The following is a 115,343-nucleotide window of genomic DNA, read 5'->3' as shown; positions in this document are numbered from 1 at the left end:
ATTCGGCGACGTCAGGTGGCGTAGAATTCGAGGCAGTAGGCATTATGGAAACGCGTAGCCGGGGTTTTTCGGATTGAAATCAGCGTCAGTCAATTTCAAATTGGCCTGCAACTGGCTGTAGAAGTATTCTTCGACCACCGGTGGCTCTTTGTCGTTCTTTCCCGGAAATCCCAGTTGTTGAACTCCAATGGCGATCCCTGTTTCGTCTGAGACAAACAGGCGGGTCGTGTGGAATTTGAATTCTTTGAATTGCTGCGTGTGAATGGCTTCGTAAACGGTACAGACTTCGCCGGAAGGCAGCTTGGACGTCGGGCGCAGTTGTGTTTTGATGCCACTGAACTTGCCTTCCGCCTCCCACTGCTTGATGACCGTGGCCAGCATGTTTTTCAGGCCAATCTGCGTGACGGGATATTTATTCTCGGCCATCGCATCCGGTCCCGTGGGGACAATCTTGAACGTTCCCAGGAACGATTTCACACCGGCTTCGTGAACGAGCATGTTGTTCTCGTTCTGGCCCTTGACGTAGATCACCTCGCGGCCAGCATTCAGATCGATGAATTTTAGGTAGACACTGAAGGGGTCTTCTCGGAACTTCAAATTCATCGACGTTTTGATCATCTTCCCGCGAACGACTTCACGTTTCGAGAAAACGCACTTGTAGTCTTTGACGTCGTCCAGGGCATTGCGCGACTTGTACGCTACTTCCAGAAGTTTATACAGCGGGTGCGTTTCGTCGATCGGGGGCTTTTCAGTCTCGTCCGATTTTGTCGCAGCGGTCGGAAGGACCTCTTCATCGGCAGCCCAGATTGGCAGGGCCGTCGCATTGAAAGCGACCGCCACAAACATCAGCAATTTTGTTCGGATGGAAATCGAATGCATGGGGTTACATTCCTGGACTTTTGGATCGAATCTTCGGATCGAATCGTTCTCGGACGACGATGCACCGCTTGCGCGATGAGAATGAACAGGCGGCCCGGCAGATTGACGTCGAGACATTATCCGATGATCGGAAATCGAGCAAACCCAATTCCGCACGGCAACAAAATCGGAGCTGTTTGTAACCCCCGTTCTCGTTCGAGCAGCGTGCCGCCCTCTTGATTTCATCGCGCCGGTCCAGGGGGGCACATGGTCGCTTGATCGCCGAAGGATGCCTTGTGTGTTTTCATTATAAACTGGGCGCCCCTTATTTCGTGTTTGGACGATGGGAATTCAACGCTATGACGCAAAGGCGCAAAGAGGAGGGGAGAACGACAAATAACTCCGTCCTTTGCGCCCTGGCGCCTTTGCGACTTGGCGTTCCCTTTTTCCTGATTCGTTGGCGGATGCCCTCGTTCCCAACCTGTGCGACCTCGGTTCGAGGCACACGCTGGCTTCTAAAGGACAACGAGAACCCGCGTTTGAAAACGAGGAGAGGCGGATGAGGGAAATCCGCTTGAGACAATCTCTGCTGCGACCATTCCCTCTACTGCGACCATTCCGTCGGTTGGCGGACCCAACGGTGGGTTTCGAGGTTTTTCCGGAGATCCGCCGACAACGGGCCGGCGTCACTCGCCGCCATGTTTGCCTCGACGTTTCGAATCGAGCGCATGCCCGGGATGACGGTTCCCACAATTGGTTCGGAGAGTGTGAATCGCAGCGCCATTTCGGCCATGGTCATTCCGGTAGGGATCAGCGGACGCAGCGCTTCGGCACGGTCGACGCTGGCATGCAGGTTCTCGGGAACGAAATAGCTGTTCCGCCAGTCGCCTTCGGCCCACGTTGAGGACTTCGTCAGTGTTCCTGTCAGGGTCCCTTCGTCAAACGGCACGCGTGCAATGACACCCACGTCGTATTTTTGACAGGCGGGAAACAGTTCGTCCTCTGGGTTCTGATCGAAGATGTTGTAGATGACCTGAACGCAGTCGATCAGCCCACTTTTAACCGCTTCCACACCATTCCAGGGTTCCCATCGATTTTGGCTAATTCCGATCGACGAGAAGAGGCCTTGTGACTTGAGGTCCGACATCGTGTGGTACCAGCGGTCGTCCTTAAGCCACGAGTCTTCCCACGTATGGAACTGCATCAGATCGAATGACGACAGGCCGGAATTTTTCAGGCTGTCGGTGACATATTGTTCGATGTGACCCGGAGGGAAGCAATCTTCGAGCGAAAACTCGCGTAGGCTGGGCCATTTGAAGTTTTTGGGAGGAATTTTGGTCGCAGTGAAGAGCTTGCGATCGGGAAAATCGCGAACAAGGTCACCCAGAATTCCCTCACTTTTTCCGGCGCCGTAACCCCATGCGGTATCGAAGAAGTTACAGCCGAGCGCCACCGAGCGCCGCAAAGCCCGATTGACTTCTTCGAGGTCAGAACCTGTCCATCCGGCCATCCCCCACATTCCATAGCCGACTTCGCTGACCATCCAGTTTGTTCGCCCTAATCGTCGATATTTCATGTTTGGACTTTTGCTCCTATTGGGTCACTTGCGTGGTACGAGCGGAACGGGTTGGGATGGAGTACGGGGCAGGACAAGGTGTCAATCATGCGCCTGGGGCGAGCAACACGGCCATTCACCTGCACGCAAGCGGGCGGACACCTTTGCATCGAAGTTGATAACTCGTGCCGCGTACGGTGTCCAGCACGCAGAATCGTGATCTTTTGATCGGCGGATTCCGATTCGTCAGGACGGTTGACTGTTCGAGTTAGTCCGCATTCGATTTGCGACCAGGCGACTTCGGATTCTGGCAATTCGTTTGCCGACACAGTTGCGGTGATCGTTTGCGGATGTTTCTACTGACCGGGTGTTTTCGAACGACGTTCGCTTCCCGAAGTGCCCTTGAACGGTTGTCAGAGGGGCTCTCATTCTGTCCAAGACTACAGACGAAGGATCCGTCATGCTCCGCCAGAATCGAACGAATCCGACGCGGCGGATTTGTGTGGTGCTGTTGTTATTCACGTGCACATTGCCGCTGACGTCTTGCCGGGACGCGATTCAAGGGCTGCAGAGCCCATCGAGTGGCTGGTCTGACGAGAGCGATGAGGGGCTTCCGCCGAGTGGCAAGAGGGTCATCGAACCAGGCTCACCCGAGGTCACGGGTTACGATGCGATTGTGGTGGGAAGCGGGATTTCGGGGCTTTGTACCGCCTTGGAGCTGGCCCGAAGTCACGTCCATGTCTGTCTGATCGAAATGTCGTCGGTCTATGGCGGCCATGCGGTCATGTCGCAAGGGGCGGTCAGCATCGTCGGGACTCCCGTACAGGCGGCCAAGGGGATTGTGGATTCTCCCGAACTTGCCTATCAGGATTTCGTTCGGTTTGGCGAGGACGCCGAGCCGGAATGGGTTAAGTATTACGTTGAGAATTCGCGAGCCGAGATCTTCGATTGGATCACGGATCTGGGAGTCCGATTCGACGAACTCAGTTCATCGCCGGGCAATTCGGTTGAGCGCGAGCATCAACCGTCCGGTCGCGGCCTGGGGCTGGTGACTCCGATCTACCGTGAATGCTTGGAACACCACAATCTCGTCTTTGTGTGGAACACCAAGGTCGAAAGCCTTGTCATTCGCGACAGCCGTGTCACGGGGGTCATGGGGCGGAATCTGAGGACAGGCCAAACACATCATTTCGCGGCGAAGCATATTGTGCTCGCCACCGGAGGTTTTCAGAGCAACTTGGAAATGGTTCGCGAATTCTGGCCAGCCGAGTTTCGTTTTCCCGATCGGATTCTCGTTGGTTCGGGACGCAATTCTGTGGGGCAGGGGCACCGTCTCGCGGAAACCGCAGGGGGCGAGCTTGTGAAGATGGACCACCAATGGAATTACTTCACCGGGATTCCTGATCCTCGCTATCCAGGCACCAATCGAGGTCTGAGCGCCGCGAATATGTTTGGAATGATCGTCAATTCGGAAGGGCAACAGTTTGCCAACCTCTGGGGGTGGGCGAAAGAGGTCATGCCCAAGTTGCTGGCGCAGAAACAGGCGACGTTGTGGTTCGTGTTTGACGAAGCCACGAAGCCAAAGTTCGTCGTGTCTGGCTCGGATTGGGTGGACTTCAAAAAGGTGGACGCACAGATACTACAGAACCCAGAGCTCGTGAAGTCGGCCGGGACGCTCGAGGAACTGGCGAAAAAAACGGGGTTGCCAAGCGAGAATCTCGTTGAAACGGTGCGTCGATACAACGAACTGGTCGACAAGGGGAATGACGACGATTTTCAGCGATTTGGTCCTGGGCGTCCTGCATACGCCAACAACGCGTCACCACGACTGTCGACGCCACCCTATTACGCGATGCAAGCGTTTCCTTTGACGCGAAAAAGCATGGGCGGCGTCGCCATCAATCTCGAGTGTCAGGTGCTGGATCACCGGCAACAGCCGATTCCTGGGCTTTATGCCGTCGGAGAACTGACGGGTCTGGGCGGCATCAATGGCAAGGCGGCACTTGAGGGCACGTTCCTGGGTCCTTGCATCGTCACCGGCCGGGTTGCCGCGCGTTCCATTCTCACCGACCTCAAACAGGCCTCAAACAGCTCATTTCATGACTCGGTCCGCTGCTCCAGTTGTCATGATCTGGCTGCCGATCTGGCCAAGTCGCGGCCCAGCTACTGGCACTTCGAACATGTGCATCGCATCGTGATTGAACGCAATACCGATTGCCGGCAGTGCCACGCAGAATTGACACCCTTCCGTAAGGAAGGGCATCGAATCAATCCGCAGGCCATCGCCAACTCGTGCGTCAACTGTCATGTCGCGCGCGAGTAACCGTTCTTGCTCCCAAGGCATTGGACAATCTTGTCTCTGCGGCGCCTGGTGCGTCAGGGCTTCAAATACGGGTCGGTTGGCAGGGGCTGGACGAGCACCGCGCTGGAAGCCCCGAGATTCGGCAATTCCCTTTGCTCGTGGCCCCGCGAAGGTCTAGATATGCCACTCGAAGGTCCAGATATGAGCGTGCGTTACTTTGATTTCGGTACAGCGGGCAGCGCAGAGACTCCTTTGAGTGCACCGTCGACGATCGTCTGGCCGAAGGTCTCGCCGTAGAAGCTGACACTCGTCTCATAGCCGCCGTGCCGATATTCGGGAGCGGAAAGAATGTATCCGTCCCATTCGTCCGCGATCCCACCGATGACCGGATAGGCGGCTCCGGTTTGCTGAGCCGCGCGCTGTTTGATCGTTCGTCCCAGTTCCGCCACCATCTCGCCCGGAACGCCAATCAACAGTAGATCGCCCAGACGCAGTGTCACGCTGGCCGTCTTGCGCGGATACATCTTGGGCAGCATTTCCTTCAGGAGTTCTTCGGTTAAGCCATATTCCTTACCACCTGTTTCCTTGAATCGAGGGTGCCAACTGTTGGGCGGCAGATCAAACTCTTCGCGATGAAACTCAAAGACGACCTCTCGCTGGGTTTCGACTTTCGAAAAGATTTGTCCTGCCACGACGCCGAGTTCCGTTCCATACCGGATCATCTTTTCCCAGCGACTTGTTCCGGAATCGGGGCGTGCGACGACAGACTGATCTCCCTCGGCCCCGTTGTAGTACATGACGGTCGTCGACGAACCGATTAACGATTCGAGAGTCGTTTGCAGTTGTCCGGGCCAGTCCCCCGAAAACTCCATTTGCTCGGAGCTTAGGAACGTCGGATGCGCTGTGAAGTTGACTAGAACCGCGAGCGATTTTCCGTCAAGGGCGTCGATTCGCGTCATCGTCAGATCTTCTTCCTTCAATCCATCCTGGTTGCGACGATTGCGGTTCCAGCCGGGAAGGGCCTGACTGGCGGTTCCGACTCGAACCGGGACAAGGTGTTCTCCCGACTTGCGGATCGCTTCGGCAAATTTCTCGATTAGAAATCGATGCACGGGTTGACTGTAGATTCCCACCTGTGGAATTTTGAACGTGTTGCCAGGGTGGAATGCATTGATCTCGACGCTCGTATGAGAATGGCTGGGCAGCAGAATCAGATTTCCCAATGTGAACTGCGGATCGTTTAACTCTTTGACGATTTCCCGCTTGAAGGTGGGCGGGAATCCCAGCATATCCGCAGTGACGACGACAAACTTTCGCGGCCCGTCGTCGAGCGTCAGGGCCTTGGCGAAGATCCGGTCATGAACTCCGGTCGCCGGTTTGTTCATTCGATCGCCATAACCGCCTAAGGGGGCGTTCAATGAAAGCGGCGGGGTAATGTCGACTCGGACGACACCCGCTCGAAGTTCGGCGGACTGAATCTCTCGTTGCACACAACAGGAAATCAGTAACGGCAGTACGACGCATGCGATTCTCATAGATCACTTTCGCCAGAGGGCCTCGATCCGATCGAACTTGTATTTCTCGTTATCCGTTGCCACCAACATCTTGTCCGCGCGGACGAAAGGCATCAATCAACATGGATGCCAAAACGAGCGGAAAATTCCTTTGCAGCGTTGCCGATACCACCGAATCATGTTGCGGAATCCCCCTGTTTTGGCGTTCATCCATCAGTTCTCGGGGTTGGAGAGTGACTCGTAGAGGAATGCGTCGATGCGATCTCAGGGGCTTCTACTTCGAGTTCCCCGCGTAATCGGTTCGGTTTTCGCAATGGAATTTGCGTGAACACTTGCAGTTCAACAATCCGGCTCAGGATATTACCGAACGAATGCGATGGGGGCCTCGTAGGACTCGCGTCGGAACGCGCAATCCGACACAATCCGTTCGCAAGAGGGAATTGCCACGAAATTTGGTGGCGCGTAAATCAGATTCAGGAGCTGTCGGGATGAGACTCAAAGGTAAGAATGCGTTGGTGACTGGGGCTTCACGCGGGATTGGACGCGGTTGCGCCCTGGAAATGGCACGCGCGGGTGCAAACGTGGCGATCAACTACTACTCACATCCGGATGAAGCAGAAGAGGTCGCGAAGGAAGTCCGGTCACTCGGCGGCAAGGCCATCATCCTGCAAGGTGACGTTTCGAATCGCGTTCGCGTCGAAGAGATGGTCGACGAAACCGTCAAGGCGTTCGGATCGATTGACCTGTTTGTTTCCAACGCCGTCTACAGCGATCGCCAACTGATGATCGAAGCCGATCTCGCTGGGTTCGAACGCACGATCAATGTTGGCATGTGGGGTGCGTTCTACGGACTGCGAGCCGCGGCCATCCAGATGGTCAAGCAGAAGAGCGGTGGCTCGATCGCCATTATCAGCTCGCCCCATGCGATTCTCGCGATTCCCAGTTCGATGGCCTACAACATGGCGAAGGCGGCAATCGATCACATGGCACGCACCGCCGCCATTGAATTGGCCGAACACAAGATTCGCGTGAATATCGTCCATCCCGGCTGGATCGATACGCCAGGCGAACGCAAGTTCTTCACTGAAGAGCAACTCGTCGAAGGCGCGAAGACGCTGCCTTGGAAGCGTTTGGGGCGTCCCGAAGAAATCGGCAAGGGTGTTGTTTACATGCTGAGCGACGATGCGGACTATATGACGGGAAGCACGCTGGCCATCGAAGGGGGCGTCGGCCTTCCTTGGTGGTCGAATCGTGACGAGGGGGCCATGTAGTTCGAAGCTGCCAGTGGGGCGAGTCTGGCCGGACTCGCCCCGACAGGTTCGGGCTGAGTCGGTTGGAGTCATGAAATCCTGACCTGTGCGTGATCCGGACTTCGCTTGAGCGAGACTGCGAAAGTTGTCTTGATCTCTCAAATGTGTCGATCGAACAAAGAATTTCGTCTATGCCCGCCAAATACGTCATCGGAATCGACTTGGGAACCACCAACAGCGCGTTGGCGTACGCACCCCTGGGTGTCGACAAGCCCGAGGTCCAACTGTTGCCCATTCCGCAACTGGTGGCACCTGGAATGGTGGAGAATCGCCAACTACTTCCTTCGTTCTTGTATCTGGCGAGCAAGCACGAAGGATCAACGGGGGCCTATGACATTCCCTGGGCGCAGGGACGGGATTTCGCCGTCGGTGAAATGGCGCTGCGTCAATCGGCCGAACTTCCTGATCGCACGGTGAGTGCCGCGAAATCCTGGCTATGCCATAGTCGTGTTGACCGGCATCAGGCGATCCTACCCTGGAACGCGGGCGACGACATTCCCAAGGTTTCGCCCGTAACAGCATCGCGGCGGTATCTCGAACATCTGATCGCCGCCTGGGAGACCGCTCATCCCGACGCCTTAATGGCCGATCAGCAGGTCATTCTGACGGTTCCCGCGTCGTTCGATGCGAGTGCCCGGGAATTGACCCGAGAAGCGGCATCCGCGGCGGGGCTACCCGATGCGATGATCCTTTTAGAAGAACCGCAATCTGCTGTTTACGCCTGGTTGACGACGATCGGGGAACGCTGGCGCAAAGTTTTAAAGGTCAACGACACACTGCTCGTGTGTGATGTTGGCGGTGGCACGACCGACCTGACCTTGGTGCGAGTGACTGAAGAAGAAGGCGAACTGACGCTGAAACGCGTTGCGGTGGGAAACCACCTGCTCGTCGGTGGCGACAACATGGACCTGGCACTGGCTCACCATGTCGCGGGATTGTTTGCCAAAAAGGGAGTCAACCTCGATCCGTGGCAATCAGTATCACTCTGGCACTCGTGCCGTCAGGCTAAAGAAGTGCTGCTCACCGCCGATGGGCCAAAGAAGCATCCAATCTCGGTTTTGGGTCGTGGTAGCAAACTGATTGGCGGGACAGTCACCGTCGACGTGGCAAAAGAAGTCACCCTGCAGTTACTGGCCGATGGCTTTTTTCCCGCCTGCAAAGTGGAAGACAAGCCCGCTCGCAATCGAGCGTCTGGATTCCAGGAAGTTGGTTTGCCTTACGAGGCCGATGCCGCAATCACCAAACATCTTGCCTCATTCTTGCAGAGCCACGGCAGCGATGAAGGGCCCGCTCGGCCGACGCATGTGCTGTTTAATGGTGGCGTGTTCAAAGCCGATCCGTTTCGAACCCGGCTGCTCGACGCGTTGAAATCCTGGTTCCCTGAACAGCCGCCTCAGATCCTGGAAGGTGTCCACGATCTCGACCATGCGGTTGCTCGTGGCGCGGCCTACTACGGCTGGGCCAAGGAAAAAGGCGGGGTACGGATCAGAGGTGGAACGGCGCGCAGTTACTACATTGGGATCGAAACCGCGGGGTTGGCAATTCCCGGTGCGCCACGGCCCCTGCGTGCCCTGTGCGTTGTCCCGTTTGGGATGGAAGAGGGTACGGAAGTCGAAGTTCCGTCCGACGCCATTGGATTGATCGTTGGACAACCCGCGCATTTCCGCTTCTTCAGTTCCGCCACACGAAAAGACGATTCCCCCGGTGTCCGATTGCAACGCTGGACGGACGATGAAATTGTGGAAACCGATTCACTTGAAGCAACGCTGGCCAAAGACGACGCCATCGATGATCACTACGTTCCGGTCCAGTTCCATACGCGGCTAACGGAACTGGGGGTCTTGGAACTGTGGTGCGTCAGCACACGTGGAAGCGGTCGTTGGAAACTGGAATTCAGTGTCCGCGAAGACGTCGAAGGTCAATGAGCCGAATTTCTCGATGTTTCCCATGAGGAGTTTCGGCCGGAACTTTGTACGTCTGGGCTGCACCGTGGCAAGAGTAAGTCGTCGTTTGCGGGCCAGAGGGGGGGCGCCCCATGTTTATCAGCCTAGGATTGCTTGGATGCGGATGCCTCAAGTGGCCTCTCACATTTTCCGCGATGAAAATGCGTTCGGTCCCAACCCTTGAACTGTTACCAAGGGTTATCACAAGCTAACGGGTGCGATGTTTTGGACGTGATCCCTGTTAAATTCTGCTGAGCCCCCATTCTGATTCGGGTGAGACGCACGACTATGCATCGATTCCTCGTCTGCTTCGTCTTGTCGACCGCAACCACATTCGCTTCCGATGTGTCCTGGCTTACGGATGTTCAACGTCCTCCTGCGACCCTGCCCGCACCTTTTCGAACGCTGAGTCCACTTCTTTCGGACGCGGATCTTCAAGCGGCCGATGCCTTGTCCCGTTGGAAGCGGCGCCGTGTTGAGTTGCTTCAAGCCTGGCATGATGTTCTCGGTCCCATGCCAAAACGGCCGAAATCGGTGGCCATCGAAACGTTGCGAACCGAGCAACTTCAGGGTTTGACGCGGAAGCTGATTCGGTATGAAAACGAGCCCGGTCTGTTCCTCGAAGCGTATCTCTTACAGCCGGTTCAAGGGGCATCACTGACTCGCCATGCGGGGCTTGTCGCGCTGCACGCCACGACCAATGACACGATCGAACCGATCGCCGGCGTTAAAGGCGATGATGCTGAACAACTGGGCCTGAAGCTCGCGCGGCAGGGGTTCGTGGTGGTCTGTCCACGGAACTTTCTCTGGCAGGACGCAACCAGCCTCAATGACGCCGTCGCCAAGTTCCGCGAGCGCTACCCAAGAACACTCGGCATGCACAAGATGCTCTACGATGCCCAGCGTGCGACCGACATTCTTGCCGCACTTCCAGACGTTGACCGGCAGCGCCTTGGGGCCGTTGGTCATTCACTTGGTGCGAAGGAAGTGTTGTACCTCACGGCGTTCGACGATCGCATTGCAGCAGCCGTTTCAAGCGAAGGGGGCATTGCATTCAATTCCACGAATTGGAATGCGCCATGGTATCTCGGCCCGGTCATCAATTCTGATGATTTTCCCCGCAACCATCAGGAGTTGCTGGCTCTGATCGCGCCCCGCCCATTTCTCGTTCTCGGTGGGGAATCCGGTCCTGGAGCCGCGGACGGGGATCGTTCTTGGCCGTATCTTGCCGCGGCTCAACCGATCTATGAACTCTATGGCCGCACGGTTCGGCTTGGTCTTCTCAATCACCGCGAAGGTCATGCGATCTCGCCGAAAAGCTTTGATCAGCTGGCAGAGTGGTTGAGAGTGTATTTGAATGTTCCGTCTCCATGATTCGACGGATCGGTCCAGAGAGAATCGTGGAATCGCATCAACTGACAAAGTCTGAAGTCATCCAACCAGGGGTGTGACACGATGTGGAACGCCGCTCAATACCTTAAGTATTCCGACGAACGATCGCGTCCATTCAACGATCTCTTGTCCCAAGTGCGAACCGAGGACGTTCTGCGGATCGCGGATCTTGGTTGTGGCGCCGGAAATCTGACACGGACATTGCTCGAGCGATGGCATGGCGCGCATGTCATCGGCGTGGATCGCTCGCACGAGATGCTGGCGCAAGCGGTTCCGCTTTCAATTTCGGAGCAACTGGAGTTTGAGCACGCCGATATCGCCGAGTGGTCCAGCAAGGCACCACTCGATCTCATTGTCAGCAATGCTGCGTTGCAGTGGCTCGATGATCATGCTGGCGTCTTGTCACATTGGGTACAAATGTTATGTCCGACGGGGACTCTGGCGGTCCAGATGCCCAACCGTTTTCGGGCGGTGAGTCAGGTAGCAATCGAAGAAACCGTCGCAGACCCGCGTTGGGCAACGTTGCTTGAGAGTGTGGGTTTACATCGGCAATCCGTCCAGCCGATGTTGTGGTACGTTCACCTGCTGCAAGATCTCGGGCTGACGGTCAACGCCTGGGAAACAACCTACTACCACATGCTCACCGGCGACAATCCAGTGCTCGAGTGGCTCAAAGGCACGGCGCTGCGTCCGCTGTTGGAGCGTCTTCACGACGAGGACAAAGTGGAATTCCTTGCTGCCGTCGGCGAACGGTTAAAAGAATCGTATCCGGCACGTGATGGTGTTACGGTGTTCCCCATGCCCCGGATGTTCTTTGTTGCGTCACGCTAAGGTTGTCGGTGTCGCATCGCCAGAGCGAAGATGCCGCTTGTGCATGTGAATTCTGATTATCGTTCGAAACCCGAAGGTTGGCTGCGAAGGTGATGGCACTGACGTTCTGTTCAGAGTTGTGCTCAGTTGACCAGGGCTGATTGACTCGCGCTCCCAAGTGCTCGACCTCGATTAATTGTGGCGTGGATTGAGTCAAACGCGCTCGTGCAGGTTGTTCCCTTGTGGCGAAAACACGGGCTTCGGATGGAGATGCCGATTCTGGTGCTTTGGCCCCGGCTTGTGAATCTGATGGGTTTCGCGTTAAATCGTTCCACGGGAATGTCTTTCTGATGGCCGTTGACTCGGCGGTATCAAGACGTTTTGTATTGCGGCGGTTGGCTCCCGATGGCGGCACAATGAGTGCGTCTGAGGCCGTGGCAAGCCAATTTGTTGGAATCGTTCCCCCCCTGAATTCGACAGTTCATTCAATCCGTGAAGAAGGATACTGGAAGCGATGGAGATTCGCCGAATCGACAAGCCATGGACGCAGATCGAAGCTGATTGGTTGATTGTTCCTGTCGTGGAATCTGCAGAATTGTCCGGTGCCTTGGCTCAACTCGACCAGGCGTTGGGGGGAATTGTCGCTCGACTCAAATCGTTGGGTGACTTGTCCGGCAAGCTGGCATCGACCTTGCCCCTGCGTGGCGTCACCGGCATCGGAGCCACTCGACTGCTGTTTGTCGGATTGGGGGTTGCCAACGATTTGACGCTGGCACGACTCGATAAAGCGTTGACGACGGCCAGTCGCGCGATTTCCGACAAGAAGGAAGTGCGAATTGCGTTCGCGATCCCTGGTGACGCCGTGGGCGCGATCTCGCCAGCAGAGATCGTTGCATCGGCGATCACGGCAAGTCTTGTCGGTTCGGTGGGACAAGATTTGTATCGGACCGAGAAAGGCCGGCACCCATTTGCGTCTGTTCAAATTGCGGCGTCTGGGAATTCCTCTGAAATTGACGCGGCGGTCGCTCGCGGTACGATTCTTGGCGAGGCGATCAATCTGACTCGCGATCTCGTCAATCGCCCGCCGCAAGAGATCACTCCGCTGGGTTTCGCCAAACGGGCGCAAGCCGTCGCGGTGGAGTTCGGGCTGAAAATCGAAGTCTTCGAAAAGCCACGACTCGAGCAGGAGCGGATGAATTCGATGCTGGCGGTCGCTCAGGGCAGTCCACAGCCGCCATGCATGGTTGTCGTTGAGCACAATGGTGGTGGACCGAATGCACCGAAGCTGGCTCTGGTCGGAAAAGGTGTCACTTTCGACAGTGGTGGGCTGTCTCTGAAACCGACGGACGGGATGCTCACGATGAAGTGCGACATGGCCGGGGCCGCGACGGTCCTGGGAGCCATGGCCGCGATTGCGCGGCTGAAATTGCCCGTCAATGTCGTCGGCTACATGGGCCTGGTTGAAAACATGATCGGCGGGGCGGCATTCAAGCTGGGCGACATCCTGACGGCACGAAACGGTGTGACGATCGAAGTCCTGAATACGGATGCGGAAGGACGACTGGTTCTTGCGGATGTCTTGAGCTACGCGGTCGATGCGGGAGTCGATCGAATCGTTGATCTGGCGACGTTGACCGGTGCTTGCGTGGTCGCGCTAGGCGAAGACGTGTCCGGTGCGTTCACCAACAACCAGAATTGGTGCGATGCGGTGTTGGCCGCAGCGAAGTCGACCGGCGAAGACGTCTGGCAGTTGCCGATGTGGGACTTGTATGAAGATCTGATCAAAGGCGACGTCGGCGATATCAAGAATACGGGCGGACGCTGGGGTGGCGCGATCACCGCGGCTCGATTCCTGCAACACTTTGTCGCGGATAAGCCTTGGGTTCATCTGGATATCGCGGGGCCCGCCTTCGCTTCGTCGAATAAACCTCATCGTGAAGCGGGGGGAACTGGTCACATGGTCAGGACTCTCGTCGAACTTGCTCGCCGACAAGGCAAATAGACAAGGGGAACAAAAGCGCCTGCCGTATCGAACTCGTTCGTTGCGGCGGTGTCCAGTCGGTGTTCCGATTCCTCACACTACACTTTTCATCACGTGCATCGAACATGATCCGAATCGTCGACTACGGTATGGGCAATCTCAGAAGTGTCCAGAAAGCATTCGAAAAACTAGGCGTCGCGGCCGAAATCGTGACCAAGCCCGAACAGATTGCGACTGCAAAAAAGCTGGTCCTACCCGGCGTGGGGGCTTTTCGAGATGCGATCCACGAATTGCAGCGGCTGGAACTGGTTGATCCGATTCGCGAATTCATTCAGCGCGATAAGCCGTTCCTTGGGATTTGCCTTGGCCTGCAAATGCTCTTCGATGTCAGCTTTGAAGACGGCGAATGGAAAGGGCTGGGTGTTCTGGAAGGTGACGTCGTTCGATTTCCGGCGATGGCAGATTTGAAGGTTCCGCACATGGGCTGGAACAGTTTGATGACGACCAAGCCATCGCCGCTTTTGCAAGGAATTCCGGCCGACGCGTCATTCTATTTTGTGCATAGCTATTACGTTCGGCCTCGCGATGAGAGCGTGATTGCCGCGCGAACCAACTATGGAATCGAGTTTACGTCGATGGTTGCACGGGGAAATCTGTTCGCCTCACAGTTTCATCCCGAAAAGAGTCAGAAAGTGGGACTGAAGTTGCTCGAGAATTTCTCGGCACGCTGATCCCGTCATCTCGTCGTTGCGAGTGAGGCGTCTTCGAGAGGCGCTCGGTCGCGAGGACTGCATTTGTTTTCGTACCGAAGGGCAGAAACTGCATGACGAACGGGCCGGTCTCGCGCAGCAAGATTTCGACATGGTGGATTTGCGGATTGTTGCTTTGTGCGAGCACGATCAACTACATGGATCGGCAAACGCTCGCGAATGTGTCGCAGCGAATCATTACCGAATTTGAACTGTCGAAGGAGCAATACGGGTACATCGAGACGGCATTCGGACTGGCGTTTGCCGCGGGGGCGTTGCTGTTCGGCGTAATTGCAGATAGGACGAATGTCCGTTGGCTCTATCCGATCGTGCTGCTTTTATGGTCGATGATGGGATTCCTGACGGGCTTCGTTGAAACGTACGCAGGGCTGCTGCTTTGTCGCTTGTTCCTGGGATTGTTTGAGGCGGGGCATTGGCCTTGTGCACTTAAGACGACTTATCGCCTGTTGCCACCGGAAAGCCGGGCACTGGGCAATAGTGTTTTGCAAAGCGGGACGGCGATCGGAGCGATTGTAACTCCCGTCATTATGCTGCGGATGCTGACGGACGCTCCTGGAAGCTGGCGGCCCGTCTTCCAAATCATTGCCGCCGTCGGGGCGATCTGGGCGGTGCTTTGGGTCGTTTCCACTCGATCTGAAGATCTTGCCCCGGTTCCGGCTGCCGGAGACGCATCGGGGACGGCGCCAGGGACAGGCGATACGTTTGTTTCTGCCGTTCTCAGCCGCAAGTTCCTGTTACTTGTTGTCATCGTCGTGGCGATCAATGCGTGCTGGCATCTGTTCCGGGTGTGGATGCCACAGTTCCTGATGCAGGGACGAAATTACACCGAGAAAGAAATGCTCGGTTTTATGTTTTGGTACAACACCTCTACCGATGTAGGATGTTTGTCGGCGGGCCTTTTGACGCGACGACTGCATCGCGGCGGGTTCAGTGTTCATTGGTCAAGGTGTGTCACCTTTGGAATCTGTGCGGTGCTGGTCGCACTAGGGGGACTGATCCCCTGGTTGCCCGCGGGGCCAGGGCTGACGACCGTCTTGCTTCTGGTTGCTGCGGGATCTTTGGGCTTGTTTCCTTGTTACTATTCCTTCAGCCAGGAACTTTCGACCCGTCATCAAGGTAAAGTATTGGGGTTGCTTGGAACGATTGCCTGGATCACATCGTCTCCACTTCATCCGCTATTCGGAAAATGGATCGATCAAACAAAGTCGTATGACATGGGGATGGCACTCACCTGCGGATTGCCTCTCTTTGCGTTTGTCGTCCTGGCGGGATTGTGGCCGGCCCACGACACAATGGAAGACGCCAGCCCTGTGAAGTCAAACGCCTGAAAGCGATCATTATGTCTCACGAAACTGTCGGTCGTCCGATGGAAATCTTGCTGGTCGAAGACAGCTTGATGTTCGCTCGGATCGCGATTGGGGCTTTAAATCAAGGCCGGATTCAACATCGATTGACCTGGTTGAGCGACGGAAACGAAGCGTGGCGATTCCTGCAGCGCGAGGACAAGTACGCGGCGGCCCCGCGCCCGGATTTGCTGTTGCTTGATCTGAAGCTCCCAGGCATGGATGGACGCGAATTACTCGCGAAGGTTCGCGCCGACGATCAGTTCAAGTCGCTTCCCGTCGTGGTCATGACGGGCGACGGCGAGATGGCTCAACTGGGCGGCTTGAAGGTCGATGCCTTCCTCACGAAGCCGCTGGATCTCGCGAAGTTCATCGAGATCGTTCAAAAGCTGTCACGCTTCTGGAAATCGGACATGGTATTGCCCGCTGCGATCGCCCCCCACGAAGAAGGTGCCGCACAGCAGCATCCTGAATTCCAAATGTGACGGAGTTCGTCGTTCGCTGGAATCCGTCAGGGTGTTCCGTGTCGACTTGGAGGCGTGGTGTTCGTGTTCAGTTCAACCAGGCGAAATGTTCTCAGGCCCGTGTAGACCGGTCCCCTGGTACCACTCTCGCTGGAATACAGCACGAAGTTTTTGACCGCAAAAGCGGGAAGCGAAAAATTCTCGTGCTGGCTGAGAAAGTTTCCTAGCAAGCCCGGTGTTCGCACACGATGACAGCGGGCGAGAGTGATATGAGGAGTATAGGGGCGCGTTTCAATCTGAAGTCCGGTACTGCTCAGGGCCGCCCCGATATGCTCATGCAGGCTTCGCAATCCCTCGGACGGATCGACTTCCGCAAAGAGGATGACGCCACCGTCTGAGGATTGAAAATGTCCGACGCCCGCAATCGACAGCGAGAATGGCGGTGATATGACCGTGCTGAGCGATTGTTCAATCGGTTCGGGATCAGCCAGTCCGATGAAATGCAATGTGAGATGCAGCTGATCTGGATTTGTGGGCCTGACGCCTTGAGAAACGGGCGGCTGAATTGCGTGCAATTTTGTCCTGACGTCATCCGGCAGGATCACTCCTACGAACAATTTGGTCATTGATGCTGCCATTCTGAAAATCACTCGCGTGTCATGTTTCAGTGGGGGGGGCGTATCGCGAGAATTCGCCGACGGCAGCAAATTCTCTGCGGTCCACCGCTTCGGCAGAAAGTCCCCAATCTGCTATAATCATGGTCGTGAATGGATCTTCGAACAATCGATTTGAACAGATTGCGCCGCCCAGGATGCCCGATTCCGTCTCGTTTACTGTGTCTCAAGATCTCGTTGGCAAAACGGTGCTCGCCGTATTGCGGCTCGCCATCCCAGGCGAGTCTTGGTCGAAACTCAGGCAGCGTCTGGAACGCGCCCAAGTGTCGGTGAATGGTGTGGCATGCCTGAGCGAAGCTCGACGCGTCGAAGCGGGTGATGTCATCGCGGCGCATGACCGGCGAGTTCAAACACCTCAGCCGAATGATGTTCAGATTCTGCTGATCGATCCTCACGTGGTTGTCGTCGAAAAGCCCTCGGGCATGATGACGCATCGCCGTCCTGAGGAACGGAACTGGCCCGCCGAAAAGAAAGCACTTCATCCATCGCTCGACGAAGCGGTCATGGAGCTGATCGTCCGTCGCTCGATGGGCGCCAACGGGAAAAAGAATCAGAGGATGCGACAGCCCGCGTTGCGTCTGGTCCACCGGCTTGATCGTGATACCAGCGGTCTGCTGGTGATGGCGCGATCGGCCGAAGCGGAAGAGAATTTGATCGGACAGTTCCGTCGACACACCGCACATCGTGTTTACTGGGCCATCGTGCATGGGCATCCCGTAGCCGAAACGATCAGTTCGAATCTGGTTCGCGATCGTGGCGATGGTCGGCGCGGGAGCGTCAATAATCCCAAGATGGGGCAGCGCGCGGTGACCCACGTACGGCCGCTCGAAGATCTTGGGAAGTACTCGCTGGTTGAGTGCCAGCTTGAAACGGGCCGTACAAATCAGATTCGCATCCACTTGTCCGAGCGGGGACATCTGGTGTGTGGTGATGTGAAGTACAGCCAGCCGTTCGCGGCGAAACAAGTCGATGACCGCAGTAAAGCTCCTCGCTTGGCGTTGCATGCGGCGGAGTTGGGGTTCGCACATCCCTTAACGGGTGAGGAACTCCGCTTTCGTATGCCGTTTCCTCATGATTTAAGTGCGTTCTATGAGAAGTTGCGTGCGAAGAGCCACTAGCGGCTTGCGGAGTTCACGCTGGATGACTTGCGGTTCGAATCACCCCTTGATTGCAATCACGAATTCTTGACTCGTTGATCGTTTTGTTTTCGCGGAAAGTTGCTGCATGACGGATCCTGCACTGCTCGAAATCACCGGTCTAAAGACCTATTTCCATTCGGACGGCGGCACGGTCAAAGCCGTGGATGACCTGACGATCAAGATTCGTGAGGGGGAGACACTGGGGTTGGTCGGTGAGTCGGGTTCGGGAAAATCCGTGACGTCGCTGACGATCATGCGGCTGCTGCCTGACATCGGTGCAAAGATTGAAGCGGGACGGATCGCATTTCTGGGGAAAGATCTGGTGCAACTTCCGCGTGCCGAGATGCGGCATATGCGCGGCAAAGATCTGAGCATGATCTTTCAGGAACCTGGGACGTCGTTGAATCCCGTCTATCGCGTCGGCGATCAAGTGGCGGAAGCGATGCGGCTGCACGAAAAAATCTCGCGGACCGAAGCGATGAATCGTGCTCAAAGACTTTTCGAAGAGGTTGGGATTCCCAGTCCGAAACAATCGCTACTCAAGTATCCGCATGAAATGTCGGGGGGCCAAAAGCAGCGTGTGATGATCGCGATGGCCTTGGCCTGCAATCCTAAACTGCTGATCGCCGATGAGCCGACCACGGCGCTCGACGTCACGATTCAGGCCCAGATTCTGGATCTGATTCGCAAGTTGCGTGACGAACGTGGGATGGCGATCTTGTTCATTACGCACGATTTGGGCGTGATCGCCGAGATCGCGGACGAAGTCGCGGTCATGTACCGAGGCAAGCTTGTCGAATACGACACTGCCAAGAACGTGTTCACGCGACCGCAGCACCCCTACACCAAAGGATTGCTGGCGTGTCGACCTCGTCTGGACACGACTCGACGCCGTCTTCCCACCGTTGCCGACTACATGGAGTCGACCAAAGATTCTGATGGCAATTTGATCATCACGGAAAAGGCGCTCAGCCCGGCACGCCTGGCCGAGATCGAAGGACGCGGTCGTGGCCGGTTACTGCATCCGCGTGCCGAGTCATCGACGGCAGCGACGGTCAGTCCCACTGCATCAAAGGAGTATGTCGCCGCAGGTCAGTCGCCCTTGCTGAGTGTCAGCCATTTGCGCGTGTACTACCCAATCAAGCAGGGTCTGCTGCGTCGTACGATTGGCTACAACAAGGCCGTCGATGACATCAGCTTTGATGTCTATAAAGGTCAAACGCTGGGGCTGGTTGGTGAGTCAGGTTGTGGGAAGACGACGACGGGGCGGGCGATTCTGCGTCTGTTGCCCATTACGAGCGGGACTGTGATGTTTGAGGGCATCAACTGGTCGAGTCTGCGTGGAGCTGAATTGCGACGTGAACGTCGCCGCATGCAGATTGTGTTTCAAGATCCCTACAGCTCACTGAATCCTCGCATGACGGTCGAGGCAATGCTGACGGAAGCGATGAGCGTTCATCGAATCGGCAAGCACAACCGGGATCGTCAAGATCGAGCGGCTCAATTGCTGGAAGAAGTTGGACTGCTGTCCGAACACCTGCATCGCTATCCTCACGAGTTTTCGGGTGGTCAGCGCCAACGGCTTTGTATCGCGCGTTCACTGGCCGTCGAGCCGGACTTCTTGATCTGCGACGAATCGGTTTCGGCTCTCGATGTGTCGGTTCAGGCACAAGTTCTGAATCTGTTGAAAGACCTGCAGGAACGGCGCGGGCTGACGTACGTCTTTATTAGTCACGACCTGAGTGTCGTCAAATTCATGTCGGACATGATGGCCGTCATGAACGCGGGGAAAATCGTCGAGTTCGGCCCGTCTGACGAAATCTATGCGAACCCGCAGAACGAATACACGCGTAAGCTCATTTCGGCCATCCCTCAGCCAACGATCGAAGCTCTCGAGCGTCGCGAGCGGGAACGGGCGCAGCGCGGGGCTTCAAAAGCGATAGCCCCGGCTCCGAAGTAACGATATGGAACGCAGTTCATCGCCTTCAGTGACCAGTTGATTTAACCGGCGCGATGATTCGCGACGCATGTTTCTGATTCACATGCAGCGAGTTTGTGGCGACGACCGCGTTGGCGGGAATCTCAAATGAGAGTGGTTCGCCTGTGTTGGGGTTTGGTTCGTAAAACGGCGCGCCCGTGCTGGCGACGGTCACGCGGATCCGATGGCCCTTGTTGAACACCTGACTGAGCCACCCAACATCAAAGCCGACGGTGGCGACTTCGCCCGGTTTGAAGAACACTTCCTTTTCGTACCCATCGCGATATCGGCCGCGTCGAACGTAGTCCATAATCAACATGGATCGCCCGTCGGGATAGACATCGCTGATTCGCACGATGAAATCGGTATCTTTCGCATCGGTCGAGACGAGCAGTTCGGCACGCACCTTTCCCGTCCATTCAACCGGTTCGGTTAGGACGTCGCTGGTGAATGTCCTTACGTCAGGTTGGTTTTCGAATTCCCGGGCATCTTTTGCTCCGGGGAATGCGATTGTCGGGATCGACGCCGGATGCCGCGGATCGGCCCGCCACGAAACGGTGGCATCATTCGATGTGGGAGCTGAGGTGCCGAGCGCGCCGCCCGCGAGCGGGAAATAACTCGTAGGGGTCGCGGCGACGGGCCAATCGGCGGCGATCCGCCATTCATTGCCCGGTGCATTCGATTCTCCTACGGCACCCATCACGTAATACCGGACTGTGGATTCGCTGGTGACGCCGTTATCGATTCCCTTGAGGTAGTGATCAAACCAGCGCAGCATGTGTTCGTCCATGGGAAACTTCGCATTCTCGGGAAACGTCATTTCGTTCGAGACGTTCAGCTCTTTCACGCGGCCGTGCAACCAGGGGCCAATCAGAAGCTGCTGGCTTCCGCGCGAGTGCACATCGCCGTGATGTTGCCGACCGACATAGCTGTCGATCGAGCCGACGCACATGAAGTCGAACCAGCTTCCGACGGTGAAGCAGGGGACATTCATCTTGCCGAAATGTCGCGTGCAGTCTTCGTCGGCCCAGTAGGCATCGTAGGCGGGATGCTGAAACCATTCGATCATCAATTGTTGGTTATGTTCCGGGACGCGAGCTGCCAGTGCGAGTGACTTGAACCGTTCGGGTCGTGATGTGCCGCCGATTCGGTAGCCCTCGTGGTAAAGGCTTAGTCCCGTATCGATCATGTATTGAGCAACCAGGTGCGGTGGGCGGGCTACCGCGAGAAAGTTTTGTGCAAACCCTGCCTGCGAACTGCCGAATGTTCCAACCTTGCCGGTGGACCAGGGACGTGTCCCAAGCCATTCCACCAGGTCATAGCCGTCCTGCCGTTCTCCCCAAGCAAGTGAACGGTATCCTCGCCAATCTCCCTCCGACTTTTGGGACCCTCGGAAATTAGCGAGGACCATCACGTATCCTCCCGCTTTCGCCAGCTTGGCGTATGACTGCTGTACGCTGGGGTGGTTGGCGTTGGCGTACCGTTGCTCAAGTAAAACCGGCCACGGACCCTTGCCTGGTGGCGTATAGATATAAGCTGACAGGCGGACCCCATCTCGCATGGGAATCATTTCGTGTGTTTCAGTGACTCCACCCAGGTCAATTGGATCGGCCGCTGCGACAGATCGTTCGAGTCCTGCGAATGAAAGAAGCACTACGAATACCGACCAACGAACAGCAGTCATATCAGCTCCACATCGAAGATTCTGGAATGCATCAAATAACGTCGCAGCGGACATGTGTAATTTTCTCGTTCACAGGCCACATTCCTGGTCAACGAAAAGCAAAATCGCCAGAGACGTTATCAAGCGGGCGATTCGATCAGCACGCCCAATCGTACCCGGCCATGGGCGAAATCGCACTCTTGCGGCGAACCACGAGTGAATCTCCTAGAACTGATGGCGAACGCGATGCACCGCAGCGAAAATCTTTCAGATTCGTGATGCCGTCGGTCGACTGGGCAACGCGAGAGAATCGACAGGTCCGACTTCTGTCTAAGCATTGAGGCGGAATTCAATCGGTGGCGGGATAGACATTCACGGGACTGCTGTCGGATAATGCGTCGTAAGACGTCTAATCACAACCGGAAGGAAACAAGGCGACAATGGTCGCCAGTTTTCCTTGCGACAAGATTGATCAGAAATTGGATAGTCGATTGCGTACTTCCGTGAATTCGTATGGCGTCGCGACTGCGGCCGTCGGCATCGCTACGTCTGCACGATGGCTGCTTGAGCCTGTGCTGAAAAGCGGCGCGCCTTTCTCTGCCGTATTGATCGCGGTGATGTTTGTGGCCTGGTACTGCGGCGCGCGCGCGGCAGTCCTGGCGACGGTGCTGGGATTTGTTGCGACGCTGTTCCTGTTCATCATGCCGCATACGTCCATTGCGAATGACCTCGTTCCTTCGCTGGGACGCTTTGCAATGTATTTCATTTTATGCTCGGCAGTGATTTATTTTTTTGAGATCATGCGGAACGCGCAGCGGCGGTCCCTTGCGAGTGAAAGTATCGCGCGGCAACAGGCCGAAACGCTGCGTACGACGTTCGCGAGCATTGGTGACGCGGTGATCACGACGGACGCTTCTGGAAAGATCGTGCTGTTCAATCCCGTTGCCGAGCGATTGACGGGATGGTGTTCCGAAGTTGCAACGGACGAAACACTGGAGTCCGTCTTTCGCGTTCTCAATGAAATCACTCGCCAGCCCCTTGAGAATCCTGTTGAGGTGGTGTTGCGCGAGGGCCGGACAGTCTCGCGCCGTGACCATCTCGTGCTCATTGCGGCTGATGCTGGCGAAAAGCCGATTGAGTTTTCGGCGGCCCCGATTCGAGGCAAAGACGGGGCGATTGTCGGAATCGCCATTGTCTTCCGCGATGTCCTGGAAATTCGCCAGGCGCTCGACGTTCGACTGCGGTTGGCGGCGATCGTCGAATCAACGGACGATGCAATTGTGAGCCTGGATCTGGAAGACAAGGTCGTCAGTTGGAATGAAGCTGCTGAGCGACTTTATGGATATCGAGCCGAGGAGATGCTTGGCAAACCGCTAACCAACATCGTTCCCGATGATTTGACGGATGAACTGATCGTCATTCAGCAAAAGTTGCGAGACGGAGATCGAGTGAACCTCTATGAAACGGCCCGACTCCGGAAAGATGGCACGCGAATTGACGTCTCCCTGACGATTTCTCCCCTTCGGACGGCCGACGGCCGAATCGTGGGGTGCTCAAAGATTGCCCGTGACATCAGTCAACGCAAACGCATGGAACAAACCAATCGCTTTCTGGCAGATTCCAGTGCCGCGCTTGCCGTGCTCGTCGACTATCAAAGTACGCTGCAAAAGATCGCTTCGCTGTCGGTGCCGTATTTCGCAGATTGGGCCACCGTAGATTTGATTGCCGCCGATGGAATGCTCAATCGAGTCGCGGTCGCGCATCGTGATCCATTGTTGATTCAAGAGGCGATTGAAATGAATCGTCGATTCCCTCCTGAACCCACATCGTCGCACGGCGTCTGGAACATCGTCAACAGCGCAAAAGGTGAACTCATCGCGGAAATCGACGATGCGTTGATTGCTTCGACGACCAATCGACCAGAGTTGCGCGACTACCTGACGCGACTCGGAATTCGCTCGTACATCGGCGTTCCGCTGAAAGTGCGCGACCGAATTCTGGGCGTGATCATGTTTTTCTGTGCGGAGTCGGGGCGGCGGTACGGCGAACACGATTTGTGGGTTGCGAATGAATTGGCTCAACGAGCGGCGATCGCCATTGAGAACGCGTCGCTCTATCAGAATCTCAAAGAAGCAGATCGTCGAAAGGACGAGTTCCTTGCGATCCTGGCCCATGAGCTCCGAAATCCGTTGGCGCCGATGAGGAACGCAATCCAAATTCTTCATCAGGGCGCGGACAAAGCGTCGGTTGTGCAGTACTCTCGCGACGTCATAGACCGCCAGATTCAGCAAATGACACGGCTTATTGATGACTTGCTCGATGTCAGCCGAATCAGCCGAAACAAACTCGAGCTTCGCAAGGAGGCGGTCACACTTCAAAACGTGATCGAGTGTGCAATCGAGGCGAGCCAACCTGTGATCACAGAATCGGGCCACAAGCTCGCGGTGTCGCTTCCCGACCAGCCGATTGGCTTGAATGGAGATCCGACTCGGTTGGCCCAGATTTTTTTGAACCTGCTGAACAACGCGGCGAAGTATACCGAGCGAGGCGGTCAGATCGAGCTGAGGGCAAGGGTGCACGGATCGCAAATCGTCGTCAATATCTCTGACAACGGCATCGGCATTCCGGCCGATAAAGTTCCGTCGCTGTTTCAGATGTTCGCCCAGGTGCAGGATTCGATCGCGCGTTCGCAAGGCGGACTAGGAATTGGCCTGTCGCTGGTGAAACGCCTGGTCGAAATGCATGGCGGAACGATCGAGGCATCCAGTGAGGGTGTTGGTCAGGGAAGTCGTTTTACTGTGCGATTGCCGATTGAGTCGGCTGGCGAAGGGGTTCTGGGCAACGTTCCACGCGCCCCCCAGAATTCGATGAACAGTCGGCTGCGGATTCTTGTCGTCGATGATAACTACGATGCGGCAATTACATTGACGATGTTGCTGAAATCGATGGGCAATGAAGTGCGGACCGCACATGATGGGGAAGCGGCCGTCCAAATGGCACAAGAGTTTCGGCCAGAAGTGGTCCTGCTCGACATCGGCCTGCCCAAGATGAATGGCTATGAGGTGGCCCGCGCCATTCGCGGCGAGGATTGGAGTGAGCACTCTGTCTTGATTGCCGTCACCGGTTGGGGGCAGGAAGATGATAAGTCTCGCGCGGCTGCCGCTGGCTTCGACCGTCACCTCGTGAAGCCCGTCGATCCGCAGTCGCTGATGAAGATCCTGGTCAATCTGCAGGCGGCAAGTTAGCACAACGATTCACCGGGACCGCTGTCTCGATTGTTGCTGCTTCTCGGTCTGCCAAAGACGTCCTGACTGGTCCTCTTGACGGTTTATGACTGCGTACGTAAACTCACCGCCGAGTTTACGACTCGAGACATAAACGAGGGTTGCGATGAAGAAAAGCGCCAAGGAAGTGCGGCTTGCGGCGGGCGAAATCGAGATTCTAGAGATCCTCTGGAGAAACAAGTCTCTGACGATTTCCCAAGCTCATGAAATGCTTGAGCGGAAGGTCGGTTATACGACGGTTCAGACGCGATTGAATCGGCTTGTAGAGAAGGGGCTGGTGCAACGGACGGGACTGCATCCCGCCAGTTACGAAGCCTTGATTCAACCGGATGCCGTGACGCGCGGTGACCTGAATTCGCTTATTCGGCACGTCACTTTCGGACAAGTTGTTCCGTTGGTAGCGCATCTCGTGAAAGACCGCACGCTGTCGAATGACGAAATTCGCGAGCTCAGACAGCTCATTGATGACGCGGAACGCGCTCAGAACCAGGCTCAATCGAAGGGGAGCACGCGATGAACGAAACATGCGTTGACCTGCTTGCCGCTTTGCTTCGCAGTGGAGGGACCCTGACGTGTGCCGCGGTCGCCGTCCTCGTTTTTCAGCGAATTGTTCCCGTTTCGTCGATTCGCCTGCGGCGCTGGATGTGGTTTGCCGTCATCTTGCAGGGATGTTTGCTCGTTCGAATCCCGATGACACTTTCCCTCGTTCCTGCTGTTCACAACCTGGTGGTCAGTCAACCGTCAGAGTCGGCCGAGACTTCAAGTGTTTTTGAACGACCGAATATTGCGATCGTTGTCGCGGACGTTCTTTTCAACTCGGACCTCGTCGAAGCGGAGACAAAGGCCCGATTGACCGGCGGATGGTGGGGCTTGCCTTGGGCGACGATCCTGGCGGCGGTGTGGGCATTGGGAATCGTGAGCCTTTTGGTTCGGTCGGGACGGCACTATTGCCAATTTCTTCGCAGTCTTCCCCCGCTCGCGCCTGTGCCGCAGGAGTGGATGGATGAGCTCAATTCATTGCGATCGGACGTCGGTGAATTTGGTGCAGAGGTGCGTCAAAGAGTCACGTTGCGAGGTGTACCGCATGTCGGACCATTGCTCTGCTGGCATCCGCGTGGCTATCAGTTGATTGTTCCCACGGACATCTGGAGGTTGTTGAAGCCGCAACAGCGTCTAATGATCTTGCAGCATGAATTGGCGCACTTGGAGCGAGGCGACATCTGGAAATCGTTCGTCCTGCGATTGCTCGCGCTCCCTCATTGGTTCAATCCATTTGCCTGGCACATCGTCAATCAATTCGACGACGATGCCGAACATGCCTGCGACGACACCATTCGGCGGGCCAGTCCGCAAAATGCGATTGAATATGCGCGTACCTTGTTGCTTTTGGGAGGATCCCGTCAGGCAACATTTTTCGCGCCGCGGGCCATTGGTGGCCACGGCCTGGCGGATCGCATCCGCCGTCTCACTGTTTCGAATTCAAGGAAGGACTCGAACATGAAGAGAATTGTCATCTTAAGCGGATCGATCGGTATCTCGTTGATCTCCCTTTTGCGTTTTCAAATCATGGCGGAGGAACGGCCGATCCCGACGGCACAGGTCGTTCCGTCGGCAAGTGGACTAAGTCAATTGGAGAACGGAGCCGCACTGAATGTCACGTTGGGAAATGCCACCTCGACGTTGGCCAACACCAATCCGACCGAGGCGGTTGTCGATGTCGGGGTTCTCTTCAAACATTCGCTGAAGTTTGCGCATGATCGGGAGAAGCTGAAATCTCACATCGCCGATCTCGAGCGTTCCTTCAAGGAAGACTCCGAAATCGCGAAGCGTGACGGATCGGAACAGAAAACGATAGAGCTTGAACTGTCACGTCAGAGGACATCAGAGGGGCTGCTCGCGATGGAACGTGAGATCTACATTGGCACCTTCAAAACAATTGGCGAAGAAATCCGACAGTACGCCAAGGCGAATGGAATTCGTTTGGTCCGCCGACGAAATTCCAATCCAATGACTTTGTCATTTGCTGGCTCTGTAATTGACAATCCCGCGATTGGAATCAGCGGTGTAACCATTAAAGGGGGCATTGAACGCGGTGCTATTATCGTTACGAGTTCAGGGACTCAACAGGGCGCGACCGTCCAGCTCAACGTATTTACCGATGCACCTCAGGAGAATGAAAGTCATTCTGTGCTCGTGGCTGAAGGTCCAACGAATGCGATTGCAATCGATGATCCATCTAAGGTCTTTCGAGCATCTCAAAGTTCCTACTTTGGCTTCAGCGACATCAAGGACGGCAACGGACAGCCTGCCGGCGTGGCCGTAGCCGACAGTGGCGTTAATCTTACGAATACCGTCGTCAACGTCGCTGTTGCCGATCGTCCAGCTGATGGAAGCCGTGCCCGCCCCTTCAATACGATTTACAATACGTTCCAATTGAAGGCAAATACTGTCAATTCTCTCACGGTCACCGGGACGGAGAAGTCTGGTGATTCGTATCAACGAATGCTTCAGCAAGAAGTACTGTATGTGGAACCGGGAGAGGAACTCGACATCACGCAAGAAATTCTGAATCGCATGAATGCCAAGTTCCAAACTGGGACTGAACAGCCAAAGCCCTGACCGCAGCGCTGTGAAGATTTTTGGGGATCTCGCAAAGTCGTCAATTTGCGTGGAAGATTTTCAGGCCCAACAAGACTGTCCGGCCTCGTTGGGCCTGAGGAAAAACCTCACGACGCAACACATCCGCGATTGCGTCCGCGTTGATTGGCATCTGGAAAAACACTGAAACAATCCATCACAGAATTGTCTGACCCGTCGTGAGGGATTGTTTCAGTGAAAAAAGCGGACGGAGGATGAGAAGGTTCTCTCATCCTCCGTCCGCTCTGCGAGTTAACTGTTTGTCGAACAAAGGACGTGCACTTCGGGGAGTTGAGCGAGACTCGGGACGCGGCTAACGGAATCATCCGCCCGTCAATGTTCCACTGACTGTCACGATTCCGCCATCGCCTCGGCCGTTTGGCGTGCCGCAATGGTTTCTAGAATCATTCGCTCGACCTCATCAAGGCTGATTTCGGCGAGTCGACTTGCGAGTTGTAAGTGTCGTTCCGCGAGCATTGCACGCTCGGTCACTTCGTCTGGAGTGTGTTCAAGCTCCCATTGGTTGTGCATGGCGGTCATCTCGAGCCGCTGATGCTCATACCACTGCATCAATGCCGTACGCCCCCGTGCGAAACCTTCTTCGCTGGTATCCGTGCTTCGTCGAGCTTTTCATGAAACGGACGCCAAGTGGCGCCGATGTTCGACTCCAATGATTCAATTCAACTGTTCAAACTCGCAAGTTTGTAGCGCACGTCGTTGATGAGCTGTCCAATCATTTCGCTCCTGATGCGTCCTTCTTCGTGGAAGTGACGATTAATGCAATTCAACAAAGCGTCGAGAAAGGAACGAGTCACCATTCGCGGATGTGCGCGGAACTCAAGTTCGGTGCGATTGCTCAACTGAAGCCGCGAGTTGTGCTCAAGCAGATCAGGCGAAGCCCAACCGTTCGATAAGAACGGAGGGCATTGGGACTATTGGTTAGTTCGATGCGAGTGGATAGTCTCGAACTCGCATGCATTGTAATGCCATCTGCAATTTACGTTCGACCAGTTCAGCTGGCTTCACGTGACTGCGAACATCGGAAATCAAGATTTCGTCACCACGAATCTCGGCGGTCTCGACGGACAGGCTGATTTGGGAATTCTTCTGACGATCGCTGAGAGTTCGCATTCGGTTACTCCTTCGTGAGATTTGTCGGCGATGTGGTTCTTTGCCAAAAAGCCATAAGGCGAACCATGTGCCAAAGGCGTCGAAACGCGGAAGTTTTGCGAAAAGTCATATCAACACAAGAATTCCGTCGCGTTTGGAGCAGCGATTGCAAAGGGCCCATCGGCGAAATTCGCGCGAAAGCAGATCGGCCTGGTTGAGGATCGACCACCTTTCGTCAGAGACCGCAGTGCCGACTGATAAATCCAGCGTGTCATTGGACTGGCATATCGCTTGCGTGGCCGCATCCTCCGTCGCCTCGCACATCCTTCAGTCGAGCCATTAAGTCATTAAAAAAAGAGAAGAGACGCAGTATGCGCAAACCTGAAGCGAGGAGTTCGTGGCGTGAGCTTCGAATGATCGTCAAGCGAGGATACTCGGTCTTACGGCTCATCAATCGCCGCCGAAAACTTGCCTTGGCGGGCGCGACCTTACTGATGGTGGCTACGAGTGCTGGTAACACAGGCGTCGCATTGTTACTTGGCGGATTGATCGATCGAATTCAAATGGGGATCAACGAAGGGCTGTCGCGTGAGACGCTGTACCTTCAAGCGTTCTGGATTCTCGGTTCGATCTCTGCGATCTATTTCTTTCGAGAAGTGATCAACGTCTATCGTCGCTATCTGGTTGAAAGTAGTTGTACGTCGCTGAATCGGGACATGCAGTTGCGCCTCGTGGAGCACATGCTCAAAACCGATCTGGGCGCGTTGTCGCAGGATAAGGTCGGCGCGCTGCACGGGAAGATTTTTCGTAGCGTTGACGGTCTCGTTCGTTTTACGCGCCTGATGTTTCTCGACTGTTTGCCCGCCTTGATGACAGGCCTGTTCGCGCTGCTGGCCGCGGTGACGAAACAGCCGATCTTGGGGGCCGTAATGCTGGGCGTCATACCGCTGGCGGTCTGGTTAACGCTGATGCAACTGGCGTCACAAAAGGGAGTGAGGCTGGATCTAATGCGTGACTGCGAAGAGATCGATGGGATCGTCGTCGAGCAGTTGAATGGAACCGAATATATCCGCGTCGCCAACACGTTTCATCTGGAGGTGGAACGACTGTCGCGTGCGACGGCGCGTCGGCGTAAACGCGAAGTTCATCATCACTTTCAAATGTCGCTATTCGGCTGCGCCAAGTCGCTCAATGAAGGTCTGTTCCATGTGCTGGTTCTGAGCTTGGCAACCTATCTGGCGGTGAATCAAAAGATCAGCTTCGGCGATATCCTGACGTTCTCGGTTTTGTTTCTGAACGTGATGACCCCGTTAAATGAAATTCACCGCGTCGTTGATGAGGGGCATGAAGCGAGTCTGCGCGTCAGAGAGCTACTCGAGATGCTTCATCAACCCGTCGATCCCGTGTTCATGGTCGATAAGAATTCGATCGCCGCACTTGATCGCGACAAGCCTGCGATTGTGATTGAGGACCTGACGCTGGATTACGGGACGACCGACGGCAGGTTGAAACGCGGGCTCAACAATGTTTCGCTGCGGATTGAACCGGGTCAGACGATCGGAGTCGCGGGGGCATCAGGGGCGGGGAAATCGACTTGGATCAAAGTCCTACTGCGATTGGTTCATCCCACGGCAGGGCAGGTCTGGATCAGTGGAGTCTCTCTCGAGCAATTTCATTGTGAGGATTTGGCGCGATTCGTTTCCTATGTTGGTCAAAACCCATTCGTGTTCTCGGGCTCGATTCGCGAGAACATCGCCTATGGAAATGGAGTGGTCACGGAGGAGCAGGTTCGCCATGCAGCGCAACTGGCTCATCTGGACGAGGAAATCGAACAGATGCCGAATGGTTACGACACCCTGGTTCTGGAACGCGGACAGAACATTTCCGGTGGTCAGCGGCAGCGGTTGGCGATCGCCCGTGTTCTGTTGAAGAACGCACCAATCCTGATTCTCGATGAAGCCACGAGTGCTCTCGATAACATCAGCGAGCGCGCGGTGCAGCACTCCCTTGGAGTGACCGAACGTTCGCGAACCACGATCATCATTGCGCACCGATTGAGTACCCTCAAAGATTGCGATCGCATCCTCGTTTTTGATGGCGGTCGGATTGCTGAAGAGGGCACTTATCAAGAACTTGTCGAGATGGGAGGTCTCTTCGCTGAACTTGTCGCGTCAGGAGAAACTCATTCGTCCGATGTGGTCGTTTCTGCTGTGTAGTCCAGAAATTCGATCGCCAAAGAACGCAAACGCGGCCATTCGCAGAGAATGGCCGCGTTCAATGATTTGCCATCATCGTTACTGCTTCAATGTCAGGTTGATCGACAGCAATCGAAATCGTGAGTCCTATCTGTATTGCCGACGATTTGGTCCGGTGTGTGAGCGGACCTGAACCGCGACTATCTGCCCAGCATTTTTGCGACGAAGAAGATGACAATCGCCCCGAAGAAGCCTCCGCCAAGCAGCAGGTAAATCAGTGAGTATTCCGCGGCGGCCAGTACGAGAGGAATCGATAGCGTCATCATGATGGGTTCCTTGAGATTGCGATTGGGTTTCGAGTTCCACATTCGGAACGTTTCAAAACTCTTTACGCAAACCGTATACCGCGACCTTCTGCATCGTTTTTTGAGCTGGAAAGGGCACATTTGCCAAGTATTTCAAACGTGATTGGCAATTTCAGTTGAAACGCTGGTCGGCAACGAAGCTCCACGTGATTGCCCAGCGTTCGCATCGACGTTTGAGGGGACATCTCCCAACTCGAAATCGAAAAGGCCCTCGTGCGATCGTGCATGAGGGCCTTTTCGATTTCACTCGTCTTCGTTTGTCATGGATCCCTGAGAGAGGGCCATGCCGTCAACGAATTATCGATGCCGGTTTGCGTCTCTCATTATGGAGTTGTCGACATGATTGTCGCGTTCGACTGTGACGACGCGACGACGGGAAACGGACGCCGCAGAAACAACCGATGCGGTTCCCACGATGGCCACTGCAATCCAAGACGTCATTGAGACTCGTTGATCGTTGGACAAGTAAGTGGTGACGGCTGCCGCAACAGCCAGTCCCAGGGGAACGACAGTGCCCGAGGCCACAACTTTCCAGGAATCCGGTTGTGGCTCCAACAGGACTGATCGATCCAGGACATTGTCGCGTTGTCGATCAATCTGGTGCTCTCGACGCACCTCAATGGCGGGGCGGGCAGCATCGCCGTTTTCCATGGTCATATTTGCTGAAGACATTGTGATGCTCCTTCAAAAAAGGGTGGAATGAGGTTTGGCACGAAACACTCAATCGTTGATGTGAAAGTTCGTGAGCCAATGGACTTTGATTCTTGCCCCCGGGCCGGGGCAGAACGTCACCGCGAATCTTGGACCAACTGGGAACAACAACGCCGTCATGTGATGTGAGTGACATGACGGCGTGAAAATCACATGGATGCTGTCAACTAGCCGTGACTGATGGTCACTTGCTCTCCCGCGTGCGCGATCATCAGTTCGTGAATATCATCGGCGTCGCCAGCCTCTGTGCGAACTCCCATCACAACTCCGCCCTCAAGCAACGCTTTGTTATAGACCTCGGCATCTTGTTTCGGGATGCCCAGTCCGACCATTCCACCAACGAGGCCGCCTGTGACAGCGCCCGCTCCACCACCTGCCAAGGCGGCAAGGACTGGTCCGGCGACGATCAAATTGAGGCCCGGGATCACAAGTGCTGTGCCAACGGCTGCGATCGCCGCGAGCGTTGCGCCAACCATGGTCCCAATGCTGCCGCCGACGCCAACGCCTTCGGCAGCCATGTTCCCCGCCGAAGTTCCATGAATTCGTGGCTCAACTCGCACCGGAGCTGCGACGCCCGAAGTCTCGTCGACATCGATCGGCGCGCTGGCAACCGAGAACGGAGGATCGTCGTCTTCCCAAGGATACTCGCGCGATCGTGTCTGATCGGACATCATGATGTTGATGTCGCTCGATAAGTAACCGCGTCGCATTAGGGCGCTAAAACAGTCATCGGCGGACCATCGATTTCGAAAGACACCGACGACCGTTTTGTGTGCTTGTGGCTGAGTCATATCTCTTCCCCCTGTCCGCTTCCGCGTCCCCTGCGTGAGGACCCGATGGTACGAACGAGTCAACATAGAATGCGCTGCACGGATGCAAGCCGACCGCAAGTTGCCGATCACCAGCAAGGTTGTTCGTCACCGCGTATCGCAAATGTCAGGGGGGGTTATGCATATCGCGTGCCAAAAACGGGCCTCGTCAGGGAAGTCCGGACAGGGGGTCGTCCTCTTCTTCGTGGCCCTGAGAATCGTCGGTCCTTCAGTGAGGCCTGTTCGAATTCGTGTGATTCCGCGCGGGACAATATCGACCGTCATGTGACTCCGTTGGAGCCATTCGGTTTTGTCATCGAACTTGCGACGAGTGGTTCCGTATCGGCGTGAACCATCTCTGCGATCAGCCGCGCGTACCAGGCACAGTTCAGGCCAAGTCGATCATCTTGGAGAGGATCACGATCCGAGACGTCGAGCGCCGCTGAATGGATGCCCAACAAGCACCACCGTTCTTCGAATTGGCCAGCGACGTCTGTGGGGCGTTTGATACGCGCCACGACCGGAGCGCCGCTTGTTCCGCGATGCATGCGAGCATCTGTCAGAAAATAGGGCTCGCCTTTAAACGGGTGCGAGAAATCGGTGGCGACGACGGCCTGCCGAATGATTGGCAAGTTGTGGTACGTGTCATTAAATCCCAATGGAAATCCCACAATCAATACGGATTGCCCCGGCGGCAGCGTTTGGTCTTCGCTGAGCACATCGGACGGTCGAAAGGCGTCGATATGATGTTGGCTGAGCATTGTCGGGTCGGTGATCGAAACCGCGACGACATCGACTTTCGAACCGTGTTCGGGGTGTTCACGCCACTGCATTACGCCGTCTTGGTAGAGCGGAATCACGATGGTTTCATTCGCGGTCAGATCTGCGGAATTCGTATGAACGAGAATGCGAAGTTCGTCTGGTTCGTGCCCCGCCGCTTCGTCTTTCACGACATGACGATTCGTGATTAAGTAAAGAAACCCGGAATCGAGGTAGAAGAAGCCTGAAGCGTTCGTGCAGCGGGCGTCGTTCTTCCACGTTTCGACGCGGACCGCACGAATAAAAAGATCTTCCGATTGCATGGCGGTTACTCCTGTCGGGGCGGTGTCGCCCTGATTGGCCCTAAAATACGCTGGATGTCCCTACACGCCAGCGTTTTGCCTTTCAAATGCAGCTCGCGTGCCACTGAATCAATCAAATCCATTCCTTTGCCGCGGGAACACGAGCCCCTCCCTGACCTGTGATCGGCCAAGCAATTTGGTGGGCGGCACGAAATGGGTTGCGCTCCAGAATAGCAATCTGGAGGTTTGCCGTTCAGGCGATCCGGCAAAGAACGTCAGTTCTCAATCGGATGCTCGTCTGGAACGCTTACGCGAGTGTGGTCGAGGTGCTCAATTCATGTGAATCGTGATCGCGGCACAGCCACGCTGTCCCGACAGGAGCGGGAGCTTCATCCTTAGGGGCGCTGACCGGCTCGTCGCAACGTCTTTGCCGTGTCAATTTCGGTTCGCAGCAACGCGGGAGAACGCGCATTCTCCTGTTTGATTCCACTTTGGCATTCCGTTTGCGTTAAGGCCCTCCACGAGTCAAGAACCTCGTGGACAGTTGGGTGATCGCTGATCAATGTCGTTGGATTTTCACCGGCGTCAATGAAATTTGCGACGGCCATCGAGTTCGCAGGCGTGATTCGTCAAATGGTTCCGAGTGCGTCGATTTCAACGTGAAATCCAAACAATCGGGCCAGCTCAAACCATCGGAGAAACGAATCATGTTGAACTGGGCGTTGACGTTTTTGATTATTGCGTTGATTGCAGGTCTTCTGGGTTTTGGCGGGATCGCTGGCGAAGCGTCTTGGGTTGCTCACGTCTTGTTTGTCGTCTTTCTGGTGTTGTTCCTGGTGTCGTTGCTGACTGGGCGACGTGTCCCGCCGGTCTAGCACCCGGAGATGATCTTGTGGCGATGCTCCTGCATCGCCTTCCGGTGCGAATTGGAGCGGGATCATGATGGAGCAACGAACGATGGAGCCGATCATCGAAACGAACTCCGATCAGACAACGGATCTTCTGATCGGAGTGACGAGCGGGCACCCATGGGGGATGGTGATCGGGGGAGTTCTTGGTGCAAGCACGGCCTGTGCGACGGCTGCGGTACTGATTGGTCCCATGTGGGCTGTTGTAGGGGCCCTCGTGGGGGCGACCGCTGGCGGACTTGGTGGCCGAGCGATCGCCGAGATCATTGAGCCACGCAACTTCGATGTACGATTCTGGGATCATGATTTGATCGCCTGTGGAAATCGACAGCCAGCGAAGGGTACGAATCCGAAGGCACGTGGCTCAATCGCGGAATCCACCAATCCTTCGGATCATTGCGAATTGCCATCCAATCGCCGTTTGAATGAGAACAATGTTCAGGAGCGGTTTGAGCCCTAAATCCGGCTCCCGCGAGGCGACCTCTTTGTGTTTCTCACGTCCCAGACAACACGTCGCGGTTGCGCGATGCAGTCAGGTCAATATCGCGCGCACGGTGCGCGGCGACCGTTGCAATTCCATTGGTGACGATTGTTGAAGAAGGTGCCGAATGCAGTTGGAAACGGATTCGCAGAAAACACGAGAAATCGAAAATAGCGTCGCTGCCGTCCAGCGGGCTCCGTTTTGGCAGCAGGCGATCGTGATTCTGTGTGGGGCTGTTACGACGGTCGTGCTCGTGGTCGCTCTGCAGTGGGGACGTCCGGTCCTGATCCCGGTTGCGTTGGCTGTGCTTCTCACGTTCTTGATGAACCCGCTCGTCAAGATGCTGCATCGCCGTGGTGTCCCGCACTTGTTGGCGGTGATCCTCGCGGTTGGGTCATCGGGCATCGTTCTGATGGGGCTGGGCTGGATGGTGACAGCGCAGGTCTCGGGAATGCTGACCGAACTTCCGCGCAACACGGAAAAAATCAAAGCCAAAGTCAAAACGCTTCGTCAAATGGGGGAACGCCCCACGAACGAAGGGATTGGCCAGATGATCGACGAAATCAGCAAAGAGATCGCTGGTCCATCTGAAACCGCTTCGCAGCAGGGGGGGAAAGGGGATGAGGCCAATTCCGGAAACACCAATCATGACACCGTCATTGTACGTTCCGAGCAACGCGGCTGGTTTCATTTGGCGGACTACGTTGGGTCGGCAGTGGAAGTCTTGGCGACGTTGGGGTTCTCGCTGGTGCTCCTGGTCTTCTTTCTGACAGAGCGTGAGGATTTACGAGATCGTGTGGTCTTACTTGCGGGACGTGCGAAACTGGCGATCACGAGTAAAGCGCTCGAAGACGTCACCGAACGAATCAGTCGATATATCGTCATGGTCGCGTTGGTGAATGGTGGTTTCGGTTTGGTGCTCACGATTGGTCTCTTGGCGCTTGGTGTACCGTTCGCGCTGCTCTGGGGTTTTGTCGCCGCCGTGCTGCGTTTTTTGCCGTACATTGGGCCCTGGGTCGGGGCCGTCTTTCCAATTACCATGAGCCTTGCCACGTCGGACGGATGGGCCCAACCAATCACCGTCCTTTTGTTTGTGGGATTTGTCGAACTCTTCACAAACAATGTCGTCGAACCACTCTTGTTCGGTCACACGATTGGGGTCTCGCCGACGGCCTTGCTGGTTTCGGCTGCATTCTGGCTCTACTTGTGGGGGCCGGTCGGACTCGTGTTGTCGGCCCCCTTCGCCGTTTGTCTGGTCGTCATCGGCAAGAATATTCCACAGCTCGGGTTCTTCTATTTGCTGATGGGAGATAAGCCCGCGCTAAAGGCCGACTACAGCTATTACCAGCGTCTGATGTTGCGGGAAGATCAAGAAGCTGCCGACTTGATTCTGAAACGCATACGGACCACTCCGCCAGAACGAATCTACGACGAAATGCTGATCCCTGTCCTGAATTTTACGAAGCGGGATGTACACCGGGGGTATTTGGGCGAGGAAGACCAGCAGGGGGTTCGCGATGGAATGGACGTGTCGTTGTCAAAGCTTGAGAACGCGTTGGGACTGTCCGAACGCATTGATGCAAAGGTGACACCCGAAACGGTCGCATCGAACATCGAATTGGCCGAACCTCGTGTGCGAATCTTGGGCTGCGCTGCGACGGACGAATCAGATCTGATGACGCTGCGGATGTTGAAGCAGCTTCTTGATCCATGCCGTTGGGATGTGCAGATCATTGCACTCGAAACGCTGTCCTCGGAATTGATGATCGAGATCGAGAATCGTCCGCCCGGGATTGTGTTTATTGCGTCATTGCCTCCAGGAGGATTGGCACACTCGCGCTATCTCTGCAAGCGACTTCGAAAAGTGGCGCCGGATTTATCGATCATCGTCGGACGGTGTGGTCAAAAACGAAATGCGTGGCGCGATCAGGAAGAGCTTGAAAAGGCCGGTGCCAGCTTTGTAACGAACAGCCTGCTCGAATCAAGAAATCTCTTGAATGCAAGATTGCCGCTTCTGTCTGGCAGCCTATTGAAATAAGGGGGACAGGTACGCGGACCTTCAGGCTGTCATTGAGTGTTTGATTCCGGGTGGAGCCAGTCCCAGTGATCTCAACAGCCTGCAAGGGCATAAGCCAAGGTTGTCATGGGTGCGCTCCGCACGCCCCTTCTGTAGTTCAGGAATGTGGAATGCGATCGGATATTGCTTCGAGTGAAGCAGGTTTTTCTAACGAAACGTGCACTGGAGAAGAATCATGAATTGGGATCAGGTCAAAGGTGGTTGGAAGCAACTTCAAGGTCAAGTCAAAGCCAAGTGGGGAAAGCTGACGGACGACGACTTAACCGTCATCTCTGGCAAACGCGATGAATTGGCCGGTGTTCTGCAACAAAAGTATGGCTACGCGAAAGATCAGGCTGAAAAGGAACTCGATCAATTCATCCAGTCGATCAAAGAGTGAGCGAAACCTTCGCTCGAACGAGATTCGTCAATTTATCTATTTAGGAGAGTGCGGAATGAACAGATTGTTTTTGGCCAGCATGCTGATTGGTTCGACCATGATCGTTACCGGATGTACTGAAAAGTCATCTGTCACTAGTGAAACGAAGGTGAAAACGCCGGGAGGTACGACCACGGTGACGACGAAGAAAGATGTCGAAAAAACGGGAGATCACAAGGACGCCGGCGATAAAACCGAGACGCCATGAACCGTTCGGCAACGGATGCTCGAACCCTGTTGAGGCAAGTGGGGCAAGCACCTTGGCGTTCATGACGCCAAGGTGCTTTTTGAATTGGGACGGAGCGAGCCCTCGGATTTCATCAGGCTGCAAATCGGCGAACGGATTTGACCGATTCCCGATCATCGCGAACTCGATTGGATCAACCGTGAGGGGTTTTGCCTTCGCCATCTCGCCGCAATTCGATGCGACAATGGTTTTGAAAAGAGAAACTGGATTTGGCGCACGAATTGCCCTGTTCTGTCATTTACCAAGACGCAATCGCGTTGAGGAGTATCCCGGACTTATAACGGAGAGTTTGAATCATGGCTGACGCAATGACTACAGCACGAAATAAAGCCCAGCAGGCCAGTGAATCTTGCGCACAAGTTGCGACGGATGTTGCCGACAATGTGAAAAATGCCGCCAGCTACGTGGCGGAGCAAGCGAAAGACGCCGCCTGCCAGGTGTCAAAGCAGGCGGCGACCGCCGGTTCGTATCTCGATTCGAAAGCGGAAGAGGCAACCTCGGCCCTGGGGGGTGGACTGAAAGCCGCTGGCGATGCAATTCGTCAAAACGTACCGCACGAAGGTCGATTCGGGCAGGCGACCTCGACAGTGGCACAGGGACTGTCCGATGCGGGAAATTACATCGAACGAGAAGGTCTGAAAGGGATCGGCGGTGATTTGACCGGCCTGATCAAGAACAATCCGATTCCTGCGCTGCTGCTCGGAATCGGTCTCGGGTTCCTCATGGCACGCGCTTCGACACCAAGGAGCTAACCCATGTCGACGAGCGTTTCTCCTGGTCCCAATGAAAGTCCCTCGGTCACGGAGCTCATCAGTGGAATCGTTGGTGATCTTCAGGATTTAGGAACACAGCATTTGGCCCTGTTCCGGAACGAGATTAATTCCGATTTGAGACGCGTTTCTGAAGCGGCGACCTCGCTTGTCGTTGGGGTCGCCGTGCTTCAGGTCGGAATCATTCTGCTTTGTCAGATGCTCGCGCACGGATTGTCTTCGGTTGCTCCGGCAGTCTCACTGGCCACATGCTACGGCATCGTCGGCGGAACAGTGGCGTTGATCGGTCTGATCGCGATCGCGATGGGGATCAAGAAGTGGAAGAGTGTTGAGTCACTTCCGAATCGCACGGCTCAAGTTCTGAAGGATGACGTACAATGGTTGACGAAGCAGTAGTCGAAGTTGAACAAGAGCAATTGCGAAGTGAAATGGACGAGTCTCGCATGGCCTTGGTTCAAAAGATTGAGCAACTCGAGAACAAGGTCTCCGAGACGGTTCAAAGTGCGACGGCATCCGTCGCGGACGCGACTGCCAGCGTGATGGAAACCGTTCAGAATGCGACCAATTCCGTTTCCGAGACAGTTGATTCCGTGACATCGGCCGTTCAAGGAACTGTAGATACGGTTCGTCAATCGGTCGAAGGAACGGTGGATTCCGTCAAAGAAACGTTCGATCTGACTCGTCAGGTTGAACGCCATCCGTGGCTGATGCTGTCTGGGGCGGTTGCGCTAGGGTACTTCGGCGAACGATTTCTTCGTTCGAATGAATCTGTACCGACATCGCTGCCGCGACCTGACCTGTCGAGATCTTCTTCCCGTGGACGAATGGAAGAAGGGGCTTCATCGAGCTTGGATGAAAGTCTCTACCAGCCCTTTTTGAATGAACCTGCACCGCAAGCTGTTCCACCTACCCAAAATCCGCCATCGGCTAAAAAGGCCTCTGCGGCACCGCCAACGGTGGGATTGGCCGAAACAATGGTCCAAATGTTCGCGCCTGAAATCTCAAGACTGCAAAGTCTTGTTTTCGGGATGGCGATGAGTGCCGTGCGGGATGCCATCGTTCCATCGATTCCGGTCTCGTTTCAGCAACCGGTCGATGAAATCCTTTGCGGATTCACTCAGAAGTTGGGTGGTCACCTGCCAGCTAGCGCTGGGGTGGCAAAGTCAGCCGAGGTGGAAGGCGCCATCAACACGCTGAATGATACGTAATGCGGGAACCCAGACAGGGGATTTTGACAAGCCGGTGCCTGGGGGCTGTATGACCTTGAGAAGCATCTGGCAGATTCTTCGCGTGGCGATGCTTCAATTCATGGCCGATGGCGTTCCCAGGATGGGAGCCGCCCTCGCGTTCTATGCAACGCTTTCGTTCGCACCCTTGGCCGTTATTCTCATCGCCCTCGTTGCGCTTGTGTTTGGTCAATCGGTCGCGGAAGGTCGGATTCTTAGCGAACTGGAGGTGACCGTCGGCCCTGAGGCAAGTCATGCACTTCAAACGATGATCACGGCCGCCGAATTAAAGTCGTCCGGCCCGATCCGTTACCTGGTCGGATGGATGGCACTTCTCATTGCGGCCTTTGGGTTCTTCTTCGAACTCCAGGATTCGATCAATCGAGTCTGGAAGTGCGAAGTTGATTCATCGCGTAGCTGGTGGAAGATTTTGCGAAGGCGGATGGTCTCGTTCGTCATCGTGGGCATTACGGCGCTCCTGTTGATCACGTCACTGCTGGTCAGCACCATGATTTCAGCGATGACCGCGGTGCATTGGGGAGCAGGCGGAATCGTATTGATCCATTTGATGCAGCCATTTATTTCCTGGGCTATCGCCGTCGGACTATTCGCGACAATCTTCTGGTTGCTGCCCGATGCGACAATCGCATGGAACGAAGTGTGGTTTGGTGCGATCGTTACGGCATCGCTGTTCGTCGCCGGAAAGGCGTTGATCGCCATCTACTTGAGTTCATCCGCGGTGACGTCGTTCTATGGCGCTGCGTCTTCTTTTGCCGTTTTGATGCTTTGGAACTACTACACGGCACAAATTTTCTTGTTTGGCGTCGAGCTGACGAAGGCGAATGCGAACTATAGTCGCGCCCGGTAAGTCGAGAGCGAATCGCTATTTCCCCCCAGACACCGGCTTCTGGCTCGTCCCATGGTGCTATACGCGATCTCGACCCTCGCAGGCTCGCAAATTCGTTCCTTCCTACGATATTTCTCGCATGAAATTGCTTGCCAAGCGACTCGATATAGGAGCGCGCAATTTCGTTTGCATGATGTCATCGCGTTTTTGAATTCGGACGGAGCAAACCCCGTGTTATTTCGAGCGATTGCTGCTGATTGACGAGCGGCCTTTCAGGCTGTTCCACAGGCAGATTGGGCTCGACAGGGCGATTTGGTGTCGGCGATGGGGGTGTTGGCTCAAGCGGAGCAGGAATATCCTGTGGAGGAGGCGTCGGCTGGGGTTCTGCCAGGGGTGGAAGTTCTTTTGGTGGGGTTGGTTCGCCGTTCAAGATCTTTTTCCTCTCGGTGAGTTTTGATGTCGAAATGCTTTTACGATGCAAATTCATTTTTGCTCGCGCTAAGGCATGCTTCGCTGTGTTATTGCAGGTCCAACAAGCCTCAGAACTCACGTACCTGTGTAACGCTCACGTCGTGATGCTCTGAAGAACTTCGCAGTCTGCTCAGAGAGTGGCGGAGAGGTTGGGTTTGTACACTGATCTCAAATGCCCCACTGTGAAGACAGGTCGCCTGTCCCCCTTGAATTTCAATCTTGAGTTACGCGCGGGCCGCCTCGATCGCGCCGTGTGCTCCAACGGCTGTCCGCCTCTCTTTGCCGACGACATCGCGAAAATCTCCGCGGATGGCCTTCAGCGCATAGCGTTCGTAGTCGATTTCGGAGGCCGTGCGGACTCCTAGCGAACGCATGACCGGCATCGGGGGGCACCAGCCTTGAATCGAATGTTGAAGCAGAAAACCGGCGACTGCCGCAGGCAGTAGAAACCATTTCTTGTCGACAGTCGCGCCCAAAGTCAGGCCGACCAGGCAGGCAATCGATGCATTCGCTTCTAAAAGCCTTTCGATATCCCATTCTTGATTGAGTTCTCCCAATCGCTGTTCGATGGCGCCGCTGCCGCGGGCAGCATAAGCCGCAACGTTTTCTTCCGTTCGCTGGCGAATGGCTTCGTTCACTTGAGCAGCCGTATTGAGGGGAACGCGTTCAACGGTTGAAGGTATCATCATCACTTCCTCACTTTGAAAAAAAGTTGGTTGATCTCATTCTCGGATTGCAGGATCGCGAATGAGCCGAACCGTACATGCATTTTGGGTGCCTCGAAGAGGTTGAACCTCTTCAAGATCGGGACGAAGGATGCAAAGGCCGTTTTCATGAGTACGGCGAGGCGGTTTTTGGGGAAACAACGCAATCGATAGGAATGTCTTGATTGCATGGAATGAGCTGTATTTCAGATTCGTCGTTGTCGTCTTCTCGATAGTCAATCAATCAGAGTGAACGCACATCGCGCATGTCGATCTCTCGTGAACGTGCGTCATTGCTTCGACTCCTCCTGGCTGCCGCACGCGAAGTTCATTGGAGCCTGCGATGTAGGAATGGGCTTGGGGGAAGCGACCTCAGTGGAGGGGCCTCACTTTGGCCCGGCGTCGATCGGGTGACCATGCCGTTGTTTTCGTAAGTGCCCGCAACCTGGATGCAGTCGTTATTTACGGAGCGCATTTTGCATCTCGTTCCTCGCGTGTTCGCCTGTGATGGCGAGCCTGTCTGCCGAGAATTCGTGCTCGGTAATTCCAACTGATCTTCGTGATGGAATGAAAGCATGACGCATCGAATCGAATGGGACGATGATTGCGAGGACACCCTTCAGCGGCGTCTTCAAGGCGACGCCTTAAAGCTGCGGGATGGATGGCTCGAATGGATTGAGAATCAGGATGCGAAGCGTGTCCAGAGACTCAATCGACGTTCAGAACGCCACAACTCTCGCGAGTATTAGAGTTGCGCACTCGAACTTGGGATGCCCGTCGATTGTGATCAAGTCGTTCTCGGATGATTCAGATGTCATCCATTCTTCCTGGTTCTCAAGGGACTTCACGAAGCCATGAAAACTGTCTCGTTTTCGCTCGACCAGATCATTTCGGACAGTTACCAAGAACGCGCGAGCGAGTCGCCTTTGCTGGCTCTCTCTGAAGCGGAAATTATTCTTGGGCAAGATTTCGAAACACATAAAGTGTTCGTTGTCGATGGAAAAGAGGTGTTGCATAGTGCCGTGCATGACCTCAGTCACGAGTCGATCAACGTCGTCGTGGTTCAGCTAAAACGGCATAGCGATCAATTGCGGCAACTGCGGAACATCATTGATCTCGCAAAATGCCGTTCGTGAATCTCGTTCGGTTGCTATCTAGTGGCCAGCGTGGATGCGAGCGATGCGACGCTCGCGAAACGCGTCGTTCGGCCGCTCAGATTGCCCATCTCAACGAACATGGGCACCGCAGACTGACATGATCTGCGGTGCCCATCTGGCCACAACTATCGCGTGATTCGAGAACTACTTGGCGGAGACACTGAGCTTCAGTTCGTTGGTCGCATCAGGTCCACCCTTGCTGGAATGGCCGCTGACATTAACGGTAAAGTCTCCCAGAGCTGCGTCTTCCGCGGCCAAGACGCTGACTTTTGTTTCCTTCTCCTCCTTGGTGATCATTGGAGCCGCGGGGCTGAGTGTGACTCCGCTCGGCATGTTCGAGAAGTTCAACGTCACGTCCTGATCGAAGTCCGTTCCACGTTGAATGCTGATTGTCACGGACTTGCTTTCACCCTGCTTCAGCGATGTCGACAGAATTGGGAGTCGCAGTGAGAAGGTGTCGCGCGGCTGGCTGAGGGCTGGCTTCTCTGATTCAGTGATGACGGGCTTATTCGCCGAATGTGGCTGTGAGGCGGGTGGGGTTTGAGCACCGGGGCCACCCGATGTTCCCTGCATGCATCCTGATGCCGCAAGCAAAGCTAATCCGACGAAGGCACTACTGGATTTCAACATAATTCTCCCCTTTAAATCCATCTGTTCCCAATCGTGCGAACGGTGTGTCACCGTTTCAACACGGATCACGATCGGTGGTCGATTCCGCTTTTATTCACGAAGGCAGGTTGATCGACGTGTGAGTCGATCAACCTGCCTTGCTGTTTCGATGCAATTAGCGAACCTGCTTTGAAAACTCATCAAGTTCTTTTTCGGCCTGTTCTTTCGCATAGCCATATCGCTGCTGCAGTATCCCGGCGAGCTTGTCGCGCTTCCCAGCCACAACTGTCAGATCATCCTCCGTCAACTTGCCCCAGCGTTCTTTGACCGATCCTTTGACTTGCTTCCATTGGCCAACGATTTGATCCCAGTTCATATTTCGCTCCTTTATTTGAGACTCTCATCTTGCCTGCGCGTTCTGGACACGCACGTTTTCGCATCTCATTTGACTGGCGAAGTTGGTCATCAGGGTGTGAGTTAGCACTGATTTCCCCAATCAAGGGCGCAATCGTGTCATGATCGCACCTCGAAGACTGATGGCTTCTAGCAGCCCACTAAGCAACAACCCGTCAACATGAAGGGGACCGGCACTTTATTCATTACGAGCGCTTCGCGTTTTTGAGTCTTCGCGTGGCCAGTCACCATTGTTTCAGCAGAGTGATTAAGGCACTTTGTGCGCCAATCAGCACCGGATTCGGCGTTTGCGGCCTGGTTTGAATTCAAGCATGCCGGAACTGGATTTGGATCGTACGGTTCGAAGTCAGTTACAGGCGGCGTGTTATAGAAACTGAATCAAAGCGATTCTCCATTGGGAATGACGAATGGAAACGGAACGGATGTTTATGACGCGTGCGCTGACGACGGATGGATGGATGTGATCAAGCGAGAATTACGCAGATGCGTCAGGACCGAAGTGGAGCGTCAGGTGTCGGCCTATGAACAATTTCGATCCACGGTGACCGGCCAAAAAACAGTCGTCGCATCACGAAGTCTGTTTTGGTGGTTGGGACTTCGCGTCAAATCGTCACGGAGTATCGTGTTCGTGATTGGGATACTACCGGGATTGGCGACACGGGGTCATCGGCGGATGCGTGTAGCCGTTTGACCGTGCGAATCGAAACGCACGAGACCTATTGGGGAATGGCTTTGGTGGGGCAGACAACTTCAATCGATCAACGATTGCAGTTCGGTCGCAAGCCGGTCGTATTCGAATCTGAGCTTGGGAATTGCGGGAGCGAGTTGGCTTGAGTTTCCGCTGCTCGCCAGAGCTTCGATTTCCGCCGCAAATTGCTGGAATGGAAGCGCTTCGAACGTGGCTGCCAAACCTTTCAAACTGTGAGCTCGGTGGGCCGCTTTTTTCGTGTCGCCTGTTTCGATCGACTCGACAAGCTGTGCCAATAGAGCCGGGGCATCCTCCAGAAAGAAACCAATCAACGAAGTCAAAAGTTGCTCGTTCCCGCCGAGGCGCCTTAAGGAAACCTCGCGGTCGATGACTGGAGTGCCGTCGTGGATCGATGCCATAATTCTCACTCGACGAGAATTCAATTGCGGGCAATCGTGACGATGCGAGAACGGGCTCAATCCCGCAGCAGACTCGTCACGCGCCTCGAACTACGTATCAAGCCGCACTTTGCGTTCCATCGAAATGTTGAACGCGGCAATCCGATCGCGAATCTTGCCGCGTGTCACCCCCAGAATCTCTGCCGCCTGACTCTGGTTTCCGTTCGTTTCCTGCAATACGCGGGTAAACAAATATCGTTCAACGCGGTTAAGGACGTCGGAATAGAGTTCGGTCGAACCGGCTTTCAGACGGGCATCGATAAACGCGCTCAGGTCCGAGATGGTCAGGTTCTGCTGGTCGCCGCTGATCGGGATTTCGGCCGAATGCGCGGCAGCAATGGTCGGCTCTTTCCAGGTTGTGACTGGGTCTGCACCACCATTTGACTGAGTGACTTCCCGAGGCAGAAACTCAGGAATGATGATTGGGCCGATGGTATTCAGCACTGCCTGCTGTACCACGCTTTGCATTTCGCGAACGTTGCCGGGCCAGCTGTAGCTCATCAACAGTTCCAGGCATTCGGGGGACATCCCTTCGATGTCATTCTTGTTCAGATTCTGCTGCGCGCGCGTCAGGAAATGCTTGAGAAGCAGTGGGATATCCTCACGGCGTTCCCGCAGTGGAGGCAAAAAGATTGTCATTCCATTCAGGCGATATAACAGGTCGGCGCGGAATGTTTTGGCTTCGACCATTTCTTCCAGAGGACGGTTTGTCGCGGTGATCACGCGGACATCCGTGCTGATCGTTTCGTTTCCACCGACGCGTTCGAACCGCTGATCTTGCAGCAGTCGCAAGACTTTCCCTTGAACGATGGGGGCCATGTCGCCGACTTCGTCCAGGAAGATTGTCCCGCCGTGACATTGCTCAAATTTCCCAATGCGGCGTCGATCTGCTCCTGTAAATGCCCCCTTTTCGTGGCCGAACAATTCGCTTTCGAGCAGTGTGTCAGGCAACGCGGCGCAATTGATCGCCATAAACGGTTGGTTCTGACGGTGACTGTGCTGATAGAGCGCTTGCGCGACGAGTTCTTTACCGGTACCGCTTTCACCACGGATCAGGACGGGGACATCCTGTGCTGCGACGCGTCCGATCGCTTTGAAGACTTCGAGGATTTCGGGACTGCGACCAACGAAGAGCTTTCCAGCATGATCGGCCGTCGGACCGGCGGACAATGCGACCGACACGCTCATGAGTCGTCGCGAATCGACGGCGGCGTGAACCAATCGGTTCAGCTGCGGCAAGTCCAGAGGCTTCGAAACATAGTCGTACGCACCGAGCTGCATCGCTTCGATGGCGGTCGAACTTCCACTGTCGGCGGTCACAAAAATGACGGGAAGGCGGCGATCTACGGCCTGGATGTCACGCAAGACTTCCAATCCAGAACGCCCTGGCAACATGATGTCCAGCAGCACCACGTCTGGACGCCGCTCGGAAACGAGGGCCAGTCCTTGTTCTGCTGTTTCAGCCGTGACCACTTCCAGGCCCACAGACTCAAACGAATGCGTCAACATGTGGCGCACACTTCGATCGTCGTCAACCACCAAGACCAATGCCATTACCGTTCCCGCCCGCTTCGCTAGAAGTTCGAAGTTCTCGCACTTAGCCCAATTGGCTTCCAGATACATTAACACACATCACATGTGCCGCTCTAAGGCGGCTTTCTGAATGTGCCTACGAATTGAGAAAAATGAATGCGGATGCCGGGCGTGTCCGTGACGCTGGCATGAATCCGACGACATTCTGGAATGCAACGCATTTCCAGTTTAACGAACTTCGATCCAATTTTTATGCAGCTCTTCCAAAAAGATGCTCGACGGCACATTCTCTGCTACCTTCGGTTGCGATTTTGCGCTTGTAGAGATGCCATCCTGGATTTGCTGAAAAGTTCGCCGCGTTTGATAACTACATTCATAGGAAAGACATAGCCAGATTACAACGCCATGCGATTGCTCCCGTCAATACCTCGTTTTCACCCGAAATTCTTCCTTGCCGGGCAGTTGGATGTTTCGTAGGTGATCGGTAACCTGCCAATACATTGGCTCCAAACCGGCCAATCAAAGCAATTCTCTTTGTCGTATCTAGTCTCACATCTCCAAAGGCTATCGGTTCCATGCGGGCCGCACTGACATCCGCCGGACACTGCCTCAGATGGCGAGAAATTCGGTCTCAACGACAATGCTTCGCTCATCAGTTGTGTCGAGTTGTCGATACGACCGTCCGTCGCCTGCGCTTCGAAGGTGAAGGTCGCGAAAGTCCCTTTTGGGTGGCCGGCTTGCCAGCGGCGTGCTGCCCTGCCGTGGTTCGAGAAGCGGTTCCGTTGGAGACTTCAAGCCGATTGGCGATTCTTCAATTCGCGACGCAACTACTCATACCGATGTCGTTTGCGTCGAAGGATCGTTCGGGGCGAGCGACGCGATGGAACGTTAGTGTGCGTCGTGAAAGGTGGGCGCGATGAATGGGCGAAAATGGTCGCTGGGACCAATTGCCACCATCAACTTCAGCCTTGTCTTGATCGTGCTGATTCTCAACAGCCTGGTTGTACACCGCAACACGCTGGGTTTGCACGCAGGGCAAGTCCATATCAACCGTACGTATGAGATGTTGCTTCATTCCCAGACTCTCTTGTCGACATTGAAAGATGCTGATGGAGATGCACGCGGGTATGCTTTGACGGGCGATGCTTCCCTTCTCAAGTCTTACGAAGCGGCCGCCGCAAAGGTTCCACTCGATGTAACGCTACTGCGTACCGCGATTTCGGACGATCAAAGGCAAACAGTCCTCGTTGACGAAATGGCGTCACGGATCAATCAGCAGATGTCACGGTTGCGTGCCATCGCCGACATGAGGACTGCCACGAATGCCGAACCGGATCGGGCGACGATTTCGTCGATTGAAGACAAAGAGGCGTGGGCCAGCATTGCTCGGACTGTGACAGAATTGCAGATCGAACGAAATCAACAACTGAGTGTTTACACTCTCGATCAGAACAATAGTCTGTTCGTTGTGCTCTCTGCGAATCTGGCCGCTGTTGTTGTGGGCGCCGCAATCACAGTTGTGGCCTGGATGCTGGTGGAACGCGAATTGCGAAAGCGACGGCAGGCCGAGTCGGCAGCCCATTCGGAACGTCAAAATCTTTGGGTAACGCTGACGAGCATCGGTGATGGGGTCATTGTTGCGGATGCGACAGGAATCGTAAAACTGGCGAATCCGGTCTCTCAAGTCTTAATGGGACATCCGAGGAATGTGATCGGCCGCCCGTTTGCAGAGGTGGTTTCGATTACTGACGAAGCGACCCAGACCTCACTTGAGAATCCCGTGAGTCAGGTCCTTGCACGCACTCGCGGCAACGGATTCGCCGGTCACAACATCTTACGGCAGACTGACGGATCAGTCATTCCGATTGAACACACGGCGTCACCGATTCGGGACGACGAAGGACGCATCACCGGGGTCGTCTTCGTCTTTCGCGACGTTTCCGAGCGTCGGCGTTACGAAAAGGAAATGAACGAACGTGAGCGACGCTTCCGTCGCGTATTCGAAACACCGCTGATTGGGATCGCAATTGGTTCGTCACGTGGTGCCATTCTCGAAGCGAATGATGCGTTTCTAGAGCTGATTGGCTACCGGCGTGCAGAATTGGACAAGGCGTCGCTCAATTGGAAAGGGACGCCACGTGAGCAAAGCCCTCTGAATGAAGCTGCAAAACGAGAATTGAACGAGAATGGGGTCTGCCGTCCGTTTGAACGAACGTTCTCTCGACCTGATGGGGCGGACATTCCGGTCTTGATTTCAGCGGCACGTTTGATGGACGATCGCGACCAGATCGTCATTTTTATCACTGACTTATCCCAAAGTAAGCGTGCCGAAGCCGCATTCAGAGAAAGTGAAGCGCGGTTTCGAATTCTTTCGGAATGTATGCCCCAGAAAGTCTGGACAGCCAAGCCCGATGGCCAGTGGGATTATCTGAATCACATGCTCCTCGAGTACGCAGGTCTTCCGGTAGAGCAACTGCTGGGCTGGGGATGGACCAACTTGATCCACCCTGACGACCTTTCGAACCAGCTTCGCGCCTGGAATGAGTCACTTGCGACCGGAAACATGCTTGAGATCGAGCACCGCGTCCGCAAACACAACGGCGAGTATCGGTGGCACCTGGCCCGCGCACTGCCGATGTATAACACCGATAGTCAAATTGCCATGTGGGTGGGCACGAACACCGACATTCACGACCAGAAGCAGGCCGAAGAAGCTCTCCGCGAAGAACACCATCGAAAAGACCGATTTCTCGCTCTGTTGGCACATGAACTGAGAAATCCGCTTGCTCCTCTAAGTAATGCGATTCAGGTGTTTCCTTCCGTTCAGAACGACCCCGCCAATTCTGCGGCGCTATTTGGAATCATGCAGCGACAGGTCCGTCAGATGACTCGTCTGATTGATGACTTGCTCGATCTGGCTCGGATCACCACGGGCCGAATGCGCCTGCGCCGCGAGCGGGTCGTTGTCGGAACGGTTGTCGCGGCGGCGATTGAGTCTGTTCAACCATTGATCTCGGAACGCCAACATCGCTTCACCACCTCGGTTCCTGCGGAAGAACTGTGGCTGGATGCGGACCCGGCTCGATTGGCCCAGATTTTGACGAACCTGATCCACAACGCCGCCAAGTATACCAATCCCCGTGGCGAACTCAGTCTGGTTGTGGAACGCGTTGGGACCTACGTTCTGTTTCGTGTTCGAGACAATGGCCCTGGTATCTCGAAAGAAATGCTGGCCAAGATTTTCGACTTGTTCACCCAGGCCGAACTGACGCTCGATCGTGCGCATGGAGGGTTGGGAATTGGGTTGACGCTCGTTCGAACGCTCGTAGAGTTGCACGGCGGGGAAGTTTCGGCGACCAGCCCGGGGCTGGGGCATGGTAGCGAATTCGTCGTTCGACTGCCGTTGCTGGATTCGCCCGCCCCGGAAGTGAACGAACAACCACCACCCCGGCCGTTGCCGACACTGAAGGTTCTTGTCGTCGATGACGTGCAAGCGTCGGCGCGGACGCTGGCACTGATGCTGAAAACGCTCGGACAAAATGTCGAGGTCGAGTTTGATGGTTCCTCGGCAATTGCACGTGCGACTGCAGAGGACTTCGATCTCATTTTTCTGGATATCGCCATGCCCGGGATGAGCGGGTTAGAGGCGGCGCGTCAGATGCGATCGATTCCGGTCCTGGCAGATGTCATGCTCATTGCGTTGACCGGATTCGGGCAGGAAGAAGACCGTGCCCACAGCTTGGAAGCCGGATTCAATGAACACTTGATCAAGCCGACGAGCCTGGATGCCTTGCGCGACATGTTGCTCGTGGCGGCCGACCGACAAAACAAGTCGGATCTGTGAGCGGACATCGATTTCGTTTTGAGTGTGTGGGCGGATCGCGAAGCGGACTCGATTTCTGCCGTGATCATGACGGAGTCGTTCGAAATCCTAATGTGAAATGGCACGCGTCCTGCAATACGCGAATTCTGTCGAACGACTCTCTCCGAAAAGTCAAAGTTACAAGATTGACAACGCGCGAATTCCTGGCTTTTTACATCGCCCTCTGCATAGACTGGCCGCGGTGAATCATACATGGATGCTGGTTTCACTGGATCATGCTGATTTCCTGCGCTTCATCGCTCGCAGGGGCGTCACGAGCCAGCATGTCGGAAATGTCGTCGAGAGCCTTTGAAACTTTTACGTAGATTGTCGGCAGTTCCGTCATTCACCGCCAAAAATTCCCCACGAGCGAAGATATGCTGAAAACCTCCACGGCGTTTAAGACAAGTTCGCGTTCATTGAATCGCGATGCTGGTCGTATCGACTCTGGCGATTCCACAAACATTGATGACAAAGTTCAGCCTGCCGAGCGTCGTGTTGATCGCATATTACAAGCGATCAACGAAAATGTTCCGCTCGATCAGGTTGTCTCTAACGCTTCAAAATGCGATTCCCCGCAACACGGCACCTTCCAGCCCGAACCTGTCCAGACACGCGATGAATTGACACTGGCAGAGATCGATGCCTTACTGCGGAGTTCAGGTACTGCGGTCCAAGATGTTCATTGCGATGTCGAGGAATCGGCAGTCATTCTGACCGGCCAGGTGCGGCGATATCATCATCTGCAAATCGTGCTGCAAATCGCGATGCGTTGCCGCGCGGGGCGCGAAATCATCAACAGAATTGGTGTCGACTCGAACGCCATTTCTTGAATGAATTCGAACGTGATGAATCGCCTCGTCTGGCGTAGTTATTCCAAACGAAACAGGTTTGCGTCTCAGGGGCGCAAACCTGTTTCGTTTTCTTAGTCTTCGCAATGTGAACTGATTGTCCTTCATTCTGCGTCATCGACGATCAGTCTGGCAGTCGCGCGATCAGCAATTCCTACTATTCAATCGCAATCATGGCAAAAAGCCGAGAAGAAAACGATTGGCGCGCCGCATGCTATACCTGAAATGGGCCGTCAAGGACGGACAAACCACTCAATGGATTGCAGTCGAATTCGACTGACAATCCTCGGAATCGCAGGGGTGGAATGGACGGGCCTTTGACGGCCCGATTTCTGTATTCTCAGAGATAGAATTCGGCGGCACGCGTTTCGGCTCTTCCATCTTGGAGTTGTCGAGAGGGGACGCATGCCGCCGATTTTGCAGCCGTGATGATGCAAATTGTCTCTGAGCGTTCTGGAGGGGCGATGCGTCGGGGCGCGCTCGCTGAGTCGTTGATCAGGCAGCAGGGAGACGCAAACATGAAATTCATCGGAATCTCCGCCGTCGGCTTTTTGAGTGGCATAGTCTTCAGCACGTTGGGATGGCTGTCTCAAGACACTTCGAAGCCTCCTCGATCTGACGGGCGAGAAAGCATTTCCGTTTTAAGACCCGTGCGGACCACTTCCGAAGACGCGGTCTCGGCGAGTTCGCAGGCGACCGATGGAGAGCGAGGAGAGGGGCCTGAAGGTGAGAAGAATCTACGCCGAAAAGTCGATCTGCTTCAGCAGGGGCACAAATTTCTCCAAGAGGTATCAGACTACACGACGACGCTGACGAAACGTGAGGTCGTTAAAGGTGAGTTGCTCGATCCTCAAATGATCGCCATCAAATGCCGTTCGAATCCCTTCAGTGTCTATTTGCTTTGGCTCGAAGGCGATGTCGGCCGTGAAGTGATCTACATCGATGGTCAGAACGATGGAAAGATGATTGCCCATGATGGAGGGTGGAAATCTCGCATCCCAGCGTTTTCGCTTTCGGTTGATTGCATGTTGGCGATGCGCGATTCTCGGTATCCCGTAACCATGGCGGGATTGACCGGATTGACGGAAATGATGCTGGATGTGCATCGAAAAGACTTGGCTGATGCGAACTATGCGTCGTGCGAATTTGGTGAGGATCAAAGCATTGAGGGACGTCCTTGTCATCTCGTGACCACAAAGTATCAGTCGCCAGACGTTTCACCTTGCTATCGCAAATCGATCACCTGGATCGACAAAGAATGGAACGTCCCGGTACAGTCGCGCCACTACGAATGGCCCCGAGCAGATTTGACGACCGTCAGCGAACATGATTTGGACGAAGCAACACTCATCGAATCGTATTCGTTCGCGAAACTTCAATTTGATCGGGGGCTCGCTGATCGCGACTTTGATCGCGAAAACGAGGAATATGGCTTCCGCTGAATGGTGTCAGGGCGAGGGAATTTCGCTTCGAACCCGGTTCATCGTATCTCGATGGTGGATTGAAATTCGCGGAGACAAGCACCCTGGCATGACCGTCAATATGCCTCGTTCAAATCTAAACGGCGCATGGCCCTGCGAATTCAGCCGACTGTCATGCGGATTCAATCACAAACGGTGCGGGAACGTCGTGAGGTCCCGCCGCAACCACGTTGACAAGTGGTTCGCAGAAGCCTGGAGCCTGAATTCGAATCACGTCTCCGGCTTGATACTTCCAGTCGCGCGAGTTGAAGCTCAGTCGACTAGTTCCAAAGAAATGCAAATGCAGATCGCCGGGGCGTCGATGCTCGGGGTATTTGAAGTGATGGTCTTCCATATTGCGCAGCGAATGACACATGTGGTTTTCGCCAGATCGCAGTTCCCCGCTGTCATAGATCGTCTGGCCGTTTCGTGACACGGTGCATCGCAAGGCAACGTCCGAAAACTCGTCCGTGACTTGTAGTGAAGGCCCTACCGAGCACGTTCGCAGTTTCGAAGGGGCGAGATACAGATAGTTGATCGTTTCCGTTGCATGGTCTGACCATTCATTGCCCAAAACAAACCCAAGACGTCGTGGTTGGCCCTGCGGATCGATGATGTAACAGCCAACAATTTCCGGTTCTTCTCCACCATCGAGTGCGAACGCAGGAATTTCGAGCGTGGCCTGCGGTCCACGCAGATTGAAGCCATCGCCCTTATAGAACCACTCCGGCGCGACACCGCGTTGGTCCTGTGCTGGGCGTCCACCTTTCAATCCCATTTCGAACATTCTCGCGGAATCGGTTTGAGGGACTTCGTTCTGAGTGCCCCCATGCATCTGATCCCGCGACTGCACGCTGCCCAGATGCGACAAACCTGTGCCGCTGATCATGAGCCGAGATGGCTCAGGGTGATCGAGTGGTGGCAGCAGGTATGGTTCGGTACCGCCCGGAACCTCGGACAATAACTGCGCGTACGAATACTGCGATGAGATGTCTCGATCAAGCAACTCTTCGATCGTTGCGGCGAGCTTTTGGTTCAGTGACACTGAACGCTGGAATAGGTCATAGACGGTACGGCATTCCGGCAATGTCGACGTCAGATCGATTACCACCTGGTCGCGGACGACACCCACCCGACGACCAAGGTGAGGAAGGACAAATTGAACGAGTCGCATGATGAATCTTCCTGAGCAAATAAATGTGCTGCGATGATTGTTTCGTGAGTTGATGATATCTCATGCGGCATCGCATTGCTGTATCGCAATCGAAAGCCGGATGAGCTTGAGGACGGATTGTTTCGCCGTCGCCCGTCTTTGCAATTCGAGTTTCTTGACTCGAAGGTGGCGGCAATCCAGGTCGAAAAAAACGACGCGACTTGAGTCGATTTATCGCTCGGAATCGATGCCAGCACGACTATTGAAGGAACTTTCGTATGGCATTTTCGGTGATCTGCGCGACGTGCTCGTCAACCGGCAGGCTGCTCACCCATGAGATGGAACCGACCGAGAAGACACCTCCACCATTCGGGGTTTCGAAATGAACCATGTGGGCACCGCCATCGTCCGGGTTCATCCCTTTGGCGAGCAAACGGGTGTTCGGAGGAGAACTGGGTGAAATCTTGTCCGTTTCGTGTCCTGATGCTCCCCCTGGACACCGCATGTGCAATGAATTCTGCCCGAAGATGTCGCCATTTTCTAGACCTGTGCCGTCGAATACCCAATGGCTGGCATCGACAACCTGGTACGGGGCACCCGTCATCGCACCTGGCGGCGTAAACACAACTCCCACCAGACTCGCTTCCGATTCATGTCTTAACGCCATTCGACTTTCACCACCAACGCCGTCGACGTCGAGTCCGGTAATCTGGCCGTTATGGACCGTCATGGACGAACCGTGAAGCTCGACTTCGCAGTTCAAACCGTTGCCGCCGAGATACAACAGTCGCCCGCCTTCTTCGAAGACCCACTGCTTGACACGGTCGTACATCCGCCGTGTCCAGTATTCAGGGTGTACAGCGGTCACAAGTGCCCGGTAGGCAGAGAGGTCGAGTGTTCCGTCGTCGAGTTGCGTTTCGGCATAGTAATCAAATGGCCAATTGCGATGTTCCAGCCATCCGAGTAGTCGCCATTCCGCCGCCGCCAGATGACAGGCTTGTCGACCTTGAATGGGGTCGGTGATTTTCTCGCCGAAATCGATGTCATTGAACGGCTCAGGGCGATCGAACGACAGTGGGGCGTATTTGGGGCAGTTCCAAGTCAGAAACTCGGCCTGCGCATAACGTTTCAGGTCGTATCGCGAGTTGACGGTCGGTGTCGGTGGGAATTCGTCAGAATGGATGTAGTTGCTGCGGCCGCCAAAGCTATTGTAAGCGTTCCAGTTGATGTTGCTGGCGAGCACCGCCAACGGGGCCTTTGGACGAGTTGGTGCAACAATCCAAGGGAACGAGAACCTGAGACCTGACGGAGTCTGCGCTCGGAAGTAGTACAACCCGCTTTGCTCGGGCGCCGCGACAAACTGCTTGTGCGTCGGGCTGCTGTATCCCACCTTATTCCACTCGACACCCGTCTGCGTGAAGTCGCCGTCCGGCGTGACCTGCATCGTCGCTCTTGGACCGTGTTCGTCGAACCACCCCAGGCTTTGAACGAGAGTGGGAGTCCAGCCGTAGTGCCAGAGTTCCAAGTGATATTGTTCAACGGCATGCACACGAAATTCGCCCAGTTCTCCGCCGCGAACCCACTTTGGCCAGACGTAGCCGCTTAGTCCATCACTGAGCAGACGAAACTGATGCGGCGTGGTGACAGGCCATTTGATCTGGCTGCGTTTCGCGCCATATCCGGCACATTGCAGTGTCACAGTATAGTCACCGGGTGGGAGTTCGAGGTGGACGGCACCCGTGGCGCGCGAACGGGCTTCCCACGATTCACCGCGTGCATTCACGAATTCCAGGTCGACATTTGCCAGTGCGACATAGCGTTCGTTACTGACATATCCGATCAGCATGCGGTGGTCTTTCGTCGAGGAACGGAGTTGAAATTGTTGGCAGAAGAAGATCACGGCGAGATCGTTGTGGAAGCCCGTAGCAGACCTTGCTTGATACCTTCAGCGGGCAGCGTAACAATCACGTTCCCCGCTTTTCCAGCGACGACCTGTCTATGAGAGGGTTGGCCGCAACGATGTCAGGCCCCAATGAAAGTACAGGTCATGCAGGAGCCTTCTTCAGAACGTCCGACTCCCGCCTCGACACTTGATGCGCCGCCGACAAAAACGCGATTCCTCGTACTTGCGGTGCTCTGCCTTCTATCGGGAGTGCTCTACTTGGATCGAATTTGCATCTCACAGGCTTTGCCTTCCATTTCGAGAGACTTGAAGCTTTCACATACGGATAAGAGCTACATCCTGATGGCGTTCACGTTGTCTTACGGACTGTTTGAAGTTCCGACAGGGCGCTGGGGTGACCTGATCGGTGGCCGACGAGTCCTCACTCGAATCTCAATTTGGTGGTCCGCGTTTACAGCCCTAACGGGAGCGTGTACCGGCCTCTACAGCATGATCACGGTGCGATTTTTGTTTGGAGCAGGCGAAGCGGGAGCATTTCCGAATATCGCGCGCGTGCTTTCGCGATGGTTTCCCGATGCAGAGCGAGGACGAGCTCAAGGGATTCTTCTGGCCGCGTCGCAAGCAGGAGGGGCCGTTGCGCCGCTATTGGCATCGAGGTTAATTGCCACTATCGGGTGGCGTTGGACATTCGCCACGTTCGGTGCCGTCGGTGTGGTGTGGGCTGTGGGATTTTGGCGATGGTTTCGTGACGACCCGGCCGCACATCAGTCCGTCAACGCGGCCGAGGTGGCACACATTGGACGGCGTGTTACGGCAGGGGATGTTCATGGAGCGATTCCCTGGGCCGCCGTGGTACGGAATCCCAGTGTCTGGATGCTGAGCGTCCTGATGTCATTTGCGTCCTTCAATAGCTACATCTACTTTTCCTGGTTCCAGACGTACCTCATCGAAGGCCGCGGGGTCGCAGAAATTCGAACGGGCTCGATGACTTCGATGGTGCTCGCGTTTTCCGCGGTCGGAACCTTTTTTGGCGGTGTCGTTCTGGACTATGTCGTCCATGGTGCCGGCGTCTCGCGACGACGAATGGTCGGGGGACTTGCCTTTTTCCTCGCGGCCGCATCTCTCAGTACCGCACTCATGTCTTCCGACCCTTGGACTGCGACGCTGTTCACGGCGATTTCCTGTTTCCTGACGCAATCGACTCAACCACTCTGGTGGTCGTGCGCCATCGGAATCAGTGGCAGGCATGTCGGAGCCTTGTTCGGGCTCATGAACTCCTGTGGTGTGATCGGTGCCTTGAGTTCGCAGTACTTGGTGGGGGCGGTCGCAGATTGGCTTGGAAGGCACGGATATTCGGGACGAACCCAGTGGGACCCGATTTTTTTTGGTAATGTGGGCGTGTTGATCGCTGCTGGGATCCTGTGGTCCTGCTTCCGATTTGTGACCGTCGAGTCTGACGATGACGAGGCGACGTTGAGTCATGTCAATCATTGATGTTCATAGTCACTTCTGGCGATATCCCGAACACTTTTCCGACGATTTCCGCCAGCAGGCCAAACGAGCGAAAGCGGGTGAGGAACTCGATCTCACCGTTCGTTTCGAAGATTATTTGCGCCAATCAGTGCCAAATGTCACCACGATTGTGTTTGGCGGTAAAGCCCGACTTTCGGGGCTTTGGGTTGATGACCGAGATGTCCGTGACTATGTCGCGCAGGACCCCGACCATTTGATTGGTTTCTTGTCGCTTGATCCCACTCAACCTGATTGGGGACGCGAGCTGTTCGAAGGACATCAGGAAATGGGGCTACGTGGCATCAAGTTGATGCCGATGTACGCAGGGTTTCGACCTGATGATGAGCGATTGACGCCGCTTTGGAAGTATGCTCAGGAACATCAATTGCCGGTCTTGATGCATACGGGAACCACATTCATTTCACAGGCCCCGCTAGAGTGCACACTGCCGCGGCACGCCGATGCGGTTGCAGCTCGCTTTCCAGATGTGCGGATGATCCTGGCGCATCTAGGGCATCCCTACGAGGGGGAGTGTGTGGCGGTGATCCGCAAGCACTGCAACGTATATGCCGACCTGTCGGCCTTACACTATCGTCCGTTTCAACTCTATCAGAGTTTGATGCTGGTCCAGGAATATGGAGTCTGGGACAAGGTCTTGTTCGGAACCGACTTTCCGTTTACGACAGTGCAGGCGACGATTGACGGGTTGCGAAATTTGAATCAGATGCTTGTCGGTACGGCGTTGCCCCGCCTGAACGAAACGGCACTCGAGCGACTCATCCATCGCGATTCTCTGCCGTTACTCGGGCTTGGTTGAGCCTTCAGTCGATTCGCCACTTTTTCAACTGTTGCTCGTCGAGGGACACCCCCAGACCTGGCCCCATCGGGCACTTTGCGGCGGGCGGACCTAACTGAAGTGGTTCCGTCAGCAAATCGGCCTCATGATAAATCGGTCCGACCAGATCGGCGGGATAGCGTTCACTGTCGATTGTGGGCAATGCCGCCGCGACATGTAGCATGGCCGCCGTCCCGATGCCAAGTTCCAGGTTGCTTCCGATAGCACACGCCAGGCCCGCCGCCTTGGCCACATTTGCAATTTCAACTGTGCCGGAGATCCCGCCGTGTTTGCCGGGATACACGCTGAGAATATCCGCTGCACCCGCAGCGCAGACGGTCCAGGCATCCGTCAGTGAGAAAACGCTTTCATCAGCCATAATTGGCATGGGAGAGGTGGCCCTCAGTGACGCCATCGCGGCAGGATCGTTGGGGGGGATTGGTTGTTCCGCCAACAAAATATTCAGCTCGGCGAGCCGCAACAGTGTTTGTCGAGCGGTCGTGATATTCCATCCGCAATTTGAGTCAATCGTGATCGGAATATCGGGGCCGGCCACTTCGCGGACCCTACGCACGCGGGCAATGTCCTCGTCGGGATCGATCCCCGTTTTTACCTTGATGCACGTCACGCCCATTGCCAGAAAGCGTTCTGCGAGTGCCGTGACTTCTTGCTTTTCGAAGGCGCCGATGACCAGTTTGATTCGCATCGTGTCCCGGACGGGACCTCCCAGCATACGGCAAATCGGTTGATTGGCGACCTTGCCGGCAATATCCCAAAACGCCATTTCCAGCGCCGCTTTGGTGAATGGGTTTAGTTTGACAACGCGATCCATCCGTTGCCGTAGCTGCGTAATGTTCAGTGGATTCTGGCCAATCAATGCCGGGGCCAGCAGCTCTTTGATCAGACTCAGGCAAGTCGAACTGGTTTCGCCCGTCCATCGCGGGGCGACAGTCGCTTCGCCCAAGCCAACGACACCTTCGTCGGTATAAACGCGAATGATGGCATAGTCTGAGGTGGCATGAACTCCGTGGGCCGTCCGAGTCGTGAGTCCAGCTTTTAGCGGAATACGGACGGGGATGGCTTCGATGCGTTCGATTTTCATCGATTGGCTCTCGGGGAAAAGTTGGATCTGTCCGGCTCACAGATCATAAACAGAAATGCATGCGATCAAAATAGTGGGAATGCACTGCGGCGAGCAGCTCGTCGGAAATCGAACTTGTCGGTCTCTGCGGGGCCAATTACAACCGGTGTGTGTCGGCTCGAAACCATCTCGAAAAGGCCGCGTTTGTGTCGCCATGCCACCGATGAATTGCGGTCAAATGAATTGCGGTCAAACGTCGACGACTTGGAACGTGTGATGAACAAGATTCAAAGACTGCTCGCAATCCACGGGGTCGCTGGGACTCTGCGCCTGTTCGTCGCGAAAGCCACGGGCTTGCTGTTTTATCTCACTCCGGCTCGTCGTCGTGCTCGGGCTGCGGCCCGGGAACGCGATTTGTCCTTTGATCGCAAATGGGGCGTCGACACCAGCGGCATGATCATTCCAGACGTGCAAGATGTTGTTGGCACAAGCTGGGAATACGGTTCGCGATATCAGGGGATCGATGTTGTGGCTCTTGAGCAGAGCCTGCGGGACCTCAAGATTGATTTCGGACAGTTCACCTTTGTGGACTTTGGTTCGGGAAAAGGCCGCGCGGTATTGGTCGCGGCACAGATACCGTTCCGAAAAGTGATTGGGGTCGAGTATTCCGATTCCTTGAATCGCATCGCCCTGCAGAATCTCGCTCGGTTTCCTGCCGATGCGATGAAGTGTCAGGATGTCGATCTGATCTGTGCCGATGCCGCGAACTTGACGATTCCCGATGGACCGCTTGTTCTGTTCTTTTACAACCCCTTCGGCGAAGCCGTAATGTCGCAAGTTGTTGAAAACGTGAGAAACGCTGTCCGCGCGCAGTCTCGGCGAATCGTGGTCCTTTACTTCTACGCGGTGGCGGCTCAATTGTGGCGTGATTCTGGATTTATGGGCGAAGTGCAGTCCGGAATGCAGCTATCGCTTTATGACACAATGTGTTGCGACGAGCTTTCGGCGGCGGCTTGACCGGTCGTTGAAATAAGGGAAAACGTCAAATCGGACAGCAGACGCGGGGAATGGCCGACAAATTGTGGGGCGCAAGCTTGCGGATTTTGTGATTTTCCGCGAAACTCTCGCCCCGCGCCGTCACGGCGTGTTTTTCCATGCATTGAAGGTAAAGGTGACGCGACATGGCACATAAGAAGGGTCAAGGCTCCAGCCGCAACGGTCGAGATTCCAAGGCCAAGCGACTTGGCGTCAAGAAATTCGGTGGTGAACTGGTTGTGCCAGGGAACATTCTGATTCGTCAACGCGGTACAAAATGGCATCCTGGAAAGGGTGTCGGGATGGGACGCGATTACACCCTGTTCGCTCTGGTTGGTGGCAACGTCTTCTTCGATCAAGAAGGGCGCCGTATCAACATTAAGCCTTCGGAAATCGCTGCGGAAACCAACTGAGTCAGTTGAGCTCCTGTTGATTTCAGCCGAACGCTGAATCTGAAATTGGACATGACACAAGAGCCCACGCGTGTGCACCGCATCGCGTGGGCTCTTGTTTTTGAGTCTGACTGCTGGGCCTGCGGCCAGCACGTTCGCGAAGGTCCAGTCGCCAGCCCTGTTCTGATCGTCGAGTTCTACCGATCAAGATCCTTCTTCATCGCGGGAGAAAGCCCCAGACCGCGGCGATGTGAGTCGCGTACGGCATCGGCTCCCCGTCGTTCGACAATCTGCTCCAACGATTGTTGCATCACTTTCTGGACATGTGCCACATCGGAATCATCGGGCCGAAGCAATGTAATTGATCGTGAAATCGCCTGTCGAAACTCGTCGGCGCCCCTGAGTGGTAGTTCAAATACGAGTTGAGTGTCGCGGAGCGATTGTGCGGTAACGTCGCACAACTGGCCTGCTTCTTCTGACGTCAAATCAGGTCCAAACCACGATGCCGCCAGAGTGACTTGTGATTCACGGCAGGGACTTTTGGGCAGGGAGGTGATGGCTTGTTCGAACAAGCCCGACGACGTCAGGCTGATCAATAGGTTCGACGCTGCGAGATCCTGATTGGCATCCGAGGGGGCGATGACGCCTCCCGCCAGACCCGCGAAGCCGCAAAGGGCCGGCGCATGGACTTCCCTGTTTGGAATCGTGTCCCACTTCTTCGAATTACGATTGTAGACAGTGCGTGATCCTGGTAGTCGGCAGACTCCAATGGTGATTCCATCGGCCCGTTGGATGGCAGCCGAATCCGATCCGGACAACTCCGTCATTCGGCCTGAGTTCGGTTCATACGACAGCGTGATCGCGGCCTTTCCTTCGAGAATCATTCGGCGGCAATCGGCCGGAGACATGTTCCAGGAATCGGGAGTGAGATGTCGCCAGGTCTGTCGGGCAAGTTCCAGAGTTCGCGTGAAGCCCGGCAAGTCCATAGTCGGTTTGCCAGAATCCAGATCAAACCAGACAGAGTAGTTTTCGGGGTGTTTGCAGAAGGCGAGCGAGCGGGCCAAAAACACGGTGGCTCGGAATTCGTCGCTCAACGGCTCAACCGCAACTAGATTCGGTGCCCATTCCTGCAGGGAACTTACAAGCTGTTCATAGTCTTCCCACGTTTCAGGCGGCTTTCGCTTCGCTGCTTTCAGCAAATCGGCGCGGTAGTAACAGGCGAGCACAGGTGCGGAGATAGGCGTCGCGACCAGTTGCCGTTCACGCGACAGCACCCTTTCACGCAATCCCTTAAAGATGTCTCGTGCGTCTGCGGCGAACTCGTTCGCGTTCAATGGATTGATCTTGGCATCAATGTCACACAACTGGCGAAGCGGGAAGAGCAGGACATTTCCACCAGTATCAGCACTTGGCAGCGATTGCCCGGAAAGATCTGCCGTCGCATCGTATTTGTCGAACTGGGCCGTCGCACCGGATTGTGAAGACCATTCTGGAATCAAGACTTCCCAGTGGGCCGGCAGATTCAGCAAGTCGGGAACGATTAAATGGACCTGCTGGCCGCGGTACGGTCGGTCGATTGACGAATTTGTACTCGACGTGCCAGATCCACATCCCACAAATGCAAGCAGCCAGGTCAAGCCGCAAATTCCGAGAAACCATTGCCGGGCGTCGAGCATTTCATCATCCGATGCAAGTGAGTCCAAGTTGTTGAGGCAAAGGATATCAAAACGACAGGTGATTGCCTGCCGTGGCAAGCTGCAATCTCTTCGATCGATGGGGGGCCGGGTCGCCTGTCAGGTGATGCCCTTGATCTGTAGGGAAATCGGGGGTGTTGTGGGCATTGATTCAACGGGCGGGCAGTCTGCGTCACCGTAAATGGGTTCACGGTCGTTAAGTGGCTGTCTGGCAGTTGCGGCCAACCGACTGAATACGAGCTGTCAGCAAATTTTGTGGGAAATCGTCAATCGTCCCGCGGTTAGAATCGGTATATTCATCAAGATCAACGGCATCGGCGGTCGGCGAGGGGAACGACATGGGTTTTCGCGGTGATCGATGTCGTCGACTGCCGACAGACTTGTTTGAGATTGTGCAATGCGATCGCGCCTCTGATTATTCAACAAGGGTTCGTTTCGGCCTTCTGGATCGTTTTTGCAGAGTTTGCGTGGTGTGGCAGTTGACGAGCCTAAGATGTTTCGGCGCATCAACGTTCGGGCGAGCCAGAAACTTCTTGACTCGAGCGAAGTGGCTCATACACTGATACTGGGTACCCTCGTTCCAATCACACGAGCGGACTGGCTGCTTTCGTCTAATTCGCTTGGTCGAGCTTTCGCGTAAGGGAAAATCATGGCTGCTGCCGCCAATAAACCGGGTGCCGTTCACTACACTTTGGCCGTTTTTGTCGCGCTCGCCGTGATTCTGGGGATTACGAACTTTATGGCCCACCGTGAAGCTTCAGACCGTATGGTCGAAGTCGCGCGGTTGAACGAAGAAAATCAGAAGCTGAATAAGGCTCAGCGAACGTTGGATGATCAACTTCAAGCGACAAAACAGAAGCTGGGGATCAAGCTGGATCTCGTCGACGATCCAAACAACCCACAAACCCCGACGGTCATTTCGACTCTGGGCGCCGAAATGTTGACCTACGGTGGGACCTCAGCCGGTGCGACGGTTGTCGACACTCTCCGCAAAATGCGCGAAGAAGCCAATGTCACTGCGGATGATCGTCAATCCAAAACAAACAAGGTCGCCAATCTGGAAGCACAGGAACTTGCTCTGAAGGGCCAATATCAAGCTCAGGTTGAAAACTATTTAGAGCAGAAGACCGCCGCGGAAGCCGCGAAACGCGATGTCATCAGTGAGAGCGACGAAAAGATCAATGCGAAAGTCAGCGAAATCACGCGACTGAATGGGGAACTCAAAAGCCTGAAGATTCAACTCGATGAAGAACGAGACGGGCGGGAAAAGGATCGAAAAGATTCTCACAACACGATCGTGGCATTGGAGTCACGTATTGACATCATGCGGCAGCGACTTGATGACGCCGAGAAGCTGAGCTTCGAAACCGCAAAGGGTTTGATCACCCGTGTTGAGCATACAAACAATACCGTTCTGATCAATCTGGGCGAAGAAGACTTCCTCAGGCCTCGAATGACCTTCAGCGTTTATTCTAAAGAGAATCCAGGTGTCGGCCGCGGTCCGGAAGACATTAAGGGCAAGATCGAAGTCATCCGAATTCTTGGCCCCCATCTCGCTGAAGCAAAAGTCGTCGACGAAGATCTCTATCGCCCCATGGTTTCGCAGGACCTGATTTACACGCCCATCTGGAGTCCCGGTCTGGTTGAGAAAATTTCCGTTGTCGGCCTCATCGATTTGGATCAAGACGGGCGAAGCGATCGTGAGCAATTCCATCAGATGCTGGCTGTTTCGGGATGCGTGATTGACAATGAAGTGAATGACGAAGGTGAACGGATTCCAGAGAATGGCAAAATCACCGTCAACACGCGGTTTCTGGTGAAAGCCGAGATTCCCGACATGCTGGACGCGCTCACAGATGCCGAAAAAGCCCGTGCCACGATCTATGCTGAAAAATATAAGATGATGGAAGACGAAGCTCGCAAGAATGGTGTGCGAGTGGTCAAGTTGAATGACTTCCTGGCCTATATCGGTTTTCACGCCAAACGCCGAACTTTCATGCCTGGTTCCGATCGTCCCTACACACTCAAATCAGGCGGCACGAGTTCGATTTCGTCAGGTGGTTCGAAAGACCGAGTGTCGAATGGCAATGTGTCGGCAGTGTTCAAGAAGGGCCGTCAGACTCCTCAAGAAACTTCGAACGGCAATACCAGCGGTGCATCGAGCGGCAACAATCCTTGATGGTCGCCCGCTTCCATTCTTGAGTTCGATTGACCATTGAGGCCTTCGCCGTGTAATGCGAGGGCCTCAATGGTCATCGAGAATGTCATTTAGTCAAAGTCAGGCCGAGATGCCCTCAACGAAGCGTGTGGCTGTGATCGGCGGAGACGGGATTGGACCCGAAGTCACCACTCAGGCTGTCCGAGCCGCGGATGCAGCGCTCGTCAATTGCGAACAGAGGATTGAGTGGGAATGGTTTCCGTGGGGGACCGATTATCTTTTCGAGCACGGCTCGATGGCACCAGCCGACTTTTTGGATCAGTTGGGGGATTTTGATGCGATCCTGCTTGGCGCGGTGGGACATCCTCGGGTCCAAGACCATATCACGCTGAACGGCCTGCTGCTGCCGATTCGCCGCCGGTTTGATCAATGCGTCTGTCTTCGTCCCGCCTATCTTTATGAAGGGGTCGAAAGCCCACTGCGAAACAAGACGCCCGGATCGATCGACATGCTTGTCTTTCGCGAGAATACGGAAGGCGAATATGCGAATGTTGGTGGGAGGGTGTACCAGCATTCGGATCACGACATTGCGATTCAAACCTCGGTCTTCACGCGTCGTGGGTGTGAACGAATCATTCGTGCGGCGTTTGAGCAGGCACTGAATCGACCGCGAAAGCGGGTGGCGTCGATCACCAAAAGTAACGCACAAGGTTATGGGATGGTGCTCTGGGACGAAGTATTTGCCGGAATCGCGCAGGACTATCCCCAGATTGAAACCGAATCGCTGTTGGTCGATCGCGCCGTGATGGAGTTCGTGCGTCGTCCGGAATCGTTCGATGTTGTGGTTGCAAGCAATCTGTTCGGGGACATCCTTACGGATCTTTCCGCAATACTCGTGGGCAGTATGGGACTCGCCGCCAGTGCCAATCTGGCTTCCAATCGTTGTCACCCCAGTCTGTTTGAACCGGTGCACGGGTCTGCGCCGGACATCACCGGCAAAGGGATCGCCAATCCGCTTGCCGCGATTCTGTCTGCAGCCATGATGCTGGATCATCTGGAATTGATCTCCGCCGCCGCCTCCATTCGCGGTGCCGTGTCGTCCCTTCTCCGCAGTCCAGATCGTCCGCGTACACCCGATCTGGGTGGTACTGGAACAACTGACGAAGTGGGGAGCGCCGTGTGCGCTCTGATCAAGTGACGCGCAGGTTTGCCGCGAACGGTCTGTGAGGAATACGGGTGATGCGAATCGTTCCGTTCTCCTCCTCATTTTCAATGGTTTCGGTCGCGTGAGATTCTGCCTATCATCTCTCGATGATCGCTCAACTGACTTTTTTGTGTGCCACCGCCTTTGTTGCGGGGGCGATTAATTCCGTTGCCGGCGGGGGGACTCTGCTCACGTTTCCGGCGCTCACTTGGATTCTGGGGTCGACAGAATCGGCGGCTGTCATCGCGAATGCAACCAGTACCTTTGCGCTGTTTCCTGGTTCGATCGCTGCGACTTGGGGCTATCGTCGAGAAATGACGGGCCAAGGCCGCTGGATCACTCCCCTGATCATTCCGTCGCTCATGGGAAGTGTCGTCGGCACATTGCTTGTCGTCACGCAGCCGGAAAAACAGTTTCAGCAGATGGTGCCCTGGCTAATCCTGGTCGCCTCGGCTTTATTCTTGATGCAACCAGCAATCACCCGTTGGACGGGGATTGGAAAACCGCACGCTCATCCCTCGTCACAGCTACTTGCCGGAATCGTCCTTTTTCAATTTGTGATTGCGCTTTATGGGGGCTATTTCGGGGCGGGGATTGGCATTCTGATGCTCAGTTCACTGGCGCTCATGGGGCTTGGCGACATTCACCAGATGAACGCGTTGAAAAGCCTTTTGGCGTCGGCCATCAATGGCATGTCCGTCGTCGTCTTTATCGCCTACCAGCGCGTGGATTGGAGCTACGGCGTTCCGATGCTGTTCGCCGGGATTGCGGGCGGCTTTGTTGGCGCCAGTGTGTCGCGGCGACTCGACAGAAATGTCGTCCGCTGGGTGGTCATCGCGATCGGATTTGGCCTTGCGACGTACTACTTCACGCGAGTCTATGGAATCGGTCAAACTTGATCACAAAGGCCGTCCTTTTCAAGGGATGATCAGATGGTCGCGGCCCGACATTCCATCGCCGGTCGACGCATGGCGTCACCTGACTTCCGACAAGGCTGATTCAACCTCTATCGCGCCTGAATCAGCCATTCAATGACATTCAGCCAGAATCGGTTGTAGTGTTCCCAGAAAACGAAGTTGCATCCCCAGTGTGGAGCTGGGTCTGATGTGTATGCGACTGAACGCCCCTTGCCGATCGTGCTGACGGCCAAAAGCGGGTCGCTGGAACCCTTCCACTGAGCGACGATCTGGCCGCCTGGCTTTGGTTTGACCTGATTGTATCCCAGAATCGGTGGCAGTGACGAAAAGTCGATCCCGTGCAAAATGGGATGCTGCGGATCGAGCACTTCGGCCATATAGCCTTCGGTGCTCTCGACCAAGTCTTCGTAATCGAGGCACGTCACCGGCAAGAGTTCGCGAAGGCGACATCGCCCCCATCCACCCATTCCATGATCACCGCTGAAACTTTGCCAACCGCCAAGGAACATGACGCCCACGCCTGCTTGAACGGCTTCGATCGTTAAACGGATGCGATCAGGGAACGTCAGGATGCTTTTACCAAACTGCTCGCGTTTGAAGAACGAAGGAGCCAACTGGAAGTTGCGTGCTTCCAGGTCAGAAAAGATCACGGCGTCATACGTCGCCAGGATCGTTTCGTACTCGCCCGGCTTGAGCATATAGAAGTCCCAACTGGGAACGCTGGTCACCTCGTGCTCGCCGGTGGATTCAATCGCTTCCTTCAACCACTTGCCGTAGTTGAAAATCTCCGTTCCCTTCACGGAGTGATGAAATGCCGACTCGGCATACACAGGACCGAGCTGAACCGCCCAGTCGCCCGCATAATAGATTTTCGCCATGAGGCCTGACTTTAAAACGAAGTGTTCGGAAAAGAGCTCGAGCTCCGTCACCTGAGTTTACGAACCGTGAGATTCGGGATCGAAGCTGCCGCTACTGAGCTTTTTCAACATGTCTCGAATGTCGAACAAACCCTTATAGGAGACATAAACGGTGACCGAGCTGTACCAAGCCAGTGTCACGAATGTCAATACACCCCAGAACCAGCGATAGCCTTCCATTCGCCCCTCTTTCAAGACGATGACGCGTTGTTCGAAGCCGTCGTCGTCTGGTTTTTGATGTGATCGACCATGATGTTTCGGACAATTCTCGTTCATTGAGAATCACGTCTAAGCCACCGTTGTTTTCGGACGCGGTTTCAACAAGGAAAAAACGACCATCGAGACCGCCGACAGGACGAACGCCGCGATTTTGGCACGATCTTGCGTGAACCCATACGAGTCCTTCAGGCTGGCTGCTCCACCCGCAATGGTCTTTTCAAGGACCAGATATCCAATGGGAAATGTCGCTCCAACGACAATCGAGGCTGCCGCACCCCAGTTGTTGGCGCCTTTCCAGTAGCAGCAGGCGATCAGCAAGACCGACATGCTGGATAGGTAGACTGTTCCGGTGGTCGTTAGGTAGTCCCAGAGTCCGCCTTCTAGTTTGTAGAACAAGCCGTAGAAGAACAGAAACACGCCGATCAATGCCACAATCATGCGATTGACGAGCAAGCCAAACGCTTCGGAGCTTTTTTGCTTGCGGAAAGGTCCAAGAATATCGTTATAGATGACCGCCGCCCAGGTGATCATGTACGAAGAATCCGTCGACATATCCGCGGCGAGCATCGCTGCGACCAGCAATCCCATGAGTCCAATTGGAACGACGGTACTCAGGAACACAGGCATGGCGTGCAATGTCGCGGTATCAGGATTCTTCGCCAACGCGGCCTGCTGATCGACGGTCAGCATCGCGAGTGCGGCAATTCCCCAGATCCCGGGGATCAGAAAGCGACAGACGAAGAAAAAGCTGGTACCAATGTAAACCTTGCGGCCCGTCCAAGTGTCCTTTGCCGCGAGCAATCGGGCGATGGTTGTTTGCCATGTCAGCGTGGCGGCAATTTGGACGAATGCCTGGGCGAGCACGTATTCGACGCCCAGTTTGGGGTGAATGAACGGATTGAATCCTCCCGCGTGGTGCGTTTTCTCAACGGTGTCCACGATCGTCGACCAGCCGACACGGCCCAGAATCAAGTACGTGACCGCGAGCAATCCGGCGCTCATGACAATGAACTGAAGGAAGTCTGTCACGAGGACCGAGAGCATCCCACCGAGAATCGTGTAAATCGCGACCATCAGCAGCAGCGCGGTCATAGTGATAACCAGATATCGTTCATCCATGCCGCTGACAAGAACCAGGAATTCGCCCCCGATCCGCAGGAACACGCCCATATTCAGCAGGCCGCCCAGGACGATGACGACTCCGGAAAGCCAGCGAATAAACTTCCCGAAGCGAATCTCAAACAGTTCGGGAATTGTCATCACGCCTGAATCACGCAGTGGTTTGACACAGAACCCGGTGAGCCCAATGAAGAACATCGCCAGCGCCTGCAAGATCCCTGGAGTCGAGCCGGCAAAGCCATACTCGTATCCTGCCTGGGCGGTATACATGCAGGTCACAATTCCGAATTCCGTCGCCGCCAGCGAGGCAATTCCAAGAAACACATTCATCTCGCGGCCAGCGACGAGAAAGTGCTCAACCTTGCCGACATACTTGCGGACCATGAGTCCGGCCATCATGGTGATGACCAGATACAAACCCACAATGCTGCCATCGACCAGCCACGAAAAATTGGACATGACAGACCCGTAGTGGAGACGAAGATCAGAGAAGATCGCTGCGGACGCAGCTCAATGGAATGCGGCCCATCCTTATAGCGCGCACGATCGGTTTTCGCTACTTCCAGACAAGGTGTGATCGCCTTTATCGGAAAGACGAAAACGGCTCCTTTCGTGAAGTCATGCGACTTGATTCGACTGACATTTGAGTCGATTGCACCGCGAGGCGCGAGCCCTGTCGCCGATTCATCATCAACACGGTTTCCATCACGGGTCAACAGCGTCTATCCTGACCCGGACTTCTCAAACTCGAATGAATCCTTTATCCCGCAAAGCCTTTCGTGATGTTCGCGACCAGTTGTCTGTTTTCCGCCCTGATTCTGGCGAGTGCCTTCGCTTGGCAGACGATCATTCGTCGGCGGATCGATTGCCGGCCGATTCTCGAATGGAACGAAGAACCGCGGGCAACCTGGCGTTCCATTCCCGAGATGTTGGTGGTCTATGTGGCGCTTTTGTGGCCCGTATCTCACCTGTTCGTTCTGAGTCTATCCCCCCCAATTCCGTCACCCATCACGCTGGATGCCGTGGCGCGAGGTGCGGCGGTCAATTTTTGCCTGATCCTGGCCGCGATCGGTATTCTCGCCTCCAGCCATCGCCCGCTTGCGGAGTTTGGAATGAGCTTCAGGCAATTGAGCGTTCAGGCACGCGTGGCATTGTTTGGTTTTTGTGCGGCGGTTCTGCCGATGGCGGTCTCGATGCTTGCGACGCTGCCCCTGCGTGGGCGAGAAACTCAGCATTCCTTGCTCAAGTTACTGACGGAGCAACCTGACGTGACCACGATTGGCATTATTGCGATGACGGCGGTGATTTCAGCGCCGCTGTGGGAAGAGCTGATGTTTCGAGTGGTCTTGCAGGGGTGGCTGACCAGCATGTTCACGCCCAAATTGGCGATCCCAATCGTCGCAGCGTTATTTTCGTTCATTCATGGCTGGCAGAATGGATTGGCCCTGTTGCCACTGGCCCTGATTCTTGGATACGTCTTTCATCGGCGGCATAGCTATTTGTCGGTGGTAATGATTCATGCGCTGTTCAATGCTACCATGCTGACCGCGCAGCTATTGAATCCCCAGATTCCCTGACGACTGTTTTGCACGCCCTCACCGCGAACATGATGCGTTTGCGTGTGTCTGATTTCACCTTGAGAGCCCGCACCCAGGGGCCTCGAAAATGACTGCAAGATCTCAACTCGGGATCTTGCCCCAGGATTTCGACGATGAATTTTCCTCCAGTTGAAGAACAACTCGCAACTATCCGCCGCGGCGTTGAGAAAATCGTTCCCGAAGACGAGCTCGCGGTGAAGCTCACAAAAAGTCGAGAAACGGGCAAACCGCTTCGAATCAAATACGGCATCGACCCGACGGGCATCGACGTCCACCTGGGACATACGGTTCCACTCCGCAAAATGCGGCAGTTTCAAGAACTCGGGCATCAAGCCGTAATCATCATTGGCAACTATACGGCGATGGTGGGCGATCCCAGCGGTCGCGATCAGGCTCGTTCCAAAAAGCTGACGGAAGCGGAGGTCGAAGCCAACGCCCACGACTACTTGAATCAAGTCGGCAAGGTGGTCGATATCTCGAAGGCCGAAGTTCATCGAAACGGCGACTGGTTCGCGAAGATGAACTTTGCTGACATCCTGCAACTGTGCGGAAAAATTACCGTGGCACAGTTGCTGACGCGCGATGATTTCGCGAAGCGTTATGCCAATCAGTCGGCCATCTACCTGCATGAGTGCCTGTACCCGATGATGCAGGCATGGGACTCGGTCATGATTCAATCGGATATTGAATTGGGGGGCACAGAGCAGCTTTATAGCTTCATGCTGGCGCGCGACCTGCAACGAGATCAAGGTTTGCCGCAACAGATTGGCATCATGTCGCCGATTCTTGTTGGGACCGACGGCGAACAGAAGATGGGGAAGAGTCTGGGGAACTACATCGGCATCTCGGAGTCCCCGTTCGACATGATGAAAAAGTTCATGCAGATTCCTGACGCGACGATGGGAATGTACTTTCAATTGCTGACAAACGTTCCCCTTGATCAAATCGCCACGATTCTCGCGGGGCATCCCAAAGAGGCCAAAATTCGACTCGCGAAGGCGGTGATCACCGGATACCACTCGGCCTCACTTGCAGACGAAGCCGCGGACCGATGGCAACGAGAAGTCGGGGGAGGCGAACTTCCCACGGACATTCCCGTCGTCACTCTGAAGCTGACTGAATTGATCGAGAAACTGCCGCAGTGTCAGGCGGATCTGGTCGCGGGCAAGCTGTCGGCGGCACAATTGTTGAAGGTCACCGGTTTGGTTGGATCAACCAGTGATGCGATGCGTTTGATCGCGCAAGGCGGCATGTCCGTCTACCATGGCGACGTTCCGACACCTGTGACCGACTCGAAAGCGGTGCTCACCCTGCAATCGGGAATGCTGGTCAAGGCGGGAAAGAAGAAGATCGCTCGCTTGCAAATCGAGATTTCGTAATCTGTCCTGGGTATGATTCCACTGGTCGCGGCTTGCGCCATCGCGACGACGGTTTCAGATCGATGACTTCACGTATACGCAAAGGACGATTTCCATGAAGATCACGAGAAAAGGTTCGGCTGTCTGGCAGGGCGGTCTCAAAGATGGCAAAGGTGCGTTAACCACGGAAAGTGGTGCTCTTTCGAGCTATCCCTATGGTTTTTCAAGTCGATTCGAAGGCGTGAAGGGAAGCAATCCCGAAGAGCTTTTGGGAGCCGCGCATGCGGGCTGCTTCACAATGGCGTTGTCGCTGATCTTGGGCGAAGCCAAACTGACGGCCGAGAAAATGGAAACCTCTGCCGCCGTAACCCTGGAGCAAGTGGCTGACGGATTTGCCATCACATCCGTGCATTTGACCCTGAAAGCCAAGATCCCCGGCGCGGACAAGGCGACGTTCGAGAAGTTGACGGGGATGGCCAAAGCCGGTTGCCCCGTCTCGAAACTCTTCAAGACCGAGATCACGCTCGATGCGACGCTGCTCGACTGAGATTTGTTACCGAGGATCGTTGTTGAGCCGGCGAAGCGACTGTTTGCATGATGCCCCCCCTTCCCTGATCAAGTGGATGGGGAGGGCATTTTTGTTGGCTCGTTAGCTTGAATAGTTCAGGCAACTCAACTGTAAACTTGAGTTTGATGGCAGCCAATGCGGTGCGTTCACGATACTGGATTCGAGTCGAACGCAGAGCAGTGTTAGCGGTGTTTCCGTCATCGATGCCGTCCATGCGACATCTCTCGCCGATGCTGGTACGACGACGGTCGTTCCTTTGGAGAAGTGCCGCAAATAGCCTGTCGCAGGGTTTTGCAAAGTGCCTGCTCCATCGAGCACCATCCAAATCGTCATTTCGCCCCGGTGGGGATTGTTAAACGATCCCTCAACCGAATAGCGTTCGAATTGGAAGTGAGGGCCTTTGAGCAGATGTTCGCCCTTGGTTTCGCTCGATGAGGTGTTCAGTCGACTCGGGCGGACGGGAATGATCGGGCCCTGATCCCAATCGGTGGCTTCCAACGCCCGTTCAATTTGAAGCGGACGAGGTTTTCCGTCGAGACCAACTCGATTCCAATCGAATAGCCGGAACGTGGCGTCGCTCGATTGCTGAACTTCGGCAATGATCAGCCCTCCCCCTGCCGCGTGCACGGTCCCCGCAGGGAGCGAGATGCAATCGCCGACATTCGGTGTAAACGAATGCAGGCAATCGACTAGCGTTCCCTTCTTGAGGTGAGCCTCGACGTCCTTCCGCGTGACGCCGAGTTTTAATCCCGCGTACACCCGCGCGTTCGGCTCGACGGAAATGATGATCCATGCTTCCGACTTGCCGCCAGGTTCATGCAAGACACGTCGAGCCATCTCATCGCCCGGATGAACCTGCAGCGACAGGTATTCGTAACATTCAAGCCATTTGACAAGCAGTGGGAAATTGGAATGTTTTGTCGGGCCAGCAAGGTCCTGGCGGCTCGACGCCCATATCTCATTCAAATCGCGCCCCGCATGTGTGCCCTCGATGGCTCGGCTGACATGGAGCGGCAGCGTACTTAAATCCCAGGCTTCACCATATGGCTTGTCATCGGGAAGCGGGCGTCCCAGTTGCGTGCTCAATCCTCGCCCACCCCAAGGTTGGGGGCGATAGTATGAATCGAAGACGACCGGATCACAGAATGTGGGTGCAGGATGAATTTAAGATCGCTCCTGATTGAGGCCAAGAAGTGCGATCGTGAGTTTGGCTGGAATCGTAAAACGAGTCAATAAAAGTTCAGAGCCGCCTGCCCGTTCGCCCGATCAGTGGGCCGGCGGTCATTGTGAGGACTGGGTTGGAAAGATGACGAGGCGATCGTAAGGTCATCTCAGATGCTGACGATCGTCGATTTGCATGGAAGAGCTTGGCAAGGTCCGGGGATCGTCAGCGATCCTTATGCAGGTAGATTGGCTGCGAAAAATCGAGATTCGCGAGCTCCGAAGCACGTTTTTTCAAGTCTTCTGGCGTGTTGGCGAACAGCGGGCTGATTTCGACAATTGCCGATTCGGGAACGATGACGCCCGCCTGCTTCAGCCATTCTATCGCGACATTGACCATGTGCTCGCGGACATAGTCAGGGGAGAATGCGCCACTGCTATTCTTGAGCGGAGCGAATTCAAGTGGCCGGCTCGTTTCGACGATCAAAGCCGTCTTGGCGAGGGGCAGGGTATCGAACAAAAATCGTTCGAATTTGACTCCATTTTCCGATTCCGGCAGAATCTGCTGGCCCTGATGATCAATGTGGGGAATCTTCTTTCGCGCGAGATGCCAAGGCAGATTCGCATTTTCCGATTGAGCGACCGATTCGAGGAATGCACGATCGAAGACGTGAATCGCGGTGCTGCCCGCCCAATAACGCAGCTCTCCGTTTGACTCGCGTTGATTGGCTAACTCGGATGACAGATCGCTGTATTCAATGATGGCGGTTCGGCCGTCCAAATCGACCGCGACCCCCACTTTCTCTTCGGGCCCTGTTTTCGCGACCACCTTTGTTGAGGCTTGGGCGCGATGGTGGATGTGCATTCCAAGAAAGCCGGGATTGCAGACGCTGACCAGCGGATTGTCGATCTGGTGTAGAAAGACATAGTCCACCTTCCGCTGTCGAAGCTCGTCAAAGAGACCCGCGTTGAGCATCGCGGCGAGCAACCCGCCGTGACCATCTGGGCTCATTGCGAGAACCCCTTTTTCTGCCAGCAATAGCTCTCCGGTTGTTGCGTCCAGGCAGGGCGCGTACCCTTGCTTGAAGAAGAAGACGTCGGCGCGATCCAGGCCAAAATAGTTGTTTTGCTCAAAAAACTGGGTTGTTTCGTCATGCGTCCCATCACTCGTCATGATCATGTAGGGGATGGCATGTCCTGATTTTTGGGAAATCGCGATGATTTGCTCAGCGAAAATTTCAAAGAGCGTTTTGCTGGAAACGGGGCCGATTGGAAACATTCCCTTCGGGTGCGGAAACCCAAGTCGGGTTCCCTGGCCGCCTGCCAAAAGCACGACTCCGACTTTTCCGCTTTTCAGCGCATCGTCTCCGATCGCTTCAGCCTCTTTCCAGGCTTTCTGATCCGATGGGGAATTCGGAAGCCTGACGACGTGTGATGGTGGCGAAATTTTGACGGCATCAGGAGCGCCTTTTTCCGTCGCGCCCTGTAAGCCGGCTCGGTAAGACCCGATCAATTTCCAGTCGACCTGCGCAAGCTGCCGGTTAAGTTTTTCTTTCTCGTGATGGTCCAGTTCTTCCCACATCGTGCGGATGTGAGCCTGTCCGTGGTTCTCGATTTGGGATTGCGTCTTCGGGTCTATCTGCATGATCGGTACCGACTCGTCAATCGACGGAATTTCAGGAAATGATTCACGGAACGTCGCGGAATCAATCAGGCTTCATTTACGGCTCGACAGGACACGGTCAGGGAGATTCGCGAGCTGAAGAGATCCCGAAATCGTCGGTACCAATCCTGTTTGACGCAAGTCTATTGTCTCGCTGGCGTGTCTCTCTAGAGCGGTTGGCAATTCGTTTGATGCGGAATAACTTGGACATGATCGCGGTGTCCGTCACAACCCCTGATTCTCCGCAAACCAGGCGACGGTTTGTTCGATGCCTTCCTTCAGGCCGATTGTTGGCTTCCAGTTCAAAAGTAGTGCTGCACGGCTTGGTGAGACAAGGTTCGATCGCAGATCCCCTGCGCGGGATTCTCCATGACGACATTCTGGAACGATGACAGAGCTTTGACGTCGTTTGAGGTAGTCCTGAGTTGCTCGATAGAGCTGGCTGGCAATTTCGTTTACGTCGGCGCCAACGCCAGTGCCGATGTTGATCGGCGTAAAGCTGGCACTCATTGTCGTTTCCAATGCGGCAACGTTTGCGAGAGCGACATCGCGTCCGTGAACATAGTCTCGAACGTACTTTCCGTCACCGTTCACCGTTGCCGCTTTTCCGGCGAGCATCGCCTTGCAGAAAATTGCAACCACGCCGGCTTCGCCGTGGGGATTCTGACGCGGGCCATAGACATTCGAGTATCTCAACGCGACGCCTTGCAGTCCTCGTTCGCGGGCATAAAACTCAAGGTACTGCTCGCCAATCCATTTGCTGATTCCATAGGGCGAAACCGGCTTCTTCGGTGAATCTTCGGGGGCTGGCGTTGTCATTTCACCATACAGAACCCCGCCCGAGGACGCGAAGACAATTCGTTTTACGCCGACACGCGCCGCATTGTCGAAAACGTTTAGAAGTCCCATGACGTTGTTTTCGGCATCGAACAGTGGCTCGCGCATCGAGCGACTGACGGACATCTGAGCGGCCTGATGGCAAACCCAATCGGGCTTCACTTCGTCGAAAATGGCGCTGATGCGAGCCCCGTCAACGATGTCTGCTTCAAAGACGGGTACGGACGGTGGGAGGTTTTTCTTCTCGCCCGAACACAGGTTGTCGATGACGAACGGCTCGTGCCCCTTCGCCAGTAGGGTGTCAACAATATGGCTTCCGATGAATCCAGCGCCGCCGGTAACAATCACTTTCATTTTGGTTCGAATTCCAATCTTCAGTTGTCTAAGTCAGTTCTCGTCGCCAATCTCGTCCGGCATTGGATGCCAAAAACGAGGCGAACAGCGTGCCATTGTTTGCGAAACAGTTCGAAAAGCGAAGATTCGCCAAATCCAAATTCTGATCTCCGAAAGCGATGAGCTGGAATTCGATTCCGGCCCTCGGTTCTTCACAACCCGTCGATGCCTAAGTAGTTGAGGCAATTGTCTACAAACGCAGCGGAATTGCCACGATTGCGCGCTCAATTCCCTCATAATTCATGATTCCCCTTGAGTCTCTGTCCCAACGTGCCGGTTTTATTTATTGGCCGAATAAGGCTCAGAAGCCATCGTAGTCAAGCTGCCGGTTCCAATAATCTTCATGGATCAAAGGGGAAAACGCGATTATTCCTAGACGGATTCTGTCGCCGCTTCGACGAATCGTCGAGTCGTCACGTTCGAGTCAAATCTTTCGCGAATCAGTTTCGCTGCTTCGTGCCCCATGCTTAGTCGCTGTTGCTCGCTCAGCGCAAGCAATTTTTCAATCTCTGATTGGAACGACGCAACATCACCCGTTTTACCGACGTAGCCGTGAAGCCCTGGGACAAAGCCTCCGAGCATGCCCGCACAGTCTGTCGAAACCGTTGGAAGGCCTGCCGTCATACCTTCGAGGACAGCCAGTGGTACACCACCTTCAAAGTTTGCACTATGGAGATACGCATCTGCTGACAAAAGGAGGCTGGGGATGTCGTCACGCCAGCCTGCAAAGATGCATTTACCCTTCAGTTCTGGTGCGTCCGCTAAACGGTGCAGCTTTTCTTCATACTCAGCGTCTTCCGCCAATCCAACACTCTTGGCACCAATCAGGACGAGTTTGTAATTTTTTCCGTTCAGGTTGGCATTGGCAAGTGACCGAAGCAAGAGGTCTTGACCCTTTTGAAAGGTAAGTCTTCCCACATTCAAAAACATTAGTTGATTCGTCAACACTCCAAAACTCGATCGAATGCTCTCTCGCATTGTCTGGTCAATCGGTTGAAACCGTGATACATCAATTCCGTTGTTAACGGTAATGACCATAGATTCTGGAATACGATATTCTTGAACATGTTGGAGCCGCAGGTAGTCGGAGATACAAATGACTTTGAAGACATGTTTCTTCAATAATTGCTTGTAGAGATACCGCTTGATGATCTGGATGAGCCAATTGTTGGAAAACAGAACGCGATTCTGAGCGTGGTAGACGAGCCGTATTCCAGTCTTCTTGGCGACAAATACCAAGACCTTAAGATCTTGCTGGGTCTCGCTAATCAAGCGTTGCACGCCTTCTCGCTGTACGAGCTTCGACAGGCGATCAATCAGCCCGCGGTCAGGGACTCGTCGCTCAAAGCCGCTCTCTTCGATCGTCTCGATCCCTTCCGCCCGAAGTGCGTCGATCACACTAGCGTGGCCATCAGGAGGACGACGGCCTGTAACGACAATCACGCGGTGACCTGCCGATTTCATTCCGCGAGCAATCACCCAGGCCATTCGTGACGCGCCTGTGAAATCCGGAGTCCCGATCGCCATCAATATAACCACAAACTGAACCTCTAACTCGTGCTGATGTTGTGTAATATGAAGGTCTGGTGCAGTACAATCGGCCTTTGTCGCTCACAAAATAGTAATGCGGATTTTGAAAGCGAGTGGTCGATCGCTTTGCGCAGCTGTTGACTCGCGAAACAAGAGCGATTTACGCGAATACAAGCGTGATTGATCACGAGGCAAAATGGGGACGAGCGAGCAATGTGAGTGCGCGACAAGCTTGTTGTTAAGCGGCCGTTTTTAAAGCATGTCGGCTAAACAAGGTTTGGGAGGTCTTGTGTTTCCTCGATCTCCGTATCGACCTGCGGTGGGGCGTAGGTCGATACAACTAAGGTGATTGCAAACGACATGAATGGAACTTGAGTGTAGAACGTTGCGAGTAACGGCATGAAGGCAAACATTTGAAAGGTGTTGAGATAGATCGCGAGACTTCGTGCTGATTGAGTGGATCTGTTATACAATATGATGCTCAGAAATAAGATCACCATTCCGACGATGAGGGAGCCGACATCACCGAAGTCGAAAATAAGGTCTGAGTACATCGTTCGGAACGTCAAGCCGAAATGGGGGATGATTTCGTACATCTCTTCAATAGGGGAGGAGCGGTCCTTGTTCAGGATGGTGCCTCTCAACACTGTCGGGCCAATATTATTCAGCCACGCACCACCCCAAGCTGGAGAGGGGGCATTCTGCAAGAATGTGTCCAACGTGGGGAAAATCGGCTCGGTGTACGTGGCAATCCATCCTAGGGATGAATCGAGAAACTTGATTTGCGTCTCAAATGTCAGCTTTTCCTTGATGTCGGCTCGGCCGATGCGATAGTTTCCAATCACTGTAAAAAAAACCAAGAGGATGGTCGCACCCACGAGTGCGGGGCGGGTTCGCAGTCGGCCAAAAATTGCTAGGCCGCTCGCAAAGCACAAGACATTCATGACCAAAATAAAGCGATTGCCCGTCGTTGAATTGCACGCCAGACAAAAGAGAACCAGTCCGAGATCGAACCACTTTCGGCGTTGGAAAAGAAACTCCTTCCAGGACACTCGACTGACGAAGAAGTCAGTTTGTAGCATCGTCGAGGCTACGCTGCCGCATTCCCAGCCGATCACGGTTGCCGCCGTGATAACATCCGCATGTGATCCGCCAGCGCCCATCATTTCATTGCCGTGGATCAGTCCGATTTTACCAAATCGGACAATCGTAATGATTGGATCGAGCAAGCAGGCCAAAGCAAGCAACACGAGCCATACTCGTTGTGGGACAAATCGCCATCGCAGCTCTGGATAGGATATATCAGGGGATGGCTTTCGCATGAAACCCATTACTGCAATGGCCCAGGTCACGGCGATTCCGAGGATATACCATTGGCAAGGATTTGAAAGAACATAGTCTCGATTGCTTGAATAGACGAGAAGTGGAAACAACACAAGAATAGACGAGAGTGAAAAGACAAATAACGAAAATCCCGGCGCCGAGATAAGCATTCCGTTTGTGAAGAGGTAGATCAACGTACCGATGAAGATCATCAGTGCGAAAATGACGAGCGGATGTTCCCAGAGCAGCCCAACCCCGAGGATTGGAAGGTCAAACGACACGCGACGTCTCCGCTTGAGGTAGACAATCGGCGAAGTTGCCTTTCGTGATGAAGCGAAGCTTGCCACCTGGTGTGCAATCGATGAGCTCGACGCCGGCGCTTTCCAGGCAGATTTGTAAGCCCACGAGGATTGGTTCCATCCAAAGGCGGGGGCTTTCAATGAATGTCTGATTCACGTAGTTGATCGACGTTTCCGCACCCGCGAAGTAGGACTTGGGGGTGGGGTAGTTGGCATCGACACCCGTCATCAGGATTCGACGAAATCCTTCAATCGCCGCAATCTGCGTGGCTGCGGTGATGACGCTATAGCCGAAGTTCAATCCTTTTTCGTACGTGAGCGGATAACGTGTTTTGTCGAAGATGACTTGTTGCATCCGAGGGCCGTAATTGAACCAATTGAAGATGCCCCATCTGGCGACCATTGGCTTGGGGAGCTGCTTCAGCGGTATGAAGTCACGGCCCAGAATGCGGCGCAACGTTGAGGAATTGGGGACAATGCGTCGCTCATTTCCTACGTACAATTGTCCCGGGTAATTCTGGTACGCTTTGCCAATTTCACGGATTCGCTGCATATCCGTGATGACGACTGCGTCGGTTGCGCGCCCCCAGGCGTCGAACTTCTTGTAGATATGGTTGCTGCCAAACGAGTAGACGGAATCGAGCCAGGCGGGCTCCAACTTATCGATCGAAGGGCCATTTCCCATGACGAGTGCGGTTTGTGGGCGAGTCGCATTCATATTCGGTACTTATTCAATTGGAGAGGCTGGACGACGTACGACGGCGAAATCGTTGACAAAAAGATGCCGGAGAATGCTAGTGCAACTGTGGGTGGAATGGGGCTCGTTTCATCTTTCAGTATTTGGTCTTCGAGGGTGCCAGCCTTCTGGATTTGTGTTTGCTGGAACGAGAGGTCTTCGTACAAGCGAAAATAACAGGGACGCTAGAGTTCCGGCGACGTCACCTTCTCGATTTGATTTTGGTGAACGAGCAATCGCAACGGTTGCGAGCTTTCGACGGCTGAGCTTACCATGCAGAATACCAGTAGGAGAACCGCGGTCAAGAGGGCTCCAGAGGAGAGTTCTTGACGTAATGGCGGGAGGTGGAATAACCGGTACGCCATGTACAATGAGTAGCTCGTGTAGCAGGCAAGATTGGCGACGATCATCGACAGCGGAAAGGCCCAGATTCCCAGTGACTCAACTGTGGCGAGGCACAAAACGATATACAAGCTGCCCGTGATTCCGTTTGCAATGTGCCAGATAATATGATTGCTCAGGCTGTAGAGTTGCATGTTCATGGCGCCCCACCGTTCGAGGAAGAAGGCGAATGCCATCACGGCCCACAGGCTAGGCTCAACAAAGGGCGTGCGAGTCTGCATCAAGTGCAGCACGGGGCCAACCGTTACGCCAACGCCAATCACGCCACAGGTGAAAACAAAGTAGGAGCGACGCATCCCGCGATTCGCGATGGCCATGACTGCCGCGAAATTGTTTCGAGCATATTCACGAGCCATACTCGGTAGCATGCTTTGGAACGGTGCCTGGGTGAACTGCACGATTGCCGTGATGAATCGGATCGCGAGCAGATAGGATGCGACCTCGACGGCAGGGCCGAGTTGCGCGTAGATGAGTCCGGTCGCCTGCACAACGCCGCTGGACATCAGCACTCCCAGGCCACTTCGCCAAGCCTGTGGCCAGACGGATTCAAATATCTCGTGATCGAGAATATGCGGGAGATTCTTCAATCGACCATCAAAAAGTCCCCGTGCAACTCGCAGGTTCCAAAGGACATTGCACGCTGCGAAAGTCTGATACACCGCGATGGTGGCGAAGATGCCACCGCCACTGGCCGCGACTATGGCGGAGGACACCAATCCTGCGGTCGTCCAAATCGCTTCGGCCCGTCGGAGAACTGCAATGCGGTCAACGCCCTGCAGGAACGCGACGAGATAGTTCCCCCAAAACGTAATGCAGATTGTGAGTAGCACGAAGCCCCAAGCGGCCCACGCATCAAGAGGGTTGGACGTTTCGCTGATCGGCCTCCAAAGAAGCGCGGTTCCCGCGATTCCCAAGAAGAACAGAATCCCGAAGCTTAATCGAGTGTAGATCACGCTCATCGTGCTCAGAATTCTGCGAAGCAGCGACCAATTTGGTTCACGGTTGCCAAGCGAAGTTCGTTGCGATTGCCGAATATCATGCAGATTTTCCAAACCTGCCATGGCATAGGCGAGCGTGCGCGCAAATGTTGATGAGAAGCCGAAGTCGGCCATCATCTGCAAGGCGATGAGCGTCAGAAGGGAATACCAAACCGTCACTTCCGCCGGAGTGAACCGCGTGAGAATGATCGGTGTGACCAGTAGCAATCCCAATGCGCGCGCGAAATAGCTCAGCCAAGTCGTCAGCGTGGGTGAATTCCAAAATCGACGAATTGTGGCCGAGATCAGGTGCATTACTACTTTCGTCGACTCGTTCGTCAACTAACAAATTCAATAACGTTGATGAGCGTAGTCAGCGTGATCGGCCGCAAAGGTCAATTGTGAGCCAGCGCCGCCTGGGCGCGACAGGCTCACGCACGCGTCTTGCCATCGAACATATCCAACAAGAGTCCGATCGCCTTGACGCTCGTCCGGACGACGGCGTCTCGTGTGTTCGAGGCGTTGTGCGAGCCAAACAAACACTGTTCAAATCGGCGCAGTGGGGACGTCATGCTCAAGGGTTCGACTTCGAACACTTCCAACGCGGCGGCGCTCACCTGTCCAGAGCCCAAGGCTTCAACTAGCGCGGCTTCGTCGATCAAGGGGCCTCGCGACACATTGACGATATCCACGCCACGCTTGGTCATCGCCAACGTCGAAGCGTTCAAGAGATGACGATTTTCAGGCGTTAGCGCACATGTCAACACAATGACTTGGGCTTCTTCGATACGATTTGGCCAGGCTGCGGATTCTACAGCCTCCAAACCCGGAGCTGGTGTAAACCGGGGGTCGTACGCGATCACCTTCATTCCGCTTGCGAGCAGTCGTTTCGCCGTTTGGCGCCCAATATCGCCGAATCCAACAACGGCAGCGGTCTTTTCGGCGAGTGAATAGCCGACGGGTTTTGGCCATTTGCCCTCAACCACTCCGCGATGGACATCGAAGATTCTTCGTGCGAGCGCGATGACGTAGCAATGCGCGATGTCGGCAACTTCCTGGCCGAACATGCCGGGCGTATTTGCGATGGGAATTCCCAGGTCACGGGCGGCGGCAAAATCGACGTTGTCAACGCCGACACCGAACTTCACGGCAGCTCGAAGTTTCCCGCGGACGCCTGCTTCGAACACCCGACGAGTCGCCGGATCGTCACCAATGATCCAGCCATCGAATTGAGGGATCAATTCTAAGAGTTCGGGTTCAGAGAGCGTCTGTGTGAATTCGGGGCAATGAAACTCGATGCCTCGATCTGTCAAAAGATGGCTGTAGTGATCAAGCGAGCGAATCATCGGAGGGCAGGTGATCACAATACGCATGGTTTACTCTCGGTGTTACTATTTGAGCTGTGTTGTGTTTGATCAAAGGTGAAGAGAATGGTGAGGGAGGCTTGGCCTTGCATGCCCTTCGCCTCGTGAGCAGGGTCTTCAAAGCACTTGATGTCGTTCTGGCAAGCGGTATCACGCGATTCGGATTGGAGTTTGGCGCGCAATGGTTTGGTTCCGTCGGTCAACGATGGAGCCGAGAGCTGTCAAACGATGAAAGAGGCGTTCCATCATTTTTCGCAGCTCGAATCAGAGTCCTCTCCTCAGCACTTCGCGAGGGCTTGTTCTTCAAATCTCCGGGCACGATTGCAGGCAGCGGTTCAGCATTTGACAGACGGGATCGTGCGTGCTAGCCGTTCCGCGAGATCCCAACCGTCTTGATCATCGATATCAGCAGACTCGCACGGGGGGGTGGGAAATAGCAGTGGCTTTTCGCCGATCCTGGCCTGCGTCTTTTCGAAACTCGGGCGGCTGAACAAATACAAGTTCGAATTCTCTTCGAACCAGGGCTCAAGGTCCTGTGTGCGAATGAGGTTCTTCGGGTCGTGATTGATTGGAGAACCATCGGCGCGATAAAATCGCGTTTGAAAACGATTGACTGAGAAAAGGCTGTCGCATTCTCGTGCCGCGACACCTGCTTGATACTTCTCGATCGCGGAGCGAATCGTCGTTGCGGACAGCAACGGATTCGTGGTGTGCGTCATCAGATATGCATCCGCGGGCACGTTTTCGACGTCATCTTTCAGCACGAGATTCATACTGACAAAATCGCCGCAGATTTCGGACTTGCGATCTCGAATCAGGACTCGATCAGAGTCAACCAATCCATGGCTTGCCAGAATGTCGCGAGCGTCCGTGTTAATCACCACTCGATCAATCGCAGTGACTTCGAGCAGCGAATCCAAGATCCAGCGAAACAACGGCTTGCCGGCAAAGCTTCGGAAATTCTTACCGGAAACACGAGCGCTGTGGGCCTTCATCGGCAGGAGAGCAACTAATCCAGACATACGCGGCCAAACGTTCTCTTATCAAAAGTCTTGAAGATGTCAGCATGCTTGTTCCCGCGTCAACGCTCTTGTGTAGTTCGATCGGAGCGTGAACGGGATTCGCAGTCAGAACGGAATTGTGAAATCAGTGCGGGTAAAAGTACGATTCTTTCATTTGTCGGGTCAGATGCCGGTCGAGGTTGCTACCGCGCCACGTCCCCCAGTATTGGCAGAAGCGAAATGCGACGATTCCTCCCAGATTCTTAAGAAGCGTCCCTTCAGCCATCGCTTTGGAACAATCACCAATGACACCCGCGGCGCAGTATCGAATCGCATCCGTGAGACTGACGTGCACCGACGGAATCACCTTTTGCAGCGCGATCGCTTCTCGCTCGTAGCGTCGTTTCACTTGTTTCCAGGATTCGTGGTGATAGTGAAAGACGGCGGCCTCGGGTACGTACGAAACTTTCATCCCCGTTTCGACGACGCGGCGACCAACATCCATATCCTCTAGCCCGGGCAGTTCCTCATCGTAAGGGAAATCCATCCAGACGCGTTTCAAGATTGCCGCATTCGCATTGTTACAAAAGAATGGGCTCGGGGCTTCCCGCAGTTCTCCGGGGAAGTATTTCTCGAAGAGTTGAAGCTCGCTGAATTTCGATTCACCGCCGCCCAATTGTCGGCCGTAGGTAATCGCCACATCGCCACTGCGGAGAGGGGCCGTCAACTGCATTAGCCAGTCTCGATCCCGCGGAACACAGTGCCCGCTGACGAAGACGAGAAACTCGCCCAGTGAGGCGTCGCATCCAACGTTTAGTGATCGGCCGAATGAAAAATCGGATTTCTTGATGTGGACGATTCGACATCCTGCGGCGGCGGCGATTTCCAAAGTCGCATCTGTCGACCCTGAGTCCACAAGGACGACTTCAATCCCACCTTCATCGACTTGTTGCTGACGAATCGAGTCCAGCAGTGCGGGAAGGTAGCGCGCCTCGTTGTAGGTTCGCACAACCACGCTCCAGCGGATTTGCGATGTCGGAGACTTCTGTTCCGTGGAGCTGTCGCCGGCGGAAAAAGTCGAGTCGACAGCAGGGATAGGCGTTACCTGATCAATTGGGCTGTGTTGAACATCTGCAATCGATTGCATTGGCAATACGCTCACGTATTTTCAAGGAAACAGATAAGAACATTCCCTCGGTTTAAGGATCGCGCCGAGTGACGACAACGTCCTGAAGCAAACTTCGGGCCTAACCGCTTGGCACGCCCTGGAACAGAGCTGTCAGGGGCCCGATCCAGACCCGAGTCGAGCTATCGAAGCGGTTATAACTGCTTAGCAGGTAAATGTCGACAAGTTTGTTTGAAGAATCTCCGAAATCCCGCTTCGCCTTTCGAACTTCTAAACCGAATCTTCACGTGTCAGCGACAGGGCGTTGCATAATGTAAACGAAGGTGCGCGAATATGTTGCCGAGTTGCACATGGAATCACTGTGGCGCTCCCGAATGCGGTGTCGAGCGAACGGAGAACGCTGCATGACGACGATGCTTGTACGGCCCGTCGGAATGCGGCAACGATGGTCGCGAATTGTCGAGTCAGGCGGTGCCAAGGTTGAGTGCACGCTTCGCAATGATCTCAAGGTGATTGGAGACTTCGTCGAGTGACATCTCCGTCGTATCGACCAGCAGCGCATCAGATGCGGGCTGCAAGGGCGAGCAGGCGCGGCTTTCATCAAGGCGGTCTCGCCGTTGCTGTTGTTCCAAAAGGTCCTCAAGTGAAACGATCTCTCCTTTGCCTTTGAGTTCCAGTTGGCGACGACGAGCCCGCTCTCGCGGCGAAGCCGTGAGAAAAAACTTGCACTCGGCGTTCGGGAACACGTCAGTCCCTTGGTCGCGCCCTTCCGTGACAAGGTTGGAGGTTCGGCCCACTATCTGTTGCAGTTGAACCAGTTGGCGGCGCACGGCGGGATTTGCGGCGACGATGGGGACTGATCGGGTGACCGTTTGAGTACGAATGGCGTCCGTGACGTCAGCTCCTCCAAGGAGAAGTCGACTCTCCGAAAACACGATTTGGAGACCCTTTGCAACTTCTTCAACGGACGCTTCGTCCGTGAGATTCAATTCACGCTGAAGGCAAGCATACGCCACGGCCCGATACATCGCGCCGGTATTCAAGAATTCGAATCCAAGTCGTTCCGCCAGGCACTTTGCGACGGTGCTTTTTCCTGTCCCGGCGGGCCCATCAATTGTCACAATCATTCAACGATACCAATCTTCAAAACGAACGCATCGGTTATGACGTAACACAAGAGTGAAGTGTTTGGGGTTGGTTTCGACAAAATCATGACAGTCAATCGAGACCGAAGAAAAGATGCATGTTCCTTGTGGCGAACTCAATCCGTTGGCGTCAACGGACCACGGAGGTGTTTCGCATTCCGTGGATCGCATTAAGCGATCACGATCTTGATATCGACGGTGTTAGTGGCTTGGTCGCGGAAAATGACTGTTCACGAATTCGGCGATAAACTCGCTCGAGTTGATCCGTGTGAGCTTCAAGCGTCCACGGTGCTTCCCAATACCAATCATAAGCTGCCCCGCCGATCCGCCTTGCCAGCTCATCGTCAGAGGCGACTTGACGCATCATCTTGGCAAGATCGGATACATCACCGGACTTATAGGAAAGGCCTGAAACGCCATTGGGAAGGTCTGCCGTAATTGCAGTGACGTCAGAGTAGATGACTGGTAGGCCGACAGCAGCGGCCTCAATTGCGACGGCTCCCTGGCCTTCATACCAACGTGAAGGGAATACGAGAGCACGGGAGGATCGCATGCGTTCCACAACTGCAGGCAGGGGTTGCCATTTCAACATCGTCGCGTTCGGGCATGCCGCTTTGATTTGAGCCTCTTCATCGCCTTGCCCAATGAAGACCGCATTGAGGCCCGTTTCGGTCGCGGCTTTAGCGAAATCCAATGCTCCCTTTTCGGGAGAGAAACGACCGACAAAGAGGAAGTCATTGCTCTTCGCCGGATCAATCTTGGGCAAATGTTCGACCTCGACCGGGGTGCGAACCAGTTCAATACTTGCGTCGGTCGGAAGAAAGGGCTTCAAAAGCTTTTCGCTGAATGGCGAAATTGAAATGAAGTGTTTGCAGTCCCGGGGGCATCGAGCTAAATCGCGTTGCGCAAATCCGCGCGTGACACGCCAGAGCTTGTGATAATAGTTTCGAGGATCGCAATTGCAGGATATACACGAAAGTCCCAAAGGCTTGCGTGTGCAGACTTCTCCCTTTCTGACATCCAAGAAGCCTCCGGTGGGGCAGGCGAGGAAATAGTCGTGCAGAGAAATCACCGCGGGTGTGTTTGAGTCGAGCGTGGCACGAAAGACAGACGCAGAAAGAGCCTTGATCCATGAATGGAAGTGAACCACAGGAGCATGCTCGCGGTTCTTTTCAAGAATCTGTCGAAGTCGCGTCGCCGCAGAGTAGTTCCAAATTCCTGATTGAATGGCTCGAAGGCGGTTTGGGTCGTTCAGGATATCTTTCTGATCCAAGCATTCCACCTGGAGGTTGGGAACGTTCTTCAGGCAATCATCAATGGGGCCCACTGCGGAGAAGAAGATCACGCGATGGCCGCGATTCGCCAATTGAATCGCTGTGATGATCGAGACCTTCGCCGCGCCACCTACGATCGAGGCGAAGTCGTTGACCACGACAACCGTCTGTTTTGTTTCCATTATCGAATATTGCTTTCATGCCGCCGCAGGTCGTTTTATTTCAACCTGAAAGTGGGCGGCGGAGCCACACAGTCATCGCGTTGGGGGCTGGTTCTGGTTCTATCTCGTTAGCAAGTATGACCGAAGTCAACTTCGGCCGCAGCTTGAAAATTAATTTGCGAAATTCAAGATCACGTCTGTCGCCTCAATCAGTGATTTGACGTGAAAGTCCCGTCGAGCGGGTTTGCGTTCGCCTGTCTCTTCAGCGTTTGGCGGTGTCGATTGTGGCGTCTTCTCGATCAAGATCGACGCCAAGCAGCCTGCTGCATGGCCAGCCAAGGCGTCAGACATCATATCGCCAATCATCCAGGATTTTGACAGGTCCAAATTCAAGTCTTGTGCAGCCTGAAGTAGCATTCCAGGTTGTGGCTTGCGATTTGGATGTTCAGTCCCACCTTCGGCTCCTTCGCCTGGAGCGAATGGGCAGAAGTAAATCTCGTCGACCCAGGCGCCATGCTGTTCAAGTTGCGTGGTCATTTCCGCGTGGACTTGCTCAAGCCCTTCCTCGGTCAACATCCCGCGACCTACCACGGATTGATTCGTGACAATGACACATTTGTATCCGCTCGCATGCAATCGGCTGAGGCATTCTCCAGCACCAGGCACCAATCGAACGTCTTCGGGTTTGGTCAAATGATGCACATGTTCGATCACAGTCCCGTCCCGGTCCAGAAAAACGGCAGCAACGGGCTTTCGTCGCTTCGCGACTGACAACTTCGCCTTGGCGAGTTCAGCTCTCGCTTTTGCCAGTGACGCATGTGTGCCGATGTCACGATGGATGTCATCCCAAAGCCAGCCACGAGCACGGCCAACGAATTGCGGAAGGACATCGAATCCCAAGTCGAATTTGTGCATATTCGCGATCTCGCGATAGGCCTCGTTCGAAACGATGTAGATTCCTCCGTTTGCGAGATTGCTCTTAGGAATCGCAGGTTTTTCAACGAATTCCACAACTCGATCTTCCGCGTCAAGTTCGACGATTCCGCATTCTTGTGGATTTGGAACACGGTAGAGCAGCATTGTCATGGCGTCGCCGTGTTGGCGATGAAACGCAACCATGGAAGCGAGGTCTACATTGCTGATCTGATCGGCGCAGATGATGATGACTTCACTGGCCCCCTCTGCAAAATCGGCATTCGCCGCGATCGCACCGGCAGAGCCCAGCAAGGTCGGTTCATAGGATTCGGTGACTCGGGGATAACCGGCGGGAAAATGCGATTGCAGAAACGCACGCATTTTCTCTGCATGGGCGTGCGTATTCACGCGAGCGTCAGAACAACCCGCCTGCGATAGAAGCTCCAGCCAATAGTCAAGGAGTGGGCGTCCGGCGAACGGGATCAGGCATTTCGGGATCGTATCCGTGATCGGACTTAATCTCGATCCAATACCGGCTGCCAACAAGAACGATTTCAGCATTTCATAAACCTGGCAGAATCTCGATCGTCAATAACACTGTGGATCACGTCGTGTGCGAAGAACGCTTAGTGGCTGAGGAAGATTGGACTGCCGCCGCGTCGGAAAAACTTGATGGGAAGTTTTGTTGGACGGCCCAAGCTTTCCCAGATGGCGTTATGTCGTTCTGGAGGGGCGAGCAGTAATACGAACCCGCCTCCTCCCGCGCCCAAGAGCTTTCCACTGGTTGCCCCGTGTCGAAGGGCCGTGGTATACATTTCGTCGACGCCCGGATTCGTGATTCCACAACCCAGAGAACGTTTGAGTTCCCATCCTTCGGCCAAGAGTCTCGAAAACTCACCGAGATTTCCCTCGCCGCTCAACGCGTTTCTCATTTGCTCCGCAAGATCTCGCATGGCTCGAAGCGTCGACGTCAATTGTGGAGTGGAGTCTTGCTGTTGTTTGAGAATTCCATCTGCACTTCGCGTGGTGTTGGTATATAGCACCAGCATCTGCGATTCGAGTTCATTGAGCACTTCTTCGCGGCAGACGACGGGTTGGACATCGACGGTGGAATTGGGACGGAAAGTGATCAAGTTCAATCCGCCGAATGCGGCTGCGTACTGATCCTGTCGGCCGATTGGCTTTTTGAGAATATCAATCTCGATCCGACAGGCTTCTTCCGCGAGTCGATGGCTACTGACGATTCGCCCCTGGTAGGCATACAGTGCAACCAGCAGCCCAACGGTAAGACTGCTGCTTGAGCCCATCCCCGTTCCGGCTGGAACGTCACCAATCGTTGTGACCTCAAGCGGCTCGTCGATTCCGGTCATCTTCAGCGCTTCACGAATCAACTCGTGTTGCATCTGATCAATTCCCGATATCACCTCGATCTTTGAATACGCAAGGCGGTAGTTCTTTTCGAATCGTGGGTGTACGGTCACGTAGATGTGGCGATCGATCGTGGCACTAAAGACTGCCCCACATTCTTCACGATAGAAGGCCGGCAAATCCGTGCCTCCACCTCCAAAGCTGATTCGATAAGGAGTTTGGGAAATAATCATGGTTATCCTTCAAATCCCCGAGGGGAATGATCGACAAGAGGCGGCTGCCGTCGTCGTGCGATGTTTGACGCGGACGAGGTTTCTATTTCAATGAAATTTTCGCTTGAATGATGGCGATCGTGCTTCATTCTGCTGCGAATCGATATCAGGTGTTACGGATCGTTTGACGCGATTCAGGCAGCCAACACCACCTCAGGCCACATGAACTCCACCATCTTGTTAGTTTGCGACGTTCTTCGTTCGAGCGTGCTCACGAGCCAGCGAAGGTGAGATCGCACGAGCAATTTTTGGAGGAATTTGATTTTCCCTCTTTCCGAGTTGGACACCAAGCCATCGCGCCGCATAAACACTCACGCTGTGCATGGCCGTACCAATTGCGAACCGCTTCGTAAAGTAGACGAGTTCATCGGTCAGTTTCTTGATTCCGTACTTGGTTTCGCTTTTGAAATTGGGATTGCCGAGGATTCCTAAGCGTTTCAAGGCGATTCCAGAATCGAATGCCCAGCGGAATTCGTCTTTGATGCTCCGCTCGTGGCCATGAATGACGTTCGCCAATGGTTCGTAGACGACCTTTAGGCCTTTTTCGAGGATGTAGTAGCAGGCGGCAATATCTTCAGAGATCGGCACATGTTCGGGGAACGGCTTCTCGAGCAGCAGTGCACGACGGTAGGCTCCATTCGCATCCGAGAAGCGGACTTCGCTGAGGGATCGTTTTTCGCCCGGAACAAACTGACGAACCTGGCGCGCCTCTGGGTAGACTTCGCCCATACTATACCGGCGCTGCGCACCGAAATGGTCGGGGGCTTTCTGTCTTCCATAGACCGCTCCGACGTCCGGATCGACGAACGGAGAAATCAGATTCGTCAGCCAGTGTTCATCTGAAGGCAACGCGTCTTGAGAAAGAAAAACGCAGATGTCGTTGTTGGAGACGGATACCCCGAGGTTGCGCGTACGTGAATGGTGGAACTCGTGCGGCTGGATCTGAATCACTTCATCGCAAAGCGTGCGCGACAATTCAAAGGTTCCATCCTTTGAAGATGTGTCGATACACAAGAGTTCATAGTCTCCATTGAACTTCTGATTTCGGATCGATTTCAAGACGTCTTCAACAAGAGGCATCCCGTTGTACGTCAGGAAAACGATCGATGCGGATGGTAATTTCGCTTGTGTCGTGTCGCTCATGAGATCACTTGAACCGTCGTTCCCCTGCATCGCTTACTACAACCGATCATGGAATGGCGTCAATTGGATGGCTTTGTCATTGCAATGATCTTTCGCAGGTAGTCCCCGTATGTGCCTTTCAGCTTTTCCGCCGATCGGATCAGTTCATCAATGGTGATGAAGCCCATGTGCAAGGCGACTTCTTCGAGGCAAGCGATCTTCATGGCTTGCCGTTTTTCGATCACTTCCACGAACTGGCTCGCTTGAAGCATCGAATCAGGCGTGCCGGTATCGAGCCAGGCGGAACCGCGGCCGAAGTTCTCGACATACAGCTCTCCTCGTTCCATATAGGCCCGATTGACATCGGTAATTTCGATCTCGCCGCGAGGCGACGGTTTTAGGTTAGCTGCAATGTCGATGACTTGCTGGTCGTAGAAGTACAATCCTGGAATTGCGAGATTTGTTTTCGGCTTCAGTGGCTTCTCTTCCAAGGAAATCGCCTTGGAGTCCGGTCCAAGTTCCACAACGCCATATCGTTCAGGGTCATCGACGGGATACGCAAAAATCGTCGCCCCATTGCGCCGCAAATTTGCCGCCTGCAAGATCCCCGTTAATCCATGGCCGAAAAAAATGTTATCGCCAAGAACGAGCGCGGAATGTGCAGATCCGACAAATGATTTGCCTACGATAAATGCGTCGGCCAAACCTCGTGGCTCTTGCTGGATTGCATACTTGATTGAGATTCCGAACTGGCTTCCGTCGCCTAGCAACGTTTCGAAGCCTTTGATGTCGTGAGGAGTCGAAATCAGCAAATAGTCGCGAATTCCAGACAGCATCAATGTCGAGAGTGGGTAGTAAACCAACGGCTTGTCGTAAATCGGCAGCAATTGTTTGCTGACGGCAATCGTCGTTGGGTAGAGGCGAGTGCCAGACCCACCTGCAAGAATGATTCCCTTGCGCTCATCAAATCGAGGTGTACTCATGAATGAAATCTCGGCCTCATTTACGTTCATCAATTGTCTCGTCTCGGCATGGTCGCCGTGTCGTGTACAGCACAATTCTTACTCGCCATCGCTGATCCATTGATCAGCTTCCAACCAGCCTGTTAACAAAAGGGCGGGCAGAGCCACCCTGCGGTTCACGTTGTCATCGCATTTGTGAATCGGTACGGAGTCTGTCCCCGTGATTTCGACAGCCTGCATACGAGAGACCATCATCTCTAGATCCGCGTTCTGCGGCACAATTCAGGGGTTCTGCTTCGAAGGATTCAGATTCGGATCTGATTGAATCAATCGCGCCGGCCGTGCGCATTGTTTGGGCAGAGAGCCAGCGGATGTTTTTGGGGCCCAATGCCCCTTTGTGGTCTCCTTGCAAGCGTTGTTCCATCAATGGCACATTCCAGGGTGCGGGGGTCTCACGCCAGTCGGATGCATTCGAGTTTGAACTATCATCGCAGTTCGCTCCAGTATCGCCGAATTCCAAGTCGGTATGTCTCTCTGCTTGTTGAAATAAGGAAGGCTAGCACCTTGGTATCTAAGCAGTCATGGCGTTCTTGAGTCTGTAGGGAGACAGTCCCCGTGATTTCAACAGGCGACTAGGCTTCAACTTTTTGATGTTTTGAGGGCTCAGTCAGGCATTCGGGCTGGTCAGGGGCGGATGCGGTGGGAAAGCCCAGTTCTTTTACGACTCTGGACAGATCAATGGTCCAGTCCGGCTGCGAAATCTCAAAATTCTTTTGCAGCTTTCCGCAGGCAAGTTGCGAGTTGGCAGGCCGCCGTGCTGGTGTTGGATACTGGTCTGTACGAATTGGGGAAACGACGACATTTTGGCCCGTTTGTCTGAAGATTTCCTCTGCAAATCCGTGCCATGTTGTCGAGGGCTTGCCGCAGTAGTGGTACACGCCCCATAGGTCGGACGTGGGTGAAAGAGAGTTGGTTTTGGCGACCAACTCAAGGCATGTCTTGGCGATCGAGGCGGCAGATGTCGGTCCACCAATCTGATCGGCAACAACGGAAAGTCGATCACGGTCTTGGCCAAGCCGAATCATCGTCTTGACGAAGTTTTTGCCATGCGAGCTAAATACCCAGGACGTTCGCAAGATGATGGCCTGGTCAAGATTCTCGAGAATCAGGCGCTCGCCGAGAAGCTTCGATTCGCCGTAGACACCGAGCGGGCCCGTTGGTTCGTGCTCACGATAGGCTCGCTGTTGGTTCCCCGAGAACACATAGTCGGTGGAAATATGAATCAATTTCAATCCGCGTGTTTGACATACACTGGCAATCACACCTGGCGTCAATCCATTGATCTGGATTGCGGCTTTTCGATCAGATTCGGCGAGATCCACCTGAGTGTACGCCGCGGCGTTGATGACAAATGACCCTGGCGGACACTCCGACAGCAAGTCGGAAATTTTGGCAGGATCATTGAAGTCGCCTTCTTGACTTGAGACCGAACGACACGGGATACCCGCCGCAGAGGTTGCTTTGAGCACCTCGCGTGCGACCTGTCCATTTTCGCCGAGAAGAATGATCATGTTCTTTGCCTGATTGCGACGCTTTTGAATTCACACTATTGAGCAGTCACGCCGAGCCGCACTTCCTGCTTGAACCCACGGTTCAAGAGTGCCTCCCACCATTCACGATTTTCCAGGTACCACTGAACTGTCAGCTTGAGGCCTTCTTCCACTGTCACGGAAGGCGACCATCCCAGTTCTCGGGCGATCTTGGATGCGTTAATGGCGTATCGCTGGTCGTGTCCCGGGCGATCCTTGACGAAGGTAATCAGCTTTTCATGTGGGACATGGGCCGAGTCTGGGATCAAGGTATCCAGAATTCGGCAGATATCACGGACAAGTTCGATGTTTTGTTTTTCGTTGTGCCCACCAATGTTATAGGTCTCGCCGACGGCACCGGCCGTGAGAATCCGATAAAGGGCACGTGCATGATCATCGACGAATAGCCAGTCGCGAATATTCTCGCCCGTTCCGTAGACCGGCAGCGGCTTTCCGCTCAGGGCATTCAGCAAAATGACAGGAATCAGCTTTTCAGGAAACTGATAGGGACCGTAGTTGTTAGAGCAGTTGCTGATCAGCGTTGGCAAGCCAAAAGTATGGTGCCAGGCACGGACAATCATGTCCGACGATGCTTTGCTGGAAGAGTAAGGTGAATTCGGGGCGTAAGGAGTCTCTTCGGTGAAGAATCCCTCAGACCCAAGTGACCCAAACACCTCGTCAGTCGAGACGTGTAGAAAGCGAAACGCTTGCTTTCGGTCTGCGGGAAGCCCCTGCCAAACGATTCGGGCCGCCTGCAGCAGGGAGTACGTTCCCATGATGTTTGTTTCGAGAAACGCACGCGGGCCATCGATCGAGCGATCGACGTGGCTTTCTGCAGCCAGATGCATCACGGCGTCGGGTTCACATTCTGTGAAGATATTCTTCATCAGTGCTTCATCACAGATGTCAGCCTGATAGAATGAGTACCGAGGTGAGTCTTCGATCGAGGTGAGATTCTCTAGGTTCGCCGCGTAGGTCAGCTTGTCAATATTAACGACGGTGTGCTCAGTTTCACGAATGAGGAACCGGATTACTGCAGAGCCGATAAATCCTGCGCCCCCCGTCACTAAGATCTTCATACAGACTTCCAACGAAAGTAGTAGCGAACAAACAAAACAGTTCTTAATCAAATGTTTCAACAAGCAAACCCGGGTCACCCGTGTGAATCACCGGGATTTCGTGCCGTTAGGCGAAAATCTTGACGATAGACATAGGTATCGACTGGACGCCCGTACTCAACGTCTCGCGATTCACGAGACCTAAATTGCTGCAAAAACTCGCAACCGCTGCCATGATCCGCCTGCCATCACTCTGTGTTTGAGTGCATCAAGGAATTCGATCCTTTTGGCGTTTATCGATTGTCCGCTGTACCTTGATGGCAGTTCGAAACCGCCTTCACATCGGTATCACGGTGAACCGCCAATCTGAATCACCTGTTGCCTTTTTCGTTTCTGTCCTCAGGCTGCTAAACGGCGTGAACAAAGGGAGATTGGAATTCTCGCAACTTCGGCAGAACGGCATCTTTGTCCGAAATGATGACGTCGGCGCGGCCGTCGATACTCCAGTCAATCGCTAAGTCTGGGTCATTCCAGATCACACCGCCTTCTGACGATTTGTTGTAATAGTTCGAGACCTTATATTGTACTTCCGTATTGGGCTCGAGCGTGACAAAACCATGCAGAAAACCAACTGGCACGAAGATCTGATTCCATGCCTCGGCACTAATTACAGCGGACACCCATTTGCAATACGTCGGTGACCCCACGCGGACGTCCACACACACATCAAGAATTCGGCCGCGAGTCACCCGGACTAACTTCGCTTGTTCAAATGGTGGAGCCTGCATGTGTAGGCCGCGCAGAGTGAATGGCTCGCGAGAGAGAGATTGATTGTCCTGTACAAAATCGACGTCGATCCCCAGATCCGCCAATCGCTTTTTGTTGAACGTCTCGGAAAAAAAACCTCGACTGTCTTCGAATTTGGAAACGTCGAAGACTTTCACGTCGGGAATTGCAAGTATCGATTCTTTCACAAAACACCTTTAGAGTCGATGCGGCATGCTCTCATACATGCTCGCACACCAAGAGCATGCGAAACCGGTTTGAAAGACGAAGACACTGAAGTCGAGCGGCTTTCTTGCTGGGACAGTTGAATACGGGGATTGTTGGGTTCTTGCGCCACGTCGGCCGTCTCGGTGGCGTCGGTTTGGCACTTGCCGCTGAGTCGAATCAAAGAAGATTGGCGACAAACACAGTTGCGGGGCCTGGGGTGTGGCCCCGGAAGGGATTCGAAATTAACAGGCTCCGTCGCATGTGATGACGGTTTGTACCGTTCGGGCCAGGATATAAAGGTCGAGGCAAATGGACCAATTACGAATGTATTCTGCGTCGTACGAAATACGTTCTTGATAGGTCGTTGAGTTACGTCCGTTGACTTGCCAGAGGCCGGTGATGCCCGGTGTGACACGCAAGTAAAGGGGATAAACGGCCTGATACTTCTGAATTTCGGCCTGAACAATTGGGCGAGGGCCGACCAGACTCATGTCACCACGAAACACATTCCAGAGTTGGGGAATTTCGTCGAGGCTAGTCTTGCGTAAGATTCGTCCAATGAAGGTGACTCGAGGATCGTTCGGGAGCTTGTGCAATCGCTCCCAGTCTTCGCGAAGATGCGGGTGCTTCGCGAGATAGTCCATCAGGAGTCGATCTGCATTCGGCACCATCGATCGCAGTTTCCAAACGCGGATCGTCCGCCCGTTCCGTCCAATTCGACTATGAGCGTAGAATGCCGGGCCGGCGGACGTGAGTTTCACCGCAATCGCCAAGGTCGAGACGAGCGGAATGAGGATTGGCGAGACGGCAAGTACCGCCATAACGTCGATCATTCGCTTGATCCAGCGAGCTCCTGGCATCAAGAGGTGTTCCGTAATCCGCAACAGGCGAAGATTTCCCATCTGGAGCACGCCTGACCAATTGCGTCCGACATCAGCAGCGTCAGAGGTGACGTATAACTGAGGGAATACACTGGTCAGTGTGTCTATCATGGTCATGCGGCCCGCCTCCGGGAACTCAGACCCGATAAACACACCGCAATATGCGTTCAAACGATTGCTCAAGCCTGGAGTATCTTCCAGTGGACAGATCTGTCCGAAGGGCATGCCTTCATGGTCGAGCATCCAATCCGGACGGAAGCGATCGACCAGTGCAACCGGCTTCAAACCAAGCGCGGGGTTTTGTCTCATTCGGTTGACAATGTCCAGGCCACGGTCACCCGCACCAATCACGATCGTTTGCAGGCCCCACCATTTCGATCGACAAACGGCACGTCGCGTGAAGGCCCGGACGAATGGCAATAGCACCAGCAGAAGGCCCCCGCAGAGTGGCCAAAGGAAGAGGTAGGAATTGCTGCCACCGTGGGCTAAGTCATAGGCCATGCAAAGCGTCACACCTGCGGACACGACGCGAACAATCAGTCGAAGTTCGGTCGCGGAATTCATCCCAGTGGCGGGGTACAGTCCACCAAGGATGAAGCCGCCGCTAAGCATGAGGCAGCAGCTTGCGAATAGCCCGGCGATGAACATCGCCGAGACCCCACCTGTCATCTGTAGTACGACGGCCGCAAATCCCACTGTCATGGCGACCGACGCGATATCAGCGAGCCACAAAGGTAGTGCGGTGCGCCAAACTTGCCATACATAAGATGCGTCACGTCCTACAGTCCAGTTGGCAATATTCTTGGCAGGATCCCATAGGCGTCCGATTCCTGACGTTTCATTGAAGGCTTCGGAGTGCCGCGGAGCCTCTGCTATGCCTGGCGATAGTGCTTGTGTTGACACCTATTCAATCTCCCCGTTTTTCTTACCCGCAGAATCTCAAACATTAATCCTGGACATTCGCAAGAGGCTGCCCATTCGACAAATGGATTGCGTAGCGCATTGGTATCGATTTCCATATCATCCGGCGGCAAGACGACGCCATTTGGCCGCGGTTTGAGAAACGGTGACGTTTTCAAACCGCAAACCAATGGGAGACGCATCCATCATGGAGTCGACGAATTGCGTTGGAACGGTGATCCACCGCTTTGTCGACTCGAAAGCTTCGTCGCAGCGCTGGCAAATTCTGAAGTGACTTGATTTCGATACTGAGCGTATTCCTGCTCGTACCCATATCCGTATCCATATCCGTAGGTGTCATCTCCCAAGCTGCCAGGCATCAATCCATTGACGACAACTCCGTCGACCTCAGCACCCGCTCGCCGCAGCGAGCTACAGGCCGCTTGAGCTTGCAGTTGAGTCGTTCGTTCGACTCGAATCACCACGATGACTCCGTCGGCAATCGCTGCGGTCGACAGTGCGTCAACGACCGGAAGAATTGGCGGGCAATCCAGAAGGATGTGATCGAATTTCTCGCGCAGGGTATCGACCAGGCGAGCGAACTCGCCCGTTGCGAGGAACTCAGCGGGGTTTGTGACGGCCTCACCGCGTGGGAGCAGGAACACATTCTTGAACGATGTGGAGAGGATCAGGTCCTCTGGGTCAAGGTTCCCCTTCAAAACGGTCGTCAGGCCCGTTTCGTTGGGGGCACCGAACAGTTCATGCTGTGAGGGGCGTCGCAGGTCGCAATCGATCACGAGCACGCGGCGTCCGAGTTGGCCCAGGCTGATGGACAGATTTCCGGTCGTTGTCGACTTACCATCTGCAGGGTTGGGGCTCGTGACGCACAGGACTTGACGGAACTCTTCACCTTCCGTGAAAAGCGTCAATGAACGCATAATTCGAAACGCGTCGGCACCTGGGGAATCGGAATCCAGCAAGCGAGGCGTACGGGCCGGGTCGAGTCCTTTGCGGCCACCGAACAGGCGGCGGGACGATTTGACCGGTACGAATGGAACACGCCCCAAAACAGACAACTGCAATGTGTTCTGAAGATCCTCAATGGTGCGAAATCGTCGATCTCGGTATTCGGCAATGGCAACGCCGCAAACTCCGAAGAACATGGCAATGAACAAGCCGATGGCGGCCGCGATGCTCTTTTTCGGTGAGACTTGTAAGCCGGTTTCTGGCTTTGCCAAGACTTCGTTGATAAATCCACCGTAGTCCTTAGCGAGGTTAATGTCTCGCAAGCGATCAACCGCAGCGTCAAACAGCACTTGCTTGCGCTGGACTTCGCGTCGCAGCGACTCTCCCTGGATTTCGTCTTTCACCATTTCGCTGGCAAGCGTCATCGTTTCTTCGGCGAGCCCCTGCAATCGCTCTTCACGGCGTAGCAGAGCAAGCACGTCATTTTCGAGTAAGCGGTGGTATGCGGTGAAGAGTGCCGCGGAGTTGACCGATGTCTTCAAGACCCCTGAAGTCAGGTCTTGCTTCTGTTTGTCCAAAAATTCAGCGAATGACTCGATTTGCTTGCGAGTATTGATCACATCGGGGTGCTCTGGACCCAAGTCGGTCAGCATTGAGCTCTCTCTGGACTTCAAAACAGCAAGGCTGTCAAAGTTCGCAGTCGCGGCTGCCATGCGAATCGGCTGCTCTGCGAGAAAAGCAGGAGATTCGGACTCTGCCTTTTGCGCCATTAGGAGCAAGCCGACGCGGGTGAGGTTTTTCTCGTCCACCATGGACAACCGCTCAAGGTCGCTCAGCTCTTCGACGCTCCGGCCATTGAGGGTTTCGGTCAGCGCGTCCAGCCGAGCGGATTCTTCCGCTCGTGAAAGCTGCAGATTCGTGATTTCTTGCATGATCGAGTCGTGGCGGACCCGATGAATGTTTGTCGCTTCTTCACCAACCTTGCGCCACATCAAATTCGGTGATTGCTGGCGGAACTGCTCGTATGCACGCTCTGCAGCTTCAAGTTCGTCAGCCAATTCGTTCTGAGCTTGTTCGATCAGAGAAGCGGCCTCTTGGTTCACGTCCTGAAACTTCGCAGCCAGGAATGCCTGATACCTTTTGACGAGCGCGGTCAACACGGCTTCCGCGTCTACGTCAGAATGGTTCTTGTAAGAAACATTGAGCACATGAGCCGTTCTCGCCTGCCCTGTTCCGCCACGGGAGACTCGTAGATTCTCGATGACGTAGTCACCGCGTTTCTGGTTTCGGCCGACGTTCAGGTGATCGACGATCGAAGGGAGTTCGGTCAGACCAGAGTCGGCCAGTGCGCCATCGACCATGCTTCGGCTTTGCAACATTTGCATGTGCGTCGCCATCAGTTCTTCGGTAACGCGCACTTCCGAAGCCTCTCCGCCGCCATCAACGCCCCTTGCCGCCAATCGTGAATCTTTCTTCATCACGAGCATCACGGCGGTTGACTCATATTTCGGCGGAGTCACGACGTAGTAAGCGGATGCCACCGCTACCCCTAGCATCAATGCCATGGCGAGGTAGCCCCAACGTCTTTTTGCAATCACCAATAACTGACGCACGTGTAATTCGTGCTGCGCTGGAGCCGGCGTTGTCTTTTTCATACGTTAACCCACCAAATCACGTGTTGAGGAGGTATTTTGTCATCAAAGGCGATTGACATTTCGCTAACGCACTCTGTACGCAAGCGCCGTTCCAACCAACTTGAATCGTGCTTGCGCACTTCCTTTGCGTTTCATTTCGCCCACCGTTCGAATCCAGCAGCGGTTATCCGCATACTGAACGGTTTCGCCTGCAGGTACTCTAATTTCTAAGAGAATTCAGTTCGATTTGCGGAGGCTGCTCAATCCGTTCGGGAACGTCGATCAAGAACAGCCTTCGGATTACCGTATAACCCGCAATCAAATCTGATTTGTTTAATGACTTGCGTAGATGTCAGGCACTTTCGTAATGTTGTACGACAGTATTCGCCAGCCCGTTCAGAACAGCCGAGCAGTGTAATCGTTACACCCCCCTCCCGTCAAAGCTTCGTCGCCCAATCGATGGGCATTCTCCCAATATTCATAGAGTATTGACGATGGTTCGATGGGGAGATTTCGCAACATGGACGTCGGAACTTCTTGGTGTTGCCAGGAATTTAGGCAATGGGCGCGGAATCTGCTCAGGGCGGTCCGCTATCGGAAAGCAAGGCGATAATGCACTGACGCCTTTAGGCGCAGAATCTGCTCAGATTGAGGGCGGGCCGAACGACTCAGATGTGCATAAAAACAACGAACTTTTTTGTTGTTTCGAATTCATCGCGAGTCTGTGACGTAAGATCAAGGTGCATTCTCTCGATGCATGAGTGAGACAAACGGCGAGTTGCTCGCTGGCGGAGATATACGTTGTCTGGTTGGCGACTGATTACCGGCTCTACAGGTTTCCTTGGCCGGTATTTGCTTCTCAATGCCTTGCAGCGGCGTGAAAACGTCGCCGTGCTTGTGCGCAACCGGCGTGGATTGAGCGCGGCGGATCGAGTGGATCAGATGATTTCTGACTGGGAGCGTCGGTCCGCGATCATTGTCCCGCGTCCGGTTGTTTTGCCCGGTGACCTGCTGGTTGACGGACTTGATCTGTCAAATGTCGACCGAAAGTGGTTTCAAGAGAACGTCAGTTCGGTCATTCACTCTGCCGCTAGTGTCTGTTTTCAAGAGACACCGCGTGGCGAGCCTATGAATTCCAATGTCCACGGCACGCGGCGGTTGCTTGAGCTTTGCCGTCACTCGTGTGTGGCAGATTTTCACTACGTCTCAACCGCGTATTCCTGCGGCCGCGTCGATCGATCAAATCCAATCTTGGAAAAAATGCATTCTGAGGATGGCCCGTTTGGGAATATCTACGAACAGTCCAAATGTCAGGCCGAACATCTCGTTCAGAATGCCGCGGGGTCATTCACGCGGACGTTGTTTCGGCCTTCGATTGTAATTGGCGAATCAGAATCCGGTTACACGTCGTCCTTCAATACCATCTACTCGCCGCTACGGCTGGCCTGGATGATTTACAAAGACTCGATTCAGTCTCCCCCCACGGAAGGTCAGTTGCTCGCTGGACTGGGGCTTAGTGGCGGCGAGTCGCGAAATATTGTCACGGTGGACTGGGTCTGCAACATGATCAGTGCACTCACGCGCGATCCCGCGTGTCACGGTCGGATCTACCACTTGACGAATCCCCGCTCAACCCCGGGGCGCGAAATTATTGCAGCGATCAGCAGAGCTCTTTCGGTGCGTCTTGATCACCCGAACGCGACATCTCCCTCAGGTGCGGGAGCTCCCACGGGGCTTGCGGAATTTCAAGCCCATATGGAATCCTATCGATCTTACTTTGCCCCAGACCCAATTTTCGACAACTCCAATTTCCGCGAACAGCGAGCCGCGATTGAGTGTCCTGTTGTCGACGAAGAAATGCTGACACGTACATTCCAGTATGCGGTGAACCGCGAGTTCAAGGTCGACTCTGGCTTGCCGTTGACGCCTGAGCAAACAGAACCCCGTCGGCAGCTCGATTGGCGAGTTCGCGATGATGCCTTGGTGCAACGTGCTGCCCAGGATTCGTTGCACCAAGGCATCATCGCGAACTCGAGCAATGGCAAGAATGTGGCGGAAACCGACGAAGTCAACGAGCGGTGTTCGTTGGCATCGGTCTTGCGTATCACGCTGGCGGGGCCGGGGGGCGGAGATTGGCAAGTCTCTTTCTTATCAGGCGAGTTCAAGGTTGCGTTTCCCTATAATGAGGGGGAAGGATCGATTCAGTTTTACAGCACCGCAGCGTCATTTCGCGTTTGGTTGAAGAGTGATTTCCCCATTGAGGACGGAATACGGTCTGGTGCGTTCGTTCTCATCGGTGGCTCGCGTCATCTTTCAGAGATCTCGCGGCTGATGAGCGATGTCCGGCGTGCGATTCTTGCCGCAGAAACGCAAGAACTGAAATCGAACGCCTCGGAGGCCGGATCTTCGAAATCGCCCCTAAACAACTTGCCTGTGGGAATGCTGCATGTTAACTGACGCTAGCCACCATCGGCGGTTCCCTTCCGAGCCGTTGGCAATCGTCGGCATGGCCTGTCGGCTGCCAGGCGCCGACGATCTGGACGAATTCTGGAGCCTGTTGACCGAAGGGAAGAGCGGAATCTTAGAGGTTCCGCCCCATCAGTTGGATCGCAGGCTGTTCGTTTCTTCCGAACGTGGTCGAAGGTCGAAGACCTACGCGACGATCTCAGGATTGGTTCCACCGCGTGCGGATGACCCTGTTTCTGACTTTCGCGCACATGACGCAACCAAATTGAAATGGGATCCGTGTCACGAGATTCTGTGTGGCGTTGTCGAGGCCGCAATCGAAGATGCTGGCTGGGATTCGAAAGATCTGGGCACGGTACGCACGGGAACATATGTCGGTCATTCCAGTGGTTCGGCCCTTGGTGGAGAAGTGATTTTAGGAAGCGTCATGCCGCAGGTGGCTGACACGCTTGCTCAGTTGCCGCTCTTTCAGCAATTGTCCGACGCCGAGCGAAACGAATTGCTTCGCAGTCTGGTGACGGGGATTCAGCACCAGCGCCCCGTACGAGGTGAAGACGGGCCACATCTTGATGCCAGTTACGCGGCACAGTACGTCGCCGAGAGCCTTCAGCTTGACGGTCCCCAGATGGTGATCGATGCGGCCTGTGCATCGTCTTTGATTGCGCTGGCGTTGGCGGGTGCGGCATTGGTTCAAGGAGAAATCGATCAGGCCGTCGTCTCGAGTGCGTCATACTACAAGACCGACAGCATGATCCTGTTTTCGCAGGCACAATCATGCAGCGCTACCGGTTCGCGTCCCTTTGACTCCGAAGCGGATGGTCTGGTCAATGCTGAGGGCTACGTTGCCATCATCCTCAAGACTCTGTCGCGCGCCTTGGCTGACGGAGATCAGATTCGTGGGGTCATCCGTGGAATCGGGCTGTCGTCGGATGGACGAGGTCGGAGCCTATGGGCACCTCGAAAAGAGGGCCAACTTGAGGCTGTGCGCCGCGCCTACTCAGACCAGATCGATCATCGCACAGTGCAGTACGTTGAAGCACATGCCACAAGCACTCAGGTTGGCGACGCCACCGAGCTGCAAGCACTGGCTGCTCATTTTCAGCTTGCTGCTGCGGACCAGAAAATACCATTGGGCAGTGTCAAATCGAATATTGGACATACTCTGGAATCTGCGGGTCTTGCGAGTCTGGTCAAATGCATCTTGAGCATGCAGGAAGGATTGATTCCACCCACCATCAACCTGCAATCGCTCAATCCCACGATTGATTGGGATGCGAATCCCTTTAGGCCCGTAACCGAACTGCTGAAATGGCCAGATCAGCCAGGTCAGCCGCGTCGTTCGGCGGTGAACGCCTTTGGGATCGGGGGCCTAAATGCACACGTGATTGTTGACGGACCATTCGATTCCACCTCGAAACGATCAACAACAACCCGGCCGCAGGGCGGTGGACCATTGGAACAAGTGCCTGCGCGAGCGCCGCGACGCTCGCTCGAATCCGCCGAGGCAGTCGCGATCGTTGGTCGTGGGGTGATCGTACCCGGCGCATTCGAGTTGGACTCATTTCGAAGGCTGCTGCGTTCAGGCGAATCCCAACTGATTCCACCGCCGACGCACCGCTGGAGGGAAAGTCCATTTGCGGATACTCGTCCGACAATTCATCAGGCGTTCCCGGGCGCAAAGGGTGGATACATATGTGGTTATGAATACGATTGGCGAAAGCATCGGATCCCACCACTGCAGATTGAATTGGCGAATCCCTTGCAGTTCATGCTGCTCGATGCCGCGCAGCAAGCGCTCGACGAGAGTGGATATGAGAATGGGGGCTTCGATCGCTCGCGCGCTGCGGTCATCGTGGGGACACTATTTGGAGGCGAATTCTCGCACCAATTGCAAATTGGGTTGCGCCTTCACGAAATCATTGACGAATTGTCTCGTGTTCTGAAGCGGAGTGGCTGGAACGCCAAACGCATCGAAGAAGCATGTCGCGTCGCGGAAGACGCGATCGTCAAGAACTGTTCCGCAATTCGAGATCAAACCGGAAGCTTTACGTGTAGCACACAAGCGTCTCGCATTGCGAAAACATTGAATGTCATGGGCGGCGCGATGGCAATCGACTGTGGAGACTGTTCGGGTCTCGCAGCACTTCAGTCCTCGCAGCAGCTTCTTGCATCACGGGTTGCGGACTTTGTGTTCTGTGCTGCGGCCCAGCGAGATCTCGACGCGCCTGCGTTCGAAGCGTGGAATTTCCGTAAGTTCGAATCGGTCCCCAAAAATGGACAGCGTCCTGCACCTGGAGAAGGTGTCGTGGTGCTGTTGCTCCGCCGCCTCAAAGATGCCAACGAGAACGGTGACAAAGTTTATGGGATCATTCGAGATGTTCGGGCGACAAAGTACCATGGTCCGTTGTCGCCGCACGTCGAGAGGCAAGTCCCTCAGGCTGCGTTTGCGACGTCATCACACACTGCGATGCGCTGCGCAGAGTCATCTTCGTTGACGCGGCAGTTCGGACACCTGCAAGGAGCCAGCGCGCTACTCGAAATTGTTGGTCTGACAATTGAGCTCGAACACGAGTCTCAAGGGCCCGTCGAATCCGTCGTTCGATCGATGACAGAAGTGTGCGAGTTCCAAGCCTTGTTTGAGAGTACCAACGCCGCCCAAGTCACGCCGAGGGATGCGGAAACATTACAGATGGCGAGCCGTGCTGAAGTGCAACGGTCCGCTCAAATGATCCCACCAATGGCGCTGGAATCTATCCGCTCTGAATCCTCGCAGGCGATGAGCTGCGACGGACTCCTCGAAACGCGAAAAGCCGACATATCTATGCAAACGATGCAACTGGACGTTGATGTCCGAATCGCCCGGTTCTGGGCGTACGACGAATTTGAACTTTGTCAAAAACTTGCGGCGTCGACATGGGCCCGGGATTCTGCATCGGTCGCATTTCCTGAAAAGGCGTCGTGTCGTTTGACCATTGTTTCATCGCCAGCGGACTGGGACCGCAAAGTTCAATTGGCGATTGATCACCTGGAGCAGAGGAAATCGGCGATCAGGGTTCAGGAACACGGGGTCTTCTATCGTGCATCGGCGCGGACTGATTCACCACGCTCAGTGGCCATGTTTCCCGGGCAAGGTTCTCAAAGTAAGGGAATGTTGTCAGACATGTTCAGTACGTCGCCTGGCGCAAAGCGGCGGTTGGAACAAGTTGACCAATCACTCCGTCGCCTGGGGCAACCCACTTGTTCGGGTTGCCTCACAGGTGAAGGTCCGCGTTTGGAAATGGATCTCCGTTCCACGCAATTGACGATGCTCGCAGCCGATGTCGCTGCGTATGCGACCGCGTTCGAGTGGGGAATGCGGCCTGACTTTTTGATCGGACACAGTTTTGGTGAATACGCCGCACTTGTAGCCGCCGACGCACTTGATATCGAATCTGCGATCGCCATTACGCTGACACGAGCCGAGGCTGTTGCAGGGTGCACGCATGGTGTTGGAGCCATGTTGTCGATCGCCGCGTCTCAGCGCGACGTTGCGGCGTTGATGCGAGGTCAATCTGATCTGTTCATTTCGCACGCGAACTCGCCGCGGCAAACTGTCGTTGCGGGGTCAATGCAGCGCGTGACAGAGTTTGCCGTCGTTGTCAAAGCGGCGGGGATCGCGGCACTGAGTGTTCCTGTCGGAAGTCCATTCCACACGCCGTTATTGCAGGCCGCGCAGCCCGAATTGAAGGCCGCACTCAAGCAGCACCGTTGGCGACCGCCCCAGATCCCGCTGCTCAGTAGCGTTACCGGCCGTTTCGTGGCTGATCGCGACGTGATCATCGAGAATCTGACCCGTCAATTGATTCAACCGATCGACTGGATCGAACTCGTCGAACGCCTGTATGCCGAAGAGGTTCGCGTTTTTGTCGAAGTGGGTCCCGGTCGTGTTCTTACAAAGCTGACGCAGCAGGTGTTGGGCGGTCGAGAAGTGTTCGTTGTTTCGATGGACGAACCGTCCCTTGCGCCTTATGAGCGTCAATTGAGAATTCAAGCCGCATTGGAAACGATGGGGGGACGATTCCGTTCCACTCCCGCCATTCAGACCCAACAACTTCACCCTGCATCCTTTGAACGTCCATTCCAGAGCCCCTCGATTGCCGTTGACGTGCCCGAGTCGACTTCCGCGAACCCTTCTAGCATTGAACTTGTCATCGAGACTGAGGTGGTCGAGGCCCAAGCGGAACTGACCGCATGTGATTCCGGGACCTGCGTCGACTCGATCGGCGAACAATCTCTTGCGGACTTTCTCGTCGACGTTGTGGTGGAGCAGACCGGATATCCGCGTGAGGTGATTGAACTCGATTGGGATCTGGAAGCCGATCTTGGAATCGACAGTATTCGCAAGGCGCAGATTCTTGGTGAACTGAACGAGTACTTTGATCTCGCGTCCGCGCGAGAGAAGTATAACTTCAATGATCTGCGTTCGATTCGCGACATCTTGAACATGTTGGGGCAGCTATCGGGAAAAGGTGTTTGGCAAAATGCCTCAAAAGCAGGCGCGAACTCTGACGTTTCTCTTAATGATCAGGCCGAGGAAGCGTTCGCGCCTGCAAATCAAGTGAGCGGAGAGGATTCGGCCGATTCGATAGATCAGAGTGATCCGCCCCGCGTATTCGATCGTCAGTTTGACGACTTCCTGATTGACTTCGTTGTGGAACGCACGGGGTATCCGCGCGATGTCATCGAGCTCGACGCAGACCTCGAATCTGATCTCGGAATCGACAGCATCGCGAAAGCGCAATTGATCGGTGAAATTCGTGATCATTTCCATCTCGCGATTTCAGAGGTGTCGACCCGGGCTGCGTTGTCAGAGATTCGCACGTTGCGACAGGTTCGTGAGACATTCGAAGCCGCGGCCGGTGACGATTTGTCCCAAGATCGATACGTCGAAACTCCCACATATGGCTCGTCAAACGGTCATAGCGCTCCCGGTAATGGATTCGCCCTTGAGGATAACCCGATTGCCAGCAACGGGATGTCTCATACCAATTCAAAGCGGGACTGCCACGAAGCAGTCGACCCGACGCCAAAAACAAATTCCATAATCGAATCGGACCGTAACGGAGCTGACCATCGCTCGGCGTTCGATCGGGGTCGCGATTGGGGAATGCGAAACAAAGTCGAACTGCAGAATCGGTTGTTTGAGTTCGCAGACCGATCGAGCACACTCGTCCAGGATCGACCTACCGGTACGGAACAGCTTGAGCTCGATCTGGCCGAGGACGCCCAGTTGCGAGGGATTGCCGACGGGGCAGATGTTCATCCCATAAATGTCTTCACGCTGCATCGAATCGCCAATTGGCCCACCTTGGATGATCTTCAGGACGATGGCCTGGAGCAATGTGAACCGTCAGTCACAGAAAACAGTCGTGTCCTGGATGTTATCGAATTGGATGGGACAGAATCGCGGGTCTCCTCATTGACGCAGCGATTCCGGTTGGAAATGTCGCCTGCCGAGACTCGAATCTGGTCCGGTCTCAAGCCGGCGTTTGCGGGCGGCGCGATTGTTATCGGTAACCATTCCGAATGTGCGGAACTTGTACGACGCTTGGAGTCGTTCCAGGTATCCGTTGCCTGGCTCCGAGAGCTTGGAACACGGGAACAGGCCGTTTCCGCGTTAGAGAAAATTTGGCAAGAAACGCCATCACCACATCTTTTCATCTTGAGTCCGCGGGACCGTCAGGCGGTACCGACTCTCGAAGAGTCCTCGTGGAAGAATCGCCGCGAAACAGGAATTACGTCACTCTATTGGTTCTGTCAAAAGTGGTTTGGTCTCGTCGAACAGGCCAAGTTACTGGACGATGCATGCCTATTCGGGGCAACCGCTCTTGGCGGCGATTTCGGAGTCTCGCAACAAATTACGTCTCCTGAAAGTGGCGCGATTACGGGATTGCTGAAATCCATCTTGATTGAATCTTGGGTCAATGGCGCACGCTCAATGCCGATCAAGATTCTCGACCTTCCCTTGAACGTCCCTGCCACAAATGTTGCGGATGCGATCTGCGTCGAACTGACGGTTCCAACATACGATGTTGAGATTGGTTGGAATGGCGATCAACGGTCGATTCTCCGATCGATTCCCGCGCGATTCGGTCAACGTTCCTCGCCTGGTCTTGTTCCGACAGGGAATTGGATCGTGACGGGCGGCGCCCGCGGAATTACTGCGTATTTGGTGAAAGAGCTAGCAACGCACTTTCCGAAAGTTCATTTCCATTTGGTCGGAACGGCTCCGTCACCGGCATTGACGGACGAGCAACGAGAGTTGGCGGTTTCAGATCCGGACCGGCTTCGCGCGGAATCGATGCGCAAATCGAAAAAGGCAAATCGATCTCCATTGAAGGCCTGGCAGGAACTTGAGAAAGAGATCGAGATCGATCGCACACTGCGTGAATTCCACGCCATGGGCATTCCCGCCACTTACCATTCCTGTGATGTGTCTGCGCGCTCGCAGCTTTCAGCAGTGCTGCAGAAGATTCGACAGGACGCAGGTGAAATTCGCGGCGTCATCCATGGAGCAGGTATCGGAAAAGATGCCAGCTTTCCTCGGAAAGAAACACGAATGGTGGAGCGGTGCCTGGCCGCCAAGCTGGATGGTGCTTTGAACCTGATGGCTCTGACGCAGGATGACCCCTTGCAGGGATTCATGGCGTTCGGCTCGATCAGTGGCCGGTTCGGCGCGAATGGACACACCGACTATTCGTTGGCCAACGACATGCTTGCAAAGCTTGTTGGATGGCATCGCCAATTGCGCCCGAACGTTCCTTCCGCTGTCTTCCACTGGCATGCGTGGGACGATATTGGAATGGCAACGAAACCAGAAACGCGTCTGGCTCTGGAGATGATTGGTCTGAAGCTGATGCCGGCCCATGAAGGGGCCGAACATTTCATCCGCGAGATTGCTGCAGGTCTGCCACTCGCCGAAGTGCTGATCACCGATGATCGTTACTACCGAATGTTCTACCCCGCGGATCGAATGCTGGCGTTGCCTGCAACCGGTTCCCTGAATCCTGACTGCGCAGATGATTGGCCGCTCGTGCGGAAGTCTGCGACGCAAACCAGTTCGAGTGTTGTCAGCGAAGCGACGCTTCATCCGGTGGCCGATCCATTCCTGAGCGAGCATCGCTTGCGAGACCGACCACTTCTGCCAATGGTGATCATGGCGGAGCTTCTCGCAGAAGGCGCGTCACAGGCAAACGATCGTCGTCAGTTGACGGGGATGCGAGATCTCGAGATTGCCTCCAGTATCAAGTTCCCGACGGATTCTCCTTGCAGCGTGCAAATCCTTGCGACCGTTGGCGGTGCTGATTCCGTCGCAGAGTTACGGGCTGACTTTCATTCACGAAGTGGAAAACTCGTGAGCGCCAGCCGATTGCACGCGAAAGCCATCGTTGAATTTGATTCTGAGCATCGGAAATCTGCGAACGTTGCACTGGATCGGTCCGACTTCAAAGACCTTGACTGGAAGCAGGCTCAGTATCCGGCGGCGGGGGCTGATTTTTATGTGGGTGGCCCGCTACGCTGTCTCCGCAAGCTGGCAATTGATCATGATCGGAAATGTGTCTGGGGCCGAATTGATGCCCCGTCACTCGGCGAACTCGCAGGGGTTCAACGCGACGTTGTCAATTGGCTGACGCCGAGCGCGGTGCTGGATGCGGCACTCTTCGCCACGGGCGTGCTCACTTGGAGCTGCATCAAACCCGGAGTGTGCCTCCCGCGAAAGATGAAGCACATTGAGTTCGTGCGTGTGGCCCGGCCCGCAGAATCCTGCCTGGTCAGGACGCAATTCGTCGAGGCACAAGACGACCATGCAATCTTTGATATCGTGATCTGGGGAAGCAATGAGGAACCATTGCTGATCATCGACAAGTACGTCGCTGCATGGCTACCCTCGTAATTTTCAGGTGGGGTCATGTTTCACGCGACGGAACGTCTTCCGCACATCCTGCCACCGCAGGCGTATTGGTCCGACGCGCAGTTTCATGACGAAATTGGCCGTCTCTTTTCACGTAGTTGGCACTTCGTTGGCGTGCAGAGCCAATTGTCGACCCCGGGGGACTTCATTACCACGGACGTGTGCGGACAACCGATTCAGGTTCGCAATTTTGACGGAGTACTTCACGTCGTTTCCAACGTGTGTGCGCATCGGCATTGCTTGTTGTCCGGGCTCAAATCTGGAAACTCGCCGCGATTGCGCTGCCAGTATCACGGTTGGGAATACGATGCTTCGGGGGCGTCCCAACGCATCCCTTTGGCGCAGCACTTTGCACCTCTCGACCGCAACTCGGTGCGTCTGCCTATTTATCGAGTCGAATCGGTTGGCCAATTGATTTACGTGAACTTAGACGCCAATGCGCCCAATCTGAGCACGTTTCTAGGCGAACGTTACGAGACCATCCGCAACGCATTTAACGACGGTTGGAAAGTCATGGTTTCTCGCTCTTTTGAGCAGCAGGTGAATTGGAAGATCCCGATCGAGAATTCGCTCGAGGCGTATCATGTCCCTGCGATACATCCAGAGACGTTTCGAGTTGATCCAGGCGAAGACCGCTCAAAACACCATTTCGTCGATCGCGGCAGTTGGTTTGAAACGGAATTGCCCTTCGCGCCGCATTCGAAGGCGGATGCATTGTTTCAACGAGTCGAGGGGGCACTCGTCAAGCTGTTCCTGGGCAGCCAACCGACACGTCGTTATCAGCAACATCTGGTTTTTCCGAACAATTTGTTCTCATTCACGGATATGGTTAGCCTGCTGCATGTCGTGCGGCCGCGAGGGCCGCGAGCTTGTACCTCGGTCGTCTATCAGTTCGGTCGTACGGGGAGTTCATACTTGTCCCGAAAAGTTTGTCAGCTTTGGGGTTCGATGGCTGCCCAAATCACGTTGTCGATCTTGAAGGAGGATTTTCAACTGTTTCCGGACATTCAGCGTGGTCTCGACGCATCTCAGCAGAAGGGAATGCTTGGCCGTTGCGAAGAGAGAATCCATCAGTTCCAGCATTGGCTGCAGAATCAACTGGAACAGACGGATTCCACGGGACAAATTGCGACCAGCGGTTGCCCTCACCTGGGTTAGAGCTGTTATTGTCACGACATGACTTGCGATCGACATTCGGACTGCACGATTGTCATCGCACTCGTGAATCTTCCGACCTGAATTGACACGTCGAAGAACTTGTTGCGAGCTGATGAGGGAAACTCGCAAACCTGTCGCGACAGAATGGCTGTGCCACTCGCAGGCCGAATCACAATTGAGCGACTGATTTACCACTGCGCCCGAATTCCGAAACGGATGCCTTGATTGATGAGCCAACTCATTACACCAACACTTCGATTTGGAAACGGTCCTCCTCCAGATCTGTACCCATTGCCTTTGACCGTCTTCGAGAAGCTGATGCTCGAAGACGACCTGGCCGATTATCCTCGGGTCTTTACAGTCATTGTTGATTTCGAAGGCGCTCTGGATCGAAATGCATTTGAAATTGCGGCGTTGGAAACGGTCCGTCGTAATCCCCTGCTCAATTCCCTCGTCAAGAAGATCAACTCAGTGTGGTGTTGGGTTCCAGGAGAATTTTCGCCTGAACAGATTTCGTGGAATCCAACGAATCGAGATTTTGAACACACTCGGATCGATCTTCGGAAGCAGGTCGGCTTTCGCATCACGGGCGTGACAGACGGAGTCAAATCGCAGATTCGGCTGACGTTTCATCATGCTGCTAGCGATGGTCAGGGTGCACGCAGGGTGATCATTGATTGGTGCACTATCTATTCATTGCAGATGGGCGGAGATCCAGCACATGTTGCGATGGACGACTTGAATTACGAGAAGCTACGTCAACGCGGAGTTTTCGCCCGTGATCGAGCACTTGAAGTGGCTACCCTGCCAACCACATCGAATTCATTCTGGCAACGTCTCAAAGCGCTCTATGAGTTTTTTGCGCACCAACCTGTTCCACTGCGCCCGAAGGTGAGAATTCCTGCCGCCACCCGTGCTGCAGCGCCTCATGTGACGTCAATTCGTTTTGATCGTAGCGACGTTGATCGATTCCGTAGTCGCCTGCGAGGTACTGACATCGGTATGAATGATGTCGCGATTGCGCTGTTGTTGAATTCCATCGCGCGATGGAATCGAGCCCACGGGGAAACGGGGAATGATCGCCTATACAGAATACTTGTTCCCGTCGATCTGCGAGAAGCGGGTGACGATCTTCTGCCCGCCACGAATCGGATGAGCTTTGTTTTCTTGACGCGTCCGACATCACTTTGTCTGGACTTCCCGCGATTGTTGACCACGATTCGCGCGGAGATGGACTACATCGAGGTCCACGGTTCTAAGTACAACTTGATTCGTACACTCCCGATGCTTCAGTCGATTCCTTGGGCCGTTCAGTTGGGGGTCCGATCGCCACTTTGTTTTTCGACGGCCGTGTTGACGAATCTCGGCAACACGCTTCGCAATCTCCGACATCGACACCCTCATGTTGACGGTCGTCCGTTGGTCGGAAATCTGCACTATCTCCACTCCAGCGGAGTGCCGCCGCTGCGCCCGAAAATGCGAGTTGGCGTCGGAATTGTGCTGTCTGCGGACGAAGTCGTGTTGCAGTGCCAAATGGATCCGCGTTCATTCTCGGTGGAATGCACTGACGCATTTCTGACGCACTATTCGGAAAGTTGGCGGAATTGGGCGGCTGGATCAGGCGACTTTCAGTCCTAACTCGACATTTCTGATTGGGTAAATTTGCCGACCTCAATTTCGCTGATGAATTTGAATGCTGTCTTGCGTTCACTTGTCTGGTTGTAGCGGTGGTACGTCGCGATCCGTCTTTTATGTTGATGCCTCCATTTCTTTGACGATCCCCTGACTACGGAATTGTTCGTACGCGACGCGAACAGTGTAGGTTTCCGTACAAGGGAATGCCAATTTTGCATGGAGGCGGAAAAACATGTCTTTGGGACAGTGTTTTCGGATATTGCTGATTTTCAGCTCGGTCGGATGTGTCGCGTTTCAAGACTGCGAATACCGTGTTGCGCAGAAGATGCGTGCCAGTCGCGCATGGTGGTATTCGTGCGACGAGCGATGCTCGTCGAATCCCTGGTCACACTATTCGTTTGGCTGGAAACAGGGTTACACCGATGTGTTGATGGGGGGGGATGGCACATGTCCTCCTGTTCCACCACATCACTATTGGTCTCACAAATTCCAATCGGAAAATGGTGAAATCGCAATCGGAAATTGGTTTGAGGGATATCATCACGGCGCGGCTGCGGCACTTTCTTCCTGTCGTGGCCAATTTCATCCAGTGCCTCTTTCTGACAATTTCCGGCAATTCTCGGGTGGATGCCTGCCTTCCGACCAAGCACCGTACGCGGTCGGCCGCACGGCAATTGGTACGAGAGAATTGCCTCGTCATTCAACGTCCGATAGCGACGATGGCGATGAGACGATGGAATCAAGTTCACCCGAAGACAATCGAGCGCCTGCCCCACAGCAACCGGTGGGGACTGAGCCGCCAGCGTCCTCGAAGTCGTCGAATGGAAACAACGACTCTGCGCAGGCCGTCTCGTGGCTCAATACCAAGTCCTCTCTGACTTTGCGTCAGCCACTCTTTCGCTGAATCTGACCTGCTGCTCGTTAGAGGATGCCATTCCATGCGCCCCTTTAACCGCCCGTATCAATTACGAAAAGGACATTCGAACCCAAATTAAGTCAGACGGATCTGCTCACATCCAAACGACTGAAGGATCGGTCAATTATGAAATCGCTTGCGTTTGGAATTTTGTCATTGGCGGTCGCTTTGCTGAATGCAGGGTGCGCCACAAGCAAGTGCATCATGCACGTTTATGACGCGGTTCCGGCGTACCGGCTGCCATGTGAATTCCACAAATGCAGTCGAGAGGGAACGATCCCGATCGACTTAAGCCTGCTGAGTCAGCAGCGTCCGAAAGAGGGCCATCGCCTCGGAAAGGGCGATTTGATCGGGGTTTATGTTGCGGGTGTGTTGCCGCCCAAGATCGACGACCAACCGTTGCTGTATCAGCAACTTTCGATGACGCCAACGTACTACCCGCCTTATGGTCGA

The 115,343-nt window shown here is 54.6% G+C and carries 89 protein-coding genes and 1 pseudogene (1 of these 90 only partly in view); 45 read left to right on the top strand and 45 right to left on the bottom strand.

Going from position 1 to position 115,343, the window contains the following annotated elements:
* The 3 genes from panC to OSO_RS0112285 all read right to left on the bottom strand — a co-directional run.
* A protein-coding gene (panC, locus tag OSO_RS0112300; RefSeq protein WP_010583622.1) for a pantoate--beta-alanine ligase crosses the window boundary here: on the bottom strand, positions 1–43 show its start. The gene continues 836 nt to the left of window position 1, outside the view; only the first 43 of its 879 coding nucleotides appear in the window; the start codon lies at positions 41–43; its stop codon lies beyond the left edge, outside the window.
* Positions 43–879 (bottom strand): DUF1571 domain-containing protein, encoded by an 837-nt coding sequence (locus tag OSO_RS0112295; RefSeq protein ID WP_010583621.1) that lies wholly within the window; start codon positions 877–879, stop codon positions 43–45. The genes panC and OSO_RS0112295 overlap by 1 nt, the downstream gene beginning before the upstream one ends.
* Positions 880–1,462: 583 nt before the next feature.
* The gene (locus OSO_RS0112285) at positions 1,463–2,434 is read right to left on the bottom strand and encodes an aldo/keto reductase (RefSeq protein ID WP_010583620.1); all 972 of its coding nucleotides are present in this window, start codon (positions 2,432–2,434) and stop codon (positions 1,463–1,465) included.
* A gap of 439 nt (positions 2,435–2,873) precedes the next feature.
* On the opposite strand from OSO_RS0112285, the gene OSO_RS0112280 reads away from it, so the two are divergent.
* Positions 2,874–4,736: an FAD-dependent oxidoreductase gene (locus OSO_RS0112280; protein ID WP_010583619.1), complete on the top strand. Its 1,863-nt coding sequence runs from the start codon at positions 2,874–2,876 to the stop codon at positions 4,734–4,736.
* Positions 4,737–4,927: 191 nt separating this feature from the next.
* Here OSO_RS0112280 and OSO_RS0112275 read toward each other — a convergent pair whose 3' ends face one another.
* Positions 4,928–6,250: a neutral/alkaline non-lysosomal ceramidase N-terminal domain-containing protein gene (locus tag OSO_RS0112275; protein WP_010583618.1), complete on the bottom strand. Its 1,323-nt coding sequence runs from the start codon at positions 6,248–6,250 to the stop codon at positions 4,928–4,930.
* 467 nt (positions 6,251–6,717) lie between these two features.
* Between OSO_RS0112275 and OSO_RS0112265 the strand changes: the two genes are divergently transcribed.
* The 8 genes from OSO_RS0112265 to OSO_RS0112220 all read left to right on the top strand — a co-directional run bounded on the left by OSO_RS0112265 (position 6,718) and on the right by OSO_RS0112220 (position 16,263).
* Entirely contained in the window at positions 6,718–7,500 is a 783-nt protein-coding gene (locus tag OSO_RS0112265; protein WP_040592266.1) for an SDR family NAD(P)-dependent oxidoreductase, read from the top strand.
* A 170-nt stretch (positions 7,501–7,670) separates the two neighbouring features.
* Positions 7,671–9,464: an Hsp70 family protein gene (locus tag OSO_RS0112260; RefSeq protein WP_010583616.1), complete on the top strand. Its 1,794-nt coding sequence runs from the start codon at positions 7,671–7,673 to the stop codon at positions 9,462–9,464.
* A 306-nt stretch (positions 9,465–9,770) separates the two neighbouring features.
* A complete protein-coding gene (locus OSO_RS0112255; RefSeq protein ID WP_010583615.1) occupies positions 9,771–10,856 on the top strand; it encodes a dienelactone hydrolase family protein in 1,086 nt (361 codons plus the stop codon).
* Between the two features lie 81 nt (positions 10,857–10,937).
* Positions 10,938–11,705 carry a methyltransferase domain-containing protein gene (locus OSO_RS0112245; RefSeq protein WP_010583614.1) on the top strand — a complete coding sequence of 256 codons (768 nt, stop codon included), beginning with the start codon at positions 10,938–10,940 and terminating at the stop codon, positions 11,703–11,705.
* Positions 11,706–12,198: 493 nt separating this feature from the next.
* Positions 12,199–13,686, top strand: a complete 1,488-nt coding sequence (locus OSO_RS0112235; RefSeq protein ID WP_010583613.1) for a leucyl aminopeptidase — start codon at positions 12,199–12,201, stop codon at positions 13,684–13,686.
* Between the two features lie 104 nt (positions 13,687–13,790).
* Entirely contained in the window at positions 13,791–14,396 is a 606-nt protein-coding gene (hisH, locus tag OSO_RS0112230; RefSeq protein ID WP_010583612.1) for an imidazole glycerol phosphate synthase subunit HisH, read from the top strand.
* A gap of 92 nt (positions 14,397–14,488) precedes the next feature.
* Entirely contained in the window at positions 14,489–15,763 is a 1,275-nt protein-coding gene (locus OSO_RS0112225) for an MFS transporter (RefSeq protein WP_010583611.1), read from the top strand.
* Between the two features lie 11 nt (positions 15,764–15,774).
* Entirely contained in the window at positions 15,775–16,263 is a 489-nt protein-coding gene (locus tag OSO_RS0112220) for a response regulator (protein WP_010583610.1), read from the top strand.
* A 26-nt stretch (positions 16,264–16,289) separates the two neighbouring features.
* On the opposite strand, the gene thpR is transcribed toward OSO_RS0112220, so the two are convergent.
* Positions 16,290–16,868, bottom strand: a complete 579-nt coding sequence (thpR, locus tag OSO_RS43230) for an RNA 2',3'-cyclic phosphodiesterase (protein ID WP_050986094.1) — start codon at positions 16,866–16,868, stop codon at positions 16,290–16,292.
* A gap of 185 nt (positions 16,869–17,053) precedes the next feature.
* Here thpR and OSO_RS0112210 point away from each other — a divergent pair, with 185 nt between their 5' ends.
* Both OSO_RS0112210 and OSO_RS52375 read left to right on the top strand, forming a co-directional pair.
* Entirely contained in the window at positions 17,054–18,034 is a 981-nt protein-coding gene (locus OSO_RS0112210; protein ID WP_029246934.1) for an RluA family pseudouridine synthase, read from the top strand.
* Positions 18,035–18,140: 106 nt separating this feature from the next.
* Positions 18,141–20,015 carry an ABC transporter ATP-binding protein gene (locus tag OSO_RS52375; RefSeq protein ID WP_010583607.1) on the top strand — a complete coding sequence of 625 codons (1,875 nt, stop codon included), beginning with the start codon at positions 18,141–18,143 and terminating at the stop codon, positions 20,013–20,015.
* Positions 20,016–20,040: 25 nt separating this feature from the next.
* On the opposite strand, the gene OSO_RS0112200 is transcribed toward OSO_RS52375, so the two are convergent.
* Complete coding sequence (locus OSO_RS0112200) at positions 20,041–21,717, bottom strand: CocE/NonD family hydrolase (protein ID WP_010583606.1); 1,677 nt, start codon at positions 21,715–21,717, stop codon at positions 20,041–20,043.
* 419 nt (positions 21,718–22,136) lie between these two features.
* On the opposite strand from OSO_RS0112200, the gene OSO_RS47855 reads away from it, so the two are divergent.
* The 3 genes from OSO_RS47855 (at position 22,137) to OSO_RS0112180 (ending at position 27,599) form a co-directional block, all read left to right on the top strand.
* Positions 22,137–24,941, top strand: coding sequence for a hybrid sensor histidine kinase/response regulator (locus tag OSO_RS47855; RefSeq protein WP_010583604.1), 2,805 nt, complete (start codon positions 22,137–22,139; stop codon positions 24,939–24,941).
* Positions 24,942–25,086: 145 nt separating this feature from the next.
* Positions 25,087–25,497, top strand: coding sequence for a BlaI/MecI/CopY family transcriptional regulator (locus tag OSO_RS47850; RefSeq protein ID WP_010583603.1), 411 nt, complete (start codon positions 25,087–25,089; stop codon positions 25,495–25,497).
* Positions 25,494–27,599, top strand: a complete 2,106-nt coding sequence (locus OSO_RS0112180; RefSeq protein WP_010583602.1) for a M56 family metallopeptidase — start codon at positions 25,494–25,496, stop codon at positions 27,597–27,599. The genes OSO_RS47850 and OSO_RS0112180 overlap by 4 nt, the downstream gene beginning before the upstream one ends.
* 369 nt (positions 27,600–27,968) lie before the next feature.
* On the opposite strand, the gene OSO_RS0112170 is transcribed toward OSO_RS0112180, so the two are convergent.
* Both OSO_RS0112170 and OSO_RS0112155 read right to left on the bottom strand, forming a co-directional pair.
* Positions 27,969–28,187: a hypothetical protein gene (locus OSO_RS0112170; RefSeq protein WP_010583601.1), complete on the bottom strand. Its 219-nt coding sequence runs from the start codon at positions 28,185–28,187 to the stop codon at positions 27,969–27,971.
* Positions 28,188–28,556: 369 nt separating this feature from the next.
* Entirely contained in the window at positions 28,557–28,748 is a 192-nt protein-coding gene (locus OSO_RS0112155) for a hypothetical protein (protein ID WP_010583600.1), read from the bottom strand.
* A gap of 350 nt (positions 28,749–29,098) precedes the next feature.
* Between OSO_RS0112155 and OSO_RS0112145 the strand changes: the two genes are divergently transcribed.
* Entirely contained in the window at positions 29,099–30,943 is a 1,845-nt protein-coding gene (locus OSO_RS0112145) for an ABC transporter ATP-binding protein (protein WP_010583599.1), read from the top strand.
* 179 nt (positions 30,944–31,122) lie between these two features.
* Here OSO_RS0112145 and OSO_RS52250 read toward each other — a convergent pair whose 3' ends face one another.
* From OSO_RS52250 to OSO_RS43200, 4 genes are all read right to left on the bottom strand, one after another.
* Positions 31,123–31,248 (bottom strand): hypothetical protein, encoded by a 126-nt coding sequence (locus OSO_RS52250; RefSeq protein WP_261340378.1) that lies wholly within the window; start codon positions 31,246–31,248, stop codon positions 31,123–31,125.
* Positions 31,249–31,584: 336 nt separating this feature from the next.
* A complete protein-coding gene (locus OSO_RS0112125; RefSeq protein WP_010583595.1) occupies positions 31,585–31,959 on the bottom strand; it encodes a hypothetical protein in 375 nt (124 codons plus the stop codon).
* A 206-nt stretch (positions 31,960–32,165) separates the two neighbouring features.
* Positions 32,166–32,789, bottom strand: a complete 624-nt coding sequence (locus OSO_RS43205; RefSeq protein ID WP_010583594.1) for a hypothetical protein — start codon at positions 32,787–32,789, stop codon at positions 32,166–32,168.
* 299 nt (positions 32,790–33,088) lie between these two features.
* Positions 33,089–33,889: a S1 family peptidase gene (locus tag OSO_RS43200; RefSeq protein ID WP_010583593.1), complete on the bottom strand. Its 801-nt coding sequence runs from the start codon at positions 33,887–33,889 to the stop codon at positions 33,089–33,091.
* A gap of 686 nt (positions 33,890–34,575) precedes the next feature.
* Between OSO_RS43200 and OSO_RS49850 the strand changes: the two genes are divergently transcribed.
* From OSO_RS49850 to OSO_RS0112060, 9 genes are all read left to right on the top strand, one after another.
* On the top strand, positions 34,576–34,743 hold the full coding sequence (locus OSO_RS49850) for a DUF1328 domain-containing protein (RefSeq protein ID WP_010583591.1): 168 nt from the start codon (positions 34,576–34,578) through the stop codon (positions 34,741–34,743).
* A 64-nt stretch (positions 34,744–34,807) separates the two neighbouring features.
* Positions 34,808–35,236 (top strand): hypothetical protein, encoded by a 429-nt coding sequence (locus OSO_RS47845; RefSeq protein WP_157605159.1) that lies wholly within the window; start codon positions 34,808–34,810, stop codon positions 35,234–35,236.
* A gap of 148 nt (positions 35,237–35,384) precedes the next feature.
* A complete protein-coding gene (locus OSO_RS0112095; protein ID WP_010583589.1) occupies positions 35,385–37,295 on the top strand; it encodes an AI-2E family transporter in 1,911 nt (636 codons plus the stop codon).
* A gap of 214 nt (positions 37,296–37,509) precedes the next feature.
* On the top strand, positions 37,510–37,713 hold the full coding sequence (locus tag OSO_RS0112090) for a CsbD family protein (RefSeq protein ID WP_010583588.1): 204 nt from the start codon (positions 37,510–37,512) through the stop codon (positions 37,711–37,713).
* Positions 37,714–37,768: 55 nt separating this feature from the next.
* A complete protein-coding gene (locus OSO_RS50780) occupies positions 37,769–37,960 on the top strand; it encodes a hypothetical protein (protein ID WP_010583587.1) in 192 nt (63 codons plus the stop codon).
* Positions 37,961–38,295: 335 nt separating this feature from the next.
* A complete protein-coding gene (locus OSO_RS0112075; RefSeq protein ID WP_010583586.1) occupies positions 38,296–38,751 on the top strand; it encodes a hypothetical protein in 456 nt (151 codons plus the stop codon).
* A gap of 3 nt (positions 38,752–38,754) precedes the next feature.
* Positions 38,755–39,165, top strand: a complete 411-nt coding sequence (locus tag OSO_RS0112070) for a phage holin family protein (protein WP_010583585.1) — start codon at positions 38,755–38,757, stop codon at positions 39,163–39,165.
* A complete protein-coding gene (locus tag OSO_RS0112065; RefSeq protein WP_010583584.1) occupies positions 39,147–39,977 on the top strand; it encodes a hypothetical protein in 831 nt (276 codons plus the stop codon). Before OSO_RS0112070 ends, OSO_RS0112065 begins: the two co-directional genes overlap by 19 nt.
* Complete coding sequence (locus OSO_RS0112060; RefSeq protein WP_063710378.1) at positions 39,967–40,863, top strand: YihY/virulence factor BrkB family protein; 897 nt, start codon at positions 39,967–39,969, stop codon at positions 40,861–40,863. The genes OSO_RS0112065 and OSO_RS0112060 overlap by 11 nt, the downstream gene beginning before the upstream one ends.
* Before the next feature lie 674 nt (positions 40,864–41,537).
* Here OSO_RS0112060 and OSO_RS43180 read toward each other — a convergent pair.
* On the bottom strand, positions 41,538–41,999 hold the full coding sequence (locus tag OSO_RS43180) for a DUF2892 domain-containing protein (protein WP_050986145.1): 462 nt from the start codon (positions 41,997–41,999) through the stop codon (positions 41,538–41,540).
* Positions 42,000–42,592: 593 nt separating this feature from the next.
* Here OSO_RS43180 and OSO_RS50775 point away from each other — a divergent pair.
* Both OSO_RS50775 and OSO_RS0112040 read left to right on the top strand, forming a co-directional pair.
* Positions 42,593–42,766 carry a hypothetical protein gene (locus OSO_RS50775; protein WP_157605158.1) on the top strand — a complete coding sequence of 58 codons (174 nt, stop codon included), beginning with the start codon at positions 42,593–42,595 and terminating at the stop codon, positions 42,764–42,766.
* 105 nt (positions 42,767–42,871) lie between these two features.
* Positions 42,872–43,153 carry a hypothetical protein gene (locus tag OSO_RS0112040; protein WP_010583579.1) on the top strand — a complete coding sequence of 94 codons (282 nt, stop codon included), beginning with the start codon at positions 42,872–42,874 and terminating at the stop codon, positions 43,151–43,153.
* 165 nt (positions 43,154–43,318) lie between these two features.
* Here the strand turns inward: OSO_RS0112040 and OSO_RS0112035 are convergent, their stop codons facing one another.
* From OSO_RS0112035 to OSO_RS0112015, 4 genes are all read right to left on the bottom strand, one after another.
* Positions 43,319–43,804: a COG1470 family protein gene (locus OSO_RS0112035; RefSeq protein WP_040591641.1), complete on the bottom strand. Its 486-nt coding sequence runs from the start codon at positions 43,802–43,804 to the stop codon at positions 43,319–43,321.
* Between the two features lie 154 nt (positions 43,805–43,958).
* Positions 43,959–44,159 carry a CsbD family protein gene (locus OSO_RS0112030; RefSeq protein WP_010583577.1) on the bottom strand — a complete coding sequence of 67 codons (201 nt, stop codon included), beginning with the start codon at positions 44,157–44,159 and terminating at the stop codon, positions 43,959–43,961.
* A 788-nt stretch (positions 44,160–44,947) separates the two neighbouring features.
* Positions 44,948–45,304 (bottom strand): Hpt domain-containing protein, encoded by a 357-nt coding sequence (locus tag OSO_RS47840; protein ID WP_010583575.1) that lies wholly within the window; start codon positions 45,302–45,304, stop codon positions 44,948–44,950.
* A gap of 90 nt (positions 45,305–45,394) precedes the next feature.
* Positions 45,395–46,897: a sigma-54-dependent transcriptional regulator gene (locus OSO_RS0112015; RefSeq protein WP_010583574.1), complete on the bottom strand. Its 1,503-nt coding sequence runs from the start codon at positions 46,895–46,897 to the stop codon at positions 45,395–45,397.
* Between the two features lie 895 nt (positions 46,898–47,792).
* On the opposite strand from OSO_RS0112015, the gene OSO_RS47835 reads away from it, so the two are divergent.
* From OSO_RS47835 to OSO_RS43165, 3 genes are all read left to right on the top strand, one after another.
* On the top strand, positions 47,793–50,720 hold the full coding sequence (locus OSO_RS47835) for a PAS domain S-box protein (protein WP_050986091.1): 2,928 nt from the start codon (positions 47,793–47,795) through the stop codon (positions 50,718–50,720).
* A 395-nt stretch (positions 50,721–51,115) separates the two neighbouring features.
* Complete coding sequence (locus tag OSO_RS0111990) at positions 51,116–51,571, top strand: BON domain-containing protein (RefSeq protein ID WP_010583570.1); 456 nt, start codon at positions 51,116–51,118, stop codon at positions 51,569–51,571.
* 536 nt (positions 51,572–52,107) lie between these two features.
* Positions 52,108–53,031, top strand: coding sequence for a DUF1571 domain-containing protein (locus tag OSO_RS43165; RefSeq protein ID WP_010583568.1), 924 nt, complete (start codon positions 52,108–52,110; stop codon positions 53,029–53,031).
* Between the two features lie 151 nt (positions 53,032–53,182).
* On the opposite strand, the gene araD1 is transcribed toward OSO_RS43165, so the two are convergent.
* Together araD1 and OSO_RS0111960 are read right to left on the bottom strand one after the other, a co-directional pair.
* The gene (araD1, locus tag OSO_RS0111970; protein ID WP_010583567.1) at positions 53,183–54,223 is read right to left on the bottom strand and encodes an AraD1 family protein; all 1,041 of its coding nucleotides are present in this window, start codon (positions 54,221–54,223) and stop codon (positions 53,183–53,185) included.
* Positions 54,224–54,461: 238 nt separating this feature from the next.
* The gene (locus tag OSO_RS0111960) at positions 54,462–56,048 is read right to left on the bottom strand and encodes a N,N-dimethylformamidase beta subunit family domain-containing protein (RefSeq protein ID WP_029246927.1); all 1,587 of its coding nucleotides are present in this window, start codon (positions 56,046–56,048) and stop codon (positions 54,462–54,464) included.
* Between the two features lie 201 nt (positions 56,049–56,249).
* Between OSO_RS0111960 and OSO_RS43160 the strand changes: the two genes are divergently transcribed.
* Together OSO_RS43160 and OSO_RS0111950 are read left to right on the top strand one after the other, a co-directional pair.
* Entirely contained in the window at positions 56,250–57,599 is a 1,350-nt protein-coding gene (locus OSO_RS43160; protein ID WP_010583565.1) for an MFS transporter, read from the top strand.
* Complete coding sequence (locus OSO_RS0111950; protein WP_010583564.1) at positions 57,586–58,434, top strand: amidohydrolase family protein; 849 nt, start codon at positions 57,586–57,588, stop codon at positions 58,432–58,434. Before OSO_RS43160 ends, OSO_RS0111950 begins: the two co-directional genes overlap by 14 nt.
* A 4-nt stretch (positions 58,435–58,438) precedes the next feature.
* On the opposite strand, the gene OSO_RS0111945 is transcribed toward OSO_RS0111950, so the two are convergent.
* The gene (locus tag OSO_RS0111945) at positions 58,439–59,554 is read right to left on the bottom strand and encodes a mandelate racemase/muconate lactonizing enzyme family protein (protein WP_010583563.1); all 1,116 of its coding nucleotides are present in this window, start codon (positions 59,552–59,554) and stop codon (positions 58,439–58,441) included.
* Positions 59,555–59,809: 255 nt separating this feature from the next.
* On the opposite strand from OSO_RS0111945, the gene OSO_RS0111940 reads away from it, so the two are divergent.
* Together OSO_RS0111940 and rpmA are read left to right on the top strand one after the other, a co-directional pair.
* Entirely contained in the window at positions 59,810–60,550 is a 741-nt protein-coding gene (locus OSO_RS0111940) for a methyltransferase domain-containing protein (RefSeq protein ID WP_157605157.1), read from the top strand.
* A gap of 164 nt (positions 60,551–60,714) precedes the next feature.
* Positions 60,715–60,981, top strand: a complete 267-nt coding sequence (gene rpmA, locus OSO_RS0111930) for a 50S ribosomal protein L27 (protein ID WP_010583561.1) — start codon at positions 60,715–60,717, stop codon at positions 60,979–60,981.
* A gap of 176 nt (positions 60,982–61,157) precedes the next feature.
* On the opposite strand, the gene OSO_RS0111925 is transcribed toward rpmA, so the two are convergent.
* On the bottom strand, positions 61,158–62,636 hold the full coding sequence (locus OSO_RS0111925; RefSeq protein ID WP_157605156.1) for a type 2 periplasmic-binding domain-containing protein: 1,479 nt from the start codon (positions 62,634–62,636) through the stop codon (positions 61,158–61,160).
* Between the two features lie 667 nt (positions 62,637–63,303).
* Here OSO_RS0111925 and OSO_RS0111915 point away from each other — a divergent pair.
* From OSO_RS0111915 to OSO_RS0111905, 3 genes are all read left to right on the top strand, one after another.
* Positions 63,304–64,833 carry a hypothetical protein gene (locus OSO_RS0111915; protein ID WP_010583558.1) on the top strand — a complete coding sequence of 510 codons (1,530 nt, stop codon included), beginning with the start codon at positions 63,304–63,306 and terminating at the stop codon, positions 64,831–64,833.
* An 82-nt stretch (positions 64,834–64,915) separates the two neighbouring features.
* Positions 64,916–66,010 carry an isocitrate/isopropylmalate dehydrogenase family protein gene (locus OSO_RS0111910; RefSeq protein WP_010583557.1) on the top strand — a complete coding sequence of 365 codons (1,095 nt, stop codon included), beginning with the start codon at positions 64,916–64,918 and terminating at the stop codon, positions 66,008–66,010.
* Positions 66,011–66,123: 113 nt separating this feature from the next.
* A complete protein-coding gene (locus OSO_RS0111905; protein ID WP_010583556.1) occupies positions 66,124–66,915 on the top strand; it encodes a sulfite exporter TauE/SafE family protein in 792 nt (263 codons plus the stop codon).
* Between the two features lie 107 nt (positions 66,916–67,022).
* Here the strand turns inward: OSO_RS0111905 and OSO_RS0111900 are convergent, their stop codons facing one another.
* Genes OSO_RS0111900 through OSO_RS0111890 form a run of 3 tightly spaced genes read right to left on the bottom strand, consistent with a single transcriptional unit; the run spans position 67,023 to position 69,647 of the window.
* Positions 67,023–67,811, bottom strand: a complete 789-nt coding sequence (locus OSO_RS0111900) for a glutamine amidotransferase (protein WP_010583555.1) — start codon at positions 67,809–67,811, stop codon at positions 67,023–67,025.
* 57 nt (positions 67,812–67,868) lie between these two features.
* Complete coding sequence (locus OSO_RS0111895; protein ID WP_010583554.1) at positions 67,869–68,126, bottom strand: hypothetical protein; 258 nt, start codon at positions 68,124–68,126, stop codon at positions 67,869–67,871.
* A 12-nt stretch (positions 68,127–68,138) separates the two neighbouring features.
* Positions 68,139–69,647 carry a sodium:solute symporter family protein gene (locus OSO_RS0111890; RefSeq protein ID WP_010583553.1) on the bottom strand — a complete coding sequence of 503 codons (1,509 nt, stop codon included), beginning with the start codon at positions 69,645–69,647 and terminating at the stop codon, positions 68,139–68,141.
* 323 nt (positions 69,648–69,970) lie between these two features.
* On the opposite strand from OSO_RS0111890, the gene OSO_RS0111880 reads away from it, so the two are divergent.
* The 3 genes from OSO_RS0111880 (at position 69,971) to OSO_RS0111870 (ending at position 72,691) form a co-directional block, all read left to right on the top strand.
* On the top strand, positions 69,971–70,765 hold the full coding sequence (locus tag OSO_RS0111880; protein WP_010583551.1) for a CPBP family intramembrane glutamic endopeptidase: 795 nt from the start codon (positions 69,971–69,973) through the stop codon (positions 70,763–70,765).
* 134 nt (positions 70,766–70,899) lie between these two features.
* Positions 70,900–72,165, top strand: coding sequence for a tyrosine--tRNA ligase (gene tyrS / locus OSO_RS0111875; RefSeq protein WP_010583550.1), 1,266 nt, complete (start codon positions 70,900–70,902; stop codon positions 72,163–72,165).
* A 94-nt stretch (positions 72,166–72,259) separates the two neighbouring features.
* Positions 72,260–72,691, top strand: coding sequence for an OsmC family protein (locus OSO_RS0111870; RefSeq protein ID WP_010583549.1), 432 nt, complete (start codon positions 72,260–72,262; stop codon positions 72,689–72,691).
* A 102-nt stretch (positions 72,692–72,793) separates the two neighbouring features.
* On the opposite strand, the gene OSO_RS47830 is transcribed toward OSO_RS0111870, so the two are convergent.
* The 21 genes from OSO_RS47830 to OSO_RS0111735 form a co-directional block, all read right to left on the bottom strand.
* The gene (locus OSO_RS47830) at positions 72,794–73,876 is read right to left on the bottom strand and encodes a type I phosphomannose isomerase catalytic subunit (protein ID WP_083842849.1); all 1,083 of its coding nucleotides are present in this window, start codon (positions 73,874–73,876) and stop codon (positions 72,794–72,796) included.
* A 223-nt stretch (positions 73,877–74,099) separates the two neighbouring features.
* Positions 74,100–75,518 carry a UTP--glucose-1-phosphate uridylyltransferase gene (locus tag OSO_RS43150; RefSeq protein WP_010583547.1) on the bottom strand — a complete coding sequence of 473 codons (1,419 nt, stop codon included), beginning with the start codon at positions 75,516–75,518 and terminating at the stop codon, positions 74,100–74,102.
* Between the two features lie 243 nt (positions 75,519–75,761).
* Entirely contained in the window at positions 75,762–76,727 is a 966-nt protein-coding gene (locus OSO_RS0111855) for an NAD-dependent epimerase/dehydratase family protein (RefSeq protein ID WP_010583546.1), read from the bottom strand.
* A gap of 411 nt (positions 76,728–77,138) precedes the next feature.
* Entirely contained in the window at positions 77,139–78,293 is a 1,155-nt protein-coding gene (locus OSO_RS0111845) for a glycosyltransferase family 4 protein (protein ID WP_010583544.1), read from the bottom strand.
* A gap of 269 nt (positions 78,294–78,562) precedes the next feature.
* Positions 78,563–79,900, bottom strand: coding sequence for an O-antigen polymerase (locus tag OSO_RS0111840; protein WP_010583543.1), 1,338 nt, complete (start codon positions 79,898–79,900; stop codon positions 78,563–78,565).
* Complete coding sequence (locus OSO_RS0111835; RefSeq protein ID WP_010583542.1) at positions 79,890–80,636, bottom strand: hypothetical protein; 747 nt, start codon at positions 80,634–80,636, stop codon at positions 79,890–79,892. The genes OSO_RS0111840 and OSO_RS0111835 overlap by 11 nt, the downstream gene beginning before the upstream one ends.
* Positions 80,637–80,839: 203 nt before the next feature.
* On the bottom strand, positions 80,840–82,348 hold the full coding sequence (locus tag OSO_RS0111825; protein WP_010583541.1) for a hypothetical protein: 1,509 nt from the start codon (positions 82,346–82,348) through the stop codon (positions 80,840–80,842).
* A 116-nt stretch (positions 82,349–82,464) separates the two neighbouring features.
* The gene (locus tag OSO_RS0111820; RefSeq protein WP_010583540.1) at positions 82,465–83,406 is read right to left on the bottom strand and encodes a phosphoglycerate dehydrogenase; all 942 of its coding nucleotides are present in this window, start codon (positions 83,404–83,406) and stop codon (positions 82,465–82,467) included.
* A gap of 326 nt (positions 83,407–83,732) precedes the next feature.
* Positions 83,733–84,419 carry an acylneuraminate cytidylyltransferase family protein gene (locus OSO_RS0111810; protein ID WP_029246921.1) on the bottom strand — a complete coding sequence of 229 codons (687 nt, stop codon included), beginning with the start codon at positions 84,417–84,419 and terminating at the stop codon, positions 83,733–83,735.
* Positions 84,420–84,543: 124 nt separating this feature from the next.
* Positions 84,544–85,407 (bottom strand): glycosyltransferase family 2 protein, encoded by an 864-nt coding sequence (locus OSO_RS0111805; protein WP_157605154.1) that lies wholly within the window; start codon positions 85,405–85,407, stop codon positions 84,544–84,546.
* Between the two features lie 581 nt (positions 85,408–85,988).
* Positions 85,989–86,651: a (d)CMP kinase gene (gene cmk / locus OSO_RS0111800; RefSeq protein WP_010583537.1), complete on the bottom strand. Its 663-nt coding sequence runs from the start codon at positions 86,649–86,651 to the stop codon at positions 85,989–85,991.
* 196 nt (positions 86,652–86,847) lie between these two features.
* Positions 86,848–88,125 carry a glycosyltransferase family 4 protein gene (locus tag OSO_RS0111790; RefSeq protein ID WP_010583535.1) on the bottom strand — a complete coding sequence of 426 codons (1,278 nt, stop codon included), beginning with the start codon at positions 88,123–88,125 and terminating at the stop codon, positions 86,848–86,850.
* A gap of 150 nt (positions 88,126–88,275) precedes the next feature.
* Entirely contained in the window at positions 88,276–89,580 is a 1,305-nt protein-coding gene (locus tag OSO_RS50770) for an HAD-IIIA family hydrolase (RefSeq protein ID WP_010583534.1), read from the bottom strand.
* Positions 89,581–89,645: 65 nt separating this feature from the next.
* Positions 89,646–90,620 (bottom strand): GHMP family kinase ATP-binding protein, encoded by a 975-nt coding sequence (locus tag OSO_RS0111780; RefSeq protein ID WP_010583533.1) that lies wholly within the window; start codon positions 90,618–90,620, stop codon positions 89,646–89,648.
* A 219-nt stretch (positions 90,621–90,839) separates the two neighbouring features.
* Positions 90,840–91,802: a glycosyltransferase family 2 protein gene (locus OSO_RS0111775; RefSeq protein WP_157605153.1), complete on the bottom strand. Its 963-nt coding sequence runs from the start codon at positions 91,800–91,802 to the stop codon at positions 90,840–90,842.
* Positions 91,803–91,861: 59 nt separating this feature from the next.
* Positions 91,862–92,794 (bottom strand): glucose-1-phosphate thymidylyltransferase RfbA, encoded by a 933-nt coding sequence (gene rfbA / locus OSO_RS0111770; protein WP_010583531.1) that lies wholly within the window; start codon positions 92,792–92,794, stop codon positions 91,862–91,864.
* A gap of 581 nt (positions 92,795–93,375) precedes the next feature.
* Complete coding sequence (gene rfbD, locus OSO_RS43140; RefSeq protein WP_010583529.1) at positions 93,376–94,314, bottom strand: dTDP-4-dehydrorhamnose reductase; 939 nt, start codon at positions 94,312–94,314, stop codon at positions 93,376–93,378.
* A 35-nt stretch (positions 94,315–94,349) separates the two neighbouring features.
* Positions 94,350–95,411: a dTDP-glucose 4,6-dehydratase gene (gene rfbB / locus OSO_RS0111755; protein WP_010583528.1), complete on the bottom strand. Its 1,062-nt coding sequence runs from the start codon at positions 95,409–95,411 to the stop codon at positions 94,350–94,352.
* Between the two features lie 386 nt (positions 95,412–95,797).
* A complete protein-coding gene (gene rfbC, locus OSO_RS0111750; protein WP_010583527.1) occupies positions 95,798–96,364 on the bottom strand; it encodes a dTDP-4-dehydrorhamnose 3,5-epimerase in 567 nt (188 codons plus the stop codon).
* Between the two features lie 261 nt (positions 96,365–96,625).
* Positions 96,626–98,167, bottom strand: coding sequence for an undecaprenyl-phosphate galactose phosphotransferase WbaP (gene wbaP / locus OSO_RS43135; protein WP_157605152.1), 1,542 nt, complete (start codon positions 98,165–98,167; stop codon positions 96,626–96,628).
* Between the two features lie 203 nt (positions 98,168–98,370).
* Entirely contained in the window at positions 98,371–100,743 is a 2,373-nt protein-coding gene (locus OSO_RS0111735) for a polysaccharide biosynthesis tyrosine autokinase (RefSeq protein ID WP_162130535.1), read from the bottom strand.
* Between the two features lie 822 nt (positions 100,744–101,565).
* Between OSO_RS0111735 and OSO_RS0111725 the strand changes: the two genes are divergently transcribed.
* The 6 genes and pseudogenes from OSO_RS0111725 to OSO_RS51325 all read left to right on the top strand — a co-directional run.
* Entirely contained in the window at positions 101,566–103,221 is a 1,656-nt protein-coding gene (locus tag OSO_RS0111725; protein ID WP_010583524.1) for an SDR family oxidoreductase, read from the top strand.
* Positions 103,211–111,163: a type I polyketide synthase gene (locus tag OSO_RS0111720; protein WP_083842847.1), complete on the top strand. Its 7,953-nt coding sequence runs from the start codon at positions 103,211–103,213 to the stop codon at positions 111,161–111,163. Before OSO_RS0111725 ends, OSO_RS0111720 begins: the two co-directional genes overlap by 11 nt.
* 15 nt (positions 111,164–111,178) lie before the next feature.
* A complete protein-coding gene (locus tag OSO_RS0111715) occupies positions 111,179–112,339 on the top strand; it encodes an aromatic ring-hydroxylating oxygenase subunit alpha (protein WP_010583522.1) in 1,161 nt (386 codons plus the stop codon).
* A 228-nt stretch (positions 112,340–112,567) separates the two neighbouring features.
* Positions 112,568–113,977, top strand: coding sequence for a hypothetical protein (locus OSO_RS0111705; protein WP_010583521.1), 1,410 nt, complete (start codon positions 112,568–112,570; stop codon positions 113,975–113,977).
* A 229-nt stretch (positions 113,978–114,206) separates the two neighbouring features.
* The gene (locus OSO_RS0111700; RefSeq protein ID WP_010583520.1) at positions 114,207–114,878 is read left to right on the top strand and encodes a hypothetical protein; all 672 of its coding nucleotides are present in this window, start codon (positions 114,207–114,209) and stop codon (positions 114,876–114,878) included.
* 138 nt (positions 114,879–115,016) lie between these two features.
* Positions 115,017–115,343 (top strand): annotated as a pseudogene (locus OSO_RS51325) (polysaccharide biosynthesis/export family protein); the annotation flags it as partial.

The sequence above is a fragment of the Schlesneria paludicola DSM 18645 genome, from assembly GCF_000255655.1.
GTDB classification, from domain to species: domain Bacteria; phylum Planctomycetota; class Planctomycetia; order Planctomycetales; family Planctomycetaceae; genus Schlesneria; species Schlesneria paludicola.
The sequence above is the reverse complement of the archived record's forward strand: the minus strand, read 5'-3'. Positions and strand labels throughout refer to the sequence as shown.

Coding starts and splice junctions, on each gene's coding strand:
- OSO_RS0112145 (WP_010583599.1), top strand. CDS start 29,099: ATGCGCAAACCTGAAGCGAGGAGTTCGTGGCGTGAGCTTCGAATGATC.
- OSO_RS0111715 (WP_010583522.1), top strand. CDS start 111,179: ATGTTTCACGCGACGGAACGTCTTCCGCACATCCTGCCACCGCAGGCG.
- OSO_RS0111820 (WP_010583540.1), bottom strand. CDS start 83,406: ATGCGTATTGTGATCACCTGCCCTCCGATGATTCGCTCGCTTGATCAC.
- thpR (WP_050986094.1), bottom strand. CDS start 16,868: ATGACCAAATTGTTCGTAGGAGTGATCCTGCCGGATGACGTCAGGACA.
- rfbB (WP_010583528.1), bottom strand. CDS start 95,411: ATGAAGATCTTAGTGACGGGGGGCGCAGGATTTATCGGCTCTGCAGTA.
- OSO_RS0112030 (WP_010583577.1), bottom strand. CDS start 44,159: ATGAACTGGGATCAAATCGTTGGCCAATGGAAGCAAGTCAAAGGATCG.
- rfbA (WP_010583531.1), bottom strand. CDS start 92,794: ATGAACGTAAATGAGGCCGAGATTTCATTCATGAGTACACCTCGATTT.
- OSO_RS0112075 (WP_010583586.1), top strand. CDS start 38,296: ATGGCTGACGCAATGACTACAGCACGAAATAAAGCCCAGCAGGCCAGT.
- OSO_RS0111905 (WP_010583556.1), top strand. CDS start 66,124: ATGATCGCTCAACTGACTTTTTTGTGTGCCACCGCCTTTGTTGCGGGG.
- OSO_RS0112220 (WP_010583610.1), top strand. CDS start 15,775: ATGTCTCACGAAACTGTCGGTCGTCCGATGGAAATCTTGCTGGTCGAA.
- OSO_RS43180 (WP_050986145.1), bottom strand. CDS start 41,999: ATGATACCTTCAACCGTTGAACGCGTTCCCCTCAATACGGCTGCTCAA.
- OSO_RS0112275 (WP_010583618.1), bottom strand. CDS start 6,250: ATGAGAATCGCATGCGTCGTACTGCCGTTACTGATTTCCTGTTGTGTG.
- OSO_RS0111780 (WP_010583533.1), bottom strand. CDS start 90,620: ATGATTATTTCCCAAACTCCTTATCGAATCAGCTTTGGAGGTGGAGGC.
- OSO_RS47840 (WP_010583575.1), bottom strand. CDS start 45,304: ATGGCATCGATCCACGACGGCACTCCAGTCATCGACCGCGAGGTTTCC.
- OSO_RS0112180 (WP_010583602.1), top strand. CDS start 25,494: ATGAACGAAACATGCGTTGACCTGCTTGCCGCTTTGCTTCGCAGTGGA.
- OSO_RS47855 (WP_010583604.1), top strand. CDS start 22,137: ATGGTCGCCAGTTTTCCTTGCGACAAGATTGATCAGAAATTGGATAGT.
- OSO_RS0112210 (WP_029246934.1), top strand. CDS start 17,054: ATGCCCGATTCCGTCTCGTTTACTGTGTCTCAAGATCTCGTTGGCAAA.
- OSO_RS0112125 (WP_010583595.1), bottom strand. CDS start 31,959: ATGTCTTCAGCAAATATGACCATGGAAAACGGCGATGCTGCCCGCCCC.
- OSO_RS47850 (WP_010583603.1), top strand. CDS start 25,087: ATGAAGAAAAGCGCCAAGGAAGTGCGGCTTGCGGCGGGCGAAATCGAG.
- OSO_RS0111790 (WP_010583535.1), bottom strand. CDS start 88,125: ATGGAAACAAAACAGACGGTTGTCGTGGTCAACGACTTCGCCTCGATC.
- OSO_RS0111990 (WP_010583570.1), top strand. CDS start 51,116: ATGCTGAAAACCTCCACGGCGTTTAAGACAAGTTCGCGTTCATTGAAT.
- OSO_RS0111895 (WP_010583554.1), bottom strand. CDS start 68,126: ATGAACGAGAATTGTCCGAAACATCATGGTCGATCACATCAAAAACCA.
- OSO_RS43200 (WP_010583593.1), bottom strand. CDS start 33,889: ATGCAATCGGAAGATCTTTTTATTCGTGCGGTCCGCGTCGAAACGTGG.
- OSO_RS0112095 (WP_010583589.1), top strand. CDS start 35,385: ATGCAGTTGGAAACGGATTCGCAGAAAACACGAGAAATCGAAAATAGC.
- OSO_RS0111880 (WP_010583551.1), top strand. CDS start 69,971: ATGTTCGCGACCAGTTGTCTGTTTTCCGCCCTGATTCTGGCGAGTGCC.
- OSO_RS0111855 (WP_010583546.1), bottom strand. CDS start 76,727: ATGAAAGTGATTGTTACCGGCGGCGCTGGATTCATCGGAAGCCATATT.
- cmk (WP_010583537.1), bottom strand. CDS start 86,651: ATGATTGTGACAATTGATGGGCCCGCCGGGACAGGAAAAAGCACCGTC.
- OSO_RS50775 (WP_157605158.1), top strand. CDS start 42,593: ATGACGCATCGAATCGAATGGGACGATGATTGCGAGGACACCCTTCAG.
- OSO_RS0112235 (WP_010583613.1), top strand. CDS start 12,199: ATGGAGATTCGCCGAATCGACAAGCCATGGACGCAGATCGAAGCTGAT.
- araD1 (WP_010583567.1), bottom strand. CDS start 54,223: ATGCGACTCGTTCAATTTGTCCTTCCTCACCTTGGTCGTCGGGTGGGT.
- OSO_RS43165 (WP_010583568.1), top strand. CDS start 52,108: ATGAAATTCATCGGAATCTCCGCCGTCGGCTTTTTGAGTGGCATAGTC.
- OSO_RS0112295 (WP_010583621.1), bottom strand. CDS start 879: ATGCATTCGATTTCCATCCGAACAAAATTGCTGATGTTTGTGGCGGTC.
- OSO_RS0112280 (WP_010583619.1), top strand. CDS start 2,874: ATGCTCCGCCAGAATCGAACGAATCCGACGCGGCGGATTTGTGTGGTG.
- hisH (WP_010583612.1), top strand. CDS start 13,791: ATGATCCGAATCGTCGACTACGGTATGGGCAATCTCAGAAGTGTCCAG.
- OSO_RS0111825 (WP_010583541.1), bottom strand. CDS start 82,348: ATGCACCTGATCTCGGCCACAATTCGTCGATTTTGGAATTCACCCACG.
- OSO_RS0112015 (WP_010583574.1), bottom strand. CDS start 46,897: ATGGCATTGGTCTTGGTGGTTGACGACGATCGAAGTGTGCGCCACATG.
- OSO_RS0111945 (WP_010583563.1), bottom strand. CDS start 59,554: ATGAAAATCGAACGCATCGAAGCCATCCCCGTCCGTATTCCGCTAAAA.
- OSO_RS43160 (WP_010583565.1), top strand. CDS start 56,250: ATGCAGGAGCCTTCTTCAGAACGTCCGACTCCCGCCTCGACACTTGAT.
- OSO_RS0111870 (WP_010583549.1), top strand. CDS start 72,260: ATGAAGATCACGAGAAAAGGTTCGGCTGTCTGGCAGGGCGGTCTCAAA.
- OSO_RS0112245 (WP_010583614.1), top strand. CDS start 10,938: ATGTGGAACGCCGCTCAATACCTTAAGTATTCCGACGAACGATCGCGT.
- OSO_RS0111950 (WP_010583564.1), top strand. CDS start 57,586: ATGTCAATCATTGATGTTCATAGTCACTTCTGGCGATATCCCGAACAC.
- OSO_RS0111915 (WP_010583558.1), top strand. CDS start 63,304: ATGGCTGCTGCCGCCAATAAACCGGGTGCCGTTCACTACACTTTGGCC.
- OSO_RS47845 (WP_157605159.1), top strand. CDS start 34,808: ATGATGGAGCAACGAACGATGGAGCCGATCATCGAAACGAACTCCGAT.
- OSO_RS0111960 (WP_029246927.1), bottom strand. CDS start 56,048: ATGCTGATCGGATATGTCAGTAACGAACGCTATGTCGCACTGGCAAAT.
- OSO_RS0111835 (WP_010583542.1), bottom strand. CDS start 80,636: ATGAATGCGACTCGCCCACAAACCGCACTCGTCATGGGAAATGGCCCT.
- OSO_RS47835 (WP_050986091.1), top strand. CDS start 47,793: ATGAATGGGCGAAAATGGTCGCTGGGACCAATTGCCACCATCAACTTC.
- OSO_RS0111900 (WP_010583555.1), bottom strand. CDS start 67,811: ATGGCGAAAATCTATTATGCGGGCGACTGGGCGGTTCAGCTCGGTCCT.
- OSO_RS0111775 (WP_157605153.1), bottom strand. CDS start 91,802: ATGAGCGACACGACACAAGCGAAATTACCATCCGCATCGATCGTTTTC.
- OSO_RS0111940 (WP_157605157.1), top strand. CDS start 59,810: ATGAACAAGATTCAAAGACTGCTCGCAATCCACGGGGTCGCTGGGACT.
- OSO_RS50770 (WP_010583534.1), bottom strand. CDS start 89,580: ATGCTGAAATCGTTCTTGTTGGCAGCCGGTATTGGATCGAGATTAAGT.
- OSO_RS0112035 (WP_040591641.1), bottom strand. CDS start 43,804: ATGTTGAAATCCAGTAGTGCCTTCGTCGGATTAGCTTTGCTTGCGGCA.
- OSO_RS0112040 (WP_010583579.1), top strand. CDS start 42,872: ATGAAAACTGTCTCGTTTTCGCTCGACCAGATCATTTCGGACAGTTAC.
- OSO_RS43150 (WP_010583547.1), bottom strand. CDS start 75,518: ATGCAGATAGACCCGAAGACGCAATCCCAAATCGAGAACCACGGACAG.
- OSO_RS0112155 (WP_010583600.1), bottom strand. CDS start 28,748: ATGCGAACTCTCAGCGATCGTCAGAAGAATTCCCAAATCAGCCTGTCC.
- OSO_RS0111810 (WP_029246921.1), bottom strand. CDS start 84,419: ATGTCTGGATTAGTTGCTCTCCTGCCGATGAAGGCCCACAGCGCTCGT.
- OSO_RS50780 (WP_010583587.1), top strand. CDS start 37,769: ATGAACAGATTGTTTTTGGCCAGCATGCTGATTGGTTCGACCATGATC.
- OSO_RS43205 (WP_010583594.1), bottom strand. CDS start 32,789: ATGACTCAGCCACAAGCACACAAAACGGTCGTCGGTGTCTTTCGAAAT.
- OSO_RS52250 (WP_261340378.1), bottom strand. CDS start 31,248: ATGATGACGCTATCGATTCCTCTCGTACTGGCCGCCGCGGAATACTCA.
- OSO_RS0112070 (WP_010583585.1), top strand. CDS start 38,755: ATGTCGACGAGCGTTTCTCCTGGTCCCAATGAAAGTCCCTCGGTCACG.
- OSO_RS0112285 (WP_010583620.1), bottom strand. CDS start 2,434: ATGAAATATCGACGATTAGGGCGAACAAACTGGATGGTCAGCGAAGTC.
- OSO_RS0111910 (WP_010583557.1), top strand. CDS start 64,916: ATGTCATTTAGTCAAAGTCAGGCCGAGATGCCCTCAACGAAGCGTGTG.
- OSO_RS0111890 (WP_010583553.1), bottom strand. CDS start 69,647: ATGTCCAATTTTTCGTGGCTGGTCGATGGCAGCATTGTGGGTTTGTAT.
- OSO_RS49850 (WP_010583591.1), top strand. CDS start 34,576: ATGTTGAACTGGGCGTTGACGTTTTTGATTATTGCGTTGATTGCAGGT.
- OSO_RS0112260 (WP_010583616.1), top strand. CDS start 7,671: ATGCCCGCCAAATACGTCATCGGAATCGACTTGGGAACCACCAACAGC.
- OSO_RS0112170 (WP_010583601.1), bottom strand. CDS start 28,187: ATGCAGTGGTATGAGCATCAGCGGCTCGAGATGACCGCCATGCACAAC.
- OSO_RS0111705 (WP_010583521.1), top strand. CDS start 112,568: ATGAGCCAACTCATTACACCAACACTTCGATTTGGAAACGGTCCTCCT.
- OSO_RS0111720 (WP_083842847.1), top strand. CDS start 103,211: ATGTTAACTGACGCTAGCCACCATCGGCGGTTCCCTTCCGAGCCGTTG.
- OSO_RS0112065 (WP_010583584.1), top strand. CDS start 39,147: ATGGTTGACGAAGCAGTAGTCGAAGTTGAACAAGAGCAATTGCGAAGT.
- OSO_RS52375 (WP_010583607.1), top strand. CDS start 18,141: ATGACGGATCCTGCACTGCTCGAAATCACCGGTCTAAAGACCTATTTC.
- OSO_RS0112225 (WP_010583611.1), top strand. CDS start 14,489: ATGACGAACGGGCCGGTCTCGCGCAGCAAGATTTCGACATGGTGGATT.
- OSO_RS0112060 (WP_063710378.1), top strand. CDS start 39,967: ATGATACGTAATGCGGGAACCCAGACAGGGGATTTTGACAAGCCGGTG.
- OSO_RS0112265 (WP_040592266.1), top strand. CDS start 6,718: ATGAGACTCAAAGGTAAGAATGCGTTGGTGACTGGGGCTTCACGCGGG.
- OSO_RS0112200 (WP_010583606.1), bottom strand. CDS start 21,717: ATGACTGCTGTTCGTTGGTCGGTATTCGTAGTGCTTCTTTCATTCGCA.
- OSO_RS0112090 (WP_010583588.1), top strand. CDS start 37,510: ATGAATTGGGATCAGGTCAAAGGTGGTTGGAAGCAACTTCAAGGTCAA.
- OSO_RS0111845 (WP_010583544.1), bottom strand. CDS start 78,293: ATGGCGATCGGGACTCCGGATTTCACAGGCGCGTCACGAATGGCCTGG.
- rpmA (WP_010583561.1), top strand. CDS start 60,715: ATGGCACATAAGAAGGGTCAAGGCTCCAGCCGCAACGGTCGAGATTCC.
- tyrS (WP_010583550.1), top strand. CDS start 70,900: ATGAATTTTCCTCCAGTTGAAGAACAACTCGCAACTATCCGCCGCGGC.
- OSO_RS0112255 (WP_010583615.1), top strand. CDS start 9,771: ATGCATCGATTCCTCGTCTGCTTCGTCTTGTCGACCGCAACCACATTC.
- rfbD (WP_010583529.1), bottom strand. CDS start 94,314: ATGATCATTCTTCTCGGCGAAAATGGACAGGTCGCACGCGAGGTGCTC.
- OSO_RS0111700 (WP_010583520.1), top strand. CDS start 114,207: ATGTCTTTGGGACAGTGTTTTCGGATATTGCTGATTTTCAGCTCGGTC.
- OSO_RS0111925 (WP_157605156.1), bottom strand. CDS start 62,636: ATGCTCGACGCCCGGCAATGGTTTCTCGGAATTTGCGGCTTGACCTGG.